The sequence below is a fragment of the Pectobacterium hainanensis genome (assembly GCF_046237015.1).
Lineage (GTDB): Bacteria > Pseudomonadota > Gammaproteobacteria > Enterobacterales > Enterobacteriaceae > JBJYIN01.
The window spans coordinates 1-108,473 of record NZ_JBJYIN010000016.1; the positions used below are offsets into that span (position 1 = coordinate 1).

Consider the following 108,473-nt stretch of genomic DNA (forward strand, 5'->3'; position numbering starts at 1 on the left):
AAAAAGTGGCCGGAGATCCTCATTGGCGGTGGTACTAAAAACCGGAGGGACTACATGATGACCCCAGAATTGAAAGCTGAACACGGTAAGCGAGTGGCCGGTCGTGAGCTGGCAGAAGAATTCACCACGCTGATTGCTGAACTAGAGGCCGAAAAATCTCGTGCCATGCTGGCCGCCTGCACATCCGGAAAAGCTTACGTCAATGCCCATCTGGAGGCATTCTCCGTCTACGCTCAGAGTGAATGGACAGCAGCGATGAAAAATATTAGCCCTGCTATGGTACGGGCTTTCACCCTGCGCCTGCGTGAGCTGGAAATGAGAGGAGAGGAACACCCCCATAACACCCTGTTTCAGGAACTGGGTGCGCATGTGCTGACCCAGAGCCACTATTACACCTTCAATATGGAACAGGAACCGATTATCTCACAGCTTAACCTCCACCGTCCGGCACTCACCGGCGTTGATATGGATCTCTACAAAAGTCCGGCGCGTCAGATGGTAATGAACAAAGAGTTGGCACAGAAAAACAAAACACAAGGGGCGAAGCCATGATGTACTGCCCGTTCTGCGGCCACGCTGCCCATGCCCGCACCAGTCGCCCGTTATCGGAGAACGTCAAACAACGTTATCACCAGTGCCGGAATATTGAATGCTCAGCAACTTTCCGGACTCTGGAATCGATAGAGGAAATTATTCAGCCATCAAACCGAAAAGATCTGCCGGTACCAGATATTCCGTTATCACCGGTCATGCAGAAAAAATATAAGGATTACCCAGCCTCAGTTCTGCGGAATTAATTAGCCAGATTATAATTTCATTACCGTCAGCCATCAGGAAGTTGCCCGCCATTGCGCGGGCTTTTTTGCGAGCTTCTTTCTCTGGCTAGCAATTTTTTGGCTGTGCATGCATACGGTGCATGGAATTGCATGCAATACTTACCCCCGAATCTGCCCTACAGCGCCAGTACTGGCGCGGCCTGAGCGCCTCCATGCAACTGCATGAAAAGCGCTAAATAAAGCGGGCAGGCGTGGCGGGGATAGCATTGCGCGCGGACTCAATTATCCGATGTAGAGAAAACTATCCTCACTACTAGCCCAATAGTTTTCTGGTGCAGTTTGTAGGCCTTGTTTAAAATGATGCAAATGTACCCCAATTAGTTGAGATTCTGAATATAACTTCCATGCTTTAGGGTAAAAAGATCGCAAAATAAATGCTGTAAAGGAAAGCGGGGTCAATATTTTCTTTGTGGCAATTCTCCCTTCATTCTCTGAACCAAAATGAAAATGACAATAAGGATGGGAATGTGCGCAATAGTGAATGCTATCAATATCGTAGCGGACTGGCATAGGGGGGCAGTTTTTAGTATGGGTGTCAATATAATTGTCGTACTCTTGGCTAATCATGACTTTGTACTCTTCGGCATCTTGCCATTCTTCCTCTGGATAAAAATTTTCCAAATACTCTTCATAGCTAAGGGTTTTTACTGGGGTCATTAAATATGTATAACTATTAAATTTAAAGACAAAAAGAGAACCATCCTCTAGTTGAATATTGTACCACTGATTATGAGTACATTTCTCCCACGCTTTTTCGTAGGTGAGGGGACGCAACTCAGCTGGCATATGATCAGGATAGGAAATATTACTATTGTAGTTACCTAGTAATCCAATATTCCTTACGAGATTAACTGATTCCCTAGATGTAGTATTAAAGGTTGCAGGCGTGATCATAGCTTTTTGACCTTTTTAGCTTCGTATTCTTTTAAAAGTGCCTTAAGACCATCCAGACCATGAGTTTCTAATAGTTTTTGGAAATTTTCTGTATTTTCATCATGTGCTAAACGTTGAAGGTCAATTTCAATTTTGTCCAGAATTTGACCTGATGGATAATTGAATTTCAAATATGGAACATTGGCTTTAGCTTGTTGTATTTCATCGAAAAGTTCTATTGCCGCGTATCCAATCCCTGTCATGGTCAACCACCCTTTGGTTCTAGTCATTGCCGTAAAAAGCAGATTTCTATTCTTTACATTAGGATTATGATACAGGCATTCACTTCCAATAATGTAAACACTATAACCTTCATTACCCTTTGCTTTATGTATTGTTGAATATGTTATTTTATTGTCAACTGAAAAATCACTGATATTATATTTGTCAGCATTAACATTATTGACATCTATGTTGTTTTCAGATAAGAAAAAAGATAATTGATTATAGTAGTTTTTATAATGCTTATCATCAGCACAAACCACTAATATATCTGAAGCATTTAGTCCTTCATCAAGAATATCTGCTCTTATTTTTTCTGCAACCCATTGGCATTCAGAACCTAAGTTATCATGATGTTGAGTAATAATGAGTTTATCTTTGTCTGTATGATAAAGTGTGGGTGAGGTTTCTTCTGTTCTAAAAACAGATATCTTTTCCCCAGAAACAAATCTATATCCATATTCACCTTCAACTTGATATCCTAAATTTTGCCAATCTTCAGCTGTTTTAATTGCCTGTACAGGGTTGCCATAAACGCCTAACCCTATAGCATGGGCACATATTAATGTTGCGCAAGGTGTTCTATAACAACTGTTAAGGAATTTATCTAAACTTAAATTTTTCCCTTCACCAAGAATCTCCTCAATAGTTGGGGATGTGGTTTGAAATATATTTTGGAATACGTCTAATCCAAAAACCATTTTGTCTTTACGGGCTAATTTTAGACATAGCTGTAGAAATGAACTGTCGAAGTCCTGAGCTTCGTCGACAAAAACATAATCGTATTGTTCTTTTATGTCATAATTGTCAAGTAAATTACGACATGCATACGAAAATGGTTCTTTTGGGGCATTTTTTTGGGCTTCACTAAAATTAATAAATCGAGCTGAGTTATTTTGACAAGCATTATAATATACACCTGAAGCATTGCTTCCACCCCAAGCATGCAAAATATCAATTGCATCTTCAAAGTCTGGATCAAGATCGTCAAATTGTCGATAGAATCGTGTTATGAGTCGTTTAACATGCTGATATAGAGCCTTAGTACTAAATGTATAAAGTATTTTCTTATCTGGATTTCTTAGATGGGTAATTGCAACCTTCATTGCTAAAACAACCGTTTTGCCAGAGCCAGCAAGTCCTCGAATACGCTCTATCCCGTCAACTTCATTGACACAACTACCTAGCTGATTACTATCGAATCTTGCTATGGATGATTCTAATTTACTTATGATCTGAACTTTTGATTCTTCTGAAAATCCTTCAGTGTCTCGTTGTTTTACTCTAATTAGCCCCTTTCCACCTTCAATTGTAGAAGCAGCTTCACTATATATGTCTTCATCTATTGGATGCTCAAATCTATCAATAAAACTTTCAATTGATGCTTTTGAAACAATGACTTCACTCTCGGTATTATAATTTTCTTGAGCATTCACATAAGGAGCAAAGATTGCTGATTCCACAGAGATATTCAGCTCTCGTCTGCTTTTCCTTAAAGATTTCTGCTTGAGAAGACGAGAGTATATTTGGCTATAAATATTTTCTAATGAAGCATCATTTTTCTTTAAAATAACTTCTGCATCTCGTTCATGGCAGTCAGCTAAATAAAATATAATAACTCCATATAAGCGTGAAACAAGCATCAACGGAGAAATGACTAAATTATCCTCATCATCTTTGTATAAGGGAAAGTCGTAGTATAACTCGGCTTCTTGTAAGTGAAGTTTTTGTTCTTGATCTAACTCATTTAAGATATTAAAAAGCCGGCCTGCTTCCGTGTTATTAAATAATTTATTCCTGTCGGCATTCAGTTTCATTTATATTTCCTTTCTAAATTCAGATTAGAGCTATTCTGCGAATAAACGAAATCGCCCCACCATTGCATTAGTTCATAACGGGCATCTAAGTAGGTTGATCTGTTATAAGCCCGTCTAACTTCGTTCTTATCGCAATGCGCTAGCGCCGCTTCAATCACATCAGGATTAAAACCGGCTTCATTCATGGCGGTACTGGCTATCGAGCGTAAACCATGCGCGACCAGTTTGCCACCGTAGCCGATGCGTTTTAATGCGGCGTTGGCGGTCTGGCTGTTCATGGGCTTTTTAGGATCGTTACGGCTGGGGAATACATGTTCCCGGTTGCCGCTGATAGGGCGCATGATGTCGAGTAATTCCAGCGCCTGATCGGAGAGCGGGACAATATGATCGCGCTTGGCTTTCATGCGTTCAGCCGGAATGCTCCACGTTCTTTTCTCTATATCGATCTCAGCCCATGCCGTGGCGGAGGCTTCCGCTGGGCGAATCAGCGTCAATAGCTGCCATTCTAATAAGCAACGGGTCGGAATGGACAGGTTAGACATGGCGATGGTGCGCATCAGCTTAGGGAGTTCTTCTGGGCGGATAGTCGGCATATGCTGCTTTTTAGGGCGTTCAAAGGCCATGCCAATACCAGAGGCGGGGTTAGCGTCAATCAGCCCCGTGTTGACTGCGTAAACCATGATTTCATTAATGCGCTGTACCAAGCGTCTGACGGTTTCCAGTGCGCCACGGGCTTTAATCGGCTCTAGTGCCTGTATCAACGTGCGGGCTTTGATTTCCTGTACCGGGATATTCTCAATTGCCGGGAGCACGTCTTTTTCCAGTGAACGCCAAATGTCTTTGGCGTGATCGGCGCTGACATTCGTCTGTTTCAACGAGAACCAACTACGCGCCACATTGATGAAGATGCTTTCTACCGCGATTTGCGCTTCTTCCTCTTCTTTAGCCACTTTTTCCTGTGGATCTATGCCTTTTGCCAGCAGGGCTAAATGTTCTGCCCGTAGCTGTCTTGCGTCGGCCAATGATAAGGCCGGGTAGCTGCCAAAAGAGAGTGTCGTGCGTTTCTTAGTATCAGGGCGTAGATAGCGAAACCGCCATAATTTCTTCCCCGACGGTTTGATAAGTAGAAAGAGGCCATCACCATCATGCAGGCTTAACTCTTTATCAGGCGTTCGTGCTTTGCTGACTTCGGTGTGTGTCAAAGGACGCGCAATTCTTGGCATGGCGGGGTCATCCGTGTTTTAGGCCTACGTTTTTAGGCCTATATGATACCGTAGGCCTAAACGTAGGCCAATAATCATCGGATTTAGCTGGATAACGTCGGACAATTATGGACACAAAAAAGCCCGCAGGGCTTGTGCCGTGCGGGCTTTCTGGATTTCACCGGACGTATCCGGATCATAATGTGGTGGAGCTGGGGGGATTTGAACCCCCGTCCGGAACCACTCTACCGTCGGTACTACATGCTTAGTCTATCTTTACATTCGCTTGCCAGCTGCGAATAGACACGCCACTAACAAACTAGCCTGATTAGATTTAGTGCTTCAACCCCAGGCAAGGCATCCACACGATCTCTTTTGGGTTTGACCTCTCTTGATCCCCGTCCTAAGAGCGGAGGCTAGGGAGAGAGGGCTCAGAGCAGGTTATTAAGCTGCTAAAGCGTAGTTTTCGTCGTTTGCGACTATTTTTTTGCGGCTTTTTACGAGGCCAACCGCCCCTCGGCATGCACCTTGGGCTTTGCAAATCCCGTCGAATCCAGAATCAGCCCCCAAGAAACTGTCGCCAGTATACCAGAACTTACCGTTGTTAAGCCAGCGGCTTAACGATTGGCGTTCTTCATGATACGGGCTTTGTCTAACTTCCATTCACGTTCTTTGATGTCATCACGCTTGTCGTGATCTTTTTTGCCTTTTGCTACGCCGATTTTGACTTTGCTCCAGGCATTTTTCCAATACATGGACAGCGCGACGACTGTGTAACCTTCTCGACTGACGCGGCCAAACAGCGATTCCAGCTCGCGTTTGTTGAGCAGGAGTTTACGCGTGCGAATAGGATCGCAAACAACATGCGATGAAGCCACATTCAGCGGCGTGATAGTGGCGCCAAACAGGTAAGCTTCACCATTCATGAAGGTGACATAGCTGTCGCTGAGGTTTGCTTTGCCTGCGCGCAGTGATTTAACTTCCCATCCTTGCAGCGCAAGGCCTGCCTCAAATTCTTCCTCAATGAAGTATTCGTGACGGGCGCGCTTGTTCTGCGCAATGGTGGCGGAACCGGGTTTGTATGCTTTTTTCTTTGTCATAGTGCCGTCATTATACTGGATGTCATTGGGAATGAAATCCCCGCCGTGCGTCCGTGTCGTGGTTAATGATATCGTGCGATAAACTTCGCAGAGTTTTTGCCTGTCAGGCTATCAATGCTATTATTTTGCGCGTTTTATGACTCTCGGAAAATAGTATGCCAAAGATAAGTCGTTCAGCACTGGTGCCGTTCAGTGCTGAACAGATGTACAAACTGGTGAATGATGTCGCTTCCTACCCCGCGTTTTTACCGGGCTGTACGGGGAGCCGTGTACTTTCTTCTTCAGAAGAAGAAATGACCGCCGCAGTCGACGTTTCCAAAGTAGGTATCAGTAAAACGTTTACCACACGTAATACGCTGACACATAACCAGAATATCAATATGCAATTGGTCGATGGTCCATTCCGGCAACTGGGAGGCGACTGGAGTTTTACGCCGCTAAGCGCCGATGCTTGTAAAGTCGAGCTGCATCTGGAATTTGAATTCACCAATACCTTGATTGAACTCGCTTTTGGCAAAGTATTCAAGGAACTGGCTGGAAATATGGTGCAGGCTTTCACGCAGCGAGCCAAAGAGGTTTACAGTGTCCATAATGCAGGTTGAGGTCGTTTACGCGTTGCCTGAACGCCAATATTTGCGCACGGTAAAGCTGGAAGCAGGCAGTACGGTTGAGCAGGCTATTGTGGCATCGGGTCTGCTAGAACTGCGTCGCGATATTGATTTACAGGTCAATAAGGTCGGCGTGTTTAGTCGAACCGTAAAATTGACGGATGTGATAAATGACGGCGATCGTGTTGAGATCTACCGTCCATTGATTGCCGATCCTAAAGAATTGCGCCGCCAACGCGCCGAACGCTCAAAAAAATAAGGCACAGAGTGCCTTATTTTTGTCATCGTTTGCCAAGTAGTCGTATCACTCAGCCAAACCGAAGAATTAATTCAATGCCGGTTTGTTATTGATATTGGTTAGCACACCTTCACCGCTGAAGGTCAGCGTCAGCGTCTGCTGTTTTACCGATTCATGACCCGGCTGTTGGCGGAAGACATAAAACCAGGTATCGCTGCCGAACGGATCCTGCATCATAGGGGTACCCAGCGTATAAGCGACCTGTTGTTTGGTCATGCCAGTGTGAATTTTTGCAACGTCACCCGGTGCCAGATAGTTTCCCTGGTTGATGTCTGGCCGATAGACCACTTTTTCTAATGTGGAGCAACTGGCAGTCAGCATAACAACAACCACCGCGGCGACGACAGTCAGCGTTTTACAGCGCATAGTGATTACATTCCTTAAGGGCATAGGTTGCCGATGATAATAGACCTTGCCTGACTTGAAAACCGGCAAGACCCCAGTATGACCTCAAGAAGGTAAAAAAGTTGGGCTTTTTTACCTGTCGTATGTTTTTTGAACGGTTGCGGCTTGCAAGTATTATGCTGCCAGTAACTCTTTGGCGTTTGCTAGCGTATTTTTGGTTACAGCGCTGCCGCCCAGCAATCGGGCGAGTTCTTGTAACCGGGCTCGTTTATCGAGTGGTTGCATCAGCGTTTCTGTTGCAGCACCATCGGTTTGTTTGCTAACAAAGAAATGCTGGTGACCACAGCCTGCGACCTGTGGTAGGTGTGTGACGCACATGACCTGTGTCGATTCCCCTAGTTGGCGCAGCATTTTACCGACAATAGCGGCTGTCGGGCCACTGATACCGACATCGACTTCATCGAAAATCAATGCTGGTGTATCCATTTTACGTGCAGTAATAACCTGGATAATTAAGGCAATACGAGAAAGTTCACCACCGGATGCTACTTTTGCTAAAGGCTGATGAGGTTGACCCGGGTTGGTTGTGACGCAAAATTCAATATTATCTGCTCCGTTGGCTGTCAGGTATTCAGGAGTAAATTTCACCTGAATGCTGAAGTGACCATGTGGCATGGCCAGATCATGCATGTTAGTCGTAATCAATTGAGCTAATTCGTTGGCATGATGCTGACGGCGGATATGTAATTGTTCTGCAATATGTAATGCTTGCTGATGGTAAGCACTAACTGCTGTGCTGAGTGTTTCGTGATCGCTCTCCTGTTGTTCCAACAGGCGTTGTTCTTCCAGTAGTTGTTGATAAAACGCAGGTAGAGTATCCGGTGAAACGTGATGTTTACGGGCCAGAGCCATCTGACGCGACAGTCGTTGCTCTAGTTCATAGAGCCGTATGGGATCGAGATCCATTTGGTCGCTGTAATGGCGTAGTTCATCACTGGCTTCGCTAATTTGAATGCCTGCATCTTCGAGCATATTGAGCACATCAGACAGCTTTTCGTCCATGCCGACCAACTCACCGAGTTGGTTTTTGACGCTGTGCAGCATACCCAGTATGTTTTGTTCTTCATCTTCGCTGAGTAGCTGTAATGCTTGTTGACTCAATGCTAATAATTGGCCGCTGTTTGCCAGTCGCTTGTATTCAATATCAATTTGTTCATATTCACCCGTCTGAGGTGAGAACTCATTCAGTTCTTTCAATTGATATTGCAGAAGTTCGCGACGCGCTTCTCGTTCAATGGCTGCCTGCTGTAGTTGTGCCAGTTCGCGACAGCTTTGGTGCCATTGCTGCCAGATTTGCTGCATTGCGCTAAGCAACTGAGGCTCATCAGCATAGGTGTCCAGTAAATACCTTTGATGATCGGGTTTGAGGAGTAACTGATGGGCGTGCTGCCCATGAAGCTGAATCAGCAATTGTCCGAGTTCGCGTAACTGAGATAAGGGTACGGCTGTACCATTAATGAAACCGCGTGAACGCCCGTCAATGCCAATGACCCGGCGGAGAAGACATTCATTACTGTCGTCTAACTGATTTTCTTCCAGCCAACGACGAGCTGTGGGGGTATCCGCCAGTGAAAAACGAGCACAGATATCGGCTCTGGCTGCTCCCGGTCTGACCATGCTGGCGTCGGCTCGATTTCCCAGACAGAGGCCGAGAGCATCAATGGCGATGGATTTCCCTGCACCGGTTTCACCAGTGATAACGCTCATTCCCGCCTGAAAATCGATTTCCAATTCGCGCACGATGGCGAAGTGACTAATAGTGAGTTGCGCCAGCATGATAGTTTCCTGTATGTAATAACAAGGTGTAATTACATACAGTATAAACTGGTTTTATATACAGTAAAGTGATTGGTGATAATTTTAAAATAATTTTTTTGACCATCCAAGCTTAGTGCTTAATGTATTGAAATAGCTGTAATCTTTTGGATGAATAAGCTTGAGTTCATGTGCGCTACGGCGAATAAATACTTCTTCTCCTTCCTGTACCGGGAGTGAAATCTGACTGTCACAACAGATTTCCAGATCGTTGGTGATATGAGAAAACTTCAACCGGATGGTACTACTGCTGTTGATAACGAGTGGACGAGCCGACAAGGTGTGAGGGAACATCGGCACGAGTGCAATGGCATCAAGCGATGGCGTGAGAATAGGGCCGCCGCCAGAGAGTGAGTAAGCGGTAGAACCCGTAGGAGTCGAGATAATTAAACCATCTGAACGCTGTGAAAACGCGAATTTGTCATCAATGTACACTTCAAATTCGATCATATGCGCGACTTTACCGGGGTGCAGTACAACTTCATTGATGGCCGTGCTAATGCTGTTAGGTTGATTCGAGCGACAGATATGTGCTTCCAGCATAAAACGTCGTTCGCTAAGGTAATGGCCCTCAAGCACATCAGAAAGCTGTTGCTGAGCATGATCCGGATCGAGGTCGGTGAGAAAACCGAGATTACCGCGATTGACGCCAATCACATTGATGTCATAGCGAGACAGGACGCGAGCAGCCCCGAGCATATTGCCGTCTCCTCCTACCACGACGGCGAGATCGGCAAGCTGCCCGATATCGGCAAGGCTGGCGGTTGGCGCATCCTTCAGGTTCAATTCGTGGGCGATTTGCTGCTCAATCAGCACCGAATAGCCTTTGCTGGTCAGCCAATGATAAAGCATTTCATGGGTGGCAAGCGCAGTGGGATGTCGCGGGTGGCCGACGATGCCAATACAATTAAACGATTTATTCATTGTTGTTATTGCCCCTAGCGTGGTGTGCCGACATTTTGCAAAATCAATATGTGACTGATTCCCTTGAAACCCCAGTTTTGATCCCCATAATAGCAACTAGCGAGATTAATGCTAAACCGCGGAGAATTTCATGAGTAGTAAAGAACAGAACACGCCTGACGAGCAAGTCTTGGATCAAATGGAAACAGCAAAAGGGCATCAAGCGGAAGCCGTTCCTGAGACAGCAGACGTAGCTGACCCGCGTGACGAGCGTATTGCTGAACTGGAAGCTCAGTTGGCAGAATTGCAACAGCGTGAGAGAGACAACGTATTACGTGCCCGTGCTGAAGTCGACAACATTCGTCGCCGTGCCGAAATGGATGTTGAAAAAGCGCATAAATTTGCGCTGGAAAAATTCGCTGGCGAGCTGTTGCCTGTTATTGATAATTTGGAACGTGCGCTGGATGTTGCGGATAAATCCAATGCGTCACTGGCGTCAATGATTGAAGGTGTTGAATTAACGCTGAAATCGCTGTTGGATGCGGTGCGTAAATTTGGTATTGAAGTCGTCAGCGACGTGAATGTGCCGTTTAATCCGGAAGTGCATCAGGCGATGACGATGCTGGAGTCTGCCGATCATCAGCCAAATCATGTGATGATGGTGATGCAGAAGGGCTACACGCTGAATGGACGTCTTTTGCGTCCTGCAATGGTAGCGGTTTCCAAAGCGTAAGCGAAAACGGATTACCGATTCTGCCGATTGGCCTTTGCGGCAATAGTAACCCCATGCTTGGCGTGGGCCCACAGGTTGATAACAAGGCCCTAGTCAGATGGCGAGGGCTTTGTCAACAGTGTGGAGTCCACTTTCCATGAGGATAGAATTTTATTTATACCCTATAGTTACGACTTTGGGTACGATAGCTGCGATAAATTCGCATTTATTTTATCATTCAGACAACCATTGGTGCCAGCAAGAAACCGAAAGCAACACCTGCTATGATACCGCCGAGTCCGGGTACAATAAATGGATGATTCAGAACGTATTTTCCAATTCTAGTACTTCCCGTGGTATCAAACTCCATAGCCGCTAGTGATGTTGGGTACGTAGGGAGAATGAATACTCCAGTGACTGCAACATAGGAGGCTAAAATAGCCCAAGTAGGTACATCTAATGCTATTGCTAGTGGGATAATTAAAGGAGTAGTGGCTCCTTGGGAGTATAGTAGTGCACAGGTTCCGAACAAAACAATGGCCAACAGCATAGGATAGGTTCTCAACATTTCCCCAGCTACAGTCTTGATATCAACCATATGTGCATCAACCAGAGTTGTTCCCAACGTAACGATTCCTAGAATTGCAGCAATAGAGCTCATTCCTGAGCGAAAAGTGGGAGCCAGTACCACAGAGTTCGGTGATGTTTTACATAGAGCAACCATTAAACAGGTGACTGATAGCATACAAACGACGATAACATCCCGTGTAGTCATGGGGGTGCCAAGCTCAAACCCTGGTCGTAATTGAGGGAATGCGGCTAGTACCACTATTGCTATTGTAGCGATAATGAAGAGTAATACAGAAAGTTTAGCCTGTGGTGTATCAGAGATTGTCTTCTCTTCATATTTGTGAACCAGACCTTTTTTCAGACGATCAAGATAAACTTCATCGTCTTGTAATTCACACCCTTGTCGGGATGCGATGAAGGCTGCAACCATTGCTGCTACGAATGAAGTAGGTAGACAAACCGACATAACTTGAAGAAATGTAACGCTATTATCTTCCATTATAGTCAGCATCGCGGCCATAGCGGCACTGATCGGTGATCCTGAAATAGCTATTTGGGATGCAACAACTGAACCGGCCATGGTACGAGAAGGGCGGATTCCTGATTCTTTTGCTACTTCGGCAATAACAGGAAGAGTGGAAAATACAATAAATCCAGTTCCGGCCATAATAGTCATTGACCATGTAACAATTGGAGCAATTATGTTGATGTAACGTGGATTCCGGCGCATGAATTTTCCCGATATATGTACTAGGTAATCCATACCTCCCGCGGCCTGAAGTCCTGACGCAGCAATGACCACGGCCATGATAATCAGGATCACATCTACTGGCGGCGAACTCATTGAGAGCCCCATGCCTAATGTTAGAATAGCTAGTCCTAATCCACCACACAGGCCGATTCCGATACCGCCCATACGAATACCAAAAAAAATTGCACCTAATACCACAATTATTTGTATCCAAATCATAGTTGCTCCCATAATTAATTACCTAACACTAAAAAATGATAGATATTTTTAATATGTTTTAGTAATAATTGAAATTATCTTTGTTTAATTAGTCGTTTTGTTTTTTTTGTTCTTTTTTCGTACCATTTTATGCTTTCGCAGACTAAGGTGTCTGTTGAGTCAATATATAAATTTGGATCTTTTTCTATCTCTTTTGATAATATCAAGGGTATCTCAGTGCAACCCAGTATAATAACCTCTGCACCAAGATGGAATAATGATTCTACTTGTTCATGAAGTAATGATTTTGCTTTGCTTTTGTCTCCAGACTTAAGTGCGTAAATACTTTCCATGATTTTTTTTTGACTTTCCAATTCTGGTTGAATACAGCTTAATCCCAAGTTTTCAATTGCTTTTTGATAAAGTCCCATATATAACGTTGCATCGGTGGCTAACAGGCCAATACGTTTTTTTCCAGAAGCTGCAACGCTTGCCATTGTCGTTTCTACAATACTTAATATTTCTATATGACAAATGTCTTTTAATGCTTGAAACCAGTAGTGAGCTGTATTGCAAGGAATAATAATGCACTCGGCCCCAAAGTCTTCTAACTTATGTAAATAATCACGCAAGATGGGTAACGGTGATTGCCCGTTATTCATCAATGCGGTCGTTCTGTCTGGTATATCGGGAATAGAAGAAATAATGAGTGGAATGTGATCTTGATCTCGAACTGCATCAGTATGTTTTATAAATTTACTAAATAGATCTACAGTCGCTGCTGGCCCCATTCCGCCAAGGACACCAATTAATCCTTTCACAATAATCGCCTTTTTAAGTTGATAGTATCTTTTACGTTACAATTAGAATTTATCGAGGTTAACGTTTGTTTAACAAACCCAATCAAACAGTATCTTGTGATTTAAAAATATTTGTATTGGTTGTTAGGGCTTATCTTTAACAGGAGGATTGAGAAAAAAGAAATGCAAGTATGTTTTGTTTTATGCGAGAATTGCATGGGTTTTATTTTAAACAAGAGGGCCGATAAAAATTTTTCTTATGGTTCATACCATTATTGGCATATAAGGTAGATACCATGTTTTTTGTAAAGTATGATGTTTGATAGATTCAATGCTATTTATGAATGTATTATGCAAAAAATGAATCATTACATGTCTCTCTACTATCTTCAGTATGTAGTGTTGGTTTGAGAATAGGATGATTTATTAAATAGTGGAGAGGTATATAAAAATGAAAAATATAGAAACAAAATGGTTATATGATTTTGTGACACTGGAGGCATGTCGTCATTTTTCTCAAGCGGCAGAAATGAGAAATATTTCTCAACCTGCATTTAGTCGGCGTATTCAAGCATTAGAATCAGCTATCGGTGTACCATTGTTTGATCGCATGACAGTACCTTTACAACTGACAGAAGAAGGCAAAATTTTTCACTCTCAAGCTCGTAGCTTACTGCAACAGTTAGAGTCGAATTTAAGTGAACTCTTGGGTCATAATCTGTTACGTCTGTCAGACATTAAAATAGCTGCAGCACATTCATTGTCGTTAACACTTCTTCCTGATTTGGTTCGACTGCTCGCCGATGATAATGGCAAAATTATCTATTATGTTGAATCTATTGATGTTGTTCAGGCGGTTTTTGCTTTGCGCGAAGGTAAAAGTGATTTTGTTATCTCATTTCATGATGAAGATTTGATGCAATCACCCTTCTGTGGCCTGAAGCTTTTTTCCTCAGATCTATATCCAGTTTGTGCGACTGATAGTAATGCTCTGCCGAGGTTTGATATTTATGAACCGAAAGTGCCTTTACTAAACTACACTAGTACTTCGTATATGGGTCGTCTCGTCAATCGCCGATTATCTGAAATCAATACAGTGTCTCCACGAACCTCGTTTATGTCATCTATGAGTGAATTGTTGAAAAATATGGTGTTGGGAGGGCATGGTGTTGCTTGGTTGCCGATGTGGTCGATTGTGGAAGAATTAAGTGAAAAAAAATTGGTTTGTATTGGTGAACCGGAATTAACTATACCGATACAGGCCTATATTTATCGTATGGACACCCGACTCAATAAAACCGCTGAACGTTTCTGGCAAACATTAAAAAATTATGTCGCAGATTCTCAATTTTGAGCCATATGTCGTTTTAAATGTGCACTTATGTACCTATACCCGTCATACTTCAAGTTACATGTGCGTTGGCTGCGTCCAGTCACCCGAATCACTTACCTGAGTAAGCTCATTGGGATTCCTTCTCTTGCCGCCTTCCTGAAACTTGAATTATTTTGGGTATAGAATAATCATAAACATCTTTTTGTAAAATAATTGACCATAAATTCGACTATTATGTTTACATTATTTCCTTCTGAAATAAATCATCATTTTTAGCGATTGGTGGTATCGGTATAGCCATCGTAGGTGTACTTGATAATCATTATCGCTCATGTAAAAGTTTACGACGTCGCGTGCCAGAAGGGGTAAACCATGCCGGATAGTCGTATCGCTGGGTCAATGAATCGAGCATCAAGGAGAATAAAACTTTCCCTGATGGGACCGGCGTTTATCGCGGCGATCGGTTACATCGATCCCGGTAATTTTGCTACCAATATTCAGGCTGGGGCCGCCTATGGTTATCAGTTGCTGTGGGTAGTCGTGTGGGCCAATATCATGGCGATGCTGATCCAACTATTGTCCGCCAAACTGGGGATTGCGACGGGTAGCAATCTGGCGGAGTTGATCCGCGATCGTTTTCCTCGTCCTGTAGTTTGGGCCTATTGGGTGCAGGCCGAAATCATTGCGATGGCCACGGATCTGGCTGAATTTATTGGTGCAGCCATCGGTTTTAAGTTATTGCTGGGCATTTCGCTGCTTGAAGGCGCGGTATTGACAGGTATAGCGACCTTCCTGATTTTGATGTTGCAAAAGCACGGAGAAAAGCCACTGGAGCGGGTGATCGGTGGGCTACTGCTGTTTGTCGCTGCGGCCTATATTGTTGAGTTGATCTTTTCTCGCCCTGAACTGGCGGCGTTGGCAAAAGGGATGGCGATACCCAATTTGCCAACCTCGGATGCTGTGTTGCTGGCTGCCGGTGTGCTGGGTGCCACCATCATGCCCCATGTTATTTATTTGCATTCTTCGTTGACGCAACACAAAGGAAAACATACTCGGGCTGAGCGTTACGCCGCGACGAAAGTGGATGTCGGTATTGCGATGACCATCGCGGGATTTGTGAATTTGGCCATGATGGCAACTGCGGCGGCAGCGTTTCATTTCAGTGGCAATCAGGATATTGCCGATCTTGATCGTGCCTACCTGACACTAGAGCCTCTGCTGGGGCAGGCTGCTGCAACCATTTTTGGACTGAGCCTGGTCGTTGCCGGTTTATCTTCGACGGTCGTTGGTACGTTAGCGGGGCAGGTCGTCATGCAGGGGTTTGTACGTTTTCACATTCCTTTGTGGGTCCGACGTACCGTTACGATGCTGCCTTCGTTTATTGTTATCCTCTCCGGTTTGGATCCCACCCGTGTGCTGGTTTTGAGTCAGGTAGTGTTGAGCTTCGGTATTGCACTGGCGCTGGTTCCCCTGCTGGCTTTTACTGGCAGTAAAGTCCTGATGGGCGACATGGCGAATAGCCGTTTGGTACAAAACACCGGAAAAATCATTGTGTTTGTTGTGGTTTCCCTCAATCTTTACCTGTTAATCAGCACGATTTTAGGGAGCTAATTCCCTCGTTTTATGCGTTTCTGCATGTTTTCCTGCCGTTTCTCTACCTGACCATTTACAAAATAAATGTGATGAATATCCATTTTTTTTATTAAATCGATAGCGCTCGAAATATCTCCTCTTTATCATCTTGATCATAAACACGAACATGATTCGCATATGCGGACAAAGAGGAATGAAAGATGCCAGCTTTTGAATTCAGTAACCCAGTTAAATTTCATTTTGGGATGGGTAAACACAAACAAGTGGGGGAAATTGCTCGCCCCTACGGAAAAAAGGCGCTGTTAGTGGCGTCAGACAGCTCTAAACCCACTGGTCAATTGGCTGCTGTACAGCAGGCATTGTCCGAAGCAGGTTTGGCGTATGCAGTTTATGACCGTTTTATGCAAAACCCACTGTCCACATTAGTGGCCGAAGGCGCACAACTCGCGATTGATGAAAAATGCGATATGGTGATTGGTATCGGCGGTGGTAGCGCCATGGATATGGCAAAAGGCATCGCCTTCTCTGCTGTTAATCCTGGTAGCATCTGGGATTATGTTTTTGGTGCGAAAGTTGGAACGGGTGCCCTGCCGATTATTCTGATCCCGACAACGGCGGGAACGGGGAGCGAGTCGAACCGTACTGCGGTATTTACCAACCCTGAAACTAACGATAAGAAGGGATTGGTCAATCCATTGATTTATCCGAAAGCCGCGATCATCGATCCCGAATTGATGCTGACGCTGCCAAAACGTGTCATTGCCGGGCCGGGTGCTGATGTGCTGTTTCATGCATTGGAATCGTACATTTCCAAAAATGCCAACCCGTTTAGTGAAATGTTGTCACTGCGCGCGATCGAGTTAATTGCGCAGAATTTACCTGTGGTTTATGACGATGTGAAAAACATTGATGCATGGGAAAAAGTGACATTAGCCAGTTCACTCGCCGGTATGGCAATTGACTGTGCGGGAACCACGTTACCGCATGCCTTGCAGCATCCGATGGGGGGCCTGTTGGATGTCGTTCATGCGGAGGGTATTGCCGCGATTTATACTCCATTTATGGAATATACCTGGTCTGCCGCACCCGAAAAATTTGCGGCGATTGCGCGAGCGATGGGTGTAGATACCCGTGATATGACGGTTGAGCAGGCTGCGGAAAGTAGTGTCGCTGCCGTAAATCGTTTCCTTTCAGGGATCAATATGACGCCGACGCTGACAGAATTAGGTGTGAAGGAAGAGCATTTTGATTGGCTGATCAATAATGTGCTGACCACCATGAAAGTCGTATTGTCAAATAATCCGCGTGTACCGGATGCAGACAAAATACGTGAGATTTATCAGCGCTGCCTGTAATTAGCATCGTCTCCTAATAAAAAAGAAAGGACACTTCCCGATGAATGATTTCATCGGGCAAGCATTCTGTACCCCCATATTTCTATATGGCCGTCATGTTTATGAGTGAAGAGGCTGAATAATATGTTTGCTGTTATTGACTGTGGTTCAACAAATACGCGCGTTTATCTTATTAAAGATAAAAGCGTTGTCGCAAAAAAAGAAATTCCCATCGGTGTGAATAGCACGGCGGCAAACGGAAATAATACGGCGTTAAAGGAAGGTATCGCTTCTGGTTTTCAACAGCTTTTGGATCAGGAAAAAATAACGCTGTGTGATGTCCGCTTTGCTATTGCTTCGGGAATGATTACGTCAAATCTTGGACTCGTTGAAATTCCTCATTTGGAAGCACCGGTAAATATTGACGATCTCGCTAAATTTGCACAGAAATATCGTTCATCGGATATTTTTCCGCTTGATATTCCTGTGGTTTTCATTCCTGGAATTAAAAATCAAGCAGGCGCCGGTGGATGGGAAAACATTGCGAATCTGGATTTGATGCGTGGCGAGGAAACTCAGGCAATTGGTGTGCTCAGCCGCTATCGCCCTTCATTACCATGTACCATCATTGAATTAGGTTCTACGACTAAGTTGATTCACATTGATGGTCAAGGGCGAATTGCCGGTAGCATTACGTCTCTGAGTGGGCAAGTTTATGCCGCAGTATTAAAAGAAACCTTTATTGGTTCGAGCGTAAAAAGTACCGAGGTAAATGAACCCATCTTCTCGGAGACGATATTAAATGCAGCGTACGCCAGCGTTCAGCAAAGTGGCTTATTACGCTCTTTCCTGTTAACTCGCTTTATTCAGTTTGCATTGGATACTCAGGCTGCTGAGCGGAAATTATTCTGCGAAGCGGTGCTTGCTGCGGATGATATGAAACTTTTCTCGGATGCAAAACAACAGGGCTTTGATTTAGGCGGGGATATTATTTTTGTGGGTAATGAAAACCGCTGCAAAATTTATCAGTACATGATGAAAACATTCCTCGGCTTCGAACGTCCTGCTATGCAGATCACGACGCGTGAGGATATCGACATGCTGGTTGTGGACGGCGCTGGGTATATCGCCGAAAAAATTTAGTTGAGCCCATTATAGGCTTGATGCACAGGGGAAAAATATGTATTCCGTAACGATTGATACCGGTACAACTAATACGCGGGTGTTTGTCTGGCAGCATAACGATATTATTGCTGAAGCCAGCCAACCTGTTGGCGTGCGTGATACTGCGATTACCGGGAGTAAAGAGACATTAACGAACGGTGTGAAAACGGCAATTCAGGCCGCGTTAGAAAAAGCAGCACTGCCCGCTGATGCGAAAATCACATTTTTATCTTCTGGGATGATCACGTCCAACGTAGGGCTGTGTGAAATTCCACATGTTGTCGCACCTGCCGGGATAGCTGAGCTGTCTGGTGGCATGGTTCAGGCGAACCTGCCGGATGTCATCGATCAACCAATCTGGTTCATCCCCGGAATCCGCAATAATAGTCAGGGGGTTACCGCCGAAAACTGTGAAATGATGGATGTCATGCGCGGTGAAGAGGTAGAAACCATCGGTGTACTCGCGGCGCTGGATGTGAAAGGGCCAGCACTGATTATTCAACCGGGTTCGCATTCCAAATTTATAAAAGTGGATGCGGAAAATCGTATCGAAGGGTGTGTGACGACCATTGCAGGTGAATTGCTGGATGTCATTACTCAACGGACCATTCTGGCAAGTTCTCTGAAGCACCAGTTTGCTAGCGAAATAGAAACGGAATATCTGTTACAAGGCGCGAAAGATTGTGCCGCAGTAGGGTTGGCCCGCAGCTGTTTCTCTGTACGTATTCTGGATATGTTCGGTAAGCTGAGTGATAACCAGAAAGCAAATTATCTGCTGGGCGCAGTATTGCAAACCGATATTCTGGCAATTAAAAACAGTAAAGCGTTGAATATATCTTCAGATACCACTCTGGTTGTGTGTGGTAAAAAAATATTAAAGCATGCGTTTGAAACATTAATAAAAGAAGATGCATTTTTTAATGGGGAAATGATTGTCATTGATGATAACCAGCCATCACTGTCCGGATTAGGTGCGCTGGCAATCGCACGTTTCGGAAAAATAATTTAATGAAGTGGTATATCGCCTGATTTATTAAATACGTGGTTTGTTAAACACATAGTTTATTAAATAAGTGGTCGATTAATTACCTCTTACCCTACAAGTATTACTATAGGAATATAACGATGAGTACTATTGTTAATACGCAAGCTGCAAGTAAAAAGATCGGCAAAAAAAGATGGTTTGTCGTTTTCTTATTGTTGCTCGGCGGTATTATTAACTATCTGGATCGCGCTGCACTCTCTATTGCCGCACCCGATATGATGAAAGATCTTCACCTGACAAATACCGATATTGGTTTAATGGGATCTGTATTTGCGCTCATTTATGCCATGTGCCAGTTGCCTTCCGGCTGGTTAGTCGACAAGTTTGGTCCGAAAAAGATGTATGGCTGGGCTATCGGTTTATGGAGCGGCGCAACCATGTTGACCGGAGCCTGTAGCAATTTAGTAACGTTGCTGTTTGCTCGCGGTATTTTGGGCATAACGGAAGCACCATGCTGGCCGGGAGCAGCCAAGATCACGGCTTCCTGGTTCCCCAAAAATGAACGTGCGCTTGCTACCGGTTTTTGGGATGCTGCCTCTAAGTGGGGGCCTGCGATTGCTCCACCGATTCTGGTTGCCATTATTGTTCCTTTTGGCTGGCGCTCTCTGTTTTATATCGCCGGTGGCATTGGTCTGGTTTTTCTGGTGTTTTTCATCTTTGCTTATCATCAACCGGAAAAGCATCCGTCAATCACCAAAGAAGAACTGGATTATATTAAAGAAGGCGGCGGCGGTACTGCTGAGAAATTAGGTAAAAGTGAGACCAATATTAGTTGGGGATCGTTATTCAAATATAAATGTGTATGGGGAATGATCCTGGGGTGGTTTTGCTATGTGTGGATGATGAATATTTTCACCACCTTCCTGCCACTCTATTTAATGAAAACGCAGAATATCGAACTTAAAGCATTAGGTATTTACGCCAGTATTCCTTATTTCGGCGGTATTGTCGGTGCCATCGGTGGCGGATATCTTTCCAAATGGCTGATGGATAAAAATATATTCCGTGATTCGCTGGTGGCCAAGCGCGTGACAATCAGTGTCTCCGCTTTGTTAGCCGGAGTGGCGGTGGTCGCTATTCCGTTTGCGACCAGCCTCACGGGAACGTTGGCACTGTTAGTCGTGGCGATGGCGTTACTGTCAGCGCTCTCTGCGACCGGATGGGCGTTACCGGGCGATGTTGCTCCTGCTTCGATGGTGGCCTCTGTTGGTAGTATCCAGAACTTTGGTGGTTACTTCGCTGGTTCACTGTCTCCTCTGGTGACCGGGATGATCGCCGATGCGACTGGGTCTTACACCATGGCGTTTGTCAGCGGCGGCATTATTGCCGGTTGTGCGGCACTTTGTTACTGGTTCATCGTCAGAAAGCCGATCGAGGCCACGGAATAATCTAATCTCAAGGCGACGTGAGTCGCCTTTTGCAGTTTGTTGTATTTATTCATAGCGTTATGAGGTTATCAATGATTAAGCACCGAGTGATTCGTGCCATAGAAGAAACTGGCATTATTGCTATCGTCAGAGGAACGAAACCGGAGGAAGTGCTGCCGGTTGCGCGAGCGCTTTATGAAGGAGGGATTCGCGTTCTGGAGGTAACCTGTAATTCAGCAGGCTATCTGTCCAGTATTGAAGCGCTGAATGCGGAACTGGGGGACCGGATGTGGATCGGTGCAGGAACGGTCATCAATCCGGTGATGGCTCAGTTGGTGATGGATGCGGGGGCCAACTTTGTGCTATCGCCAGATTTTAATCCTCAGGTTGTTTCCATGGTGCATGAAAAACAGAAGCTGATGATCCCTGCGGTCGTGACGCCATCGGAAATTTTACAAGCCTGTCGGCTAGGCGTTGATCTACTGAAACTATTTCCAGCGAATGGATTGGGTGTCAGTTACTTAAAAGAGTTACAAGGCCCATTGAATAATTTGTCTATTATTCCCGTTGGCGGCGTGACGCTGAACAATGTTGCTGATTTTGCTCAGGCTGGCGCGTTTGCCGTTGGCGTCGGGAGTGAATTAATCAATAAAACGCTGATTGCCTCGGGAGACTGGCAGGAACTTACCCAGCTAGCCGGAAAATTTATTCAGCGTTTCCGTGAAAACAAAAAAAGGGATACGTGTTCTTACCCCAATTAATCAAGGACAGAATACCCGGTGAACAGCACATAAGATCCGTGCTTCCTTTACCGGGTACCCGTGGTTGTGGAGGGATCGCTCATCTATCTTTTTGGTTCGATCGCCGATGTTATCTTGTATAATGCGCCGCAGGAGAATTTATTGAGGCGGATGGTGTGGAAAAAATTAATCGCTCGGTAGCCAGAGCGTTAGATATGTTGGAGTTAGTGGCAAATACTCATGATGAGTTGACCATCACAGAAATCAGTAAACAGCTCGGTATTCCGAAAAGTACGACTTTCGATATCATCTACACGCTGGTCGACAAAGGTTATCTTGATATTGCCAACCCGCGAGTGAAATCGTTCAAGTTGGGTCTGAAATTATTTCAGACGGGGGCGGTTTACCTCGATCAAACACCATTCTACGAAGTGGCTCGTCCTATTCTGGAAGATCTTGCCGCCAAAGCTCAGGAAACGTCTTTTCTGGCGATGGAAAACGATGGTTTTCTGGTTTACCTCGATAAAGTAGAGAGCGCGGCGTCGGTGCGCACCTCCGCTCGTATTGGGTCGAATAACCCAATGTATTGCACGGGCCTTGGCAAAGCGCTTCTGGCATCCATGTCAGATGAGCAGGTGAAAGCGATCCTGCAACAAACCGGCGGACTAAAACCGGTCACGCCATTTACCATCGTTGATGAAACTCGCTTTTTTGGTGTGCTGAATGAAGCGCGTCAGCGCGGCTACGTGATTGACGATCGTGAACATAACTCCGAGGTTTTCTGCGTAGCGGCACCTATTTATAACGCTCGCGGTAAAACACAAGCTGCCATCAGTATTGCCAGCCTGTTTTCGAAGGTGAAAGATAATCCCAGCCGTGTCGAGGAACTCGGGCAGCTCATTTCCGAAGCCGCACTTTCGCTGTCGCGTCGTATTGGTTTTCGTGGTGAGCAACTGTTTGAAGAGTTCCGGTAACAGCCTGTCTATCGCAATATTTTCTCTCCATGTCCGCTAACGGTACGTGCAATCTGGCATGTACCGTCTTATTATCAGGCGCTGATTCTTCCTTATTCGGGGTTCAGCTATGTCATCGCCAATCACTCTCATCGAAAAGAAACTGCTATCCGATAACTGGTATATTCTGCATAAATATACTTTTGATTTAAAAAGAAATAATGGTGGTGTGGTACGTCAGGTTCGTGAGGTTTACGATCGGGGGGATGGTGCGACAATCCTGTTGTACAACCGGGCGAAAGGCACGGTCATTCTGACAAAACAATTCCGAATTCCTACCTACGTCAACGGCAATGAAAGTGGCATGTTGCTGGAAGCCTGCGCCGGTTTGCTGGACGATCATTCACCAGAAGAATGTATCCGTAACGAGGCAATTGAAGAAACAGGTTATGCGATCGGTAATGTAGAGAAATTGTTTGATGCCTACATGTCTCCTGGCAGTGTGACGGAGCGATTGCATTTTTTCGCCGCAGAATACGATGAGTCATTACGGGAAAATGCGGGCGGTGGCGTAGAAGATGAAGATATCGAAGTGCTGGAGTTGCCATTCAGCGAAGCCATCGCGATGATGAAAGATGGTCGAATCAAAGACGGTAAAACGATTATGTTGTTACAGCACGCGATCATTCGCGGCTGGTTTGCCTGATGACGTCAGGCCACCAGTGTCTATTCTGGTGGCCTGTATTCTCGCGTTGGTTATTTCAATAATGCCTGTGCTTTTTCCACCACGTTATCGACGGTGAAGCCGAACTCTTCGAACAACAGTTCAGCCGGAGCCGATTCGCCGAAGCTCGTCATGCCGACAATCGCGCCGTTCAGGCCCACGTACTTGAACCAGTAGTCCGCGATACCCGCTTCAATTGCCACGCGCGCCGATACCGCTTTCGGCAGCACCGCTTCACGGTAGGCCGCATCCTGCTTGTCGAACGCATCCGTTGACGGCATCGACACCACGCGCACCTTGCGGCCTGCGGCAGTCAGCTTGTCATACGCCCCAACCGCCAGTTCGACTTCTGAACCGGTGGCAATCAGGATCAATTCTGGCTGCCCGTCACTGTCTTTCAGCACGTAACCGCCTTTTGCCACGTTTGCCAGCTGTTCCACGGTACGTGGCTGCTGTGCCAGATTCTGACGGGACAGGATGAGCGATGTCGGGCCGTCCTGACGCTCAATGGCGTATTTCCACGCCACTGCCGTTTCCACCTGGTCTGCCGGACGCCAGTTGCTCATGTTCGGCGTCACGCGCAGGCTGGCCAGCTGTTCAACCGGCTGGTGCGTCGGGCCGTCTTCACCCAGACCGATAGAATCGTGGGTGTAAACGTAGATGCTGCGGATTTTCATCAGCGCGGCCATACGCACGGCATTACGCGCGTATTCCACAAACATCAGGAAGGTTGCGGTATACGGTACAAAGCCGCCGTGCAGCGCAATCCCGTTGGCAATCGCCGTCATGCCGAATTCACGCACGCCGTAGTGAATGTAGTTACCCGCGTGGTCTTTATCCAGCGAGACCGAGCCGGACCAGATGGTCAGGTTGCTCGGTGCCAGGTCGGCAGAGCCGCCGAGGAATTCCGGCAACAGTTTGCCGTAGGCTTCCAGCGCGTTCTGTGAGGCTTTACGGCTGGCGATTTTCGCCGGATTGGCCTGCAAATCGTCGATAAATTTCTGTGCGTCCGCCTGCCAGCTGGCTGGCAGCTCACCGCTGGTGCGACGTTTGAACTCGGCAGCCAGTTCCGGGTAGGCGCTGGCGTAGGCGGCAAACGCCTCGTCCCAGGCCGCTTCCTTACGCTGACCAGCCGGTTTGGCATCCCATGCCGCATAGATATCAGCAGGAATGTCAAACGGCGCGTGCGTCCAGCCCAGTTGTTCACGGGAGGCCGCCACTTCTGCATCACCCAGCGGCGCGCCGTGGGAGTCATGCGTACCGGCCTTGTTCGGTGAACCGAAGCCAATCACGGTTTTGCACATCAGCAGCGATGGTTTGTCTGTGACAAGCTGCGCTTCGCCGATGGCGCGTTTGATGGCGTCCGCATCGTGACCGTCCACGCCACGCACCACGTGCCAGCCGTAGGCTTCAAAGCGGGCCGCGGTATCGTCGGTAAACCAGCCTTCAACGTGGCCGTCGATGGAGATACCGTTGTCATCATAAAACGCGGTCAGCTTGCCGAGCTTCATGGTGCCGGCCAGCGAGCAGACTTCGTGGGAAATCCCTTCCATCATGCAGCCATCGCCGAGGAAAGCGTAGGTGTGATGGTCGACAATCTCGTGGCCCGGACGGTTGAACTGCGCCGCCAGCGTGCGCTCGGCAATCGCCATACCCACTGCGTTGGCAATCCCCTGACCCAGCGGGCCGGTGGTGGTTTCTACGCCAGCGGTGTAGCCGTATTCCGGGTGACCCGGGGTTTTGGAGTGCAGTTGGCGGAAATTTTTCAGTTCTTCAATCGGCAGGTCGTAGCCAGAAAGGTGCAGCAGGCTGTAAATCAGCATGGAGGCGTGGCCGTTGGACAGCACGAAGCGGTCGCGGTTGGCCCAGTTGGGATTAGCCGGATTATGGTTGAGGTAATCGCGCCACAGCACTTCGGCGATATCCGCCATACCCATCGGTGCACCCGGATGACCGGACTTCGCTTTTTGCACACCATCCATGCTCAGCGCACGGATAGCATTGGCAAGTTCTTTACGAGAGGACATGCTTTACTCCAGACGTTACAGCTTGGCCGCCAACAGCGCTTCCAGCTTTTGTTGATCGGCAGCGAACAGACGAATGCCTTCCGCCAGTTTATCGACGGCCATCGGATCCTGATGGTGCTCCCAGCGGAATTCAGCTTCAGATAGCGGCGAAGGATGATGGAACGCTTCGGTTGATGGCGTCAGTTGGCGTTCAACGGGCGCATCGCTGTTTTTCAACTGATCCAACAGCGCAGGAGAGATCGTCAGGCGATCGCATCCCGCCAGCGCCAGAATCTGTTCCACTTTGCGGAAGCTGGCACCCATGATCACCGTTTGGTAGCGATGGCGTTTGTAATAGTCATAGATATTACGCACGGAGATCACACCGGGATCGATCTCGGCCTGATAGTCGCTGGTGGGTTGTTTTTCCTGATACCAGTCATAAATCCGACCCACAAACGGAGAGATCAGAAAGACGCCCGCTTCGGCGCACGCACGTGCCTGCGCGAACGAGAACAGTAGCGTCAGGTTGCAGTTGATCCCTTCTTTTTCCAGCTCCTCGGCGGCGCGAATCCCTTCCCAGGTGGCGGCGAGCTTGATCAGAATACGTGAACGTGGAATGTCTTTTTCCTGATACATTCCGATCAGTTTGCGGGCTTTCGCCACGCACATACCGCGATCGAACGAGAGGCGGGCATCCACTTCGGTGGATATGCGCCCTGGAATGCTTTTCAACACTTCCGCCCCGATGTTGACCGCCAGTCGGTCGCTGGCGTTGATGAGCTGGGTCTCTTTGCTACCGCCTTGCTGATGTGCGTAGGCAATCGCGTCATCAAACAGCGGCTGATACTGCGGTAGCGTTGCGGCCTTCAGGATCAGGGACGGGTTGGTGGTGGCATCTTGCGGTGAAAACTGACGAATAGAGTCGATATCGCCGCTGTCGGCGACGACCACGGTAAATTGTTTAAGGGCGTCGAGTTGGTTCATGAGTGGGCTCCTTGGCATAGCAAAAAAGGCAATGAGCGGAGTCGAATCCGCCGCGCTATGCCACACTGCACCATTAGTGGGCAGAATGACATGCGCTTTTTCTGATTGCTGCAATTGGAAAAGAGTCTGGAGGGGGATTCGCCACTGGCGGTGGCGTGCCTACGCGAATCCGCGGCCCGTTTTAGCTGGCCAACCGTGCTTAACGGGCATTTTCCTGATGCTCGTAATAGCTGATCTTTTCAACCTTTGGCGCAGAACCACCGCCTTCAAACTCAGACTCCAGCCAGGCGCCAACGATCTCTTTTGCCAGTTCAGGGCCGATAACCCGGGCACCCAGAGCGATCACCTGCGCATCGTTACTTTTTCTGGCTCGTTGAGCGGAATAGGTGTCATGACACTGAGCAGCGCGAATGCCATTGACCTTATTCGCCACGATACTCATGCCGATCCCGGTGCCGCATAGCAGGATCCCACGCTGGTGTTTGCCGTCTTTAATCGCATGCGCCAGCGTATAGGCGACATCGGGGTAGATCGGATTTTCCCCGGTGGGATCGTAGCTGTAGTCGGTTACCGTCAGCCCTTTCTGCTGTAAGTAATCAGTAATCGTGTTTTTCAGATCAATCGCGGCGCTGTCTGCACCAATTGCAATCGAGAGCATATCTATCTCCTGCCTGGCTGAGGGTCAAAGTGAGCCTGATATGTCGCTTTTGTTAGGTTATTTATAAAAAACATTAATAAACAACGATTAACGAGAATCTCTCTGCATGATTCTGTACATTTCCGGCCTTTTCATGGCTAAACATATACCGCTTTTTTCAAATGTTCAATGTGTGATTATTTGTTTTTTGTTTTATCCGAGAGGAAAAGGTGACTGAAAGAGTGATCTTTGTCACTTTTAGGGGTTTTAAGGCTATATTTTACCTTTTTGATACATATTTAGATCATGCTCACAATTTTCAAACAGAGAGATAGGCAAAAGATTAGGGCAAATATATCGTTCATATGTTCACAGTGTGTGTTAATGATCTAAATCTTTTAGAGGGCATAACAATGTGTCAGACCTGTATGCAAACGATAAAAAAGACAACAAATAACAAAGGTCACACCGGGCATCAAATGATGAAAGGGGATGGAATGCAGGAACAGCCTGGCGTAGAGGCAATGTCATGGAAGGGATTGACTACTGGTAGTAAGGGGGCTGTATGAGCAAAGTATCGGCTGCTGCAACGGCGGAACAATCTGCCACAAAACCGTCCACTACAACATCGTCTGCGGTAGAACGATCGGCCATTCGCAAAATATCCTGGCGTTTGGTGCCTTTCGTCGGCCTGATGTTCTTTATTAACTTCCTTGATCGTACCGCTATTTCGTTCGCGGGGCCGAATGGCATGAATACCGACCTCGCGCTAACCGTCGCGCAGTTCGGGCTCGCTTCCGGGATTTTCTTTATTGGTTATATTTTGCTGGAAGTGCCGAGCAATCTGGCTCTGCACCGCTTCGGCGCGCGTAAATGGCTGTCGCGTATTATGGTGTCGTGGGGCATCGTGTCGCTGTTGTTTACTTGGGTAAGCAGTATTGAGGGGCTGTATATTCTGCGCTTCCTGCTGGGGATTGCGGAGGCAGGGTTCTTCCCTGGCGCGATCTTATTCCTGAGTATGTGGGTGCCTGCCCGCTATCGCAGCAAAATACTATCGCTGTTCTATTTGGCTCAACCGCTGACGGTGGTGCTGGGTGCACCGCTGGCCGCCTGGCTGATTGAACAACACGGTTTGTTCGGTCTGTCCGGCTGGCGAGTCATGTTCCTCGGTGTGTCCGTTCCTGCCATTATCGTCGGTATCATTACCTGGTTCTATCTGGTGGATCGCCCAGCCGATGCCAAGTGGCTTAACGCCGATGAGAAGCGTTGGTTGGTCAATGAATTGGAAAGCGAACACGCTACCAAAAATCACAGCAAACACCCCAGCGTGATGACTGTGATGTTCAACAAACGTGTCTGGGTGCTGTGTCTGATTTACTTCGGCTTTATTTATGGTCTTTATGCGCTGGCGTTTTTCCTGCCCACGATTATCGCAGGTTTCCAGCAGCAGTTCGGTACGACGTTCAATGTTATGGATAAAGGGCTGATCACCGCCATTCCTTACCTGCCTGCGGCCATCGTGATGTATTTCTGGTCCCGAGATGCGACGCGCCGCGGCTGCCGCCCATGGCACATTGCCATCCCGGCTCTGACCGGAGCGATCAGCATTCCATTGGCGCTGTTTATGGAATCTCCTACGGCGACCATTGCGGTGATCACCGTAACGGCCTGTTCCATCTTTGCCGCGTTACCTAACTTTTGGACATTACCGACCCAGTTCTTGACCGGGGCATCCGCGGCTGCGGCTATCGCGCTCATTAATACCATCGGCAATGTTGCCGGATTCTCAGCTGGATACATCACCGGTGCGGTGCGGGGTGTAACGGGAACTTACGTACTCCCCATGATGATTGTCGGCGGGCTAATGCTGCTTTCCGCCGTGTTGATTGTTCTGCTCAGCCGTTCGGACCGGTTATCGAAAGCCGCATCAGCAACACAGGAGCATTGATATGACGTATTTGTTCAACCAGCCTTCCGCTTTTGCCCGGGAACTGACTGAAGGCTTTGTGGCGGCTCATGCTGACAAAGTGCGTCAGGTGCCTGGCGGCGTGGTCAGAAGTACTCGCAGTCGTGAAGGTGGGGTCGCTGTTGTGGTCGGGGGTGGCTCCGGTCATTACCCGGCATTTGCTGGGCTGGTTGGTCAGGGGCTGGCGCACGGTGCGGCGATGGGAAACCTATTTGCCTCGCCGTCTGCCCAGCAGATCTGCTCTGTCGCCCGTGCGGCACACAATGGTGGTGGCGTGTTGTTAACATTCGGGAACTATGCGGGTGATGTGTTGCATTTCGGACAGGCCAAGGCGCGTCTGAATGCAGAGGGCATTCCGTGTGAGTTGCTGGCGGTTACCGACGATATTTCCAGTGCGCCACTGAACGAATCGCAAAAACGTCGTGGCGTTGCGGGCGATCTGATGGTCTTCAAGGCCGCCTCTGCGGCGGCGGAAGCGGGTTACGATCTGGCTGCGGTCCTTGAGATTGCAGAACGTGCCAATCAGAGAACCCGTTCACTCGGTGTAGCCTTTTCTGGTTGTACGTTACCGGGCGCGGAACACCCGTTGTTCACAGTCCCCGAGGGGATGATGGCGGTGGGTATGGGGATTCACGGTGAGCCGGGCATCCGTGATGTACCTATTTCAACCGCCGATGAATTGGCCGAGCTTTTGGTCAGTTCATTGCTGGAAGAAGTGCCACAAGGGATTACGACGTTTTCCGGGCAGCGGATTAGCGTGGTGCTCAACGGCCTTGGCGGCGTGAAATACGAAGAGCTGTTTGTAGTTTATCGCCGGGTTTCGCAATTGCTGGTCGAGCAGGGGCTGACGGTGGTCGAGCCTGAAGTGGGAGAACTCGTAACCAGCTTCGATATGGCCGGTCTGTCGCTCACGCTGTTCTGGCTGGATGAAGAACTGGAGCGTTTCTGGCGTGCACCTGCCGATGCGCCTGCATTTCGTAAAGGCAGTATGTCCCCCGCTGAACCTTTGGCTGAGCGGACATTCACCACAGAACTGGATGTGATCCCAACCGCGACGGCGGCATCGAAAGCGGCGGCACACTGTGTTGCGGCAGCGCTGAATGCAGCGCGTGATGTTGTGCTGGCTAACGTCATAGAGTTGGGGCGTATCGATGCGATTGCCGGAGATGGCGATCACGGCATTGGCATGGAGCGTGGGGTGATTGCCGCTGCGGAAAAAGCGGCGGAGATGCTGGAGCAACATGCCGGTGCTGGGACGCTATTGCAACGAGCGGCGGATGCCTGGGCCGATCGAGCCGGGGGAACGTCTGGCGCAATCTGGGGCGTTGCGTTGAATGCACTGGGAACCGTATTAGGTGATGAACAACGCCCCGATGGTCGCCGTGTGGCAGATGGTGTGCGTCAGGCCAAAGAGAGCGTGATGCATTTCGGCAAAGCGAAGCCGGGAGATAAAACGCTGGTGGATGCCCTGATCCCGTTTAGCCAGGCGCTTACACAGCGCGTAGAAGCAGGAATGAGCTTGCCTGAAGCCTGGCGACAGGCCGCGCAGTGCGCTCAGAAGGCGGCCGATGATACGGCGCAACTGTTACCTAAAATTGGCCGCGCTCGCCCATTGGCAGAAAAAAGCCTGGGAACACCTGATGCAGGTGCGATATCGCTAGCCATGATCCTTGACGCAGTTTCGGCGGTGTTGAACAGCGAGACGACGTCGAGTGCTTCAAGTCAGACGGCCAAGCAAACGGAGAGTGGGCGATGAGTTCTCGCAAATTAACGTTGGGTGTCAGCCTGAAAATGTATTTTGGCTACCAGCAGACGCTTGACTGGTGCCAACACATTCAGGCGATGGTGGCACAGCATCCATTGGCATCACTGCCTTCGGTGAGGCTATTTGTTCTGCCTGCTTTCCCAACGTTAGCGCCCGTTGTGCAACGGTTTGCCGAATCACCTGTTCATGTCGGTGCACAAGATCTGCATTGGGCGGATAACGGTGCTTTCACCGGGGAAGTGAGCGGCACCATGCTGCACGAAATGGGGTGTCGCTATGTCGAAATTGGGCACGCCGAGCGCCGTCGCTATTTTGGTGAAACAGATGAACATTTCGCGCTGAAAACAGCGGCGGCCTGGCGCAATGGCCTAACCCCGGTGCTGTGCGTCGGCGAAGAGAAACGCGGTTCAGTACAACAGGCGATCGACACCTGTCAGGCTCAACTGGCGGCGGCGTTGGATCTGGCCCAGAAGCAACAACTGACGGGTGAGCTGATTCTGGCCTACGAACCACAGTGGGCGATTGGCAGCACGGAACCCGCACCGACGGCTTACATTCGCGAGGTGTGTCAGGTGTTAAAACAGTATTTGCCAACACTGACGGGCGTGCACGATGGGCGGGTCATTTATGGTGGTAGCGCGGGGCCGGGATTGCTTAGCCAATTGGGTGACTCGGCGGATGGCCTGTTTCTGGGGCGCTTTGCCCACGATCCGGTGGCGTTTAACGCCATTATGGATGAAGCCTTCACGCTTGGTTCGCAGGCGTAAGAGAGAGGAAATAAATATGGCAATCGGATTAAGTACTTATGCGTTCTTCTGGCGGGCTTCTGCTCGTGTGCCAAACCCACTGAGCGTGGAGGCGATGCTGGAGCAAACGGCAGAATCTGGCGCAGGTGTTTTCCAGATTTGTGATTACGCCGCTATCGAAACACTCTCGTCTGCCGAGCTGGAAAAATTACGACAACGTGCCGTCGATTTAGGCATCCAACTTGAGCTGGGGACGCGGGGATTAGATACAGCGCATCTGACGCGCTACCTCACGATGGCTCGTGCGCTGGATGTTCGCTTTATCCGGACGATGTTCAACACGGTGACGCACAAGCCAACGCAAGATGAAGCGTTAGCCTTGTTGCGCGAGGTGTTGCCTGAGTTTGAACGGCATCACATTCAACTGGGGCTGGAAACCTACGAGCAGGTAAAAACACGTGACGTATTGGCTGTGGTTGACGCTATCGACAGCCCTTCATTGGGAATTTGCCTCGATCCTGGCAACTGTGTGGCTGCGTTGGAGTATCCGCGAGAGGTGATCGAATTGACGGCTCCACGTGTAGTTAACCTGCATATTAAAGATTTTGCCTTTGCTCGCCAGGAGGGGTGGGTGGGCTTTACTTATTCCGGCTGTCTGCTGGGCACCGGACAGTTGGATTACGACTTGCTTCACCAGAGCGTCCGTCCGAACGAACGAAACATTAACCAGATCGTCGAGCATTGGCTGCCGTGGCAGGCCAACGCGGAAGAAACTTGCCGTCTGGAAGAGAGCTGGACACGGCATAGTTTGAACTATCTGTATGCACGAAATCCGTCTGCCGGTCGCCTATCACCGACAACACATTCTCTTTAATCCGTTTTTATTATGGCAAATCCGAGGAGTAACAATCATGGCTGCTGAATTGAAAACCATTACTGTACTGGGCGCTGGCGGCAAAATGGGCATGCGCATCTCTGCCAATTTTCAGAAAAGCGATTACCAGGTGTTTTACTGCGAGAACTCGCCACGTGCGCAGGAGCAAGTGGTTGCCGCAGGCAGGGAGCTGTCTGTTGCTGAACAGGTTATTCCTGAAAGCGACGTGGTAATTTTGGCTGTGCCAGATATTGCGCTAAAAGTGGTCTCAGAACTTGTCGTTCCACAAATGAAAAGCAACGCGGTTCTGCTGACGCTGGACCCCGCGGCGGCCTATGCCAATCTTATCGCCAAACGTGACGATATCGATTATGCCGTTGCACACCCTTGCCATCCTTCCGTATTCCTGGATCGTTTTACGCCGGAAGAGCATGCCGATGCGTTTGGCGGCGTAGCGGCACCACAACACGTTGCCGCATCTTATGAGACGGGGAGCGATGAGCAGAGAGCGGCATTGGCGGGGGTCGTTAAAGTGATGTATGGCCCGGTGATTGACGTGCATTGGGTGACGGTAAAACAATTGGCCTATCTGGAACCGACGCTGGTTGAAACAGTGGCCTGTATGGTTGGCACCTTGATGAAAGAAGCATTGGATGAAACCATCAACACGATTGGCGTGCCGGAAGCCGCAGCGAAAGCCATGCTTTATGGTCACATTCAGATCGCGTTGGCTGTGGCTTTCCGCAGTACGAATCCGTTCTCGGATGCATGTATGATCGCCATTGATTACGGCAAAGAGAACATCATCAAACCGGACTGGAAGAAGATTTTTGATGAGAAAGAACTCGATCTGGTGATTGCACGGATGCTGAAAATTGATTCAATAAAACGCGATAATTAAAGATCGATTAGACTGTAAGCATTGGGTTAGCAATACTTACCGTTGACCTGCCAGTTGCTGGGGAATGCTGTGACGGCGACTAACACTGCTGTCCGGATTTTCCCCAGAAGCCTAACCTATTAAGTGAATCACCGAGGTGATGACTTATTTTTTTCGTATGAATGCCGATATCAAGGATATGAGTATCGGGGTTGAGCGTCTTTCTCTGGCATGTGACAATTCACTATACGAGCATTTTCATCTCATCTGTATGCACAGGCCATTTTCGTCTGTATCAGCAGCATAATGACTGCATAACCTTGCGTAAGGAACTTATTACCGGATGGAAAAGCAACCAGGATCTCAGGAGAGTGAACTTCTGACGGAAATTGCCGTAGCCTATTATCAGGATGAAATCACTCAGGAAGAGATCGCAAAGAAGTTTGGTATTTCACGTATTAAGGTTGGTCGTTTGCTCAAGCGGGCAAAGGAAGAAGGGATTGTTGAAATAACCGTGCGTTATCACCCGGTATTCAGTACCCGACTTGAGCAACAAATGCTTGAGCGTTTTCCAATAAAACGTGCGTTGATTGCTCTGGATTATCAAGATGAAGAGGAACAACGACGCCAGGTCGCCGCACTGGTTTCCAATCACCTGGCTCTGACACTGAAAGACGATACCGTAGTAGCCGTTGGTCAGGGGCGCAATGTGGCGGCGGTGGCCGATCACGTCAGTAATGTTACTGAGCGTAACTGTCGCTTCATTTGCGGTATTGGCGGAACGCATCGCCCTGGTGATGCGATTAATGCCGATCATATTAGCCGTCGACTGGCGAAAAAATTTGGCGGCAGTAGTGAAACGCTTTATTCCCCAGCTTATGTCGAAAACCGTGCGTTAAAAGACGCATTTATGCAAAATGGCACAATTAAAGAAACGCTGGATCGGGCCAGAAAAGCCGATATTGCGTTAGTAGGCATTGGTGATATGAACGAAAACAGCTATATGGTGAAGCTGGGTTGGTTCACACCGCATGAGATTATTGATGCGAGTCTTAACCAAGGCGTGATTGGTGATATTGCGGGTTATGATTTTTTTAATGCGCAGGGCCAGCATGTTGATACCGTCATGAACGATAGAGTGATTGGCGTCAGCATTGAGGAGTTGCACAAAATCCCTTGCGTTATTGCCATCGCGTCTGAAAACACCAAAGCATTGGCGATTCTCGGGGCATTACGCACCGGGGCAATTGATATCATTGCGACCAGTGCAGGCAATATCCGTACTATTCTGAACATGACGCAATAGTCTCTCTATATAATGTGTGGTGCTGCTTGCACCACGCGACTTCTGTAACAAGCCGCGATCCTCGACCGTTCTATCTGAATGGTTTGTACTGTTGAGCATGCCATTTCTCGTTTTGTCACCTCGCGATGACCGTTTGTTGTTGTGCTACCAGATGAACAAAAAATCACCCAATAAAATAACTATATTAATCTGCATTCACGTCCAGTTTTTGCCATCCTTCATAGTTTAACAATTTGCAAACACTATACTGGGTACTCTTGACCCTAGATGCATGACACAACAAAAACCGATAAAGGATTAAAAAATGGATGAACAACTAAAGCAAAGCGCGCTTGATTTTCACCAGTATCCGGTTCCGGGGAAAATTCAGGTTTCGCCAACCAAGCCACTGGCTACGCAGCGCGATCTGGCGTTAGCTTATTCTCCCGGTGTGGCAGCCCCCTGTCTGGAGATTGCTGAAGATCCGTTGGCGGCTTACAAATATACCGCTCGTGGCAATCTGGTTGCGGTCATATCCAACGGAACCGCCGTTCTTGGCCTTGGTAATATCGGTGCGTTAGCCGGTAAACCTGTGATGGAAGGCAAAGGTGTTCTGTTTAAAAAATTCTCGGGTATTGATGTATTCGATATTGAGGTCGATGAGCTGGATCCTGACAAACTGATCGATGTCATTGCAGCGCTTGAGCCAACGTTTGGCGGTATCAATCTGGAAGATATCAAAGCGCCGGAGTGTTTCTACATCGAGAGAAAACTCCGTGAACGCATGAAGATTCCTGTGTTCCATGACGATCAGCACGGTACGGCGATCATCTGTACTGCCGCCGTTTTGAACGGCCTGCGCGTGGTGGAGAAGAATATTTCCGATGTGCGTCTGGTGGTTTCCGGCGCGGGCGCGGCATCGATAGCCTGCCTTAATCTGCTGGTGGCATTGGGCATGCAAAAGCACAATATCGTGGTCTGTGACTCTCGCGGCGTGATTTATCAAGGACGTGACGAGAACATGGAGGAAAATAAAGCGGCGTATGCGATTGAGGATAATGGTGCTCGCAAGCTCGCTGATGCGATTCCTAATGCGGATATTTTCCTCGGGTGCTCTGGCCCTGGCGTATTAACACCGGAGATGGTGAAAACCATGGCACCGCATCCGTTGATTTTGGCGCTGGCTAACCCGGAACCTGAAATTCTGCCCCCGCTGGCAAAAGCCGTTCGTCCAGATGCCATTATTTGCACGGGGCGTTCTGACTATCCGAATCAGGTGAATAACGTGTTGTGCTTCCCATTCATCTTCCGTGGGGCGCTGGATGTTGGGGCGACGACGATCAACGAAGAGATGAAGCTGGCTTGCGTACACGCGATTGCCGATCTGGCGTTGGCGGAACAAAGCGAAGTCGTGGCGTCTGCCTATGGCGATCAGGATCTGTCATTTGGGCCTGAATACCTGATTCCAAAACCGTTCGATCCGCGGTTGATCATCAAAATCGCCCCGGCCGTGGCGAAAGCGGCGATGGATTCCGGTGTGGCGACACGTCCAATTGAAGATTTCGATGCGTATATCGAAAAACTAGCGCAGTTCGTTTACAAGACGAACCTGTTTATGAAACCGGTATTCGCGCAGGCGCGTCAGCAGCCGCGTCGGGTCGTGTTGGCGGAAGGCGAAGATCCGCGCGTGTTGCATGCCACGCAGGAACTGGTCACGCTGGGATTAGCGTTTCCGATCCTGATTGGTCGCCCAAGTGTTATTGAAAAACGTCTGCATAAATTGGGGTTGCAACTGACCATCGGTAAAGATTTTGAGGTGGTTAACAACGAATCTGATCCGCGCTTCAAAGAATACTGGAGTGAGTATTTCGAGATCATGAAACGTCGCGGTGTGTCGCAGGAGAAAGCACAGCGTGCGGTGATCGGTAACCCAACGTTGATCGGTTCTATCATGGTTCACCGTGGTGAAGCCGATGCCCTGATTTGCGGGACGATAGGGACGTATGAAGAACACTTTGATGTGGTGGAGAAGGTGTTTGGCTATCGTGACGGCGTCCATGTTGCTGGTGCAATGAACGCATTGATGTTGCCGAGCGGCAACACGTTTATTGCAGACACCTACGTCAATGCCGATCCAACGCCGGAACAACTGGCCGAAATCACGTTGATGGCGGCAGAAAGCGTGCGTCGTTTCGGTATTGAACCGAAAGTTGCACTGCTGTCGCATTCCAGCTTCGGTACTTCAGATTCTCCGACCGCGCGGAAAATGCGGGAGACACTGGCGCTGGTCAACAAGCTGGCACCAGAACTGGAAATAGATGGCGAGATGCATGGTGATGCCGCGCTGGTGGAAGCCATTCGTCGCGAACAAATGCCAGATAGCCCGCTGAAAGGCTCGGCTAATATCCTGATTATGCCGAATATGGAGTCTGCTCGTATCAGCTATAACCTGCTGAGAGTCTCTTCTTCAGAAGGCGTGACGGTGGGGCCGGTTCTGATGGGGATCTCGAAACCCGTACACATCCTGACGCCGATCGCTTCTGTTCGTCGAATCGTCAACATGGTGGCGTTGGCGGTTGTGGAAGCACAGACCCAGCCGCTCTGATTTTGACGGCGTTAGCCTATAGAGCCCGGTTTATTTAGCCGGGCTTTTTCCTGCCTTCATTCACCTATACTTGCGGTTACGGTTTACGCGTTTGTTGCAACCATTTATCCAGTTCATTGGCAAACTGCTGGCGGTCACGTTGGCTCAGGGCGTTAGGCCCGCCCGTTTGTATCCCGCTGGCCCGCATGGTGTCCATAAAATCTCGCATGTTAAGTCGTTCTCTGATGGTGTCCGACGTATAGCGTTCACCCCGAGGGTTCAATGCGGCACCGCCTTTTTCTATCACTTCTGCTGCTAGCGGAATATCAGCGGTGATGACCAAATCGCCCGTTTCAACGCGTCGGACAATCTCATTATCGGCAACGTCGAAACCAGCGGAAACACGCAGCGTGCGGATAAAACGCGACGGTGGTACTTTGATCGTCTGGTTAGCGACCAGCGTGACCTGTGTTTGTGTGCGATCTGCCGCGCGAAACAGCACTTCTTTGATGACGTTAGGACAGGCATCGGCATCGACCCAAATCTGCATTACTCTGTGACTCCGTGTTGATTATCAGACACCCAATCTCTGACGGGTAAAAAATCCCGATAAAGTGCCGCTTCAGGGCTATCAGGTTGTGGTTGATATTGGTATTCCCAGCGAGCCTGTGGCGGCATGGACATAAGAATGGATTCGGTACGTCCACCGCTTTGCAGGCCAAATAGCGTGCCGCGATCCCACACTAAATTGAACTCTACGTAACGTCCACGACGGTAAAGCTGGAATGCGCGTTCCCGTTCTCCCCACGGTAATGTTTTGCGGCGCTCGACAATCGGTAGATAGGCATCCAGAAAACCTTCCCCAACGGCGCGCATGAACGCAAAGGCGGTAGTAAAGTCGGGGGTGTTCAAATCATCGAAAAACAGACCGCCAACGCCACGAGCCTCATTACGGTGTTTCAGAAAAAAATACTCATCGCACCATTTTTTATACCGTGGATAGACGTCCTGACCAAAGGGGTGGCATAGGTTGCGGGCAGTCCTGTGCCAGTGTTCGACATCTTCCTTAAAACCGTAAAACGGCGTGAGGTCGAAACCGCCACCGAACCACCATACGGGCGCTTCGCCTGGTTTCTCTGCGACAAACAGGCGTACGTTGGCGTGGCTGGTGGGTACATAGGGGTTTTGCGGATGAATAACTAGTGAAACCCCCATCGCCTGATAACTGCGTCCTGTTAATTCAGGGCGATGTGCGCTGGCGGAAGGCGGTAGTGATGACCCTGCCACATGGGAGAAATTAACCCCCGCTTGTTCAAAAATGCTACCGCCGGTTAAAACCCGGCTTTCTCCACCACCACCGTCAGCACGCTGCCATTCGTCTTTGGCAAACTCGGCTGTTCCATCCGCGATCGTCAGTTGCTGGCAGAGTGTATCCTGAAAATTCAGCAGAAACTGTTTTACCGCCTGGATGTCTGGCATGTGTGTGTCCTGTTTTCTGGGCTCGTTGGGGCAATAAATGCGGCCAGTATAACGGTTATTGGCGGGCAATAAATAAGATCGCGATGCCTGTTAATCCTGATTATTCCGGTGTGTTACCTGTAATTTGAGATTGCGTCTGGCAAAAATCACGCGATAATCAGAGCAGAATTCATTACCGGGTGGCAAACGCGATGGAAATTCGCATATTCAGGCAGGATGACTTTGAGGAAGTGATCACTCTCTGGGAGCGTTGTGACTTATTACGTCCCTGGAACGATCCAGAAATGGATATTGAACGTAAGTTGAATCACGACCCAGATTTGTTCCTGGTGGCTGAAGTGAATGGCGAAATTGTGGGCTCCGTCATGGGCGGATATGACGGGCACCGTGGCGCGGCTTATTATCTGGGGGTTCACCCGGATTATCGTGGTCGCGGTATTGCCAATGCCCTTATCAGTCGGTTGGAAAAGAAATTGATTGCGCGTGGTTGCCCAAAAATCCACCTGATGGTGCGTGAAGACAATGATGCGGTGATTGGCATGTACGAAAAACTCAACTACGAGATTGTCGATAGCGTCACGTTGGGAAAACGTCTGATTGAAGATCAGGAATATTGATTGCCCGATAGTGATCGCGATGTCCGTCATCTCTCTTTTGTGCGCTGGTCGCTTCTACTCTCCGACTCTTGAGCGTCTGACTTCAGAGAGACGGCGACAATCCGCATTTTACCTTTCTGTTTGCCCGAATGTCTGGCACTTTTCGTCGAACTAAGACTCAAACGCCTATCGAGTGATGACGGTTAACGTTAGACAACGTTTAATTTTTTAAGGAGTCAATGTCATGAGGTTACGTCCGCTGCTATTGGGGTTACCGCTGTTACTGAGTGGATGCAGTACGATGAGTAATTTCTCTTGGTCAAGTTTATCCCCGTTTAGTTGGTTTGGCGGTTCACTTCAGGTATCCGATGCTGGTGTCGGTGGCATCAATGCAGGTACGCCGCTGTCAGAGGCTGTTTTGCAAAAAGCATTGAATGGCGATTATCAACTGCGTAGCGGCATGGGGACGACCAACGGTCAACTGGTTGCCTTCTACCAGGCTCTGGATGGCAAAGACGTTAAGCTGGTAATCAGTGGTCAGCCAAAAGGGAGTGTGAGAAAAGTGGAAGTCATGGATACCGCGATCAATAGCGAATGGGGTGTCAAAATTGGCGATACTTTCTCGTCGTCTTACAGTAAAGCCTTTGGTTCATGTCAATTGGGACAGGGTGATGATGCGCAGAGCGTCGAGTGTGTCGCGCCACAGAGTAAACATGTTAGCTACCTGTTTTCTGGGGAGTGGAGTGGTCCTGAAGGGCTGATGCCTGCGGATGACATCCTCCAGCATTGGCGCGTGAGTAAGATCGTTTGGCATGCGCAGGCTCGGAACTAATGTTGTTTTTACGCAAAGTCAGCGTCGGGTGCTTCCTGTTACAATGGTGAAGCTGTAGTCGTACTAATAACTAACCATCTATACCCGTCATACTTCAAGTTGCTTGTGCGTTGGCTGCGCTCACTCACCCGAATCACTTACCTGAGTAAGCTCATCGGGATTCCCTCACTTGCCGCCTTCATGCAACTCGAATTATTTTGGGTATAAAAACAATAATCTAAAAACAACAACAAAGAAGAATCCGACATTGAGGACGCTGAAATGACACAAATTCAAAGCGGTATTTTGCTGGAGCATCGCCGTTTTGCCATTTTTATGGAAGCTATGGTTCAGGGGGAATTTGATGCTATTCGACAGGGATGCAAAAAGTTTTGCCAGATATTGTCAGAATTGCAGCAGCAATACCCTGATGCGGGGTTGGGAGCGGTTCTGGCGTTTGGCTGCGATATTTGGCGCGACCTGGATTGCCAGAATAGTGCAGGGGAGCTAAAACCGTTTACGCCATTGGGCAAAGGGTTAGCGCCTGCAACCCAACGTGATTTACTGATTCATATTCAATCTCTGCGACACGATGTCAACTTCAGCCTTGCGCAGGCTGCATTGAGTGCGTTTGGTAGCGCCATTCATGTTGAAGAGGAAACGCATAGTTTCCGTTGGGTTGACGATCGTGACTTGAGTGGTTTTATTGACGGCACGGAAAATCCACAGGGTGAGGATCGCCAGACCGTTGCCATTATCCCCGATGGTCAGCCGGATGCGGGGGGCAGTTATGTCTTTGTTCAACGATGGGAGCATAATCTAAAACAGCTCCAGCGAATGAGTGTTGAACAGCAGGAACTGATGATTGGCCGAACGAAACAGGACAATGAAGAGATTTCCGCTGAACAGCGTCCTGCCACCTCGCATCTTAGCCGGGTTGATTTGAAAGAAGACGGTAAAGGGTTGAAGATTTTACGTCAGAGCCTGCCATATGGCACCGCAAGCGGTAAACACGGGCTGTACTTTATTGCGTATTGCGCCCGCTTGCACAATATTGAGCAACAATTATTGAGCATGTTTGGTGAGAGAGATGGCAAGCGTGATGACATGTTGCGGTTTACTCGTGCTGTGAGCGGTAGCTACTTCTTCGCGCCTTCTCTGGATCAGCTTTTGTCGCTATAAGATCCAACGTATTTTGTTGATGCCTGCACCCATGCAGGCATTGATTTTTTCTGCGTTCTTACATTCGCCACCTCACGGCGTTTTTCTCTTCCGCTCTGCGCTTTTTCCCTGTGATCTCTCGCTGTGGTGTTATGCCCTTTAGCGCTTAAAAACTCCGAAATGTTATATATAAAGGTTATATGTTAACCGCCACTTCCCCCTACACTGATTTACGCGAATACGCGCATTCCAATATCGGTTATTCAAACGATAACCCCATAACAATGCCTACCGAATAGGCGCTAACTCTGGCAGGACACAAAGATGAATCAAGTACAGGTAAAAGGCTGGCTGGTGAAGGGTTCTCTGGCGCTGTCATTACTGCTGGGTGGGCAGAGCGCCGTCTCCGCTACCGAGCTGCTGAACAGTTCTTATGATGTGTCGCGTGAGCTATTTGTGGCGCTCAATCCTGGCTTTGAAAAGCAGTGGTTGTCGCAGCATCCCAATGATCCACTCACGATTAAACAATCACATGCAGGTTCATCTAAACAGGCGCTGGCTATCCTGCAAGGCCTGAAGGTTGATGTTGTAACCTACAATCAGGTGACGGACGTCCAGATTCTGCACGATCGCGGGCAGTTGATTCCCGCCGATTGGCAGGCGCGTTTACCGAATAACAGCTCGCCGTTCTACTCCACCATGGCGTTTCTGGTTCGCAAAGGTAACCCAAAGGGGATTCACGACTGGAACGATCTGGTGCGTGATGACGTTAAGCTGATTTTCCCGAATCCGAAAACCTCCGGTAATGCTCGCTATACCTATCTGGCGGCGTGGGGTGCCACCAGTAAAGCCAACGGTGGCGATGAGGCCAAAACCCGCGCGTGGATCACGCGCTTTTTGGCAAACGTCGAGGTGTTTGATACCGGCGGTCGTGGCGCAACGACCACGTTTGTGGAGCGCCAGTTAGGTGATGTGCTGATCAGCTTTGAATCTGAGGTGAATAACATCCGTAATCAGTACGGTGCCGAGAACTACGAGGTGATCGTCCCGAAAGTCAACGTGCTGGCGGAATTCCCCGTGGCGTGGATCGATAAGAATGTCGAGAAAAATGGCACTGAGCAGGCGGCAAAAGCCTACCTGAATTATCTGTATAGCCCGGAAGCACAGAAAATCATTACTGATTTTTACTACCGCGTGAATAACCCCGAATTAACGCAAACGCTGAAATCCCGCTTCCCGGAAACCACCTTATTCCGGGTGGAGGATCAGTTTGGCACGTGGCCACAGGTGATGAAAACCCACTTCGACACCGGTGGTGAGCTGGATAAACTGCTGGCAGCTGGTCGTCAGTAATGTCTTTGGGGGCGGGTAACGTCTTTTCTGGTTCAGGTAAACGGGTGCTGCCGGGATTCGCGCTGAGTCTGGGCAGTAGCCTGCTGTTCGTCTGTCTGATTCTGTTACTGCCTTTAAGCGCGTTGGTGATGCAGCTTTCAGAAATGAGCTTGACGCAATACTGGACGGTGATTTCCAATTCACAGGTGGTGGCGGCTTACAAGGTGACGCTTCTGGCAGCGGGGCTGGCGACGGTATTCAATGCGGGATTCGGCCTGTTGATGGCGTGGATTCTGACGCGCTATCGCTTTCCCGGCCGTACTTTACTGGATGGACTGATGGACTTGCCCTTTGCGCTCCCCACCGCCGTCGCGGGGTTGACGCTGGCCGCGCTGTTTTCAACCACCGGCTGGTATGGCGCATGGCTGGCTGAATTCGGTATCAAGGTGTCGTACACCTGGCTGGGGATTACGGTGGCGATGGCATTCACCAGTATTCCCTTTGTGGTGCGTACCGTTCAACCGGTACTGGAAGAGCTGGGGCCGGAATACGAAGAGGCGGCGCAGACCCTGGGGGCGAATCGCTGGCAGTGTTTTCGCTATGTCATTTTACCGGAATTAACCCCGGCGCTCTTAACGGGCACTGCGATGTCGTTTGCCCGCAGTCTGGGCGAATTTGGCGCGGTCATCTTTATTGCAGGGAATATCGCCTGGCAGACGGAGGTCGTTTCACTGATGATTTTTATCCGCTTGCAGGAGTTTGATTTCCCTGCCGCGAGTGCAATTGCTTCCGTTGTGTTGGCGGCTTCCTTATTGATCCTGTTTGCCGTCAACGTGCTGCAAAGTCGTTTTGGTCAACGGACCCGGAGCGCGTAATGGCTGAGATTCCTACTGTGACGACTCGGCGTCAGGCTCATCCTGTTCGGCAGGAACGCAACTGGGGGAGGGCAGTGCTGATTGCACTGGGCGTGATATTATCGCTCATCATGCTGGTCATCCCTTTGGTGTCAATTTTTTCTGCGGCGTTGGCGCACGGGCTGTGTGGCGTCTGGCGTAACCTGAGCGATCCTGACATGCTGCATGCGATTGGCCTCACGTTGCTGGTGGTTGCGATTGTCGTACCGGTAAACTTGGTTTTTGGCACGCTGCTGGCGTGGCTGGTCACGCGCTTTCAGTTTCCAGGACGGCAATTACTGCTCACGCTGATCGATATCCCTTTTGCTGTCTCGCCGGTAGTAGCGGGTTTACTGTATCTGCTTTTTTACAGCACCAACGGGCCAGTTGGCGGTTGGCTGGATGAACAGGGGCTACAGCTGATGTTTGCCTGGCCGGGCATTGCGCTGGTGACCATATTCGTGACCTGCCCGTTTATGGTCAGGGAACTGGTTCCGGTGATGATGAGTCAGGGCAGTCAGGAAGAAGAGGCGGCGGTGCTGCTTGGTGCCTCGGGCTGGCAGGTGTTCTATCGGGTGACGCTACCGAATATTCGCTGGGCGCTGCTGTATGGCGTTGTGCTGACGAATGCCCGTGCGATTGGCGAGTTTGGTGCGGTATCCGTGGTGTCGGGGGCGATTCGCGGTGAAACCTATACGCTGCCGCTCCAGGTTGAATTGCTGCATCAGGACTATAACAGCGTGGGCGCGTTTACCGCCGCAGCGCTGTTAACCGTGATGGCGATACTGACGCTGTTCATCAAAAGTGCCTTGCAGTGGCGAGTGAAGCGGCAAATGAATAAACACTAACTCTACCCTTTTCTATCACTCACGCTGCATGCGTGAGACTTTTTAGGACTCAACTTGTGACAACGCTTGAGCAGTGTATTGGCAATACTCCGCTGGTGAAATTGCAGCGCCTGACGCAGGGGCTGGACAGTGAAATCTGGCTGAAATTGGAAGGGAATAACCCCGCCGGGTCGGTAAAAGATCGTGCTGCGCTTTCTATGATTCAACAGGCAGAGGATCGAGGGGATATCACGCCCGGCGATCGGTTGATCGAAGCGACCAGCGGAAATACTGGTATTGCGCTGGCGATGATTGCGGCGGTAAAGGGTTATCGGTTACGTCTGCTGATGCCGGACAACATGAGCTATGAGCGTCAGACCGCGATGCGGGCCTATGGCGCAGAACTAGTGCTGGTGAGCCGACAGCAAGGCATGGAAGGTGCGCGTGATTTGGCAAAGCAAATGGCGCGTGATGGTGAAGGGAAGACGCTTGATCAGTTTAATAATCAAGATAATGCTCTGGCGCATTTTATGACCACCGGGCCAGAAATCTGGCGGCAGACGGCGGGAAAACTGACGCATTTTGTTTCTAGTATGGGGACGACAGGCACCATTTCTGGCGTCAGCCGTTATCTGAAACAGCAAAATCAGGACGTGTGTACCGTGGGGTTGCAACCCGCCGAAGGGAGTCATATTCCCGGTATTCGCCGCTGGGGGGCTGATTACATGCCCGGTATTTTCCGGGCCGATCTTGTCGATCGCGTTATGGATATCTCTCAGTCAGATGCTGAAAATACGTTGCGACAACTCGCTCGTCAGGAAGGTATTTTCTGTGGCGTGAGTACGGGCGGCGCGGTATTTGGGGCGTTACAGTTGGCGGCAGAAAATCCGGGCTGCATGATTGTGGCCATCGCCTGCGATCGTGGCGATCGCTACTTATCGACGGGCGTGTTTGATTAATCCCGTTCACATCATATTAAGATGATAAAAATAAAGGTGAAGCTTCACAGGTTTCGCCGTGCGTGCTATACCAGTAATATCTTGTAGGACAACTTACTATACAATAAGACCATGAGCATTAAATCAATTCAGAAACACAATGTGGTTAATGCGGTTTATGATCAGATTAAAGAGAAATTGCTGGATGGCAGTTGGCCTCCGGGCAGTAAGCTTCCCTCAGAGTCTGAATTGACGGCGTCGTTTAATGTAAGCCGCGTTAGCATCCGCAGCGCGGTGCAACGATTACGCGATTTAGGAATTGTGATTACTCAGCAGGGAAAAGGGAGTTTCGTTACCAAAAACCTCAATCAGTATAGTCTGCTTAATGAACAGCAACCCATTATGCACCTGAGTCGTGAAGAATTTCATGACATGATGATATTCCGGCAGACCGTCGAGTTTAAATGCATGGAGTTAGCCGTTCAGAATGCCACGGCGGAAGATATTACGGCGCTGGAACAGGCATTGAATCGCATGCTGATAAATAAAGACGATTATAAAAAATATTCCCAGGCCGATTTCGATTTTCATCTGGCGATCGCCAAAGCTTCACAAAACAAAGTGTTCTACAACGTAATGCACTCCATTAAGGATATTTATTACTACTATCTTGAGGAGTTGAACCGTGCTCTGGGGATTTCACTGGAAAGTGTTGAGGCGCATATCAAGGTCTTTATGGCGATTAAGAATCGAGATTCCTTAACGGCGGTTGCGGTGCTTAATGAGGCCATGTCAGAGAATGTGACGGCAATTGAAAAACTGAGAAAGCCAGAATCAGAGGCTAAATAAGTGATGAAAATGGCGGCTTGCACCGCCATTTTGACCGATGACAACGTGTTGATTTACCGCTCTGACCCCACATCTCTCGTTCCTGCGTAGTCCTGATATCAATACATTGCCTGAAGAAAACATCCCCGTTTGCACGGGGATGACGAAGGACGTGAGGTTTGTCTGACACCTCTGATTGGCTGAGTGCTTAAGGGCGGGAAGCTGTACCATCCGGGGTGCGAGCATTTGTCCAGGACGGGATGCCGCCAACACAAGGATATTGTGCGGCTTTGCGCTCATCGATATCGATACCTAACCCTGGGCGGTCGCTGAGATAGGCATAGCCTTTCTCGATCTCTGGACAACCCGGGAAGACTTCGCGCAGTGCTTCGTTCATCGGTGTGTATTCTTGAATACCAAAGTTGGTGACGCTCATATCCAGATGCATGTTCGCGCAAACGCCAACCGGAGAGATATCGCCCGGCCCGTGCCAGGCGGTCCGTACGCCGTTTAGCTCGCTGTAAACAGCCAACTTCTTCGCAGGGGTGATCCCGCCAATTGTGCTGACGTGGCAGCGGATGTAATCGATCAGTTTATTGTCGATAAGCGGTTTCCATTCATTCACGTTCACAAACAGCTCGCCCATTGAGATTGGCGTGGAAGATTGCTGGCGCAACATCTTCAACCAGTCGATATTTTCCGGTGCCACCGGATCCTCAAGATAGAAGAGTTGATATTGTTCCAGGTTTTTCGCCAGATTGATGGCAGTGACTGGGGTCACGCGCTCGTGAACGTCGTGAATAAATTCGATACCAAAACCCAGTTTATTACGCAAATGCTCAAATAAACGCGGTACGCTTTTCGCGTAGGCTTCGGGATCGAAATAGATACCCGGTGTACTACTACGTGGTGAACGTTTCGGTTGAATGTTTTTTGCCCGCGCCAGTTGGGTGGCGATCAATTTCAGATCGTCTGTTCCTGCGCCGCCATACATCCCCATCTGACAACGCACGTATTGATAGCCTTCTTCCATACGTGCGCAAATATTATCTTCAACTTCAAATTCGTCGCCACCATCGGTGTGGACGTACAAAGGAATACCGTCCCGGCATTGACCACCCAGCAATTCATAGACCGGCATACCCGCCAACTTGCCTTTGATATCCCATAGCGCCATGTCTACGCCAGAAAGCGCATTATTCATAATCGGACCGCTACGCCAATAGCCGCTAACCGCGCCAGATTGCCAAATGTCTTCAATACGGGTGGGATCCTTGCCAATCAGAAACGGGGCCATGTATTCGTCGATGGCCGTTTTAACAGCATGAATTCTCTGGGTAAAGGTAGCGCAACCCAGACCATACAGGCCGGGCTGATTGGTTTCGACTTTCACGACCGCCAGATCAATGCCTCCCGGCGCGGTCAGGATCGTTTTCACCGCGGTGATTTTTATATTACTCACAGTAACTCCTTGGTTTTAATCTAGTAAAAATAATTTTGATGTTCGTTAAACAGTGGCTTGTTTTGTCTTTCGTCACTAAAACCTGCCTCTATTTAGTATGCGATAAGATAAATTGTATGTTGTCCTACATGTTTTTTTTATTTATACCACTATCATTGTGGTAAGTGAAGATAATTCAATAATAAGTGATTTAAATATAAATCGTTTAAAATCATATAATTGATGATTGTTGTTGTGGGTTGTAAAACTGACTTCAGTTTGTTTTGTGATCAAGCATGCAAAAATAACCGATGCTTTTTGATTTAAGATCGGTCGTATGACAAGTTAAATATGAATGATGTCATACAAGGTGGGTGGCATTAGGCTATTTTAATGATGAAATATGAGGATTAACCATGTCTGCTTTATTTGATTTAACAGGAAAAACTGCATTAATCACAGGATCAGCACGTGGGCTGGGCTTTGCCTACGCAGAAGGACTTGCGGCAGCAGGAGCTGTTGTGATTTTAAATGATATACGTGAAGAATTATTGTCCGAATCAGTGCAGAAATTACACGATAAGGGTTATCAGGCACATGGCGTTGCGTTTGATGTTACAGACGAAAAAGCGGTAGATAGTGTGTTTGTTGAACTGGAACAGAAGGGATTATATGTCGATATCCTAATCAATAATGCCGGGATCCAATATCGCAAACCGATGGTCGATCTGGAATTGGAACAGTGGAATCGTGTGATTGATACGAATCTGACGAGTGCTTTTATTGTTTCGCGAGCTGCGGCAAAACGCATGATTGCACGAGGAAAGGGCGGGAAAATTATCAATATCGGTTCATTGACCAGTCAGGCAGCCAGACCGACGGTTGCGCCTTATACCGCAGCCAAGGGGGGGATTAAAATGCTCACTTGCTCAATGGCCGCTGAATGGGCTGAATTCAATATTCAGACTAACGCCATTGGACCAGGTTATATTTTGACCGATATGAACACGGCGTTGATTGATAATAAAGAATTCGACGCTTGGGTAAAAGCAAGTAATCCATCTAAACGTTGGGGACATCCTGAAGAGTTAATTGGAACAGCTATTTTCCTATCATCTGCTGCATCGGATTATATAAACGGCCAAATTATATATGTAGACGGTGGCTGGTTAGCTGTACTTTAAACTCATGTTGTCAGACGTATTCATTATTTTGAATAAAGACGTTTTTGGAGTAAGGCAATGAAAGATAATAAATTAGTTTTTGATGCTTGTATTGTGAGTGGCAAGAAAGATATTAAAGTGGAAAGCCGTGAACTCACTTATACAGAAGATGATGTCGTTGTAAAAGTTGAATGTGGTGGTATTTGTGGCTCAGATATACATTACTATCAAGAAGGACATGCCGGTTTATCCATCATTAAACATCCAATGGTTATTGGACATGAATTTGTAGGAAGAATCCACAAAGCTCCAGCATCTTCTACATTAAAAGTCGGTCAGAAAGTAGCTGTTAATCCTTCCCAACCATGTAACTCATGTTCATTTTGTTTGGATGGAAAACAAAATGAATGTTCCAGTATGCGTTTTATGGGAAGTGCGCAATTTAACCCTCATGTACACGGTGGATTTGCCCAATTTGTTGTTGTGTCAGAACAACAGTGTTACCCCTATAATGAGCAAGTTCCATCTCAAATAATGGCCTTAGCTGAGCCTACGGCTGTTGTTATTCATTCAGTTAATGTTGCGGGTAATCTGGTTGGTAAAAAAGTACTCGTTATTGGTGCGGGGCCAATTGGTGCACTTACAATCGCTGCTGTGAAGGCTTCTGGTGCTACTGAAATTGTTGCTTCTGATATTAGCGAGAGATGTAGAAATGTTGCATTAGAGATGGGGGCCGATGTTGCTATTGACCCACGAGATGAAGCATCGATAAAAGAATATACTAATAATAAAGGATATTTTGATGTGACTTTTGAAGTGAGTGGTGCTCCTGCTGCTATTGAGTTTTCAGTATTGGCAACGCGCCCTACAGGGACTGTGGTTCAGGTTGGTATGGGGCCAAGTCCAATTTCCTACCCAGTCGCACAGATGTTGGTTAAAGAACTGTCTTGGAAAGGATCATTTAGATTTATTAATGAGTTTTCTACAGCTGTTAAATGGTTGGAAAAAGGAATTATTGATCCTCTCCCTATTATTTCAGCAAAATATAACTATTTGGATGTCGAGGATGCGCTAATTATTGCAAGTGATAAGAACGTTTCCTCAAAAGTGCTTGTCACGTTTCCATGATAATTAATACTTTAAGTAAAAAATAGATTTTTTCTATCATCTAACTATTAATGGATTTAATTATAAGAATCCATTATGGGTTAGATGATTGGATGCAGTCGATGATTTGATAATTCTTTTATGATGCAGGGGGGCTAATCTCTGCATATTCAAGTGCTTAAATATAATAATCATATGGTGAGAATATGAGTCAACCTTCAGCTAAAGTTGAAAGAAGTACATCTGACCTGGTCAGAGCGTCGGTTTCTGGATGGTTAGGAACAACGCTTGAGTTTATGGATTTCCAATTATATTCCCTCGGTGCTGCACTTGTATTTCATGAAGTGTTCTTCCCTGAGCAATCAGGGGCTATGGCACTAATACTTGCAATGGGGACATATGGTGCAGGTTATGCTGCGCGCATTGTCGGTGCTGTTATTTTTGGGAAGATGGGGGATAGAGTTGGAAGAAAGAAAGTTTTATTTATAACAATCGCATTAATGGGGGTATGTACAACCTTGATTGGTGCTTTGCCGACATATCAACAAGTAGGTATTTTGGCCCCCATTCTTCTTGTGCTATTAAGAATTATCCAGGGGCTTGGCGCTGGCGCTGAAATATCAGGTGCTAGTACAATGCTTGCTGAATATGCGCCAGAAGGGAAAAAAGGTATTATTGCATCTCTCGTCGCCATGGGAACGAACTGTGGTACATTAAGTGCTACAGCTATCTGGGCTGCAATGTTTTTCTTGTTTAGCAGTGAAGATATAATTTCATGGGCTTGGCGTATACCATTCCTTGCCAGCTTTGTTGTTATGGGATTTGCAATTTGGTTACGTTTGAATTTAAAAGAAAGCCCTGTTTTTGAAGGTGTAAAGGAAAATCCTGTTCTGGCTGAAAAAAGTGCAGAAGAACAATCATTTTTAAACTTATTGAAAGGAAAATCATTTTGGGTTGCGACGGGTCTTCGCTTTGGCCAAGCCGGTAACTCTGGTATTATCCAAACGTTTTTAGCAGGATATATGGTTCAAACTTTACTATTCAGTAAAGCTGTTCCAACCGATGCAATGATGATTAGTTCTATTATTGGATTTTTATCAATTCCATTTATTGGATGGTTATCTGATAAAATAGGTAGACGTATTCCTTATATAATCCTTACGATCGCGTCAATTTTGTTAGCGTATCCGACGATATCTATTATTGTTGATAAGGAACAATCGGTTAGTACTATTATAGTATGCCTTATTCTTATACATAATTTTGCCGTATTGGGACAAGCAGCAATCGAAGGTATTACGATGGCAGAGATTTTTGGATCTAAGAATCGATTTTCTCAGATGGCTATATCTAAAGAGATCGGTGGGTTGTTTGCTACGGGGCTGGGACCGTTGTTAGCTGGCATTTTTTGTAAAATGACTGACTCATGGTACCCTATTGTGGTTATGTTAATCTGCTATTCTTGTATTGGCCTATTATCGGCAATTCTAATGCCTGAAGTTAGAGACAGAGATTTGAAAGATCCTAAAAATGCCATGGAGTGATAAAGTATGATTTATATCAGGTGTTATTTAGGTAAATAAGCATAAAGACTGTAAATATTAAAGCCTTGCTCAGGTAACCGGTTTTTGGATTTTTATGCTGTTGATAGTGATGCGTTAGAGTATAAATTAAGGACGAGTTGGTAAAAAATCTGAAAATTGAAAGCGAGTTTTTATTATTGCCGCTAGCATCCAGGGACTATATTCTATAGTAATAAAAAGGGGATATTATGGAAAATATTCCCCTTTTTTATTACTGAGTAATTAACAATTTTCTTTTGTTATTCCCGTTCCAGCGCATGGATCGGTTCCATACGCGCGGCGCGGCGGGCAGGGAAGAAACCAAAAAGGATACCAATCAGGCTGGAACACAGGAATGCAGCCACAATGGATGAGCCAGAATAGATCATGGCAAAATGGCTACTGAATTGACTGAATATCACCCCGATAGCCAAAGAAAGTGCAACCCCCAGCATGCCACCAAACAAGCAAACTAATACGGCTTCGATCAGAAACTGCTGCATGATGTCACTGGTTCTAGCCCCTACAGCCATACGTACGCCGATTTCTTTTGTGCGTTCGGTGACGGAAACCAGCATGATATTCATCACGCCTATTCCGCCGACCAGCAGAGAAATGAAGGCAATCATTGAAACAAGTAACGTCAACGTCGTGGTGGTTTTCTCTATCATTTGGCGAATGCTATCGGTATTCATGATAAAGAAATCTTTTGTGCCATGCCGCTGCGTCAGTAATTGCGTAATCCCTTGTTCCGCAACGCTCATATCAATATTGTCTTTTACCCGAATCGTGATGCTTTTCAGGTAGGATTGCCCGACCATACGTTTCATGACGGTGGTATAGGGTATCCAGATATTCAGGTTTTCATCACTTCCAAACCCGCTTTGATTCTTTTTGACTACGCCAATAATCCGGCTGGGAAGTGAACCGAGCAGAATCACTTTGCCAATAGGATCTTCTCCGTGCGGGAACAGTTTGTCGCGGGTGTTTTCATCAATCACCGCATCCTGAGTCAGATTATCAATACTACTGCGGGGAAACGTGATACCGCGATCTACCGTGTAACCACGTACGGTAAAAAACTGTTCACCCACGCCGGAGACACTCGCAGACACGGCAATATTGCCGTAGCGTAGCGTGATAGCCGTTGAAATCGAGGGCGTTACGCTGTGTACATAGGGTTGCTGCGATAAAGGCAAAATGTCACTGGCGCGTAGCGTCTGAATCGCACTGGCATTCATATCCCCAAAATCTTTGCCGGGGAAAATCTCTAACGTGCTGGTACCCATGGCATTAATATCTGCGAGAACCTGTTCCTGAGAACCTTTACCCAGCGCGACGACGGAAACCACCGACGCGATGCCAATGATAATTCCCAACATGGTCAAAAATGTCCGCATCCGCTGGGCGTTCATCGCCAATAAAGCCATTTTGAAGGCATCAATAAAGCGATCTTTTAGTTGATTCAACGCAGAGCTCACCGGTGGCGCAATGATTTCCTGATTTGGGGATGGTCTTATCGAGGATGTTATCGCGGGTTTTATCTGGCGATCGGCAATAATCTCTCCATCGCGTAGTTCAATGATCCGCTGAGCGTGTTCGGCAATCTGCATATCATGCGTAACGATAATGACAGTATTACCTTGTGTATGGAGATCGCCGAGAATACCGAGCACTTCGTTACCACTTTGGGTATCCAGCGCACCAGTGGGTTCATCCGCTAAAATGATCCCCCCACCATTCATTAATGCCCGGGCAATACTTACCCGCTGCTGTTGTCCGCCGGAAAGTTGGTTAGGGCGGTAATTCAGACGGTTTTCCAACCCGAGGCGGGTCAGCAGATCGGCAGCCCGCTGGCGTCGCGCGACACGATCTTTGCCCGCGTAAATAGCAGGTACTTCAACATTGCTTTGTGCGGTCAAATCACCCAGTAAGTGATAACGCTGGAAAATGAAGCCGAAATGTTCGCGGCGTAACTCTGCCAGTTGATCGTTATCCAACTGGGCAACGGCGCGATCGGCCACCCGATAATCACCGGATGATGGCTTATCAAGACAGCCTAAAATGTTCATCAGCGTGGACTTACCGGAACCGGATGCGCCAACGATGGCGACCATTTCTCCCTGATTAATGGTCAGGTTGATATTTTTCAATACGGTAACGGCTTGCTCCCCGTTGGCGAAACGTCGGGTGATATGCGTCAGTTTGAGTAATGGCGTGGACATGCTTACATCCCCATCGGCGGACCCGAATGGGCCGAGGCTGAACCGGCTGATTGCTGGTTAATAACGACCTGTTCACCTGCGTTAAGGCCGGAGATAATCTGGACTCGGACATTATCATTTAGCCCGATGGTGACGGCGCGATATTCAGCCTTTTTATTGTCGTCAATCACCTGAATGTACCATTTGCCATCACGTGAACTGAGAGCCGTGGCCGGTACGACAACGGCATTTTTGACCGATGACAGCAGAATATAAACCTGGGCTGTCATTGAAATGCGCAATACGCCATCCGGGTTTTGTACATCGAATAAGCCATTGTAATAAATAGCGCTGCTTGATGACGTTGTGCTGCTTGAACTGGATAATGTGCCGGTGGTGGTTTCATCGTTGATCGAATCAGGCGCAGGTTCAATGGCGCTTAATGTCGCTTGATAGCGTTTATTCGGGTCACCGAGGATACTAAACCAGACCGGCATACCAGTTTTAACTTTGACGATATCAGCCTCTGAAATTTGGGCTTTAATTGTCATGACATCCAGATTGGCGACTTTGGCGATGGTTGGCGTGCTTTGCGTCGCGTTAACGGTTTGTCCCGCTTCCACCGGGATGGCGACGACCGTGCCTTCTGTCGGTGCGAGAATCTTGGTATAGCCCAGATTCAATTTGGCTGTGTTAACCGCGATCTGTGCTTGCACAATTTGCGCATCTAGTGCATCGATACTGGCCTTAGCTGCATCCAGAGTGGCTTTGGCACTATCATAATCGGCCTGTGCGCCAACGCCGCGTTTCATCAACATCTGTTGGCGCTGCCAGCTTAGCGTGTCATTTCGCCATTCCGCCTGCTTGGCTTCCCGCTGTGACTGGACGTTCTTCAGAGCGGCTTCGCTATTTCTCAATGTGTCTTGTTGCGTCAGATCGTCGATTTCTGCGATCAATTGCCCTTTTTTAACTTTGTCACCGAGGACGACATGCAGCGCTTTAATTTGTCCGGATGCCTGAGCACCGACGCTGACTTGTTTTTGGGCTTCAATTTTTCCATCTGCCAGTACCGTTTGCTCAAGATCGGTGATTTCGGCAGTAGCGGTAATATAGTCTGGCGCGGTTGTGGGTTTGGCAAAGAAGAGATAGATAAGTATCAGAGCGAATGCGACGCCAGCGGTGATGGCAAGGCGGCGGAAGGTTAAAAATCGTGATTGCATCAGGGTCATTGGGTCCTTAATACATGCATCAGAGCCAGAGTAAACATCAGTGGGCCAATTTACTCTGAGTACGTATAAGAATCGGTCATCTTTATTAAAAGAAAGAGTAAGGATTCGGTAAATCTGGCTGCGAAGATTTATTCCAGGCCTGAGAATACACGATACATCCGTGAATGGGGACAGGATATGAGAATCTTACTGGTCGATGATGACGTAGAACTGGGGAATATGCTGGGTGAATACCTGAATGCGGAAGGGTTTGCGACATCAAGAGTTGTGACCGGCAAAGAAGGGATTGAAGGGGCAATGTCAGGAGAGTACACCGCGATTATCCTTGATGTCATGTTGCCGGATATGAGTGGCATCGATGTGCTGCGGCAAATCAGAAAAAGCCAGCAATTGCCCGTTATTATGCTGACGGCGAAGGGCGACAATATTGATCGCGTGATTGGTCTGGAAATGGGCGCGGATGATTACATGCCAAAGCCCTGTTATCCGCGTGAATTGGTGGCGAGATTGAGGGCGGTGTTGCGCCGTTATGACGATCAACCGGCTAAAAAGAGGGAGGAAGGTCTGGCCATCTCTGGGGATCTGGTGCTTAATCCGGCAACGCGTGTTAGCGAGTGGCGTGGCAATGTTTTTGATTTGACGGCTTCTGAATTTAATTTGTTGGAGTTGCTGCTGCGTTCGCCCGATCGCGTGGTATCAAAGGACGAACTTTCAGAGAAATGTCTGGGACGTCGTCGTGAGGCTTACGACCGTAGCGTCGATGTGCATATCAGTAACATCCGTCAGAAACTGGGGGCGTTGGAGGGCAACCATATGCTCATTGAAACGGTACGCAGTGTGGGATATCGGATTCGATAATGATACGTGGACGGCTTTTCTGGAAAATATTATTAGGGTTCTGGCTGACGTTTATCGTTATTTCACAACTGCTGTGGCTGGCATTTTCTTTTTACGGCGAAAACCATAAACCGCTGGAAGATGTCGCGGTGAGACGCATTGCCAGTATGCAGACCGAGATGGTCGCGACGGCGTTACAGCATGGCGGGTTGGCCGAGGTCAGCGAGGTGATATCGCTTTTGCCAGAGCATGAGCGACATTATATTTCGGTCACGATGTCACCATTGCCCGAGGTTGAGGGCGGGAAGTCTACATTACCCACGCCGCCTCCCGGTTTCTTTGGGGCAAACCGTGAACCGCCTGTTAAAGATGTCTTTGACGATATCGTTGAACGACTACGTGGGCCAGACGGTGAGTGGTATCAGATTCGATATGATGTAGAGCGATTGCGTAGTGAATTTCGTCCTCCGCGTCCTGTGGAGATTCTCAATATTCCTGCGCCGTTAATTTTGGTTGCGGGGATCGGCGGGCTACTTTTCAGCGGGTTATTGGCCTGGAATTTGACCCGGCCATTGCGTCGGTTGCGTATGGGGTTTGGGCGTGTGGCACAGGGCGATCTAGCGGTCAGGCTGTTTCCATTAATGCGTGGAAGGCATGATGAAATTAGCGCTGTGGCGCGGGATTTTGATGCCATGGTTGAGAGACTAGACGTTTTAGTTAGCGCTCGTGAACAGCTATTGCACGATGTCTCACATGAATTGCGTTCGCCGTTAGCGAGGTTACAACTGGCGATCGGATTGGCTCGTCAAAATAGGGACAACACGGAGAATTCACTTTTACGCATCGAACGTGAATCGGCCCGCATGGATAAAATGATCGGTGAATTGCTGACATTGTCGCGAACGCAGAATACTGGCGTTGAAGAAGAGTATTTCGATTTGTTGGGGTTGGTCAGCGCAGTGGTGAATGATGCTCGCTATGAGGCCCAGGTGCCTGGCGTAGAGATTCTGTTGCAAGCTGATGATAAGGATGATTATACCGTCAAAGGTAACGCGGAATTGATGCGTCGTGCCGTGGACAACATCGTGCGCAATGCGTTGCGATTTTCCGACTGTGCTCAGCAGGTTTGTGTCGCGTTGACGGGAGAGGAGCATGATTGGATGATTCGAGTTTCCGATCAAGGGCCTGGCGTTGAGAAAAGTAAGTTATCCAGTATTTTCGATCCTTTTATTCGTATTGAATCACCGCTTTCTGGTAAAGGCTATGGTTTGGGGTTGGCGATTGCTCGTAAAGTTGTACTGGCTCATGGCGGGAATATTGAGGCTGAAAACGGCGAACAGGGTGGATTAAGCATTCGTCTGCGTATACCGCGTTTTCGTGTTCAATAAGCTATTTTTGACTGGCGGATTTCAGGATGGTGAGTCGGGGCTAAATACGAAAACGGCACCTTTTATGATGCCGTTTGCAGCTTATCAGCCACCGATAGGGTGGAGGAGAAAACTTATTTCTTGATACGGATAACCGGAGTTTCACCAACAACGACGGTGCCGCTTAGCTTCGTCAGTTCTTTGATTTCATCCATATTAGAAATAACAACCGGTGTCAGGGTTGATTTGGCTTTTTCTTCCAGCAGCGCCAGATCAAATTCAATGACCAGATCGCCTTTTTTGACCCGCTGGCCTTCTTCTGCGATACGCTTAAACCCTTCGCCTTTTAATTCAACGGTATCAATACCAAAGTGAACGAACAGCTCAATACCGCTATCTGACTCGATAGAGAAAGCATGGTTAGTTTCAAAAATCTTACCAATGGTGCCATCGACCGGAGCAACAATTCTGTTCCCGGTTGGCTTAATGGCGATGCCGTCACCGACGATTTTCTCAGCAAACACGACATCAGGAACATCTTCAATATTGACGATTTCGCCGGACAACGGAGCAATGATTTCAATGCTGCCGGTGTCTTTCTTGTCATCAGAAACCAGAGATTTCAATTTATCGAACAAACCCATGATTTTCTCCTAAGCATTAATATTGGGCCAGCGTTACCCTTTATCCTTCAAGCTACAACCACATATTGCTTCTTTCTCACTCTGGTCACTTGTGCGCTAAGTGCCAGAGCGTTCGTTTACTATCAGGCAGTATCTTGAGATCTATCGGGTAGAGCGGAATTAGCAGAGCGTTTTTTCTTCGATGAAACGGCTCACTAAGTTGCTCAACTCTTGTGCTGTCGGTTGGGCTAGAGCCTGTTCCGCCAGCGCCTTCGCATCTTCGTAATTAGCATTACGGATAATTTTTTTGATGCTCGGGATAGAGATCGCACTCATGCTGAATTCGTCCAGACCCATTCCCAATAACAGTAGTGTAGCACGTTCATCACCAGCGAGCTCACCACACATCCCCGTCCACTTACCTGCGGCATGGGAGGCGTCAATCACCTGTTTTATCAGGGTGAGGACTGCTGGAGACATCGGGTTATAGAGGTGAGAAATCAGCTCATTGCCGCGATCAACTGCCAGAGTATACTGGGTTAAGTCATTTGTCCCAATACTAAAAAAGTCGACTTCTTTCGCTAAGTGGTGGGCAATGGCAGCCGCCGCAGGCGTTTCAACCATTACACCGACTTCGATGGTCTCATCAAAAGATTTGTTTTCTGCTCTTAATTGCGCCTTCAGCATTTCCAGTTCAGCTTTGAGCTCACGAACTTCCTCTACGGAAATGATCATCGGGAACATGATTCGTAATTTGCCAAAGCTGGAGGCGCGCAGGATGGCGCGCAGTTGTGCATGGAGGATCTCTTTACGATCCAGACAAATACGAATGGCACGCCAGCCAAGGAAGGGGTTCTCTTCTTTCGGAAGATCCATATAGGGCAGATCTTTGTCACCACCAATATCCATGGTGCGCACGATGACGGCCTGTGCGCCTACCGCCTCAGCAACGGCCTTGTAAGCCTGGAACTGTTCTTCCTCGGTAGGCAGTGAATCACGATCCATAAACAGGAACTCGGTGCGGTACAGACCGACACCTTCAGCACCGTTACGCTCAGCACCGACGACATCGCGTACCGTACCAATATTGGCGCAGACTTCAACCTGATGACCGTCCAGCGTGATAGCCGGTAAGTCCTTCAGTTTGGCAAGTTCGTATTTTTCAGAATGGTACTGCTGCTGAACCAATTTGAGTTCTTCAATGATTTCTGGTGCCGGATTTTGATAAATCTTGTTGTTAACGGCATCCAGAATCAGATAGTCACCGTTTTTAACCTGCTTGGTGACGTCAGTGGTTCCCACGATGGCGGGAAGTTCCAATGAACGGGCCATAATGGAAGTATGAGAGGTGCGACCACCGAGATCGGTGATGAAACCTAATACTTTATCCAGATTCAACTGTGCGGTTTCAGATGGCGTCAGATCGGTTGCGACCAGAATCGCCTCATCTTGAATATCGCCCAGATCGACAATGTTCATGTTCAGAATGTTTTTTAGCAGACGTTTGCCGATATCGCGCATGTCTGCTGCACGTTCTTTCAGATACTCATCGTCCAGTTCTTCCAGTGCTTTCGCCTGATTCTCAATCACTGAAAATGCGGCAGCATCCGCTGAAGCGTGTTCATCCTTAATCAGGGTTATGATTTCCTGCTCAAACTCTTCATCTTCCAGCAACATGATGTGGCCTTCGAAGATGGCTTCTTTTTCTGCACCCAGTGTGGCGCCAGCCTTGGTTTTGATCGCTTCCAGTTGTTTGGATGCTTTCGCCCGGCCAGTAAGGAAACGCTCAACTTCCTGCTCTACCTGGTCTGCAGAGATTTTTTTCCGGCTGATGATTATCTCATCTTCTTTCAGTAACAACGCCTTACCAAAAGCAATGCCCGGTGATACTAATATGCCTGAAATCATAACCCTACCTTACTCAATTCTGATGTTTACTTAAAAGGCTTGCCTGTTACTCAAGCTCTGCCATCAGCTTAACCAGATGTTCCACTGCTTTTTGTTCATCTTCACCTTCCGCAGCAATGGTAACGACAGTTCCCTGCGTTAAGCCGAGAGTCTGTAGTTTAAACAGGCTCTTGGCACTGGCGCTTTTGCCGTTGGACGTGACAGTGATTTCTGAAGCAAACCCTTTGGCTTCTTTAACAAACTGGGCAGCGGGACGAGTGTGCAGGCCATTCGGTGCGGTAATAGTGACTTCTTGCTGGAACATTCTGTTTTCCCCAACTTATGGATTAAATTAATGTTGTGGAACTAAAGTTTAGTTTATCCACTGAACTTTAGCCTGTTTGGTTAGCACCTGATTTATGTTACAGGGCCAGGCCGGGATGCGGCAAGGAAACGATGAACCGCGTTTCCAGAATAAAATATCATCAAATATCACGATGTTCTCGCGCCATTGTTGGAATCCAACTCGAAAAACAGTGAGTGACTCACCGTGCGTCAACGTGGGATCAATGAACGATAGGACGTGATGGTTTGATGGATATTAATTTTACGCATCAAAATAATTGTTCGGTTAAATACTAAACCTGCATCAGAAAAGCAATCTTCATGTATTACAAAGTTTGAACTACGCCACAAAAAAGCACCTAAAAAGGTGCTTTTTTAACAAAATAATTACTTTTTTGTGACGCAGATAAAAAAATGATTACTGCTGCAATTCCTGCTCGGTGAAGAGGTCAGCGAAAAGCGCGGTGCTCAGGTAGCGTTCGCCAGATGATGGCAAGATAACCACGATGGTTTTATCTTTAAATTCAGCATCTTTCAGAAGATTAAGTGCCGCAGCAACGGCTGCACCAGAAGAAATACCTGCCAGAATGCCTTCTTCTTCCATCAGACGACGTGCTGTGCTGATCGCTTCTTCGTTAGTGATTTTCTCTACGCGGTCAATCAGCTTGAGATCCAGGTTGCCGGGGATGAAACCAGCACCGATACCTTGGATCTTATGCGGGCCCGGTTTGAGCTCTTCACCAGCCAGTGCCTGAGTGATGACAGGAGAATCAGCGGGTTCGACGGCGACGCTGGTGATCGCTTTGCCTTTGGTGTTTTTGATATAACGGCTAACGCCGGTCAATGTACCGCCGGTACCGACACCTGAAATGAACACATCAACGGCACCGTCAGTGTCTTCCCAGATTTCCGGGCCAGTGGTCTTTTCATGGATTTCCGGGTTAGCCGGGTTGCTGAACTGCTGGAGCAGCAGGAAATGCTCTGGATCGCTGGCGACAATCTCTTCCGCTTTGGCAATGGCACCTTTCATGCCTTTGGCACCTTCTGTCAGAACCAGTTTTGCACCAAGCGCTTTCAACAACTTACGACGCTCAATACTCATGGTTTCCGGCATAGTCAGCGTCAGTTTGTAACCGCGTGCCGCAGCGACATAGGCGAGTGCAATGCCGGTGTTACCGCTGGTTGGCTCAACCAGCTCAATTCCTGGTTTTAATACACCGCGTTTTTCTGCATCCCAAATCAAATTGGAACCGATACGGCATTTGACACTAAAACTAGGATTGCGGGACTCAACCTTGGCCAGAATGCGTCCGTTGCCGATACGGTTCAAACGAACCAGCGGCGTATGGCCGATTGTAAAAGAGTTGTCTTCGTAGATCTTGCTCATAGCCTGTCCTTATAACTGTATGAAATTTTTGCGAACATAGAGAGAATACTCGTTCGCAGCCGTCAGTGAAGTAAAGAATTGCTATATCGTTATGTTCTTAAGAAATATCTTTTCATTACAGTAAGCAAGCTGGCACGTAGTGTGCCAGCCCTCACTTTTGTTGGGGCTGTATTGCCGATAATGTCCGGTAGCGTTCCACCCATAGCGCCGTTGCTCCGCATACGGCGACAGGCATGATCACCAGATTAAGGAAAGGAACCAGGGTAAATAGGCTAATCAGTGCCCCAAACTGCATATTAGCGATTTTATGCTGTCTTAACGCCTGACGCATAGCAGGAAAGCTAACCTTGTGGTTATCAAAAGGGTAATCACAGTATTGGATCGACAGCATCCAGGCGCTAAACAGGAACCAGAGGACTGGTGCAATGGTTTGTCCAACGCCGGGAATGAAATACAAAATAAGCAGTAAGGCTGCGCGTGGTAGGTAGTAAGCCAGCTTCTGAATTTCACGCTTCATGATCCGTGGGATATCTTTAGCGATGCCGAGAATGCCGCTGTCGGGTAATGCTTGCCCGGTTAGGCGAGCTTCTAATTGTTCCGCTAATAGGCCGTTAAACGGCGCGGCAATAAAATTGGCAATCGTACTGAACAGGTAGCTGAACACCAGCAGGATCGATAATACAACCAGCGGCCAGACAAGGTAACTCATCCACTGAAGCCAACTGGGAATATGAGACATCAATTGTGGTATCCAGTCATTGAGGCGTACGAATAACCACCAGAAGGCACCACCCATCAGCACGATGTTTACCAGTAATGGTAGGATGACGAAACGCCGGATGCCCGGTAGCGAAATCAGACGCCATCCTTCGATAAAATAGTGTATTCCACTGCGCGATGTCTGTTTGGAATTTGGATAAGGCATGTTGTGATTATTCTCAGTCGTTTGTTGATGAATGCATCATATCGGGATGATTTTATGCTGACCAGCCCGCATTTGGATGAAAAAACAGCAAAAAAGTGCGTTGTATCTATCTTTATTGTCAGAATGTACCGCACAGACTTGCACTTGTGTACGTAGGCAAATAGAGTTAGTGATATAAGTATTTGCCGTGTCGGCAATGTATTGGAACAACTGGGATAGCAATGATGCAGGATTTGCGTCTGATATTAATCGTTGTTGGCGCGATCGCTATAATAGCGCTATTACTGCACGGCTTGTGGACGAGTCGTAAAGAGCGCTCGTCCCTTTTTCGCGATCGTCCGGTTAAGCGTCTAAAGAAAGCACGTGATGAAACCCCGCTTGAAGAACTTGATGAAGGCGTGGGTGAAGTGCGTGTCAGAAATGCGCGTTCGCAAGATGAGCCTTCTTTCGGTGCCTATGATGTCAAAGAGCCTTCCCGTACCGAAGCGCGTTCTCCATTCAGCGAACAGTCCTTGCAGCCATCGTCTCCCTACGACCCTTTGTTGGGGGAGGTTGCCCCGGATGAGGCACCATCGCCTCAGGTTCGAACTGAGTCGATAACGCCTTCTGTGGCGTCACGGGCGGAGCCTGCTATTTTCTCAAATGACGCGTCGCCTGCTGACGTTCAGCGTCCGCATGAAGACGTGACGGCAACGCACACCCAGCCAGTGGTTGAAGCCTCACCGACGGAAGAACAGCCTGTCGAGCATGTGCAACCAAAAGAAGCGGTTTTGGTGTTACATGTTGCGGCGCATCACGGTGGTATTATTGGCGGTGAACTCCTGCTGCAAAGCGTGTTACAGGCTGGTTTCCAGTTTGGCGAAATGAACATTTTCCATCGTCATGTTAATCCGGCCGGCGCTGGCCCTGTACTGTTCAGTTTGGCGAATATGGTTAAACCGGGATCATTTGATCCCGATGATATGTCTGAGTTTTCCACGCCAGGCGTTTCCATCTTCATGATGGTGCCCTCTTATGGTGATGCCAGCCAAAACTTTAAGTTAATGCTGCAATCGGCGCAGCGCATCGCAGATGATGTCGGTGGTGTCGTGTTGGATGATGAACGCCGGATGATGACGCCACAGAAAGTTGAATCGTACAAAGCGCGTATCCGCGATGTACTGAAAGCCAATCTCTGATAGATTAGGGTGAAGCTATAAATGAAAGCCTCCAATCGCGGAGGTTTTTTTTTAATTGTGTTATGCCCTGATGTGAATCGAGCGTTGCTGCATCAAGCGGTGACGAGAAACAATGTCCGTTTGGGGACAACAAAACTAAGGTGAGTATCGGTGAGTAAGGCGCAAGGATTAAAGCAGGAACTTGGGGTGATTCAAGGGATAGGGCTGCTTTCCACATCATTACTGGGCACTGGCGTATTTGCCGTACCGGCTTTGGCAGCTCAACTGGCTCAGCAAGATAGTTTGTGGGCATGGCCGTTACTTATCCTGTTTGTTTTTCCTATCGCGATTGGGTTTGCTGCATTAGGCCAACATTTTCCTAATGCGGGTGGTGCCGCGCATTTTGTTCATATGGCGTTTGGCCCGCGGCTTGCTCGTGTGACCAGTTGGTTGTTCCTCTCTGTTATCCCATTGGGGTTGCCAGCCGCATTACAAATCGCCGCAGGTTTCTGGCAGGCGGCATTAGGTTGGGGTGAACTGGGGTTGCTGATGGTTCAACTTCTGACGCTGGGGGGCATTTGGGTGCTTGGGTTACGCAGCGCGGGGTCGAGTGCCAATATCCAAATTGTGATTGCATTGTTAGTTGTCGGTCTGGTGGTCGCTATCTGGTGGCAAGGTGATATTGCACCGGCGGATATTCCGTGGCCGACGATCAGCGAACTGTCATGGTCGAATACCTTTAGCGCATTAGCGGTGATGTTTTGGTGTTTTGTCGGGTTGGAAGCGTTTGCCCATATGGCGACGGAGTTTCGGACACCGGAGCGTGATTTTCCTCGTGCTTTGCTGATTGGCATGTTAATGGCTGGCGCAGTTTACTGGGGCTGTACCGTCGCGGTGTTACGTTTTAACGCCTATGGCGAGGGCATGGCGGCAACGGCCTCTTTGCCGGGAGTTGTCGTGCAGTTGTTTGGTGAACATGCACTGTGGATTGCCTGCATGGTCGGTTATCTGGCCTGTTTCGCCAGCGTAAATATCTATACCCATGGTTTTGCCCGACTGGTGTGGTCACAGGCACCGGAAGGGAGTGCGTTGGCGAAATTATCAGCTGGACAGGCACCGGTGAATGCCTTATCGATTGTGGTGGTCTGTTGCCTGATTTGCAGTCTGCTGATTTATTGGTTGAGACTACCGTTAGAGACATTGATTGTGTATGCCAATGGTATTTTTGTGCTGGTTTATCTGCTGTGTATGCTGGCGGGTTGGCGTTTACTGAAAGGGCAAGCCAAAATCATGGCTTCAATAGGCTGCGTGTTGTGCTGTGGGCTGCTCGTGATGATTGGTTGGAAATCGCTGTATGCGTTGATGATGTTGGCGCTGTTGTGGGCGTTTTTGCCTCGCAGAAAAACCGAACTGCTCTCCCATTAGTATTTTATTAAACGGTACCATCCCAGATGGTGGCACCGTTTAATCACGGCTAGTCGTTATCCGGTGTAACGGCCTTTTTTTCTGCGGTGGCTGACAATTTGTCCTCTAGTTCACCCAACCGTTGTTCCAACTGAGCGATTTTTTCGCGAGTGCGCAGCAATACCTGAGTTTGAATATCGAACTCTTCGCGATTGACGAGATCCAACCGGGTAAATTGGGCCTGTAGCACCTGTCGGATTTTTTTCTCCATATCATCGCCCAATTCCCGGATACCTTTTGGCATGGACTCATGCACTTGGCGGGCAATTTGCTCAATTTTCTTCGGGTCAATCATGGCGTTTTCCTGAAATGTTATGTCAGATGATCATGTTGGTAAGTGTAATGCTAGTCGAGTGTTGGATAAACTAAAACATCATTTTTGTGCTGTATCGCATTGTCGTTTTACCGTCACATTTCCTGTTCCTAATCAATTGCTCTGCTACTTCATTAGCGCTATAGTTACCTCGCTTATTCTCAGGGCGGGGTGTAATTCCCCACCGGCGGTAAACCAGTTGTATACGTTGTTGTACGCACGTATATGGATTGGAAGCCCGCGAGCGCTCATTGTCTGATTTGCTGGTAAACGGTATTTCAACATGAGGTCAGCAGATCCGGTGTAATTCCGGGGCCGACGGTTAAAGTCCGGATGGGAGAGAGTAACGGTATCTGTCGGGTATGAATGCCCGCTCGCGTTATTTTTGTTAACTATTACTATGCAACCAGTGGTAATGGTTACTCCTCAAGCTCGCCCTGATTCTGGTAATCCATAAATACATTGAGGTTTTTTTACCATGAATCAGACATTACTTTCTGAATTTGGCAATCCTACAGAACGTGTCGAACGTGCGCTTGACGCATTGCGTCAAGGTCGTGGTGTATTAGTGTTGGACGACGAAGATCGTGAAAATGAGGGTGACCTGATTTTTGCGGCCGAAAATATGACCGTGGAACAAATGGCGCTGACGATTCGCCATGGTAGCGGCATTGTTTGTCTGTGTCTGACCGAAGAACGCCGCCAGCAACTTGAGCTCCCCATGATGGTAGAGCATAACTCCAGCCCTTATCAGACGGGTTTTACGATTTCCATTGAAGCGGTAGAAGGCGTAACGACGGGGGTTTCTGCGGCCGATCGTATTACAACGATCCGTGCGGCGATTGCGGATGACGCGCGTCCGAGCGATCTGAATCATCCGGGGCACGTTTTCCCACTACGTGCGCGTCCTGGCGGCGTGTTAACTCGTGGCGGACATACTGAAGCTTCGGTTGATCTGGCTACGCTGGCAGGATTAAAACCAGCGGGTGTATTGTGTGAATTGACGAACGATGATGGCTCTATGGCCCATGCACCAGAAGTGGTGGCGTTCGCCAGACAACACAATATGACCGTGTTGACCATCGAGGATTTGGTGGCTTATCGTCGGGCAGCGGAACACAAAACCGCTTGATGCGTTTTTCCTGACGTGAAAAAAGGGGCGAATATTTCGCCCCTTTGTCGTGTTATGGCGTTTCTATTTTTTCCTCGCCAACATCGTGGCGAAGCGCAGTTTAATACGGTTACCGTTAACATCCGTTTTATGTAACTGACCGATATCTTCGTTGTATTTAAGAATTTCCCAACCGTCATAGTAGTTTTTCAGTTCATTCTCTTTGAATGTGAAAGAGAACGGCATCGGGCATGGATAATCCTCGGTCGACATCGCCGCGATAATCAGGTTGTAACCGCCGCTGTTTGTGCGTTCCTGCATATTTTTAATAATATGTGGGATGCGTTCGCGCTCCAGAAACATCAGCACCACGGTTGAGAGAATGAAATCGTATTGCTCTTTGATCTCAGCCAAATTGATATTATAGACACCCGCACGAATCCTCGTGAGGGCTTCACTGCTAATGATGTCATTCAGCGAGGCGATACTCTGTTCATTCTTATCACAGGCTGTAACGTCAAACCCCCGCAGGTTGAGATATAGTGAATTACGTCCGCCACCACAACCTAAATCCAGCGTTTTACCGGGATTGATATGCTGCATTGCCTCAATGACTTCGGAATGTGTACGCGTTAACCCGTATTTTTTGTGGTAAAAATCCTCTGGTTTACAGAAAAAGCTTAACTGACACTCGATATCGTCAGAAAAAGAGACAATACGGTGCCATGCCTGCGGTGCGACAAAGGGAGGCTGATTTTGCTCCGAAAAATAGAATGTCTCCTGAACGTCGCCTTCTTCGCTCAGCATTGCAAAAGTCATTTCACCGCGCAGTACGGTCAATTTGGCCCAGGTGCCTTCAGCCGTGTTGTGTTTTTCTTGAAACGCAGCGGGTAATGTTTGGCTATTCCACTGCGGCATCTTTTTATAACAAATGAGATCGTGCATCTTCACCTCGGTCTGGAAACGTCATGTTCGTATTCTATAAATCGTTGTTCAGGCTGACTAGTAAAAGTGTATTTAAAATGCATTATTTAATGATCAAGTCATTTAACCCGATTTTTATAACTGCCTGAGTAACGGAAAAGCCTCTTTCATGCGGTCGCCACCGACCACAAATGCCCGTAATCTCTGCCGATCGTCTAGTGCTCGGGCAACCATGCCTTGCTCATCCCACTCCTGTTGCCAGCGTAGCCCTTCAAGCAGGGTATTGCCCGCTAATTGTAAAGGAAATAATGGCGTTTTGATTTTAACCAGCATCGGCGGTAGTGTCAGACTATCGGAGGCGCCAAGCAGGTTTTTTGCGAGCGTTAGCGCGCTGAGTTGAATCGGTTGAAGAAAAGGCAGCAATCTCCCATTTATTTCTGCGCAATCGCCTAATGCATAGATGTGAGGAGCGGAGGTGCATAGCTGCGCATCGGTTTGGATACCTTTTTGCACGTTTATTCCCGCCGCGCTGGCAAGCTGGGTATTGGCTCGTAAACCGACAGCAGAAATCACTTCGTCGATGTTTATTCTACGGTTATCTGAAAACGTTGCCTGTACACCCGTGGTAGTACGCTCAAGCTGCTGTAATGACGTATTCAGCATCAGTGAAATACCTTGCTGTGTCAGCGTGTATTGCAAGCGAGCGCTAACTTCTGGTGGCATCAATGTGGGCAAAATACTGCTGGCACAATCGACCAATGTCACTTGTTTACCCGCGCGGCTAAAATCCATCGCCAGCTCGGTGCCGATAAGTCCAGCACCTAGCAATAACACCCGATTAGCCTGTTGTAACCGGTTTTCATTGTCCCGATATTCTTGCTGGCTATTAAGCGTCAGCATTAATTCATGACCGGGAATGGGCGGAATGCTGGCACTGGCACCTGTCGCGAAAACCAACTTATGGTAGTCGTGGTGCTGTGCGCCACACAGCACCTGTCGGGCAGAACGATTAACTGATGTCACGCAGGTATTTGCCAGTAGCGTTATCCGATTCTCTTCCGCAAACGCGGCGGCGCTCATTCTGGTCAGATCGTCAGCGCGTTGTTGCATGCTCATGACATGGCTTAAATCCGGCTTGTTATAGTCATCGCCACTATCGGCGGTGATCAGTTTGATCGGACAGTGCGCATCAAGCTTACGCAACTGTCTGATAAGTTGGCGAGCCGCGAATCCTGCACCAATAATGACGATATCTTTCATGGTTGCCGCCTCATTTCACCGGGTTGAACACGTCTTTCCCTAAGCCACATTCAGGGCAGAGAAACGTGTCTGGTACTTGTTCCCAAGGGGTATTGGGCGCGACGTCCTGCATCGGTTCGCCGATAGCCGGATCGTAAATCCACTGGCAAACGCTGCATTGCATACAGGTGCCTTCATTCTGTTGTGGTGCTGCCACTTCACTGCATCCACAGGCGGTTTCTGTTGTTGTGGATACAGGTTCGAGGGATGTCTGAACCACCGGAGAGACAGACACGCTCTGCTGTGTGGACGCGGTCGCAGCCTGACGATGACGAGTGGGGGCCTCATTCAACGGATGCAGTGCCCATTGGCGAGCAATTTCACGACCGTGTTCACGGCAAATCGCCAGTGCCGAGCCATCTGGACGCCATTTGGTTTTTAGCGCCAGCGTGGTCTCAAAACCCGCATCCATCAGTCGAGTCTGTATGCGATCGACAGCGCCGCCATTCCAACCATAGCTGCCGAATGCGGAAGCTTTTTTATTTTGGAAACGTAATCCGGTGATTTCTTCCAGCATGGCCGCCACTTTCGGCATCATCACGTTATTCATGGTGGATGAGCCAACCAGTACGCCTTTGGAACGGAACACCTGTGTCAGAATTTCATTTTTATCATGGCGAGAAACGTTGTAGATCTTCACCGCGACGGCAGGATCGACATCGTTAATCCCCTGTGCGATGGCATCGGCCATCATACGGGTATTGTTGGACATCGTATCGTAGAACAATGTGATACGGTCTTCCTGGTAGCTGTCGGCCCATTTCAGGTACAGGTGAATAATTTGCGCGGGATCGTCACGCCAGACGACGCCATGGGACGTCGCGACCATAGAAAGCGGTAGATTAAACCCCAGCACTTCATGAATTTTGGCCGTTACCAGACGACTGAATGGCGTCAGAATATTGGCAAAATAACGCTGACATTGCTCAAACAGTTCGGTTTGATCTACTTCGTCATTAAACAAGTGTTCATCGCAGTAATGTTGACCAAAGGCGTCATTGCTGAATAAAACGGCGTCTTCTGTCATATAGGTCATCATGCTGTCTGGCCAGTGCAACATGGGGGTTTCGATAAAAATCAGCTGTTTGCCGTTACCGATGTCGAGAGTGTCGCCCGTTTTCACCGTGCGGAAGTTCCATTCCGGGTGATGGTGGTGACCGGTGATGGAGTCAATGGCGTTGTGAGTACAATAGATCGGCGTATTGGGAATGCGAGCCATCAATTCACTCAGTGCGCCAGCGTGATCCTCTTCTGCGTGATTGATCACGATATAATCAATACTATTTAGATCGACTTCCGCCATCAGATTCTGAACAAACTCTCGGCTGAATTTATGATCGACGGTATCAATCAGTACGGTCTTCTCTTCGCGGATCAGGTAACTGTTATAGCTGCTCCCTTTTAGGGTCTTGTATTCTGTGCCGTGAAAATCCCGAACTTCCCAATCGCGCTGACCTACCCAGTGAATATTGTTCTTAACGTGAATCGCCATATTCTGAAACCTCAATCATGTTTAATCAAATATGCTGTAGAGATTGCAGAAACTGTGCCAATTATTATCTTATTGATTTTAAATAATATTAAAATTACCTATTGTTAAAATGACACTGTTTGAGTAATGTCTTAATGACACAGACTCTGTCATTAGGACACAACATGACGTTATCCATCAACGCACTGGCGCAGATCGCCATAGAATTACAAATGGGGATCTCTAATCAGGACCGTTTTCAGCAGTTGATCAACAGCTTGCGGCAATTGCTGCGTTGCGATGCGTCGGCGCTGTTGCGTTATGAGAACCAGTTATTTCGCCCGCTGGCAATCGATGGATTGGCATCCGATGTATTGGGACGTCGCTTCCTGCTATCGGAGCATCCCCGACTGGAGGCTATTGCACGCGCGGGGGATGTGGTGCGCTTTCCAGCGGATAGCCAGCTTCCCGATCCTTATGATGGACTTATCCCAAGTCAGGAAGAACTCAAAGTGCATGCCTGCGTCGGCCTGCCGTTGTTTGCCAATCAAAACCTTATCGGTGCTTTGACCGTCGATGGTATGGACCCGTTCCAGTTTGATCATTTCAGTGATGAAGAATTGCGATTGGTCGGGGCGATGGCGGCGGCAGCGCTTAGCAATGCGCTATTAATGGAGCGTCTGGAACGCCAATTACCTGCGCCAGTGCGTGGTGATAGTGTGGCAACAACCGAAACGGTTGACGAAATTATCGGCTTATCTGAACCGATGCAACGGTTGAAGAAGGAAGTGGATATTGTCGCAGGCTCCGATCTGAATGTGCTGATTATGGGAGAGACCGGTGTGGGAAAAGAGCTGGTGGCTCGGGCATTGCACCGAGGTTCCAGCCGTGCGGGTCATCCACTGGTTTACCTAAACTGTGCGGCATTGCCGGAGTCTGTCGCGGAAAGCGAGCTGTTTGGGCATGTCAAAGGCGCGTTTACTGGTGCGATCCATCATCGTACTGGCAAGTTTGAAATGGCTGATAACGGTACGTTGTTCCTTGATGAGATTGGCGAATTGTCACTGACGCTACAGGCAAAGTTGCTGCGTGTATTGCAGTACGGTGATTTGCAGCGAGTCGGTGACGACAGTAGCCTAAAAGTGGATGTCAGAGTGTTGGCGGCGACCAACCGCGATCTACGACAGGCCGTGTTGGATGGCGCTTTTCGTGCCGATCTCTTTCATCGTTTAAGTGTTTTCCCGCTTTCTGTTCCGCCATTGCGCGAACGTCGTCAGGATATTGCATTGTTGGTTGGGTTCTTCTGTGAACGCAGCCGTGCTCAGTTGGCGTTGAATCGTCTGGCGTTGACGAAAGAAGCGATAGCGTTGCTGGAACAGTATGACTGGCCTGGTAATGTGCGAGAACTGGAACATGCTATTTATCGTGCCACCGTGTTGGCTCGGGCGGGGCAAGAAACGGGGGAGATTTTATTACGATCAGAACATTTCAACCTCGATATGCCCACTCAATCCGTTCGTCCTACGATTGATTCATTGGTGACTGAATCCGCTCCATCTTATGGGGTTAGCGGTGGGTTGCGAGCAGCAACTGATGCATATCAACGTCAGATAATTCAACAGGCTTTGGTGAGATATCAAGGTAACTGGTCTTCATGCGCAAGAGCATTGGAGATGGATAGTGGGAATTTGCATCGTCTGGCGAAACGATTGGGACTGAAATAAATAACTCCCCCAGATGGGGGAGTTTAGGCAGGCTTGTCAGTAACGTGTTATGCACATTTTGTGCATTTAGTGTTTTGAATAACCTGAAGGAAATCATTCCCTTTGTCATCAACCAGAATAAAGGCAGGGAAGTCTTCAACTTCGATTTTCCAGATGGCTTCCATACCTAGTTCCGGATATTCCAGACAGGTCAGGCTCTTGATGCTGTTTTGCGCCAGAATAGCTGCCGGACCGCCGATACTGCCCAGATAGAAACCGCCGTGTTTCTTACAGGCATCCGTTACCTGCTGACTACGATTGCCCTTGGCTAACATGATCATGCTACCGCCATTGGATTGCAGCAAATCGACGTAAGAATCCATACGACCAGCCGTTGTCGGGCCTAATGAGCCAGAAGCATAGCCTGCTGGCGTTTTTGCCGGGCCGGCGTAATAAATCGGATGATCTTTGATGTACTGCGGCAGTCCTTCACCGTTATCCAGTCGTTCTTTCAGTTTGGCATGGGCAATGTCACGACCCACGATGATGGTACCGGTCAAAGAGAGACGCGTTAATACCGGGTACTGAGACAACGTTTTCAGAATCTCGGCCATCGGACGGTTCAGGTCAATCTTAACCGCATCGCCTTCTCCCGCTTCGCGTAAATGTTCAGGAATATATTTACCCGGATTTTGTTCTAGCTGTTCCAGCCAGACGCCTTTGCGGTTAATTTTACCTTTGATATTACGGTCAGCCGAGCAGGAAACCCCCATGCCGACAGGGCAGGACGCGCCGTGGCGCGGCAGACGGATAATGCGTACATCGTGAGCAAAATACTTGCCGCCAAATTGCGCACCTAGCCCCAGATCGCGAGCGGCTTCCAGAATTTCCTGTTCCAGCGCGACATCACGGAAGGCCTGACCGTGTTCATTTCCTTCGGTTGGCAGCGCGTCATAGTATTTGGTCGAGGCCAGTTTCACGGTTTTGAGCGTGGCTTCTGCCGAGGTTCCGCCGATCACGAAGGCGATGTGGTACGGAGGACAAGCCGCTGTTCCCAGTGAGCGCATTTTTTCGATCAGGAAGCTTTTCAGTTTTCCTGGCGTCAGCAGCGCTTTGGTTTCCTGATACAGGTAGGTTTTGTTCGCTGAACCGCCACCTTTGGTGACGAACAGGAATTTATAATCCTCGCCTTCGGTACTGTAGAGATCGATCTGGGCCGGCAGGTTCGTGCCGGTATTCACCTCTTTATACATATCCAGCGCGGCATTCTGCGAATAGCGCAGGTTATCTTCGATAAAGGTGTTATATACGCCGCGAGACAGGGCTTCGGCATCATTGCTGTCAGTCCAGACACGCTGGCCTTTTTTACCAACGATGAGTGCGGTACCGGTATCCTGACACGTTGGCAGAATGCCTTTAGCGGCAATTTCAGAATTGCGCAGAAATTGCAGGGCGACATATTTGTCGTTTTCGCTGGCTTGTGGATCGTGGAGAATGTCGGCGACTTGCTGTTGGTGGGCTGGGCGAAGCATAAAGGATGCATCATGGAAGGCTTGTTGTGACAGGAGGGTAAGGGCCTCCGGTTCAATTTTGAGAATATCTTTGCCTTCAAATTGTGTTACAGAAACGAAATCACTGCTTAGTAGACGATATTCAGTCTTGTCTTCTCCCAAAGGAAAAGGCTCTTGGTAATGAAAGGGTTTATTCGACATATTTTCTCACCCGCGTTCGTATTATAAGTAGGTTGGTATCTTGTGTAATTAAATTTTCTATTAATGGTTTTTGTATCAGGCTGAACATCTATCTCGCGAGAATAACTAGATGTGTGATGCTCAAGACAATAACGTTTTGCCCTACCACCTGATTATCTAAAATGTAGCCACTATAATAGTATGGTTTTATGGCAGGGGGTACCACTTTGGTACATCACATAATTGACAATAAATAGCGTGATTATCTTTGTGTTATTGTTAGCATAAGAAAAAGTAAAAGCATTGTGATTAAATAGGTTTATATATCAACATGATGAATGTTATTTAACTTAATTAAGTTAAATAATTAAATTAATAATGCTATTTAAAAATAATAACCATTCAATTAATTCTGTTATTTTTTTAAAACAGAGGTGTAAGGCGAAAATAATATAAGCAATGGCGAGCGACTCGTACTCGAAATAATTTCAGTAGCGGGAAAAGAACGTCAATGCATTTTTGAACCGCTGCTTGTGCTGGCTACGAAATTGCAACGTTGCGAGCATGGCCAAAGCACTGACAACTTGAAGTATGACGGGTATATTCCTCTTCCCGTTCCACTTATTTCACCACATTACGTTTGGTGTGATTTTGCTAACGCAATCGCTGCGCTGATGGCCGCTCGCGCCTGGGGACTATTCTTCCAACAGGTTGAGCCAGTGAGTACGGCAGCGTTAGCAACAATGTCGCTGGCGTCAGCTTCGCTAAGCTGGGCTAGTGTAGTAAAACCCATTTGTTCCAGTCGAGCGATGATTGTTGCTCCGACACCTTTTACCGTCAGTAGCGCTTCCCGTTACTGCGAAGAAAATGCCATGGTATCTCCGTGTTAAAATGTGAACGATTCAGTTTGGAAAGTTTAGCGTATTTTCCTGCCGGGCCAGCAGGTTATCGATCATCCATAAGCCCGCAGGGCCGGGAGGGTGCAGTTTAGACCAGGCTACATCGACCTCGATAAGCTGGGGCCATCCGGTCACGGGCAGTTCAACCAGCATTTGATGGTCGTAGCGGGAAACTAACCAGCGCGGCAATATGCTCCAGCCAAAACCCTGCTGAGCCATTTCCAACAACATTAAATAAGAAGGGGCCGACCAAACGATCCCTTCCGCCTGTAACCGATCGCTACGTTTATAAGTATTCAGATAAAGTTGACGCACCATCGCAAGCTGGTTGCGGGTAATCCTTTTCTTCGAGGCCAATGGATGTGTTGCCGCGACAAATACAGCCATTTCTGTCTTTACTTGTAATCGGGAGGCCGCAATATCCGGTGGGTAATCCGCCTGCGCACGTAAAAGCCCCACATGGGCACGTTCTGATTGCAGCAAATCAATCACATCATCATCTTCTGCTATCAGACATTCGAATTCGGTATCGGGAAAGCGCTGGACGAAATCTTGAAGGACAGGTTCGTAATGGGTGGTTTTCCAGGTATCAGACAGCACAAAGGTCAATCGGGATTCAATGTTATCGGATAGCCTGATCGCTAATTCATCCAGCATATCGCTGGCGGAAAGAATGGCTTGTATATGTGTCAGTACTTTCCTGCCTGCTTGGGTCAGTACCGGTTGATGTCCTGAACGATCAAAGAGCACCAGCCCTAAATCCGTTTCCAGATTGGCGATAGCCGCACTCACCGTGGATTGACTTTTGTGCAACTGGCGGGCCGCAGCCGAAAATGAGCCCGTGTTAACGGCGGCCATGAAGGCCATCAGTGATTCTGGAGAATATCGCATTGCTACCTATCGTTTTTATCGATTGATACTAATTTAATTCTATCACTTATTACGATGAAAATAAGCATAGCCCTCTCCTTTTCGGAGGGAAGGCGAGAAAGCGGGCTATACCCGCGCAACAGAATAATGAGTGAAAAGTTATGCAAAAGAAGACAATACGTGAACGCATCTGCCATGCCGTTGGTTTTGAATTGATCGCACTGATGATTTGTGCGCCAGTCGGGGCCTGGGTATTAAATAAATCGATATTCAATATGGGTGCGCTGGCTATCATGCTATCCAGCGTGGCGATGATTTGGAACATCATTTATAACGCCATGTTCGATCGGCTGTGGCCAGTCTCTCGGGTGAAACGTCGCTTACCGTTGCGTATTTGTCATGCATTAGGCTTTGAAGGTGGGTTTATTTTAATTGGTTTGCCGCTAGCCGCGTGGATGTTGAATATGACGCTGTGGCAGGCGCTGATGGTTGAAATTGGATTCTTCCTGTTCTTTCTGCCTTATACGGTGGTATATAACTGGGTTTACGATACGCTACGCGAGCGTATCGTGCAGCGCCGCCACAAACGTCGTGGCGCAAGTCTGCAAACTAGGCGAAACAGCTAAACGTTACGGCAGTTGTGTCAGTTTGAATGCACGATAATCCGGTAATTCCAGTGAACGCCATAGATACCACGATGCGATGGTTCGGTAAGGCTGGCAGGGGCGACTGAGCTCGCTTAGGGTGCGACGGTTCGGCATGCTGTGCAGGTTGTTGACGTAGCGCAACCCCTGCCTGATGCCGAGATCGTCAAGCGGCATGATGTCGGTGCGTTCCAGAGAATAAATCAGAAAAATTTCAACGGTCCAGCGGCCAATTCCTTTTAATGTGCTCAGCTGATTAATCAGTGTTTCATCATCCATCTCATAAGCCTGTTTCAGACTGGGCACCAAACCACTCAATGCGCCGTGAGAAATAGCATGTAGCGTTTCTACCTTGCGAGCGGAAAAGCCACATTGGCGCAGAGTTTCCGTTGAGCAGTCAACCAGCTGTTTTGCACTGGGAAAGCGTCCTCCATGGGTAGTTATTAACTTTGCGATCATTGCATCGCCAGCACGTGTTGTTAGCTGTTGGTGAGCAACGGCGCGAATCAATGCTTCGTAAGGTTCCCGGTGAGGAGCCGTCTGGTGGCGACAGATTCCCACTTGCGTTATCAAATTTGCCCAACGTTCACTGATCGTGCTGAGATGTATTGCGGCTCGACGATCAAAATCCTGCTGAGGGTGGGATGTCATCGCTATTTTCCACTTTTGAAGGTGCTCATGATGAGCAATCAATGAATCGCTTACCGGGTTGTCGAGCAAGCGGATAACGCCTGTGAGCGGATGGTCAGGCAACTATGCTTCAGCGATTATAGGATAATCCTCTATATGATGGGCGATGATGTCGGTGACGTAGAATTAAAAAGCAAGCGTTGGGCGTGTTCATCGGGTCACTTCGTTTTATGGTGATGGGAGAAGGAAAAGGGTTGTCGTTAACCATGATGCACGGGGTGAAAAATGAAAAAATGTGTTCCACCGCAACAGTGCGATCGGGATGAGCCGTTCTGTCGTGATGAAAAGGAATGCTGGCATGCAATACAAACGCGAGACAAAACGGCAGATGGCCTCTTTGTGTATGCCGTTACCACCACCGGAATATATTGCTCACCGTCTTGCGCATCGCGTCAGCCTAAGCGTGAAAATGTTCGGTTTTTTGCTTCGCCGGTTGAGGCCGAGCATGCAGGGTTTCGTCCTTGTAAGCGTTGCCGTCAGGGGCGAATCTCGCGCGAGAGCCAACAAGCGGAACAGATTGCGACTGCCTGCCGAATCATTGAGCAATCGGAGAAAACGCTAACGTTGTCTGCGTTGGCAAAAGCGGTGGGAATGAGTCCGTTTTATTTCCATCGTGTGTTTAAATCGAATACGGGAGTGACTCCAAAACAATTTGCTCAGGCTCATCGACATCAGCAGATGCGTCAACAGTTAGCGGCTCAGGCACCGATCGCGGAAACGATATTGGCTGCGGGATACGGCCCTAATGGACGTTTTTATTCCCAATCCAGTGCATTGCTGGGGATGACGCCAACGGCATTCCAGAATAAAGGGAAGGGCATAACGATCTATTTTGCTGTTGGTCGCTGTTCGGTGGGCGAGATTCTGGTCGCTGAAAGTGAACGCGGCATTTGCGCTATTCTGTTGGGTGATGAGCCGCAACAATTGATCGATGAATTGCAGGATAGGTTTGCTCTGGCTTCTTTCATTGGCGGTGATCGGGATTTTGAGCAGAGAATGGCTCAGGTTGTTGGTTTTGTTGACGATCCTACAATAGGTCTGGCATTGCCGCTCGATATTCGGGGTACGGCTTTTCAGCAACGGGTATGGCAGGCCTTACGACGGATCCCCGTTGGAGAAACCGTCAGCTATCGTGATATTGCAATCATGTTGGGTTCGCCGGCTGCGGTTCGGGCTGTTGCGGGCGCCTGTGCGGCAAACCATCTGGCTGTTGCGATCCCCTGCCACCGGGTCGTGCGTCACGACGGCAAACTGTCTGGTTATCGTTGGGGCGTTGAGCGGAAGCGGGCGCTATTGGCGAAGGAGGCATTGTTGTCCGGCGATGGAACCGCGACAATTTCAGATAATGCCGCCGACCTATCCATGAGTGGCGGTAGTGTCCATAAGTAGCGGTAGAGTCCATAAGTAGCGGTAGTTTCCATAAGTAGTGATAGTGCGCGGTACGGGGAGCAAGGGTCGGAACGTGATGAATTTTGATTTATTTGCAGAGGATGAACCGGAACAACGAACGGAAGTGTTAGCTTCTGGCGCGGTTCTCCTGCGAGGGTTCGCTTATGGCGAATCTGCGGCGTTGATGGCAGCGATCGCTGAGGTTGTGACGCAATCGCCTTTTCGTCATATGGTCACGCCGGGTGGACATGTTATGTCAGTAGCGATGAGTAATTGTGGCCCGTTGGGATGGATAACCGATGAGTCGGGTTATCGCTACGCATCGTGCGATCCTATTAACGGACAACCGTGGCCTGCGCTACCGAGCGTTTTTACCCTGCTGGCGAATCGTGCGGCCAGTAAAGCGGGCTTTGATAATTTCGTGCCTGATGCCTGTTTGATCAATCGTTATGAGGTCGGGGCACGTATGTCGTTACATCAGGATAAAGATGAGATCGATTTCAACCAGCCGATCGTTTCCGTGTCGTTAGGATTGGGCGCCACTTTTTTATTTGGCGGCATGACGCGTAGCGATAGTATCCAGCGCTGCTCGCTGTTACACGGCGACGTCGTCGTATGGGGTGGCGATTCACGATTACGTTATCATGGTATTGCGCCGCTTAAACGTGGTGTTGTGCCTGCCAGCATATCGAGTGAGTACCGTTTTAATCTTACGTTTCGAAAAGCGGGATAAAGGCAGCGATATGATGAGTCAAGCCAGGGAGTTTTCCCGATATTGGGTATTCTCGCTCGCTGGCTTGAGATGTTATACGTTATTTTTTAGTGAAATGGATATAATCAAGCGCGTTTTCTGCTGCGATACGGCCTGAGTTCAGCGCGAAGCCAAAGGTGCCGCCACCCAGTAGTAAATCATAGGTATCGCCATACATGCCCGCGGCATCATTACCTGTGACATACAGACCCGGAATGGCCTCACCAGATTTATCTATCGCCTGCATTTTTTCGTTGATCTTCACCCCACCCAGCGTACCTAATGCGGCTGGCTGCATTTTGACGGCATAGAATGGACCCGTTTTCACAGGGCGTAGATAATCCATGTTTTTGTTAAATATCTCATCACGTTTTTGAGACGCAAATTTATTGTTCTGCTCCAGGGTCTCTTTCAGCACATTGACATCTATGCCCATTTCTTTAGCCAGCCCTTCAACCGTTGCCGATTTGAAGACAAAACCACGTTGTTTCTGAGTTTCTTTATTGAATTCGTCATCAAATTTAGTCAGCTTGGTATTGGCGATAACCCACTCACCAATAGGAACGTCAATACCGTCCTCGACATAGTGCTTACGGGATTGCTCGTCAAAAATGGAGTACATGATGCCGCCCGCTTTTGATAGGGCATTACCAGAGTGTGGCCAAATAATTACGTTGGATTCATCGGTAAAACGCCGTCCGTGTTGGTCAACCCAGAGGTAGGGTTGACGAGCCGCGGCCAACAGATGCGAGTTGGGGGCATAGTCCGGCAGGCCGGGGCGATAGGCTTGCAGTACCCCCATGCCGTCCGGTTTGGCTCCGGCTTTCCACGCCATGTTTATACCGTCGCCATCTTTACCGACGTTACCGACCATAATGGTATCTGGGAAAGCAGCATACTTTTGCAGCATTTCCTTGTTGTTGGCATAACCACCCGTCGCGATGATGACGGCTTTTGTCTCAATCTGGAATTGATGACCTTCACTATCCTGTGCGATAACGCCGGTGACTTTGCCGTCTTTAACGATCAGATCTTTACCTGCTACCTTAACCAGCGTGGTGACATCCATATTTTTAAACTGCTCATGGAATGTTTTGATGAGATGACGTCCGTGGCCGGGGCCGTCAATGACATGCCAGGTCAGCATTCCGCCGGGACCGCCAGGGCCGATGTATTCGAACTTGATACCTTTTGATTTCACCCATTCAATCGTGTCTGCCGAACGGTTAACGAACGCGCGAACCACAAATGGGTTTGCCATCCAGTGGCTGTATTCCATGATGGTTTTGAATGCCATATCGGGCGTGACAATAATCCCCTGACGCTTTTGCATTGTGCTGTTAGCGGCAAAAATGCCTTCGGCAAAGTTACCCGTCCCGCCCACTACGGGTTGTTTCTCCAGCAAAACGATCTTGGCTCCTTTTTCTGCCGCTGACATCGTTGCCGCTGTACCCGCAGCGCCAGCGCCGATAACAACAACATCGGCACTTTTTGGCAGTTCTGGTTTCACCGTTTCCGCTGCCTGCACCGTGGGTAGCCCCATCACCGCGACGCATAGCGTCGCTAATAGGCTTTTCCTGAATGTTTTCATTGTATTTTCCTTGCGTAGTAACGACATGGTTAGTCACAACATAGTTAGTAACAACATAGTTAGTAACGACATGGTAAAAACAGCCGCTATATTGCGGTTTGTTATTGACTGACTTTGGCCTGTGAGTAGGCCTCCTCTGCGGCTTCAAGTACTGCACCGCTGGTAATGCTGGCGCCGGACACGCCATCGACCTGAATGCTTTGTTTATCTACCATCGCTTTCGCTAAGGCTTGAGCTGCTTCGCCGCCGACTTCTGGCGTTTCGTCTGGCGCACTAATGGTGGACTGGGTTACTTTTCCCTGAGCATCAACGTCAATTGTGACGGTGACATCGCCGCCGAGCCCCGGTTTAGCGGCAGAATATGTTCCTGCTTTAAACATATTGTCTTGGGCAACAGCGGTTCCCGTGGCTAAAAAAAGGCAAAGGAAAAGCGCACCTGAGGATGTTTTCATGTCAGTGATTCCATTTAGATTAATTTTTAATAAAAATTTAATTGCGAATAAAAGCTAATGAATTTTCTCTTTATCTCCCATGAATAAAATGTTGACCATCGTCGTCATTAAGACGGTTGAATATCAGACAGCAAATCGGTAAACCAATGCCCAATAATAAAAAAAGTAAGCTAAAGCTATTTAGATTAAATGTTAATTCGAATCGGGAAAGGAAGCGTAATATTGGAAATGTTAATGCCATACTGACCATGACAGATATCAGTTGTGAGGTGGTGAGCATCGTGTTTCCACTGTTGTACGTGTCATGATTCAGATTACTAAAAGCCAATGTACTTTCTGCCGAATGTAAGGTTGAGATCAATATGCCTAAAACGGTGGCAATCATGCCAATTTGCATCATTGATTTTTCCTGCACGGCAACGCTCAGTGCAAGAATACAGACTGAAGTAAAACACGTTGTCATCAGTAGCAGTCGTCGATAGCCTGTGCGTTTTATCATGGATTCAAACAGCAGTTTTGACAGTAACGCGCCGGAGGAGAACAGCAACAGAACCATACTGGTTTCTACTGGCTGACACGATAATGTTGTTTGCAACACGAGCGAGAGCACGACAGGGATGGATGAGAGCAATATTCTGGTTAATACGCTGCCAGCCATGCCGATAGAGAATGTCTTTATTTCAAAAAGCGAGGCAGGAAATAGTGATGCTTTTTGGGTGATGTCTCGCTTGAAATAAAGAAATGCTAAACCAACGCCGGATGCACACAGTAATAAGGCTATTGGCATTGGAATGATGTCTTTTGGTAGCGCAGTTAATGTAAATGCTGCCAGAAATAACATAATGACCAATAATGTTAGCCCATAAGGATCAACTTTTCTTTCTGTTTCTCCGCGCTGTTCATTCGGTATGAATCTCTTCGCTAAGAAGAAGCAGCACAGCGATAATGGAATATTAAAAATAAAAAGGCTTCTCCATGAAAAATAATTAATCACGAGACTGCCTAATATCGGCCCAATCATTGTTCCTAATAACCCCAGCAGGGTGATTCGATTGAGAAAACGCAACTTCATGGTTTGTGGGGTGGTTCTTAATATCACTGTTCTGATAATAGGGAGCATTAATGCTCCGCCAATGCCCTGAATAAAACGAAAGGCGCTTAAGCTGATAACGGAATTCGCTGTGGTGCATAGCAGTGACCCTACCATAAAGATACTGATTGCCAGTAAATACGTTTTGCGTTCTCCGAGGCGCTCCGCCAGCCAACCGTTGACTGGCGTGAATGCCACGACGGTAATGACATAGGAAATCACGATCATTTCCATATGTAGTACCGGTTGATGTAGTGAATCTGCGATCGCTGGGATCGCGATATACAACATGGTGGTATCCAGGGATTGCATAAAAAAGGTCATTGATGCAATCCAGAATAGAATCCATGATGTATTCATCGGTTAAGCCACCGTCATTTGTCCGGCATAGAGCACGAACAGGCGTAACAGGAAGACCCCGCATAAACTAAGCGCAGCCATCGTGATCATCCGACCCTTGCCGAGGTGGGCATGTGGGCGACGTATCAGGCTGGCAATCAGTGGCACCGCGATACCCAGTCCGATGATCCCTATCCAGAAGACATTTCCCCAAAAACCGCTGAGTGCCGCGTGTGCCGCGACAGTTTTCTGCCCGCCACCCAGTAGTAGCCCAATAAAGAAGGCAAACAACAGGAACAGTTCTGCATAGACCACCGGGTTTTCTATCCGGTGAATAAAATGCAATGTTGCCGGGCTGGCAGATGACTGGCGACTCATGGCACTGCTCAGCATGATGACAGCAATGCCCGATGTTGTACCCGAGGCTAAAAATAGCACTGGGAGCACCGGATTGTTCAGTAATGGGAAGGATTTCAATGCAGAAAGCAGAAATCCGGTATAGCACCCGAGCAGAATAGCCAGCACGAGTAAGACGTTTTCGATCAAACCCGATTTCTTCGCGATGATCGTCGTCACTTTTTGTACCCGTTGCGCTAATGCCGGGCGGTGCAGTCGGGTATCAATCAGGTTAAGTAATCCTTCCCGATAGAGGGTGATGATCCATAGCAGAATGACCACGAAGTACACTTGGAATAGCATGACGCCGAGGGACATGATGGATGTGGGGTTATAGAACACCATCAGGTACCAAAACGTCATGGGGCGCGTCAGGTGAAAGATGAGAATGACCAAACCGATAATAACGGCCAGCGGCGCGATAATGGCCGTGGATTTCATCACGATGTTGCTACCGTGATATTCCGCTGGTGCATAATATTTAATCAAAATTGCGATTGATACCATGCCTGCGGAAATGCCTACCAGCAAGAGGTAAATGGCAATAGGCCAGTCCCAAACGAGGGTGTCAAAATGGAAAGCGTTATGCATTGTCGATTTCTCCTCGTCTGCCCGGAATACGATAAAGTTGTGGTTCGGTGCCGAGATAGACTTTTGAGCGGTAGGTTGCATTGCTCTTAATCATTTTTGATATATCGCTATTGGGATCGTTTAGGTCGCCAAACACCAATGCCTTGGTCGGGCATATTTCTACGCAGGCAGGCGGTTTTCCCGCAGCCAGATTGGTTTCACGGCAAAAGTTACACTTATCTGCTGTTTTGCTGACAGGGTTAATGAAACGGACATGATAGGGACAGGCGGCAATACAATAGCGGCAGCCGACGCAGCGTTTATCGTTGACATCGACAATGCCAGTTAGTGCATCCTTGAAAGATGCCCCTGTCGGGCATACTGAAACGCATGGTGGGTTCTCACAATGCTGGCAGGATTCGCGAAAAAATTGTTTGAATGAACGTGATGTTTCTGTTGCTGGGATATCGACGGTTTTCAGGATCTTTAGTCGAGTCACACCATCTGGGACATTATTGGTTTTTTTACAGGCACCGACGCATGCATTACAACCGATACAACGCTGCTCGTTGTGTAATAAACCATATTTTACCGAATGGGGTCTGCTGGTTTTCTCTGTTTCTTCTCCTTTATCTTCCGCTCGCGCAAGACTGGAATGTCCAGTAACGACGATTGCACTTCCCACATAAGCAATAAAACGACGACGAGAAAATTCTTCCATAACATAAACCTTCACATTGAAACGGCAGCCGTATTTGTATGCACTTGGCATAAGGCGTCTTTATTCCCGTCAGCGTTTAAAACAGAGGGGAGAAATAACCCCTATTGACTGGCGTTCAGACAGGGATATTGACGGAAGATATTACATTTCAGACAACGTATTCACTCATTGACATATTCTTATTGTGGTTTTTATTTGACCATAGGGATTGGCTTGCAATTGTGCACTTAGTCACATTTATTTCTTTGTATTTCAATATAAAACACATATCAATTTATTATAAATATCGGTGTGCAGTGGTGAGTTAACGTATTTTTCGTTTTCATCACGGGTTAATTATTTAATTCATAACAAATATTTTTATATAAAATTGAAAATGAGATTCGTTTGAGTTTTTTTATATCTCAATGTCATTCGAGTGACTGGAAAATGCAGAGAAAGTCACGATGTTCGCACTTGAGTCGTGCGAACATGGAGAGTTTTATAAATATAGGTGTGTAGCGCTCGTTATTCCGCGTCAGACTTGAGATGTTTATCGAGAAAACGCAGGGTGATTTTCATAACGTCTGGTTGTAGCCAATGTGGTCCGCCGTGCACCGCGCCTTTTATTACATAGTAAGTAGATTCGATCTTTTTCTCTGTGAGCGCATGATGCAATCGTTCTGTCTGGCGTGGTGAAACCACCGTATCTGCTGAGCCATGCATGATTAGAAAGGGCGGTGTTGCCTGACTGATATAGCCGATCGGGTTAGCGGCCGCAGCCCTGTCGGGATAGCGCGTAATTGGCCCACCATCATTAAAGACCGCGGTACCATTCACCCAAATAGCTTCAGTGGCTGAGGCAGAAGTATGTTTCTGAACGATATTATCATCCAGACCTTCTCCAACCCGTGTTAAATCAGATAAGCCGTAAAAATCAATAACAGCCTGAACATCGCTGCTTTGATCAAGGTTTTCACCTTTATCGAATTGTTTGGTGCCGTTTGTTGTTCCGGCAAAAGCCGCCAGATAGCCACCAGCAGATGAGCCGAAAACAGCGGTGTGATTGCCATCAATACCAAACTTATCCGCATTGGCTCGCAGGTAGCGAATGGCCGATTTCACATCTTCAAGTGGTGCAGGGAAAAGCACGGCGGGTGCGACACGATATTCCATGCTGGCGACAACGTAACCTGCTTCTGCAATTTTAAGACGCTGTTGCAGATAGTTGTCTTTATTCGCATTAATAAATCCGCCACCCGTGATATACAAAACGACGGGAAGGGATTTTGTGGACTCGGGTTGAAGAATATCCATTTTTAATGCAACATTCGAATATCCACGGCTTGGTACCTGAGAAAATACGACGTTAGAAATCAGTTTTACCGATGTTGTTTCTGGTTTTACCGTTAATTCATGCTGGCTTGATTGTGCTATTGCGGTGTTGCTTATGAATGAGCAACTCGTGAGAACGGTAGCGATCATGAGCGGTTTAACGCTTAATTGAATCATATTTTTTTCGTCCTGTGGGTCAGTAAAGGCATCCGTATTGGGTTATATATCTGTCACACTTGAAGTTGCATTTTCAGTTACCCGAATCACTTACTCAAATTGGTTCATCGGGATGAATTGAAATACTGACCGTCTCTTATCAGCGGCCAATGTTTTTCGTTGTTCAAAATGTTAACGTTTTGTCCTAAAGCTTGGATTATTCAGGTTATATAAAATGATTGTTATTTTATATAACTTAATATTTACATTAACACTTTATCGTGTGCTTCATTTTTCGATATTCTATTTTTATAACATAAGAGGAGTGATAAACTTCGTTACGTATCGATAATTCAATCACGTGGTTATCTAAATAAGTGTGCATTCTGTCACGTTTGTTTTTTTGTATATCCATATAATTGTTATTTGAATTTATTATAAATAAAAGAATAAATATGATTAGTATCAAGCGAGTGATTTATTATCAAGAACTCATCAGGGTGGAAAGTTTTACCAAAGCAGCGAAAGCATTGAATATATCGCAGGCCTTTCTTTCTCAAGAGATTGCCCGGTTAGAGCAGGAGGTCGGAAGAAAACTCATCAACAGAACGACCCGGCAGTTTTCTTTAACCTCATTTGGTCAGCATTTTGCTGAAAAAATTCATACCTTAATTAAAGAACACTATGAACTAGAGCAGTTTGTTCGTAGCTACGAGGAAAGCTCGGATGGGGCACTGTTGGTGGGGGTTATTCCAATTTTCAATCGTCTGAGCTATTACAATGTTTTTAGCTTGTTTCAGAAAAATTATCCCAATATCGACATTTCCTTTATTGACGGCATGAGTACCGATCTGTTGGAAAGGGTACGTAACACAGAAATACATCTTTCCTGTTCGACACCGTTTGATGACTATCTGAACGATCCGCTGTTCAACCATTCTGTTTTTCTGATCGATGATATTGTTGCCGTCGTCGAGGCTTCTCACCCGCTGGCGAACCGTCACAAACTGAATCTGTCGCAATTGACAGGAGAAAAACTGATTGTGCCGCAAAAAGGTACGGGTGAGCATGCCGCTGTCTCTGATGCATTTAAAAAACAGGGAATTAATCCGAGTTATTTTCGTGAATGTAGCAACATGGATATCATCATGGATTTGGTGATGAATCTGTCTGGTGTGGTGTTTCTTTGCGCGTCGGTTGCCAGAAGTCTGACAGATTTTGATGTCGTCATTATTCCTTTAGAAGAACAATTAAAAAGAACCTTTGCCATCAGCTACCTGAAACGAAGCGTCAATATTCCGATGGTACGCTTGTTCCTGGATTTTCTGCATCAGTATGGTGACACCTTGCCTCCGGTATCCAGCCCTGACGCTTAACATTTGAGGGGCAGGCCATGATGGTTGTCTGTCCTTCTTTCTCATCGTTATCCTCACTCTTTTTATATCAATCCGTTGATTTCTTTGTGATCGAACGCTTGATTTTATGGCTTGGCATTGAACAATTTCTGTCGTTAATTATCTGTTATTAATAGCTTAATTTTAAATTCACGATCGACCTTTCCGTTATTGACTCGTCGTTGCATTTTCCAGCTGCTGAAAAATCATACATGCGAATGCATAAATGTGAGGGGATTCAAGTTATCTTTCTGGTCATACTTGTATGGTAGTTATTGTTATGAATGTGAACGGCATGAGCGAAAAGGAATAATAATGTGAAAATTGTCAGTGCTGAAGTGTTTGTGACTTGCCCCGGACGTAACTTTGTGACGCTGAAAATTACGACGGATAGCGGAATTACGGGTATTGGCGATGCCACGCTGAATGGGCGTGAATTGCCGGTGGCATCTTATCTTAAAGATCACGTCTGCCCACAGTTGATTGGGCGTGATGCGCATCAGATTGAAGATATCTGGCAGTATTTCTATAAAGGGGCTTACTGGCGTCGTGGACCGGTCACGATGTCGGCAATTTCCGCAGTGGACATGGCATTGTGGGATATTAAAGGCAAAGCCGCCAACATGCCGCTTTATCAATTACTGGGTGGGGCGTCACGTACCGGCGTGATGGTGTATTGCCACACAACCGGGCACAGCATTGATGAAGTGCTGGATGATTATGCCAAACATCGTGACCTGGGCTTCAAGGCCATTCGTGTGCAATGTGGCGTGCCGGGTATGGAAACAACCTATGGTATGGCTAAAGGCAAAGGGTTGGCATATGAGCCAGCAACCAAAGGGAACTGGCCTGAAGAACAGTTATGGTCATCCGAGAAATACCTCGATTTCACACCGAAACTGTTTGACGCGGTACGTAACAAATTCGGGTTCTCCGAACATTTACTGCATGACATGCATCACCGTCTGACGCCGATTGAAGCAGCCCGGTTTGGTAAATGCATTGAGGATTATCGCCTGTTCTGGATGGAAGACCCCACGCCAGCTGAAAATCAGGCATGTTTCCGGCTGATTCGGCAGCACACGGTGACACCGATTGCCGTCGGGGAAGTGTTTAACAGTATATGGGATTGTCACCAACTGATTGAAGAACAGTTAATTGATTATATTCGCACCACGATCACCCATGCTGGTGGTATTACAGGGATGCGCCGAATCGCGGATTTTGCCTCTTTATATCAGGTTCGCACAGGGTCTCATGGTCCTTCCGATTTATCACCGATTTGCATGGCGGCCGCGCTGCATTTTGACCTCTGGGTGCCAAATTTCGGCGTACAGGAATACATGGGATATTCCGAACAAATGTTGGACGTGTTCCCGCATAACTGGGTATTCGAAGATGGTTATATGCATCCGAGCGACAAGCCGGGGCTAGGCATCGAATTTGATGAAAAACTGGCGGCCAAATATCCCTACGAACCTGCTTATTTACCGGTTGCACGTCTGGAAGACGGTACATTGTGGAATTGGTAACGGCGTTTGCCCCCTATACCCCAAATAATTCAAGTTGCGTGACAAAACGTTAGCGTTTTGAACAACGCTCTGCGTTGACCCTTTAGGGCAAGGCCCATTTATGGCCTTGTAACGCGGCAACCGCACGACAAATCGGTTTTAACCGATTTGAACAGCGATAACGCTGGCCCAGAGGGTGAGCTTCATTTATGAAGCTCATTAATCCCCAGGAGCTTACACAGGTAAGTGACTGGGGTGAGTAAGGACAAATTGGCTAAGCCAATTTGAACGCCGTTTACGGCGGCCCTTCAGGGCGAGGCTCAGAGATGAGCCGAGTATTGCCAACGCACAAGCAGCTTGAAGTATGACGGATATAATCACCGAATGATGAGAGTGTGTGTATGCAAAGAATCAAGTTTGACATCATGAAAGACACGGTAAAAAAAGCCTTTTTGAACGTGGGATTAAGCGAACAGAACGCAGAGGTGTGTGCACAAATCCATACGGAGTCCAGTTGTGATGGCATCTATTCTCATGGGTTGAATCGTGTTTCCCGGTTTGTTGATTATGTTAAGAAAGGATGGGTTGATATTCATGCTGAACCAACCCTGGTTAAATCGTTGGGCGTGATTGAAATTTATGATGGTAATCAGGGGATCGGTATCACCAATGCGCTGTTTTCTGTCGAGCGAGCCGCAAAAATGGCGCGTGAAAATGGAATGGGCATCGTTGCATTGCGTAATACCACGCATTGGATGCGGGGAGGAACCTATGGTTGGAAGGCCGCAGAACAAGGTTTAGCCGCAATTTGCTGGACGAATACCGAATCTTGTATGCCAGCGTGGGGCGGTAAAAACACGCGTCTGGGCAATAATCCTTTTGTCATGGCAGTACCACGCGAAAAAGGTCCGTTAGTCCTCGATATGGCCATGTCGCAGTATTCGTATGGCAAGTTACAGGTGACACGTCTGAAAGGCGAACGTTTACCCTTCCCGGGAGGGTATGACGCGAATGGTCATCTGACGGATGAACCGGGGCCGATAGAACAATCTATGCGTATTCTTCCCACGGGTTATTGGAAGGGGTCTGGCATGGCGGTTTTACTCGATGCCATGGCGGCACTACTATCCGCTGGTCATCCGACGAATGCGATCGATCAGGTTGGTAAGGGAAGTTGTACCGGAGCCAGTCAGATCTTTATCGTTTTTGATCCTTCACAGCTTGGCGGTGCGGAATTCAGCGATCGTATGGCTGATAGCGTAGCCGATTACATTAAAACATCGACGCCTGCTGAAGGGCAAAGCGAGGTCTACTATCCCGGTGAGCATTCTGCTAGCAATCGTCGTGAAAACTTGTCGCAGGGGATTCCGGTGGATGATGGCGTATGGGCAGACATTTTGGCGTTGGCTAAATAGAGGAGCGCGACGTTTCAACTCGGACTGGTGTCGTGGAAATATCATGGTCGGCGGTATGGGATAACGATTAATTTTCCTTTGGAGAGCGAAGAATATGTCAAATTTAAAAAATGAAATGTTTCGTACATCAAGCCAGGGAATAGTTAAGAAAATAGTATTGGGATCGTTGCTTTCACTTTTCACATTACCTTTGTGGGCGGCAAAAACGTATGACCTTAATTTGAGTACAGTCTTAGCACCTGATGATCCGATTTATTCAGGATTTAAAGAATTTAAGAAAAATGTGGAGAAACGCACCGATAAGCAAATTCGGGTGAGGCTATTTCCTAGTGGTCAGTTAGGTGCCGATGGTGAATTAATTCAGCAGGCTCAGGTTGGCAGTAATGTCGGCGTGTTAACTGATGGTGGTCGATTGGCACAGTTTGTTCCTGAGTTAGCCATATTGAATGCACCTTTTTTATTAGCGAATTATGAGGAAGCATCGAAACTGGTGACAACGCCCACGTTCAAGGAGTGGGAATCTCGGTTGAGAGCTAAATCTGGTTTGGTGAGCCTTTCATTCAACTGGTATCAAGGTTCTCGCATGATGATCACCAAAAAACCGTTCACGATACCTGCTGATTTAAAAGGCGTGAGGGTTAGGGTGCCTGATGCCCCGATTGTCATTGAAACCATCAGTTGTATGGGCGGTTCACCCACGCCAATGGCCTGGTCTGAGGTTTATTCTGCTATCCAGACTGGTGTAGTCGATGCGGCTGAAGCACATCCGACCGCATTATATGGTTCAAAACTGAATGAGGTTGCTAAATATATTACCAAAACAAACCATTATCATTTAATGACGTCTATTGTTGTTGGGAGTAAATGGTTTGAACAACTCCCCGCTGAATTTCAACAGATACTTCATGAAGAGTCGTATAACGCTGCGACATTCGCTTCACAGAAAATAACAGAGCAAAGCAATACGGTTCTGGAAAAAATGGAGAAAAGTGGTGCAACAATAGCGACCATTGATTTGACTCCGTTTATTCAAGCTTGTGAAAACGTGCCGAGTAAGCTTGGATTAGAACAAGCGAAAATAAGTGTACAGCAGGCACTTAAAACGGAGTGATATGAGTTTTATTTCCGCTTTCCCTGTCCCGTCTTATTGACGGGGCACCGTTTGAGAGACCGTATATGAAAAAACTCATCAAAATAGAAATCATTATTGCGAAAATAATGTTTATCACTATGGTGGTGCTGATTTTTATTGCAGCGATTGGGCGATGCATTGGTTATCCATTAATTTGGTCTATTGAAATATCGATGGTGCTATTTGCCTGGGTGAGTATGTTCTCCATCCATTATGCACACGCGAATTACCGTAATATGGGTATCGATTTTTTATGTAAGCGCTTTCCCGCAAAAGTACAAAATGCGATTGATTATTTTAATAAGATTTTGATTATTGCTTTTCTCTGTATGGGGACTGGAGCCGGGTATCTTTTTACCTGGGATACACGGGCTCACGTTTTGCCAATATCAGAGATCAATCAGGTTTTTTTAAGTGCGGCAGTCCCGACGGGATGCCTGCTGTTGTTGCTTACCTGTATTGAGCAACTGATTGATAAAGTGAATACGAACCGGGCGTTATCTGCGGGAGAGAATTTATCATGATGTGGCTAACAGGTTTATTATTTGTCGTGTTTATGCTGATGGGGATGCCGGTTGGATTTGTTATTGCAATATCAAGCCTGGCTTACTTTTTTACCTCTGACTTTTTGCCATTGGGGATTGCCTTCCAGAAATTTGCCGCGCCAACGCAATCATTCCCGATGATTGCTGTGCCTTTGTTTATTCTGGTCGGTAACTTACTTACGCGTACGGGCATTACCGAACGATTACTAGACTTTGCGCGTTTGCTGACCGGATGGATGATTGGCGGCTTAGCGCAAATCAACGTATTACTGGCTATGTTGATGGGCGGTGTCGCGGGTTCGGCGGTAGCGGACGCGTCCATGCAGTCTCGTATGCTAGGGTTTTCGATGATTGAACGAGGCTATCCTCGTGCCTATACCGCCGTTGTTATTGCCTTCGCATCATTGATAACGGCGACGTTGCCTCCCAGTATCTTATTGATTCTCTATGGATTCGTCGGTAACGTTTCTATCGGTAAATTATTCCTGGCAGGCATTATTCCCGGCTTAATGCTGACAATTACGCTAATGATCACGAATTACGTCATGGCGAGAAAGATGAAAATCCAGCCGGAAATGGTAGCGAAACCGTCATTTAAAGAGGTTGTGGCGAGTTTTCGTCGTGGGTTTTGGGCGCTGATGTTTCCTGTCGTTTTGATTGTTGTGATTCGTTTAGGACTTTTCACGACGTCTGAGGCTGGCGCATTTATCGTCTTTTACGCACTGATTGTCGGCGGTTTGATTTATAAGGAGCTGACCTGGCAAGGGATCTTCGATACTTTAACCGAAACCCTGAGCGATCTAGGTATTGTGATGTTGCTTGTGATGGCGGCGTTTATTCTTGGGCACATCAGCGTATTGGATCAATTACCTCAAGCGATGACTGAATGGATCACCGAATTTACTGAAAGTCCAGTAGGGATCATGCTGTTGATTTTCGGCTTGATATTAGTTATTGGCATGGTGCTGGATGCGAGTCCGATTATATTATTGTTAACGCCAATACTGTTGCCAATTGTCACTGAGATTGGATATGACCCGATTCATTTCGGTATTCTATTTATTGTATTGACCTTACTTGGGGCGAATACACCACCGGTGGGCATTTGTATGTATACGGTTTGCGGGATTTTAAAGTGTGATACGACACAATTTATTAAATCTTCCGTGCCTTATTTACTCGCATTTTTTGTTTTTGTGTGCCTCTTGTTTATTTTCCCGCAGACGGTGATGTTTTTACCGAATTTGCTGATGCCATAGTCTTTTAGGGTGCAGAACGGACGTCCGTGTTGTCATTGTGATAATGGGGACGTAATTTTCAGTCACTAAAGGCATCCGGAGAATGACGTTATTGTTCTTTCGGGAATCAAGCCAATAGGCCCAGGGACGGGCCAGATACACTCGGCGTATGCTCTTATTGTCACGTAACTGTTCATTTCAACCGTATCGATCACAGCGCACCATACAATGACGGTGCCATCGTCCTCGCCTTTTTTGGCCGTTATCCTGTCCTCCTGTAAGTGTGATGTAGTTCAAATTATCCTTTCTAATATACTTGTATGGTAGTCATCATTGAAAATATGAACCGTCATGAGTAGAGAAGGATAAGTAAAGTGAAAATTGTTAACGCTGAAGTGTTTGTGACTTGCCCAGGACGCAACTTTGTTACCCTGAAAATTACGACAGACAGCGGTGTGACGGGTATTGGTGATGCGACATTGAACGGTCGTGAGCTGCCGGTGGCCTCATACCTTAAAGATCATGTTTGTCCACAGTTGATTGGGCGCGACGCGCATCAGATTGAAGATATCTGGCAGTATTTCTATAAAGGCGCTTACTGGCGTCGAGGCCCCGTTACCATGTCAGCTATTTCTGCGGTAGATATGGCACTGTGGGATATTAAGGCCAAAGCCGCCAACATGCCGCTCTATCAATTGCTGGGTGGCGCATCACGTACTGGTGTCATGGTGTATTGCCATACCACCGGGCATACCGTTGATGAAGCGTTGGATGATTACGCTAAACACCGTGACCTGGGCTTTAAGGCCATTCGTGTGCAGTGTGGTGTGCCAGGAATGAAAACCACGTACGGCATGGCAAAAGGCAAAGGGTTGGCGTATGAACCGGCAACCAAAGGCAACTGGCCAGAAGAACAACTATGGTCAACGGAAAAATACCTCGATTTCACGCCGAAACTGTTTGAAGCGGTACGTAACAAATTTGGTTTCTCCGAACATCTGCTGCATGACATGCACCACCGCCTGACGCCGATTGAAGCCGCTCGGTTCGGGAAAAGTATCGAAGATTACCGCTTGTTCTGGATGGAAGATCCAACGCCTGCCGAAAATCAGGAATCCTTCCGTTTGATTCGTCAGCACACCGTGACACCGATTGCGGTTGGTGAAGTCTTTAACAGTATTTGGGATTGCAAACAGCTGATTGAAGAGCAACTCATCGACTATATCCGCACCACGATCACCCATGCTGGCGGCATCACGGGGATGCGTCGAATTGCAGATTTTGCCTCTTTGTATCAGGTACGTACCGGTTCTCACGGACCTTCCGATCTTTCTCCAATATGCATGGCAGCCGCGCTGCATTTTGACCTCTGGGTGCCGAATTTCGGCGTACAGGAGTACATGGGATATTCCGAACAAATGTTGGAAGTCTTCCCGCATAACTGGGTATTCGAAGATGGCTATATGCACCCAGGCGATAAACCAGGATTAGGCATCGAGTTTGATGAAAAACTGGCAGCTAAATATCCCTATGAACCGGCCTACCTGCCAGTCGCACGCTTGGAAGATGGCACATTGTGGAATTGGTAAAGGAACGTTTTATGAAAAGCATTGTTATCAAGCAACCTAATGATTTAGTGATTGAAGAAAGAGATATCCCTCTTCCGGCTAAAGATGAAGTAAGAGTTAAAGTCTCACTTGCTGGAATTTGTGGTTCCGATAGCCATATTTATCGTGGACATAACCCATTTGCTAAATATCCGCGAGTGATTGGACATGAGTTTTTTGGCGTGATCGATGCCGTAGGAGAAGGTGTTGATACATCACGGGTAGGTGAACGAGTTTCTGTTGATCCTGTTGTGAGTTGTGGGCACTGTTATCCATGTTCTATTGGTAAGCCAAACGTGTGTACTTCGCTGGTTGTTCTTGGGGTTCACCGTGATGGTGGATTCAGCGAATATGCAGTGGTACCCGCTAAAAATGCTTATTTGATCCCAGATGAGATCCCTGACGAATTTGCGGTGATGGTTGAACCATTCACTATTTCAGCCAATGTTACTGCGCAGGTTAAGCCTACCTCTCAGGATACGGTATTAATTTATGGTGCTGGTCCGATGGGCTTAACGTCTGTTCAGGTGCTAAAAGGGGTTTATCAGGCTAAAGAAGTGATTGTGGTTGATCGTATTCCAGAGCGTTTGGCTATGGCCAAGAATTGTGGCGCAGATCGTATTATCAATAATGCTTCTCTGTCTTTAAAGGATGAATTGGATAAGCTAAATATTAAACCTACTTTGATTATTGATGCTGCTTGTCATCCATCAATTTTACAAGAAGCCATCACGATAGCCTCTCCTGCTGCTCGGATTGCGATTATGGGATTTTCCAGTGAACCTTGTCAGATCAGTCAACAAGGGATTACCAGTAAAGAGCTTTCTATTTTTTCATCAAGACTGAATGCAGAAAAATTTCCTTTGGTTATCGAATGGCTTAAAGACAAGAAGATTGATCCATTAAAATTAATTACCCATCGATTCGAATATAAAAAAGTTGTTGAAGCTATTCAGGTTTTTGAAAAGGATCAGAAAAGCTGCTGTAAGGTGTTATTAACGTTTAATGATTAATAGTAGTGATTAAAGTTGATGATATCTTTAGCATTGATTTAAAGGGAGGTTCTCTGGCGTATACAACATCAGGAAATTATTTATAAAAAGTATCTTTCTCTGTATGTTCTAAGCCTTGCTCGGTAAGGCTTAGAACAATGTGTTGCGCAATGATAAACAGTTAATTTGCGGCTGTTGTGCTACACACATAACTATAAACCGTAGAGAGTATAAATATGAATGAGCAGCAAATAAGTTCCACACAAAATAAACCTGAACGGAGTACTTCTGACTTGGTTAAGGCTGCGGTTTCTGGATGGTTAGGAACCGCACTGGAGTTTATGGATTTTCAGTTGTATTCACTGGGGGCCGCATTAGTTTTTCATGAAATCTTTTTCCCAGAACAGTCTGCTGCCATGGCATTAGTCTTGGCTATGGGGACATATGGCGCTGGGTATATCGCTCGTATTGTCGGTGCTTTTATTTTCGGGAGAATGGGCGATACTATTGGTCGTAAGAAGGTCCTCTTTATTACGATCACGATGATGGGAATTTGCACCACACTCATTGGTGTCTTGCCAACCTATGCACAGATTGGTATTTTCGCGCCTATTATGCTGGTGACGTTGCGAATTATTCAAGGGCTAGGTGCCGGGGCTGAAATATCTGGCGCAGGTACGATGCTAGCTGAATATTCTCCGAAGGGTAAACGTGGGATTATTTCGTCTTTAGTTGCGATGGGGACGAATTGCGGAACATTAAGTGCGACAGCAATATGGGCGGTTATGTTCTTCTTACTTGATAAGGAGCAACTGTTAGCGTGGGGATGGCGCGTACCTTTCCTGTCTAGTGTCGTCGTCATGATCTTTGCAATATGGTTAAGATTGAATCTTAAAGAAAGTCCTGTATTTGAACAGGTGAATGAAACGGGTGAACAGCATTCTTCCTCTCGAGAGGCGGTTGTAGAAAATAAATCCGTTATTGAAATGTTCAAAAGTAAATCTTTTTGGCTTGCTACCGGGTTACGATTTGGTCAAGCAGGTAACTCGGGTCTTATCCAAACTTTTCTTACTGGTTATTTGGTCCAAACATTATTATTTGAAAAATATATCCCAACAGATGCATTAATGATCAGTTCTGTTATTGGTTTTCTTACAATTCCATTGCTGGGATGGATTTCAGATAAAATTGGTCGCCGAGTTCCTTATATTATCTTAAATATTTCTGCGATTTTGTTGGCTTACCCAATGCTTTCTATCATTGTCGATAAAAGCAATGAGGTTAATGTTATTATTGTCTGCATTATCGTTATTCATAACTTTGCAGTATTAGGGTTGTTTGCATTAGAAAATATCACAATGGCGGAGATATTTGGTGCAAGAAATCGTTTTACACAGATGGCGATCTCTAAAGAAACGGGTGGTTTGGTCGCGGTTGGTTTTGGCCCTGTGCTAGCTGGTATTTTCTGTAATATAACGGAGTCTTGGTGGCCAATAGCAGTAATGGTGATTGTCTATTCATTGCTCGGTTTATTTGCCGCTCTCTGTATGCCGGAAGTCAAAGATCGCGATTTGGACGAGTTGGAAGATGCTGCATAAATGTAGCACCGAATATGTTTAATCAACACCAGGGAAACCTATGAATATCACTGAATTTGATAAACTGAAACCGCAGGTTATTGTTCCCCGCTATGATCGCAAGCAGTTGAAGACGCGTATCGCGCATATCGGTTTTGGCGCTTTCCATCGTGCTCATCAGGCAGTGTGTGCGGATAAACTGGCGACAGAATGCGGTAGTGACTGGGGATACTGTGAAATTAACTTGATTGGTGGTGAGCAACAGATTGAAGCCATCCGTCAACAGGATTTGCTCTGGTCAGTTTCAGAAATGGCTGATACTGGCTGGAGTAGTCGAGTGATTGGTGTCGCGACTGCTGCATTGCATGCCGAGGTAGAAGGCATTGAGTCGGTGCTAGAGGCGTTAAGCGCTCCTGATATTGCGATCGTCTCTATCACGGTGACAGAAAAAGGGTATTGCCATCATCCTGCTACGGGGCAATTAAATATCGAACATCCGCTGATTAGCCATGATTTGGCGTTTCCTGACGAGCCTCGCTCCCTGCCCGGCGTGATTCTGGCTGCGATTAAACGCAGACGAGAACGCCAGTTGTCGCCTTTCAGCGTGATGTCCTGTGACAATATGCCAGAGAATGGACACGTTACGCGCAATGTGATTGTGCAACTGGCTGAACAGCAGGATATCGCGTTGGCTCAATGGATTAAACAGCATGTAACCTTTCCATCAACGATGGTTGACCGAATTGTCCCAGCGATCACGCCAGAAACACTAGAAACGATTCAAGGACAGCTCGGGGTTGCTGATCCAGCGGGCATTGCCTGTGAGCCGTTCTTCCAGTGGGTGATCGAAGATCATTTTGTCAATGGACGTCCTGAGTGGGAAAAAGCGGGTGCCGAATTAGTTCAGGATGTACTGCCATTCGAAGAAATGAAGTTACGTATGCTAAATGGTAGTCACTCATTTCTTGCTTATCTGGGGTATCTTGCAGGGTATCAGCATATTAGTGAGTGTATGCAGGATGGCGCGCTGGTCGCTGCCGCGCATCACCTCATGTTGAATGAACAGGCTCCAACGTTGCGAACAAAAGACGTTGATCTTGCTGCTTATGCAAATGCATTGTTAGATCGTTACAGGAATCGTGCGTTAAAACATAGAACATGGCAGATCGCGATGGATGGATCGCAGAAATTGCCACAGCGAATGTTAGATTCTATTCGTTGGCATTTAGCGAATAATAGCCGTTTTGATGCGCTGGCTTTGGGCGTTGCCGGTTGGATGCGTTATGTTGGCGGTGTGGATGAGCAAGGCCAACCCATTGAGATTAGTGATCCACTGAAAGATATTATTGCACTTACCGTGCAGAATAGTGCTGAAGGGGAAGATCGCGTGAAGGCATTATTCTCCCTGGACGCTATCTTTGGTTTGGATTTACCTGAAAATATCACTTTTACGACAACGGTGATGCGGTATTACCAGATGCTGTTGGATAAGGGTGTTAAAAAGACGTTAGAGTCTATCGATTGGAAATAGTGGTTCTTTCAGAGAAAAATGCGGCAGTTCAACTGCCGCGTTTTTTTGTTATTTAACTGGTAATAACGCCTAGGGCGATATGAATGAAACATGTATTATAATCCATAAATATTTTGTGCAAAAAGCGGCGGCATGGATACCTCTTTTCAGATCAATAACAACGAACCCGTAAATCAGCAAATTTACCGAGTGCTGCGTAAAGACATCGTGGAATGCAATATTCCGCCAGGTAAATTGTTGTCCGAAAAGGAAATATCAACGCGTTTTGACGTGTCTCGCCAACCGGTCAGGGAAGCGTTTATTAAATTGGCCGAGGCGGGTCTGGTGCAAATATTGCCGCAACGCGGCACGTTTGTAATGAAGATTTCCGAACAGCGGGTGGCGGAAGCTCGGTTTATCCGTCAGGCGTTGGAGTGCGCCATTGCTCGGCGTGCGGCTGAAGCCGTTACGGACGAACAACTGCTGGTGCTGGAACATAATTTACGCCGTCAGGAATTGGCTGCACAGAATGGTCGGGTGCATGAGTTTCTGAGTCTGGATGACAGCTTTCACCAACTTTTGACGCAAATAGCCAAGTGTCCGCTGGCATGGGAAACCATCGAGTCGATTAAAGCGACGATGGATCGGGTCCGTTTTCTCAGCTTGAGTCAGGTTTCTCCGCCGATGAGTTTGATTCAGCAGCACTACCTGATTTTTGCCGGATTGAAAGCTCGCGATCCTGATGCGACGGAAAGGGCGATCCGTGAACATCTACAGGAAATGATTTACTCGATTACGCCAATCGCTCAGCAAAATAGTGACTGGTTTGAGCATTCCTGACGAGTGAGTTTGATGAGTGCGGTATCGCAGAGAAAAACATGTCGGGCGACGTGGTGGCGCCCGAATAATATTAAGCCTGATTAAACCCGAGGCTTAATTCAACGTTAGACACGTCCCAGACGCATTAACTCTTCTGGAGCAAAGTATTCACCAACACCTTGCAGTTCTACGCATTTTGCCAGACGAACGTCTTCACGTTTCAGGTTTTCTGCATGAATGGCTGCAACGGTGCCAATCAGGCGAGAACCTGTTTGCATAACACGGCAACCGGAGTCGATCGGATTTCTATATCTGTCATACGCTTTGTACACGTTAACCTCCTCGTTTGACGGTAAAAAACGTTAGGTGCGTTTTTCATCGTTGTGATAACGACCCGAAGGGTGGCGAAATAAGCCGCCATAAAAAACCACATCGATCCTACTGCGCACGGATACCTTGCTCCAGCAGATTACGATTTTTATAGAAAGTCCGTATATAAATCATCGTGCTATTAACCCATACCCATAAAAACGCTTAAATATTAACGTATGGTCAACATCGGTTTTACGAGTAAGGTAACACGATGATGGTTTCTATTTATGGTGTTGACAGCGCTGCCATCGCGGAGCCATTTTTCTTTGCCCCGCGATCGATTAGGCTTTTTTAGGAACCTTACGAAAGTGGAAAATAATTTGTAGGGTATTGCACAACACCAATAGTGCAGTGACGACAAATACCCAACGAAATCCCATCATGGCAGAAACGCCGGAGCCAATCAGCGGACCGACGACATTCCCTAAATACATAAATGATTGGTTATAACCGAAGATTCTGCCCGTGACCTGTTGACTGCTGTATTTCACAAGTAGCGCCTGTACTGCTGGCATGAGTGCGCCATCAGCAAAGCCCAGCATAAACCGCAGTATCCCCAGTTGAACGGGGGTCTGGACGACGGACATAATGGAAAAAAGCAGCACACAAAAGCCCAGGGAAACAATCAATATACGGTGAGCGCCGATCCTGTCACCTAAACGGCCAAGACGCGGCGCGGAAAGCAGGGCAGAGACCCCCGGGATCGCGGCAATCACGCCGCTGATAAATGCAATGTTGTCGGTGCCGGGGGTAAGATCGCGAATAAATAGTGTCAGTATCGGGTTGATCGAACCGTTTGCCATCTGGATCATCATGGTAGTGATAAACAAACTGATAATCAGCATTGGATAAGGCAGAGAGGAAAAGACCGCTTTGCCACTCAGACGATCGGCTTTGCTCACTCTTATCATGTTTTCTTTAATCGCAAAGAGCGTAATTAAGAAGCTGATGAAGAGCAGGCCACCGGTGATAAAAAACACAACGCGTAAACCCACATGGTCGGCCAGAAATCCACCAAGTAGTGGGCCAATGATAATGCCGGAGATTTGTCCGGTAGACAGCGTACCCAGCGCCCAGCCACTTTTTTCTCGCGGTACTTGCGAGGCTATCAATGCCATCGCGTTAGGAATATAGCCGGAAGTGAGTCCCATCATGGCGCGCAAGATAAATAAATGCCATACGTTGCTGGCAAAGCCTTGCAGCGTCATGACGATTGCCATTCCCAATGCTGCGCGCAGCAACATGAGTTTGCGGCCTTTGCGATCGGCCAGACTTCCCCATAGCGGTGCCACGATAGCGGAAATCAGAAATGAAGAACTAAAAATTATGCCAGACCAGAGACTCAACGATTCATGTGAATGTACGCCAAGTTGTTCAATGTACAGCGGTAAAAAGGGCAAGATCTGACTCATGGCTAAGCCGGTAAAAAAGCACCCTAGCCAGGCAGAGAATAAGTTGAGTTTCCAGGTTTCCATGGTGCGCGGTAAGCCTTCATCAGCAGATGACCAATGGTGAAAATTAAGCAACCGTACGTCGGATTATTTTAATATCGGCATCAACAAGTAACGGAAGGTGACTAAAATTTCATCTCTTATGAAGAGCATAACATAGCACGCTATCTTGTTGTTTAACTGTCCTTCGGCGATGAGTGAAAAAGAAATAATCGAGGTGTTCGGCCAATGTGCAAATAATTTTGTGATTCATGTCACAAAAAATTGCATTTAAAAATTATGGCGCGTAGAATCCTTTACCAAGAGATAACAACATGACAACGTAATCAAGGTAAAAAAATGCGTAACTTTTTGAAAAAAATCCTGATGGCCTACGTTAATGCATATAAAGACGTACCGCCGGGTGCAATGCACTGATTTCTGTTTAAGAAACAGATAGTTTTAAGAAAAAGATAGCTTTAAAAAAAGACATCTTTAAAAAAAGATAATAGTTGAAAAAGCCGCATTAGCGGCTTTTTGACGTTAATAACCACCTCATTGTCACCCGTTTCACACCGATCTTTTATCAATATCAGTTACAACATATCGGCAATCGCTTTACCTAATGATTGGGTATTTCCTGTTCCGCCTAAATCCCTGGTCAGCGGTGCGATCTGCGGTCCTTGTGACAATACCGTTTCAATGGCCTGCAACACAGCGGCTCCGGCTTCCGGATAGCCCAAATGTTCCAACATCATACTGCCACACCAAATCTGGCCAATAGGATTGGCTAACCCTTTTCCGGCAATATCGGGCGCGGAACCGTGGACGGGTTCAAATAGGCTGGGGAGGCGACGTTCAGGGTTAATATTGGCAGAAGGGGCGATACCGATGGTTCCGGTACAGGCCGGACCTAAATCAGATAAGATATCGCCGAATAAATTGCTGGCGACCACGACATCAAACCAGTCGGGGTGCAGGACAAAATTGGCTGTCAGGATATCAATATGAAATTTATCAACGTTGATTTCCGGATAGTGTTTTGCCATTTCGGCCACTCGGGTATCCCAGTAAGGCATGGTGATGGCGATACCGTTTGATTTTGTGGCTGAAGTCAGATGTTTTTTCGGGCGAGTCATCGCTAATTCGTAAGCAAATTTCAGAATTCGATCGACACCGACCCGTGTCATCACCGTTTCCTGAATCACAATTTCGCGATCGGTTCCGGGGAACATGGTGCCGCCAACGCTGGAGTATTCCCCCTCGGTGTTTTCCCGAACCACGTAGAAATCGATGTCACCAGGGTGACGTCCGGCTAAAGGGGCTTTGACGCCCGGCATCAGTCGACAAGGACGCAGATTGACGTACTGATCGAACTCGCGACGAAATTGTAATAATGAGCCCCAAAGTGAGATGTGGTCAGGCACAATATCCGGCCAGCCGACCGCACCGAAATAGATAGCGTCATACTGACTCAGGATCGAAAACCAGTCGTCTGGCAGCATTTTTCCTTGTTTCAGATAGTAATCGGCGCTGGCGAAATCAAACCAATCCCACTGTATTGATATATCAAATTTTTCCGCGGCGCGTTGCATCACACGCACGCCTTCAGGCATGACTTCTTTGCCAATGCCATCGCCGGGGATAACGGCGATTTTGTGTTGTTTTCCAGACATCTGAGGGTCCTTCTTTTCTCTTGAAAGGTTCACTGAGTGTATTTCTTGCGTTTAGGGTGAACAATTAGCTTAAATGGCAAGGCATTGTTGAATTAAAGAGAAGAATATATGTCGACAGTTAACGACCTGTTTTTTTTCAGTCGTATTGTGGCGTTAGGTAGCCTGACGGCGGTTGCTCGTGAGCTGGGGCTGTCATTACCCGCAGTCAGTAAACGATTGACTCAACTGGAAAAACGTCTGGGTGTTCAACTGATACAGCGGACAACCCGACGATTGGATTTAACGGCAGAAGGCGCGTTGTACGCAGAGGGTGCCGTGCCGATCTTGGCGGAAATCGCTGAACTGGAAAGCGCTGTGGCTAAAAACCAACGCTCGCTTTGCGGTAAGCTTAATGTGAATGCTTCTTTTGGTTTCGGTCGAAGACATGTTGCCCCGTTGGTGTCATCTTTTTCACGGTTACACCCCGATTTAGACATTCAGCTTCAGCTTTCCAGCCAGCCCATTAATTTTCTGGATGCCGGGATTGATATCGATATTCGCGTGGGCGAACCGCCGGATTCACGTTTGATCGCCCGGAAACTGTTGGATAATCCTCGGGTTTTATGTGCATCCCCGGCTTATATTCAACGCGCTGGTATGCCGAAGACGGTTGCCGATTTGTCTGCCCACAACTGTATTGTATTGAGGCAATATGAAAGTGATTATGCGTTGTGGCGTTTTTATCGGGCAGGCAATGAATTTACCCATAAAGTTGACGGCAGCCTGTCGAGCAATGATGGCGAAGTCATCATGCATTATGCGCTGGATGGGCACGGTATTATTTTGCGTTCGTTTTGGGATGTCAGAGGATACCTTGAGCGAGGAGAATTGATCCCTCTGCTGACTGATTACGAGATACCCACCGCAGATATTCACGCGGTTTATCAACACCGTCGGCATATTCCTGCGAGGATCACCGCGTTTATTGATTATCTGTCTGAGCAATTGGCATGAAAAAAGGGAGCTTTTGGCTCCCTGATTTGGCTAAGTGTTTCGATCAGAAACGGTAGTTGGCAGAGATGCTGACGTTACGTGGTTCGCCATAAACAACCGAGCCGTCAATGTTGGTATCATAGGTTTTGTCGAGCAGGTTATTAACATTCGCCTGCAATGACAGGTTTTTTGTAACCTGATAACGACCAAACAGATCGACAAGGGCATAGCTACCTTGCTCTGCGCGCCAGGTGCCGTAAGGCGTAGACACATTCTTGTACACGCGATTCTGCCAGTTAACACCCCCGCCAACGGTGAGGTCAGGCAGTACGGGGAGACGATAGCTGGTGAACAATTTTACCGAGGTTCGTGGCAGATTCGGGTTAACTGCTTTTCCTTCTTTATCCTCTGCAACGTAGCGGGTGGCACCGAACGTCATTTGCCAGTTATCGGTTAAGGCACCATTGATCTCAAATTCAATCCCTTTACTGACGGTGCCATCAATGCCGCGATAGGCGTCATCTGTGGAGCCGATGACCTTTCTGCCGGTTTTCTCTCCCAGATTATCTTGTTCAATGCGGAAGGCTGCCAGCGTCGTCGTCAGGCGACTATTCATCCAGTCGGATTTCAGACCCAGCTCATAGTTGTTGCCGGTAATGGGGGCAAGGTATTTACCATTAATATCCCGATAGGTCTGCGGCTGGAAGATCGATGTATAGCTTGCGTAGGTTGACCAGTTGTCATCAATGTCGAACACCAGACCCGCATACGGCGTTGTATGATTTTTCTCCATATTCTGCGTTAGCGTATCGGTATTCCATTTGGTGTAACGGGCGCCTACGATCAGATGTAGCGGATCGGCTAATGAAATCCGAGTTGCTGTATAGACCGATTTCATATTGGTCTTGTCATCCTTAGCAACACTCAGCGGCTTCCAGTTTGTCTCAGGGTAACGATTATTGTAGTGATAAAGACTTCCGAGGTCTGTTGGGTAAATGTCGTCCCATGAACTCATATATCGGTTGGTCTGCCTGCTGTAGCTCACCCCTGCCATCAATTGGTGCTGACGATCAAACAAGTGATAAGGGCCGCTGGCAAAGATATCCAAAGCGTCGACTTTGCGTTTACCTGTGTTATAACCCGTACCGCCAACCACCGGATAACTTGGCCCATAGAGGCTTTCCATCATGCCGGTTGATTTATCGACCAGTCCATCGAGATACATCATACGGCTATCAAGCTTCATTTCCGTATGCGTGCCGTTGAAGGTTAATTCCCAGTTATTGTCGAAACGATGTTTCAGCGTGGCAAAGACTTTATTAAACGTTTTATCGTTATAGGCCCAATCAGGAGCCGTACTGTCGCTGCGGTCAAAATTTGTCAGGCTCCCGTTGGTATACCATCGGGGCAGCCCGCCCCAGGTCGGGCTGTCTACATTGATTTCCTGATATTCATAACCGACTGATAAGCTGGTATTATCGTTTAGATCGGCATCCAGTACACCATAGAAAAATTTCTTCTGCTGCTGATAGCGGTCAAGCCAGCTATCGTTGTCTTGGAAGCCCGCGATCATGCGTCCGCGAACATTGCCGTTTTCGGTTAATGGCGTAGAAAGATCGGCGACGTAGCGTTGTTTGTTCCAACTGCCATATTCTGCGGAAACATTCCCTTGAAAATCCCGACTGGTCGCATGTTTGCGTACCATATTGATGGCAGCGGAAGGGTTACCTGTACCCGTCATCAGACCGTTAGCTCCACGCACGACTTCCACTCGTTCAAAGAGGGCCGTATCTGAAAGCCCATCTCCCAGATTCCATCGGGATTCGAAGAATGTGGGGATACCATCCACCAGGTAGTTATCAATCAGGAAACCACGTGAGTAATACAGGCTGCGATCCGAATCAGAGGTTTTTGAGGTGATCCCGGTGGTATTGGTCAATACCTCTCCCAGCGTTCCGAGCTGCTGATCTTCCATGCGTTGTTGACTGATGATGCTAACGGACTGTGGGATATCGCGTTGTACCAGCGTCATTTTGGTGCCAGCGGATGTGGTCTTAACGCTGTAATCCTGATATGACGCATCGGTGCTGTCTTGAGCCGAGCCATCAACAACGATGGTATCGTCAGATTTTGTTTCGGCTGCGAAACTGGCTAAAGGCAGTAGTGCAAGTGTAATGCTGGATGCCAGTAATGATAAACCTGATGCACGCTGACGTGATCCCTTCGTCGATGGGTGAGTGAAAGACATTGTTAGCCCTTATTTTTGTTTCATTTTGAGTCCCAAAAAGAATCCTGCCGACATGAATTCTGGCGGGGTTGCGCGATTTTGAGGCTACTCATGGATTGGTAAGTGAAAATGCAAATGAGAAGTATAAATATTTAGAATGTGACTGTAAACATACGTAAACGTCGTTATTGAAACCTCGTTTCAATAACGACATTACCTTTAATATGGTTAGACAAACATGTTTGCTCACTATACCCGTCATACTTCAAGTTGCTTGTGCGTTGGCTGCGCTCGCTCACCCGAATCACTTACTTGAGTAAGCTCATCGGGATTCCCTCACTAGCCGCCTTCATGCAACTCGAATTATTTTGGGTATAAATGCCTCCATCAGGAGGAAAAAAAACGAGGCGTGAATGAGAAATGAATTAATACTAAATTACCGTGGATAACATTTTAATCGGTTTATCTGCCATCGTTTATTTGTGCTGCTATCGGCGATAGAGATATGTTGCCGGAATCGGTTGAGGCGGATATTTGCTATAAATAACTTAACTTGAAGTTGGCTGTTGCGGTGTAATCACCGGAATGGATCAGGTCGTCACGTATTTTTTCAATGCGTGCAGAGAATTGAAGGGTATTTGTGCCGTAGTGCAACGGAATGTCATCCGTCGCATCGTTAATACCTACCAGCTTATTATCATGATAGATACCGAGAGCAACGCCTTTGGCACTGGAGGAATGATCTAGTGCTAATCGTTTTGGTAATAAGGGTTCTTCTTTGCCTAAAAAATTGACTGTGACGTGTTGATACGTATCTGGAGCGCAATCGACAAGGTGAATGGCAAAGTCATGCCATTCGCCGTAGCCATTTTTTTTCATATATTGACCCGATGTTTCGCCCATATTCACTTCAATATTTTTTGATTCGGTACTGATATTGCAGGGGGCATTAACAACAAGTACGCGAAAGGTTACATCATAATCGTTTAACAGTGGATGGGGCTGGCTTGCAGTCTGTCCTGAAGTTAGCACCATGGTGCCAACCATAAGGAATGATAAAATAGAAAGGCCTATTTTTTTTGCCATTTTGTCGTGACTGTTCATTGTCTATTGCCTGTTAATTAACGCACTAATCTATTAGTGATAATTAAATCTCAGAATAATATTTTTTTCGGTATCGCCTACTACCGCGGGACCGGATGCATAGAGTTGTGCGATATAGTGTCTTTCAACGATCCCGCTAGAAGCCGTCAATCCATCAATAAAATTGATAAATTGATTAAATACCACATGATTTCCGCTACGCGTATCTTCAATTTTTAACGTTGAACCATTGCCCATATCCATCCCTTCGGTTCCCACAAGCGTATTCCCGCGGGCACTGGCATCAAAATTGATATCCAGGTCAAAGCCTCTCCCACAATCCTCGCCACCATCAGTGGAAACATCTATCCGGAATGCTTCTTGGGCCAGTAAACCCGCTTCTGGCCCTTCCCATGCTTTAACCGTTCTAAAGTCAATATAGCTATCTGGTGATACCTTAATGTTTGCCGCGCATTGCATGACTTCAATGCCATGAAGCCCTGAAAGACTTAATCCATAGTTTGCGCTGGGACGATCATTTATCCCGCCTTCGCCATCGATCTGAAAGACTTTCAGTGCATCGACGCCAACGGTGGTATCTGTGATTTCCCCGGTTTTTTCGAGGTAGAGTTGTACCGTTATATTGAGGATTGTCGGGACTGAAGGCGGAGCTGAACCGCTGGGCCCAGGCGAAATCCATTGGCCCGTCGAAACGCGGGAGGCTGTCGTCCCTCCGTTCGTAATAATGCCTAAATCCAGTCCGTTGTAGATAATACCGATCCCTACGCCCTGACTGATGACTCTCCCTTCTGGATTTGGGTAGAAATATGACATTTCCCCCTGTGGTCTAACCGATTGGTATGCCCAGCAGGCGAGGCTACGGGTATAATTTTTTGACGTCCAGAGTCGACTACCGATGGGTAAGGTCGCCGGAATCTTTAACGTTCCAACTTCTTCGTAGTCCAATACGGGGCCGGTTACCGAACCTAAACGGCATTCCAGCGCGTTAGCACCGAATGCTGTCAATACCAGAAGAACCAGTGTCGCGAAATATAGGGTGTTATATCGTCTGTGGCTTGATGATTTGAGCATCATTGTTTCTCTTATTCCTGAGCGAGTGTCTGGCAGTGGTTTTGTATACAGGTAAAAGGCAATTCCTGATGTCCGCCATAATCATTCACGTAATACAATGAGAATGTATTTACTGAACCGTCCAGAACCCGGATCGTGTTCGTTGAGCGTGGTGATACCATAAACGCTTTGCCATCCAATAAATTATCGGGCACTGTGCGCGTCTTTTTAGACTGCTTTAAAATATTACTGACAGTGATGTAATAGGGGGTCGGGTTTTCAACAATAAAGCTTTTAGCCATTTTCCTGATGCGTAACTTTTTCTGCCATATATCATTTTTATCCGGTGTAATTCCTCTGGGACGGAAGAACACCTTAATTTCTGATTGTATAGCGATTTGTAGTACGTTGGCTTTTTCCGATTTAGGTGGAATTTCTCGTACGTTTAAATAAAAGAGTGATTCACGATCTTTCGGTAGCTGAGAGATTTGAGATGTTTTTACCAGCCGGATCAGGCTATACCCTTTGGCCTCAATACGTTGTAATGGAGGCAATACCATCAAAGGGGAGGTGGTTTTATTCCGGTTTTCATCCGTTAGCCAGGACTGTGCCAAAAAAGGGTTTTCTGCATTCTCATTCTTTAGCGTTACCGTTGCCGATTGTTCGTCGTCATTAAAAATGACCCGAGTGCGATCGAGGCTAATGGCACTGTAGGCCGATGGAATAAAAAAAACACTGCTAATAAATAGTAATGCCGATCAGTTAAGGATCGGTTGACCGATCCAGTGGCTGTGTAAAAATC

At 47.5% G+C, this 108,473-nt stretch carries 97 protein-coding genes, 1 other RNA gene and 1 riboswitch; of the genes, 54 read left to right on the plus strand and 44 right to left on the minus strand.

Going from position 1 to position 108,473, the window contains the following annotated elements:
* Positions 1-552 (plus strand): capsid size-determining scaffold Sid (sid, locus tag ACKPVM_RS15560; RefSeq protein WP_498044284.1); only part of this gene is annotated, 552 nt, incomplete at its 5' end.
* Positions 549-797, plus strand: a complete 249-nt coding sequence (locus ACKPVM_RS15565) for an ogr/Delta-like zinc finger family protein (protein ID WP_409310416.1) — start codon at positions 549-551, stop codon at positions 795-797. The genes sid and ACKPVM_RS15565, both read left to right, overlap by 4 nt.
* Positions 798-1,058: 261 nt before the next feature.
* On the opposite strand, the gene ACKPVM_RS15570 is transcribed toward ACKPVM_RS15565, so the two are convergent.
* From ACKPVM_RS15570 to smpB, 5 genes are all read right to left on the minus strand, one after another.
* Positions 1,059-1,730 carry a DUF2290 domain-containing protein gene (locus tag ACKPVM_RS15570; RefSeq protein WP_409310418.1) on the minus strand — a complete coding sequence of 224 codons (672 nt, stop codon included), beginning with the start codon at positions 1,728-1,730 and terminating at the stop codon, positions 1,059-1,061.
* Positions 1,727-3,808: a DEAD/DEAH box helicase gene (locus ACKPVM_RS15575; protein WP_409310420.1), complete on the minus strand. Its 2,082-nt coding sequence runs from the start codon at positions 3,806-3,808 to the stop codon at positions 1,727-1,729. Before ACKPVM_RS15575 ends, ACKPVM_RS15570 begins: the two co-directional genes overlap by 4 nt.
* Positions 3,805-5,031 carry an integrase domain-containing protein gene (locus ACKPVM_RS15580; RefSeq protein ID WP_409310422.1) on the minus strand — a complete coding sequence of 409 codons (1,227 nt, stop codon included), beginning with the start codon at positions 5,029-5,031 and terminating at the stop codon, positions 3,805-3,807. Before ACKPVM_RS15580 ends, ACKPVM_RS15575 begins: the two co-directional genes overlap by 4 nt.
* A 183-nt stretch (positions 5,032-5,214) precedes the next feature.
* Positions 5,215-5,577, minus strand: a transfer-messenger RNA (tmRNA) gene (gene ssrA / locus ACKPVM_RS15585).
* Positions 5,578-5,627: 50 nt separating this feature from the next.
* Positions 5,628-6,110: an SsrA-binding protein SmpB gene (gene smpB, locus ACKPVM_RS15590; RefSeq protein WP_012773422.1), complete on the minus strand. Its 483-nt coding sequence runs from the start codon at positions 6,108-6,110 to the stop codon at positions 5,628-5,630.
* Between the two features lie 155 nt (positions 6,111-6,265).
* Here smpB and ACKPVM_RS15595 point away from each other — a divergent pair, with 155 nt between their 5' ends.
* Positions 6,266-6,712, plus strand: coding sequence for a type II toxin-antitoxin system RatA family toxin (locus ACKPVM_RS15595; RefSeq protein ID WP_409310425.1), 447 nt, complete (start codon positions 6,266-6,268; stop codon positions 6,710-6,712).
* Positions 6,693-6,977, plus strand: coding sequence for an RnfH family protein (locus ACKPVM_RS15600; RefSeq protein ID WP_409310426.1), 285 nt, complete (start codon positions 6,693-6,695; stop codon positions 6,975-6,977). Before ACKPVM_RS15595 ends, ACKPVM_RS15600 begins: the two co-directional genes overlap by 20 nt.
* 66 nt (positions 6,978-7,043) lie before the next feature.
* On the opposite strand, the gene bamE is transcribed toward ACKPVM_RS15600, so the two are convergent.
* The 3 genes from bamE to nadK form a co-directional block, all read right to left on the minus strand.
* A complete protein-coding gene (gene bamE / locus ACKPVM_RS15605) occupies positions 7,044-7,382 on the minus strand; it encodes an outer membrane protein assembly factor BamE (RefSeq protein ID WP_409310428.1) in 339 nt (112 codons plus the stop codon).
* Positions 7,383-7,535: 153 nt separating this feature from the next.
* Complete coding sequence (gene recN / locus ACKPVM_RS15610) at positions 7,536-9,197, minus strand: DNA repair protein RecN (protein ID WP_409310430.1); 1,662 nt, start codon at positions 9,195-9,197, stop codon at positions 7,536-7,538.
* Positions 9,198-9,281: 84 nt separating this feature from the next.
* Positions 9,282-10,160 (minus strand): NAD(+) kinase, encoded by an 879-nt coding sequence (gene nadK / locus ACKPVM_RS15615; protein WP_409310432.1) that lies wholly within the window; start codon positions 10,158-10,160, stop codon positions 9,282-9,284.
* 130 nt (positions 10,161-10,290) lie between these two features.
* Between nadK and grpE the strand changes: the two genes are divergently transcribed.
* Positions 10,291-10,872, plus strand: a complete 582-nt coding sequence (gene grpE, locus ACKPVM_RS15620) for a nucleotide exchange factor GrpE (protein WP_409310434.1) — start codon at positions 10,291-10,293, stop codon at positions 10,870-10,872.
* A gap of 217 nt (positions 10,873-11,089) precedes the next feature.
* Here grpE and ACKPVM_RS15625 read toward each other — a convergent pair whose 3' ends face one another.
* Positions 11,090-12,391 carry an anaerobic C4-dicarboxylate transporter gene (locus ACKPVM_RS15625; protein ID WP_409310436.1) on the minus strand — a complete coding sequence of 434 codons (1,302 nt, stop codon included), beginning with the start codon at positions 12,389-12,391 and terminating at the stop codon, positions 11,090-11,092.
* A gap of 74 nt (positions 12,392-12,465) precedes the next feature.
* A complete protein-coding gene (cuyB, locus tag ACKPVM_RS15630) occupies positions 12,466-13,191 on the minus strand; it encodes a cysteate racemase (RefSeq protein WP_409310438.1) in 726 nt (241 codons plus the stop codon).
* 430 nt (positions 13,192-13,621) lie between these two features.
* On the opposite strand from cuyB, the gene hypT reads away from it, so the two are divergent.
* From hypT to nudK, 9 genes are all read left to right on the plus strand, one after another.
* Positions 13,622-14,524, plus strand: coding sequence for a hypochlorite stress DNA-binding transcriptional regulator HypT (hypT, locus tag ACKPVM_RS15635; RefSeq protein WP_409310440.1), 903 nt, complete (start codon positions 13,622-13,624; stop codon positions 14,522-14,524).
* A gap of 351 nt (positions 14,525-14,875) precedes the next feature.
* A complete protein-coding gene (locus tag ACKPVM_RS15640; protein WP_409310442.1) occupies positions 14,876-16,114 on the plus strand; it encodes an Nramp family divalent metal transporter in 1,239 nt (412 codons plus the stop codon).
* A gap of 182 nt (positions 16,115-16,296) precedes the next feature.
* Positions 16,297-17,451 (plus strand): iron-containing alcohol dehydrogenase, encoded by a 1,155-nt coding sequence (locus ACKPVM_RS15645; protein ID WP_409310444.1) that lies wholly within the window; start codon positions 16,297-16,299, stop codon positions 17,449-17,451.
* Positions 17,452-17,574: 123 nt separating this feature from the next.
* Positions 17,575-18,573 (plus strand): 2-dehydro-3-deoxygalactonokinase, encoded by a 999-nt coding sequence (locus ACKPVM_RS15650; RefSeq protein ID WP_409310446.1) that lies wholly within the window; start codon positions 17,575-17,577, stop codon positions 18,571-18,573.
* 37 nt (positions 18,574-18,610) lie between these two features.
* On the plus strand, positions 18,611-19,603 hold the full coding sequence (locus ACKPVM_RS15655) for a 2-dehydro-3-deoxygalactonokinase (protein WP_409310448.1): 993 nt from the start codon (positions 18,611-18,613) through the stop codon (positions 19,601-19,603).
* A gap of 116 nt (positions 19,604-19,719) precedes the next feature.
* Positions 19,720-21,027 carry an MFS transporter gene (locus ACKPVM_RS15660; RefSeq protein WP_409310450.1) on the plus strand — a complete coding sequence of 436 codons (1,308 nt, stop codon included), beginning with the start codon at positions 19,720-19,722 and terminating at the stop codon, positions 21,025-21,027.
* 71 nt (positions 21,028-21,098) lie between these two features.
* Entirely contained in the window at positions 21,099-21,767 is a 669-nt protein-coding gene (locus ACKPVM_RS15665; protein ID WP_409310452.1) for a bifunctional 4-hydroxy-2-oxoglutarate aldolase/2-dehydro-3-deoxy-phosphogluconate aldolase, read from the plus strand.
* Positions 21,768-21,922: 155 nt separating this feature from the next.
* Positions 21,923-22,720, plus strand: a complete 798-nt coding sequence (locus tag ACKPVM_RS15670) for an IclR family transcriptional regulator (protein ID WP_409310454.1) — start codon at positions 21,923-21,925, stop codon at positions 22,718-22,720.
* A gap of 109 nt (positions 22,721-22,829) precedes the next feature.
* Complete coding sequence (gene nudK, locus ACKPVM_RS15675; protein ID WP_409310456.1) at positions 22,830-23,405, plus strand: GDP-mannose pyrophosphatase NudK; 576 nt, start codon at positions 22,830-22,832, stop codon at positions 23,403-23,405.
* A 50-nt stretch (positions 23,406-23,455) separates the two neighbouring features.
* Here the strand turns inward: nudK and tkt are convergent, their stop codons facing one another.
* The 3 genes from tkt to rpiB form a co-directional block, all read right to left on the minus strand.
* A complete protein-coding gene (tkt, locus tag ACKPVM_RS15680; protein WP_409310458.1) occupies positions 23,456-25,450 on the minus strand; it encodes a transketolase in 1,995 nt (664 codons plus the stop codon).
* Between the two features lie 15 nt (positions 25,451-25,465).
* Positions 25,466-26,416 (minus strand): transaldolase, encoded by a 951-nt coding sequence (gene tal, locus ACKPVM_RS15685; protein ID WP_409310460.1) that lies wholly within the window; start codon positions 26,414-26,416, stop codon positions 25,466-25,468.
* 199 nt (positions 26,417-26,615) lie between these two features.
* Positions 26,616-27,074: a ribose 5-phosphate isomerase B gene (gene rpiB, locus ACKPVM_RS15690; protein ID WP_409310462.1), complete on the minus strand. Its 459-nt coding sequence runs from the start codon at positions 27,072-27,074 to the stop codon at positions 26,616-26,618.
* A gap of 544 nt (positions 27,075-27,618) precedes the next feature.
* Here rpiB and ACKPVM_RS15695 point away from each other — a divergent pair.
* The 7 genes from ACKPVM_RS15695 to maeB all read left to right on the plus strand — a co-directional run bounded on the left by ACKPVM_RS15695 (position 27,619) and on the right by maeB (position 37,174).
* On the plus strand, positions 27,619-29,001 hold the full coding sequence (locus ACKPVM_RS15695; RefSeq protein WP_409310464.1) for an MFS transporter: 1,383 nt from the start codon (positions 27,619-27,621) through the stop codon (positions 28,999-29,001).
* 1 nt (position 29,002) lies between these two features.
* Positions 29,003-30,775, plus strand: a complete 1,773-nt coding sequence (gene lerK, locus ACKPVM_RS15700) for an L-erythrulose kinase (RefSeq protein ID WP_409310466.1) — start codon at positions 29,003-29,005, stop codon at positions 30,773-30,775.
* Positions 30,772-31,551 carry an L-erythrulose-1-phosphate isomerase gene (gene lerI, locus ACKPVM_RS15705; RefSeq protein WP_409310468.1) on the plus strand — a complete coding sequence of 260 codons (780 nt, stop codon included), beginning with the start codon at positions 30,772-30,774 and terminating at the stop codon, positions 31,549-31,551. Before lerK ends, lerI begins: the two co-directional genes overlap by 4 nt.
* A 16-nt stretch (positions 31,552-31,567) precedes the next feature.
* Positions 31,568-32,404, plus strand: a complete 837-nt coding sequence (locus ACKPVM_RS15710) for a sugar phosphate isomerase/epimerase family protein (RefSeq protein WP_409310470.1) — start codon at positions 31,568-31,570, stop codon at positions 32,402-32,404.
* A gap of 37 nt (positions 32,405-32,441) precedes the next feature.
* Entirely contained in the window at positions 32,442-33,305 is an 864-nt protein-coding gene (locus ACKPVM_RS15715; RefSeq protein ID WP_409310472.1) for a phosphogluconate dehydrogenase C-terminal domain-containing protein, read from the plus strand.
* Between the two features lie 322 nt (positions 33,306-33,627).
* Entirely contained in the window at positions 33,628-34,590 is a 963-nt protein-coding gene (locus ACKPVM_RS15720; RefSeq protein WP_409310474.1) for a sugar-binding transcriptional regulator, read from the plus strand.
* 304 nt (positions 34,591-34,894) lie between these two features.
* Positions 34,895-37,174: an NADP-dependent oxaloacetate-decarboxylating malate dehydrogenase gene (gene maeB / locus ACKPVM_RS15725; RefSeq protein WP_409310476.1), complete on the plus strand. Its 2,280-nt coding sequence runs from the start codon at positions 34,895-34,897 to the stop codon at positions 37,172-37,174.
* Positions 37,175-37,250: 76 nt separating this feature from the next.
* On the opposite strand, the gene ACKPVM_RS15730 is transcribed toward maeB, so the two are convergent.
* Together ACKPVM_RS15730 and hemF are read right to left on the minus strand one after the other, a co-directional pair.
* On the minus strand, positions 37,251-37,703 hold the full coding sequence (locus tag ACKPVM_RS15730; RefSeq protein WP_409310478.1) for a YaiI/YqxD family protein: 453 nt from the start codon (positions 37,701-37,703) through the stop codon (positions 37,251-37,253).
* The gene (gene hemF / locus ACKPVM_RS15735; RefSeq protein ID WP_409310480.1) at positions 37,703-38,632 is read right to left on the minus strand and encodes an oxygen-dependent coproporphyrinogen oxidase; all 930 of its coding nucleotides are present in this window, start codon (positions 38,630-38,632) and stop codon (positions 37,703-37,705) included. The genes ACKPVM_RS15730 and hemF overlap by 1 nt, the downstream gene beginning before the upstream one ends.
* Positions 38,633-38,823: 191 nt before the next feature.
* Between hemF and ACKPVM_RS15740 the strand changes: the two genes are divergently transcribed.
* The 8 genes from ACKPVM_RS15740 (at position 38,824) to ACKPVM_RS15775 (ending at position 46,039) form a co-directional block, all read left to right on the plus strand.
* On the plus strand, positions 38,824-39,249 hold the full coding sequence (locus tag ACKPVM_RS15740; RefSeq protein ID WP_409310482.1) for a GNAT family acetyltransferase: 426 nt from the start codon (positions 38,824-38,826) through the stop codon (positions 39,247-39,249).
* 223 nt (positions 39,250-39,472) lie between these two features.
* The gene (locus ACKPVM_RS15745) at positions 39,473-40,060 is read left to right on the plus strand and encodes an RpoE-regulated lipoprotein (protein ID WP_409310484.1); all 588 of its coding nucleotides are present in this window, start codon (positions 39,473-39,475) and stop codon (positions 40,058-40,060) included.
* 261 nt (positions 40,061-40,321) lie between these two features.
* Positions 40,322-41,221 carry a Dyp-type peroxidase gene (locus ACKPVM_RS15750; protein ID WP_409310486.1) on the plus strand — a complete coding sequence of 300 codons (900 nt, stop codon included), beginning with the start codon at positions 40,322-40,324 and terminating at the stop codon, positions 41,219-41,221.
* A 303-nt stretch (positions 41,222-41,524) separates the two neighbouring features.
* Positions 41,525-42,553, plus strand: a complete 1,029-nt coding sequence (locus ACKPVM_RS15755; protein WP_409310488.1) for a sulfate ABC transporter substrate-binding protein — start codon at positions 41,525-41,527, stop codon at positions 42,551-42,553.
* Positions 42,553-43,407 carry a sulfate/thiosulfate ABC transporter permease CysT gene (cysT, locus tag ACKPVM_RS15760; protein ID WP_409310490.1) on the plus strand — a complete coding sequence of 285 codons (855 nt, stop codon included), beginning with the start codon at positions 42,553-42,555 and terminating at the stop codon, positions 43,405-43,407. Before ACKPVM_RS15755 ends, cysT begins: the two co-directional genes overlap by 1 nt.
* Positions 43,407-44,273 (plus strand): sulfate/thiosulfate ABC transporter permease CysW, encoded by an 867-nt coding sequence (gene cysW / locus ACKPVM_RS15765; RefSeq protein ID WP_409310491.1) that lies wholly within the window; start codon positions 43,407-43,409, stop codon positions 44,271-44,273. Before cysT ends, cysW begins: the two co-directional genes overlap by 1 nt.
* Positions 44,274-44,329: 56 nt before the next feature.
* Complete coding sequence (cysM, locus tag ACKPVM_RS15770) at positions 44,330-45,211, plus strand: cysteine synthase CysM (RefSeq protein ID WP_409310493.1); 882 nt, start codon at positions 44,330-44,332, stop codon at positions 45,209-45,211.
* A 111-nt stretch (positions 45,212-45,322) separates the two neighbouring features.
* Complete coding sequence (locus tag ACKPVM_RS15775) at positions 45,323-46,039, plus strand: FadR/GntR family transcriptional regulator (RefSeq protein ID WP_409310494.1); 717 nt, start codon at positions 45,323-45,325, stop codon at positions 46,037-46,039.
* Between the two features lie 187 nt (positions 46,040-46,226).
* On the opposite strand, the gene ACKPVM_RS15780 is transcribed toward ACKPVM_RS15775, so the two are convergent.
* Complete coding sequence (locus tag ACKPVM_RS15780) at positions 46,227-47,480, minus strand: enolase C-terminal domain-like protein (RefSeq protein WP_409310496.1); 1,254 nt, start codon at positions 47,478-47,480, stop codon at positions 46,227-46,229.
* A gap of 395 nt (positions 47,481-47,875) precedes the next feature.
* Here ACKPVM_RS15780 and ACKPVM_RS15785 point away from each other — a divergent pair, with 395 nt between their 5' ends.
* The 3 genes from ACKPVM_RS15785 (at position 47,876) to ACKPVM_RS15795 (ending at position 51,273) form a co-directional block, all read left to right on the plus strand.
* Positions 47,876-48,643 carry an SDR family oxidoreductase gene (locus ACKPVM_RS15785; protein ID WP_409310498.1) on the plus strand — a complete coding sequence of 256 codons (768 nt, stop codon included), beginning with the start codon at positions 47,876-47,878 and terminating at the stop codon, positions 48,641-48,643.
* 57 nt (positions 48,644-48,700) lie between these two features.
* Entirely contained in the window at positions 48,701-49,750 is a 1,050-nt protein-coding gene (idnD, locus tag ACKPVM_RS15790; RefSeq protein WP_409310500.1) for an L-idonate 5-dehydrogenase, read from the plus strand.
* 185 nt (positions 49,751-49,935) lie between these two features.
* A complete protein-coding gene (locus ACKPVM_RS15795) occupies positions 49,936-51,273 on the plus strand; it encodes an MFS transporter (RefSeq protein WP_409310502.1) in 1,338 nt (445 codons plus the stop codon).
* A 278-nt stretch (positions 51,274-51,551) separates the two neighbouring features.
* Here the strand turns inward: ACKPVM_RS15795 and ACKPVM_RS15800 are convergent, their stop codons facing one another.
* Together ACKPVM_RS15800 and ACKPVM_RS15805 are read right to left on the minus strand one after the other, a co-directional pair.
* The gene (locus ACKPVM_RS15800) at positions 51,552-53,516 is read right to left on the minus strand and encodes a MacB family efflux pump subunit (protein WP_409310504.1); all 1,965 of its coding nucleotides are present in this window, start codon (positions 53,514-53,516) and stop codon (positions 51,552-51,554) included.
* Between the two features lie 2 nt (positions 53,517-53,518).
* Complete coding sequence (locus tag ACKPVM_RS15805) at positions 53,519-54,715, minus strand: efflux RND transporter periplasmic adaptor subunit (RefSeq protein ID WP_409310506.1); 1,197 nt, start codon at positions 54,713-54,715, stop codon at positions 53,519-53,521.
* Between the two features lie 186 nt (positions 54,716-54,901).
* On the opposite strand from ACKPVM_RS15805, the gene ACKPVM_RS15810 reads away from it, so the two are divergent.
* Both ACKPVM_RS15810 and ACKPVM_RS15815 read left to right on the plus strand, forming a co-directional pair.
* Positions 54,902-55,582, plus strand: a complete 681-nt coding sequence (locus tag ACKPVM_RS15810) for a response regulator transcription factor (protein WP_409310508.1) — start codon at positions 54,902-54,904, stop codon at positions 55,580-55,582.
* Positions 55,579-56,949, plus strand: coding sequence for an ATP-binding protein (locus ACKPVM_RS15815; protein ID WP_409310583.1), 1,371 nt, complete (start codon positions 55,579-55,581; stop codon positions 56,947-56,949). Before ACKPVM_RS15810 ends, ACKPVM_RS15815 begins: the two co-directional genes overlap by 4 nt.
* Positions 56,950-57,062: 113 nt before the next feature.
* Here ACKPVM_RS15815 and crr read toward each other — a convergent pair whose 3' ends face one another.
* The 5 genes from crr to cysZ form a co-directional block, all read right to left on the minus strand.
* Positions 57,063-57,572: a PTS glucose transporter subunit IIA gene (crr, locus tag ACKPVM_RS15820; protein WP_409310510.1), complete on the minus strand. Its 510-nt coding sequence runs from the start codon at positions 57,570-57,572 to the stop codon at positions 57,063-57,065.
* A gap of 159 nt (positions 57,573-57,731) precedes the next feature.
* Positions 57,732-59,459: a phosphoenolpyruvate-protein phosphotransferase PtsI gene (ptsI, locus tag ACKPVM_RS15825; protein ID WP_409310511.1), complete on the minus strand. Its 1,728-nt coding sequence runs from the start codon at positions 59,457-59,459 to the stop codon at positions 57,732-57,734.
* 46 nt (positions 59,460-59,505) lie between these two features.
* Entirely contained in the window at positions 59,506-59,763 is a 258-nt protein-coding gene (gene ptsH / locus ACKPVM_RS15830; protein ID WP_009114311.1) for a phosphocarrier protein Hpr, read from the minus strand.
* A 438-nt stretch (positions 59,764-60,201) separates the two neighbouring features.
* The gene (gene cysK, locus ACKPVM_RS15835) at positions 60,202-61,170 is read right to left on the minus strand and encodes a cysteine synthase A (RefSeq protein WP_409310514.1); all 969 of its coding nucleotides are present in this window, start codon (positions 61,168-61,170) and stop codon (positions 60,202-60,204) included.
* A 151-nt stretch (positions 61,171-61,321) separates the two neighbouring features.
* Positions 61,322-62,095, minus strand: a complete 774-nt coding sequence (gene cysZ / locus ACKPVM_RS15840) for a sulfate transporter CysZ (protein ID WP_409310516.1) — start codon at positions 62,093-62,095, stop codon at positions 61,322-61,324.
* Positions 62,096-62,316: 221 nt separating this feature from the next.
* On the opposite strand from cysZ, the gene zipA reads away from it, so the two are divergent.
* Entirely contained in the window at positions 62,317-63,273 is a 957-nt protein-coding gene (gene zipA / locus ACKPVM_RS15845) for a cell division protein ZipA (protein ID WP_409310517.1), read from the plus strand.
* 150 nt (positions 63,274-63,423) lie between these two features.
* A complete protein-coding gene (gene yjeH / locus ACKPVM_RS15850) occupies positions 63,424-64,677 on the plus strand; it encodes an L-methionine/branched-chain amino acid transporter (protein ID WP_409310518.1) in 1,254 nt (417 codons plus the stop codon).
* Between the two features lie 49 nt (positions 64,678-64,726).
* Here yjeH and ubiK read toward each other — a convergent pair whose 3' ends face one another.
* Positions 64,727-65,011, minus strand: coding sequence for a ubiquinone biosynthesis accessory factor UbiK (ubiK, locus tag ACKPVM_RS15855; protein ID WP_409310520.1), 285 nt, complete (start codon positions 65,009-65,011; stop codon positions 64,727-64,729).
* 171 nt (positions 65,012-65,182) lie between these two features.
* Positions 65,183-65,378, plus strand: a riboswitch (FMN riboswitch).
* A gap of 129 nt (positions 65,379-65,507) precedes the next feature.
* On the opposite strand from ubiK, the gene ribB reads away from it, so the two are divergent.
* A complete protein-coding gene (gene ribB / locus ACKPVM_RS15860) occupies positions 65,508-66,161 on the plus strand; it encodes a 3,4-dihydroxy-2-butanone-4-phosphate synthase (protein WP_409310522.1) in 654 nt (217 codons plus the stop codon).
* 63 nt (positions 66,162-66,224) lie between these two features.
* Here ribB and tehB read toward each other — a convergent pair whose 3' ends face one another.
* The 3 genes from tehB to norV form a co-directional block, all read right to left on the minus strand.
* Positions 66,225-67,085, minus strand: a complete 861-nt coding sequence (gene tehB, locus ACKPVM_RS15865) for an SAM-dependent methyltransferase TehB (RefSeq protein ID WP_409310524.1) — start codon at positions 67,083-67,085, stop codon at positions 66,225-66,227.
* A gap of 114 nt (positions 67,086-67,199) precedes the next feature.
* Positions 67,200-68,324, minus strand: coding sequence for an NADH:flavorubredoxin reductase NorW (gene norW, locus ACKPVM_RS15870; protein WP_409310526.1), 1,125 nt, complete (start codon positions 68,322-68,324; stop codon positions 67,200-67,202).
* Between the two features lie 10 nt (positions 68,325-68,334).
* Positions 68,335-69,855, minus strand: a complete 1,521-nt coding sequence (gene norV / locus ACKPVM_RS15875) for an anaerobic nitric oxide reductase flavorubredoxin (RefSeq protein ID WP_409310528.1) — start codon at positions 69,853-69,855, stop codon at positions 68,335-68,337.
* Between the two features lie 164 nt (positions 69,856-70,019).
* On the opposite strand from norV, the gene norR reads away from it, so the two are divergent.
* Positions 70,020-71,558 carry a nitric oxide reductase transcriptional regulator NorR gene (norR, locus tag ACKPVM_RS15880; protein WP_409310585.1) on the plus strand — a complete coding sequence of 513 codons (1,539 nt, stop codon included), beginning with the start codon at positions 70,020-70,022 and terminating at the stop codon, positions 71,556-71,558.
* Between the two features lie 47 nt (positions 71,559-71,605).
* On the opposite strand, the gene fumA is transcribed toward norR, so the two are convergent.
* The 3 genes from fumA to ACKPVM_RS15895 all read right to left on the minus strand — a co-directional run bounded on the left by fumA (position 71,606) and on the right by ACKPVM_RS15895 (position 75,018).
* The gene (gene fumA / locus ACKPVM_RS15885; RefSeq protein WP_409310530.1) at positions 71,606-73,249 is read right to left on the minus strand and encodes a class I fumarate hydratase FumA; all 1,644 of its coding nucleotides are present in this window, start codon (positions 73,247-73,249) and stop codon (positions 71,606-71,608) included.
* A 613-nt stretch (positions 73,250-73,862) separates the two neighbouring features.
* On the minus strand, positions 73,863-74,069 hold the full coding sequence (locus ACKPVM_RS15890; RefSeq protein WP_409310587.1) for a helix-hairpin-helix domain-containing protein: 207 nt from the start codon (positions 74,067-74,069) through the stop codon (positions 73,863-73,865).
* 61 nt (positions 74,070-74,130) lie between these two features.
* On the minus strand, positions 74,131-75,018 hold the full coding sequence (locus tag ACKPVM_RS15895; protein WP_409310532.1) for a LysR family transcriptional regulator: 888 nt from the start codon (positions 75,016-75,018) through the stop codon (positions 74,131-74,133).
* Between the two features lie 140 nt (positions 75,019-75,158).
* Here ACKPVM_RS15895 and ACKPVM_RS15900 point away from each other — a divergent pair, with 140 nt between their 5' ends.
* Entirely contained in the window at positions 75,159-75,623 is a 465-nt protein-coding gene (locus tag ACKPVM_RS15900) for a multidrug/biocide efflux PACE transporter (protein ID WP_409310534.1), read from the plus strand.
* A gap of 3 nt (positions 75,624-75,626) precedes the next feature.
* Here the strand turns inward: ACKPVM_RS15900 and ACKPVM_RS15905 are convergent, their stop codons facing one another.
* Positions 75,627-76,292, minus strand: coding sequence for a DNA-3-methyladenine glycosylase family protein (locus tag ACKPVM_RS15905; protein WP_409310536.1), 666 nt, complete (start codon positions 76,290-76,292; stop codon positions 75,627-75,629).
* A gap of 264 nt (positions 76,293-76,556) precedes the next feature.
* Here ACKPVM_RS15905 and ada point away from each other — a divergent pair, with 264 nt between their 5' ends.
* Both ada and alkB read left to right on the plus strand, forming a co-directional pair.
* Positions 76,557-77,720: a bifunctional DNA-binding transcriptional regulator/O6-methylguanine-DNA methyltransferase Ada gene (gene ada / locus ACKPVM_RS15910; RefSeq protein ID WP_409310538.1), complete on the plus strand. Its 1,164-nt coding sequence runs from the start codon at positions 76,557-76,559 to the stop codon at positions 77,718-77,720.
* A gap of 76 nt (positions 77,721-77,796) precedes the next feature.
* A complete protein-coding gene (gene alkB / locus ACKPVM_RS15915; RefSeq protein WP_409310589.1) occupies positions 77,797-78,453 on the plus strand; it encodes a DNA oxidative demethylase AlkB in 657 nt (218 codons plus the stop codon).
* A 79-nt stretch (positions 78,454-78,532) separates the two neighbouring features.
* On the opposite strand, the gene ACKPVM_RS15920 is transcribed toward alkB, so the two are convergent.
* The 6 genes from ACKPVM_RS15920 to ACKPVM_RS15945 all read right to left on the minus strand — a co-directional run bounded on the left by ACKPVM_RS15920 (position 78,533) and on the right by ACKPVM_RS15945 (position 85,094).
* Positions 78,533-80,062, minus strand: coding sequence for an FAD-dependent oxidoreductase (locus ACKPVM_RS15920; RefSeq protein ID WP_409310540.1), 1,530 nt, complete (start codon positions 80,060-80,062; stop codon positions 78,533-78,535).
* Positions 80,063-80,163: 101 nt separating this feature from the next.
* On the minus strand, positions 80,164-80,514 hold the full coding sequence (locus tag ACKPVM_RS15925) for an FMN-binding protein (protein ID WP_409310542.1): 351 nt from the start codon (positions 80,512-80,514) through the stop codon (positions 80,164-80,166).
* A 70-nt stretch (positions 80,515-80,584) separates the two neighbouring features.
* Positions 80,585-81,964: an MFS transporter gene (locus tag ACKPVM_RS15930; RefSeq protein WP_409310544.1), complete on the minus strand. Its 1,380-nt coding sequence runs from the start codon at positions 81,962-81,964 to the stop codon at positions 80,585-80,587.
* A gap of 3 nt (positions 81,965-81,967) precedes the next feature.
* Positions 81,968-82,930 carry a cytochrome c nitrite reductase subunit NrfD gene (gene nrfD / locus ACKPVM_RS15935; protein ID WP_409310546.1) on the minus strand — a complete coding sequence of 321 codons (963 nt, stop codon included), beginning with the start codon at positions 82,928-82,930 and terminating at the stop codon, positions 81,968-81,970.
* Positions 82,923-83,630, minus strand: a complete 708-nt coding sequence (locus ACKPVM_RS15940) for a 4Fe-4S dicluster domain-containing protein (RefSeq protein ID WP_409310548.1) — start codon at positions 83,628-83,630, stop codon at positions 82,923-82,925. The genes nrfD and ACKPVM_RS15940 overlap by 8 nt, the downstream gene beginning before the upstream one ends.
* A 507-nt stretch (positions 83,631-84,137) precedes the next feature.
* Positions 84,138-85,094, minus strand: a complete 957-nt coding sequence (locus tag ACKPVM_RS15945; RefSeq protein WP_409310591.1) for an alpha/beta hydrolase fold domain-containing protein — start codon at positions 85,092-85,094, stop codon at positions 84,138-84,140.
* Positions 85,095-85,555: 461 nt separating this feature from the next.
* On the opposite strand from ACKPVM_RS15945, the gene ACKPVM_RS15950 reads away from it, so the two are divergent.
* The 11 genes from ACKPVM_RS15950 to ACKPVM_RS16000 all read left to right on the plus strand — a co-directional run bounded on the left by ACKPVM_RS15950 (position 85,556) and on the right by ACKPVM_RS16000 (position 98,861).
* On the plus strand, positions 85,556-86,476 hold the full coding sequence (locus tag ACKPVM_RS15950) for a LysR family transcriptional regulator (protein WP_409310550.1): 921 nt from the start codon (positions 85,556-85,558) through the stop codon (positions 86,474-86,476).
* Positions 86,477-86,811: 335 nt separating this feature from the next.
* A complete protein-coding gene (gene manD, locus ACKPVM_RS15955) occupies positions 86,812-88,026 on the plus strand; it encodes a D-mannonate dehydratase ManD (protein ID WP_409310552.1) in 1,215 nt (404 codons plus the stop codon).
* Between the two features lie 380 nt (positions 88,027-88,406).
* Positions 88,407-89,420, plus strand: coding sequence for a 3-dehydro-L-gulonate 2-dehydrogenase (yiaK, locus tag ACKPVM_RS15960; protein WP_409310554.1), 1,014 nt, complete (start codon positions 88,407-88,409; stop codon positions 89,418-89,420).
* A gap of 94 nt (positions 89,421-89,514) precedes the next feature.
* The gene (locus tag ACKPVM_RS15965; protein WP_409310556.1) at positions 89,515-90,531 is read left to right on the plus strand and encodes a C4-dicarboxylate TRAP transporter substrate-binding protein; all 1,017 of its coding nucleotides are present in this window, start codon (positions 89,515-89,517) and stop codon (positions 90,529-90,531) included.
* A gap of 65 nt (positions 90,532-90,596) precedes the next feature.
* Entirely contained in the window at positions 90,597-91,076 is a 480-nt protein-coding gene (locus ACKPVM_RS15970; protein ID WP_409310558.1) for a TRAP transporter small permease, read from the plus strand.
* Positions 91,073-92,356 carry a TRAP transporter large permease gene (locus ACKPVM_RS15975; RefSeq protein ID WP_409310560.1) on the plus strand — a complete coding sequence of 428 codons (1,284 nt, stop codon included), beginning with the start codon at positions 91,073-91,075 and terminating at the stop codon, positions 92,354-92,356. The genes ACKPVM_RS15970 and ACKPVM_RS15975 overlap by 4 nt, the downstream gene beginning before the upstream one ends.
* Positions 92,357-92,709: 353 nt before the next feature.
* Positions 92,710-93,924 (plus strand): D-mannonate dehydratase ManD, encoded by a 1,215-nt coding sequence (gene manD, locus ACKPVM_RS15980; protein ID WP_409310562.1) that lies wholly within the window; start codon positions 92,710-92,712, stop codon positions 93,922-93,924.
* An 11-nt stretch (positions 93,925-93,935) separates the two neighbouring features.
* Positions 93,936-94,955, plus strand: a complete 1,020-nt coding sequence (locus ACKPVM_RS15985) for a Zn-dependent oxidoreductase (RefSeq protein WP_409310563.1) — start codon at positions 93,936-93,938, stop codon at positions 94,953-94,955.
* A 215-nt stretch (positions 94,956-95,170) separates the two neighbouring features.
* Positions 95,171-96,532 carry an MFS transporter gene (locus tag ACKPVM_RS15990; protein WP_409310565.1) on the plus strand — a complete coding sequence of 454 codons (1,362 nt, stop codon included), beginning with the start codon at positions 95,171-95,173 and terminating at the stop codon, positions 96,530-96,532.
* A gap of 40 nt (positions 96,533-96,572) precedes the next feature.
* Positions 96,573-98,042, plus strand: coding sequence for a mannitol dehydrogenase family protein (locus ACKPVM_RS15995; RefSeq protein WP_409310567.1), 1,470 nt, complete (start codon positions 96,573-96,575; stop codon positions 98,040-98,042).
* 132 nt (positions 98,043-98,174) lie between these two features.
* The gene (locus ACKPVM_RS16000; RefSeq protein ID WP_409310569.1) at positions 98,175-98,861 is read left to right on the plus strand and encodes a GntR family transcriptional regulator; all 687 of its coding nucleotides are present in this window, start codon (positions 98,175-98,177) and stop codon (positions 98,859-98,861) included.
* Positions 98,862-98,965: 104 nt separating this feature from the next.
* Here ACKPVM_RS16000 and ydfZ read toward each other — a convergent pair whose 3' ends face one another.
* Together ydfZ and ACKPVM_RS16010 are read right to left on the minus strand one after the other, a co-directional pair.
* Positions 98,966-99,172, minus strand: coding sequence for a putative selenium delivery protein YdfZ (gene ydfZ / locus ACKPVM_RS16005; RefSeq protein ID WP_409310571.1), 207 nt, complete (start codon positions 99,170-99,172; stop codon positions 98,966-98,968).
* Between the two features lie 321 nt (positions 99,173-99,493).
* Positions 99,494-100,687, minus strand: a complete 1,194-nt coding sequence (locus tag ACKPVM_RS16010) for a multidrug efflux MFS transporter (protein ID WP_409310573.1) — start codon at positions 100,685-100,687, stop codon at positions 99,494-99,496.
* A 315-nt stretch (positions 100,688-101,002) separates the two neighbouring features.
* On the opposite strand from ACKPVM_RS16010, the gene azuC reads away from it, so the two are divergent.
* On the plus strand, positions 101,003-101,080 hold the full coding sequence (gene azuC, locus ACKPVM_RS16015) for a stress response protein AzuC (protein ID WP_409310593.1): 78 nt from the start codon (positions 101,003-101,005) through the stop codon (positions 101,078-101,080).
* A gap of 158 nt (positions 101,081-101,238) precedes the next feature.
* On the opposite strand, the gene ACKPVM_RS16020 is transcribed toward azuC, so the two are convergent.
* Positions 101,239-102,318 carry a tartrate dehydrogenase gene (locus ACKPVM_RS16020; protein WP_409310575.1) on the minus strand — a complete coding sequence of 360 codons (1,080 nt, stop codon included), beginning with the start codon at positions 102,316-102,318 and terminating at the stop codon, positions 101,239-101,241.
* Between the two features lie 108 nt (positions 102,319-102,426).
* On the opposite strand from ACKPVM_RS16020, the gene ACKPVM_RS16025 reads away from it, so the two are divergent.
* Positions 102,427-103,311 carry a LysR family transcriptional regulator gene (locus tag ACKPVM_RS16025; RefSeq protein WP_409310576.1) on the plus strand — a complete coding sequence of 295 codons (885 nt, stop codon included), beginning with the start codon at positions 102,427-102,429 and terminating at the stop codon, positions 103,309-103,311.
* 43 nt (positions 103,312-103,354) lie between these two features.
* Here the strand turns inward: ACKPVM_RS16025 and fhuE are convergent, their stop codons facing one another.
* The 4 genes from fhuE to ACKPVM_RS16045 all read right to left on the minus strand — a co-directional run bounded on the left by fhuE (position 103,355) and on the right by ACKPVM_RS16045 (position 108,414).
* Positions 103,355-105,538, minus strand: a complete 2,184-nt coding sequence (gene fhuE / locus ACKPVM_RS16030) for a ferric-rhodotorulic acid/ferric-coprogen receptor FhuE (protein WP_409310578.1) — start codon at positions 105,536-105,538, stop codon at positions 103,355-103,357.
* A gap of 516 nt (positions 105,539-106,054) precedes the next feature.
* Positions 106,055-106,621, minus strand: a complete 567-nt coding sequence (locus tag ACKPVM_RS16035) for a fimbrial protein (RefSeq protein ID WP_409310580.1) — start codon at positions 106,619-106,621, stop codon at positions 106,055-106,057.
* Between the two features lie 33 nt (positions 106,622-106,654).
* Positions 106,655-107,695, minus strand: coding sequence for a hypothetical protein (locus ACKPVM_RS16040; protein WP_409310581.1), 1,041 nt, complete (start codon positions 107,693-107,695; stop codon positions 106,655-106,657).
* 8 nt (positions 107,696-107,703) lie between these two features.
* The gene (locus tag ACKPVM_RS16045) at positions 107,704-108,414 is read right to left on the minus strand and encodes a fimbrial biogenesis chaperone (RefSeq protein WP_409310595.1); all 711 of its coding nucleotides are present in this window, start codon (positions 108,412-108,414) and stop codon (positions 107,704-107,706) included.
* Between the last annotated feature and the right edge of the window lie 59 nt (positions 108,415-108,473).

Coding starts and splice junctions, on each gene's coding strand:
- ACKPVM_RS15565 (WP_409310416.1), top strand. CDS start 549: ATGATGTACTGCCCGTTCTGCGGCCACGCTGCCCATGCCCGCACCAGT.
- ACKPVM_RS15570 (WP_409310418.1), bottom strand. CDS start 1,730: ATGATCACGCCTGCAACCTTTAATACTACATCTAGGGAATCAGTTAAT.
- ACKPVM_RS15575 (WP_409310420.1), bottom strand. CDS start 3,808: ATGAAACTGAATGCCGACAGGAATAAATTATTTAATAACACGGAAGCA.
- ACKPVM_RS15580 (WP_409310422.1), bottom strand. CDS start 5,031: ATGCCAAGAATTGCGCGTCCTTTGACACACACCGAAGTCAGCAAAGCA.
- smpB (WP_012773422.1), bottom strand. CDS start 6,110: ATGACAAAGAAAAAAGCATACAAACCCGGTTCCGCCACCATTGCGCAG.
- ACKPVM_RS15595 (WP_409310425.1), top strand. CDS start 6,266: ATGCCAAAGATAAGTCGTTCAGCACTGGTGCCGTTCAGTGCTGAACAG.
- bamE (WP_409310428.1), bottom strand. CDS start 7,382: ATGCGCTGTAAAACGCTGACTGTCGTCGCCGCGGTGGTTGTTGTTATG.
- recN (WP_409310430.1), bottom strand. CDS start 9,197: ATGCTGGCGCAACTCACTATTAGTCACTTCGCCATCGTGCGCGAATTG.
- nadK (WP_409310432.1), bottom strand. CDS start 10,160: ATGAATAAATCGTTTAATTGTATTGGCATCGTCGGCCACCCGCGACAT.
- grpE (WP_409310434.1), top strand. CDS start 10,291: ATGAGTAGTAAAGAACAGAACACGCCTGACGAGCAAGTCTTGGATCAA.
- ACKPVM_RS15625 (WP_409310436.1), bottom strand. CDS start 12,391: ATGATTTGGATACAAATAATTGTGGTATTAGGTGCAATTTTTTTTGGT.
- hypT (WP_409310440.1), top strand. CDS start 13,622: ATGAAAAATATAGAAACAAAATGGTTATATGATTTTGTGACACTGGAG.
- ACKPVM_RS15640 (WP_409310442.1), top strand. CDS start 14,876: ATGCCGGATAGTCGTATCGCTGGGTCAATGAATCGAGCATCAAGGAGA.
- ACKPVM_RS15645 (WP_409310444.1), top strand. CDS start 16,297: ATGCCAGCTTTTGAATTCAGTAACCCAGTTAAATTTCATTTTGGGATG.
- ACKPVM_RS15650 (WP_409310446.1), top strand. CDS start 17,575: ATGTTTGCTGTTATTGACTGTGGTTCAACAAATACGCGCGTTTATCTT.
- ACKPVM_RS15655 (WP_409310448.1), top strand. CDS start 18,611: ATGTATTCCGTAACGATTGATACCGGTACAACTAATACGCGGGTGTTT.
- ACKPVM_RS15660 (WP_409310450.1), top strand. CDS start 19,720: ATGAGTACTATTGTTAATACGCAAGCTGCAAGTAAAAAGATCGGCAAA.
- ACKPVM_RS15665 (WP_409310452.1), top strand. CDS start 21,099: ATGATTAAGCACCGAGTGATTCGTGCCATAGAAGAAACTGGCATTATT.
- nudK (WP_409310456.1), top strand. CDS start 22,830: ATGTCATCGCCAATCACTCTCATCGAAAAGAAACTGCTATCCGATAAC.
- tkt (WP_409310458.1), bottom strand. CDS start 25,450: ATGTCCTCTCGTAAAGAACTTGCCAATGCTATCCGTGCGCTGAGCATG.
- tal (WP_409310460.1), bottom strand. CDS start 26,416: ATGAACCAACTCGACGCCCTTAAACAATTTACCGTGGTCGTCGCCGAC.
- rpiB (WP_409310462.1), bottom strand. CDS start 27,074: ATGCTCTCGATTGCAATTGGTGCAGACAGCGCCGCGATTGATCTGAAA.
- ACKPVM_RS15695 (WP_409310464.1), top strand. CDS start 27,619: ATGAGCAAAGTATCGGCTGCTGCAACGGCGGAACAATCTGCCACAAAA.
- lerK (WP_409310466.1), top strand. CDS start 29,003: ATGACGTATTTGTTCAACCAGCCTTCCGCTTTTGCCCGGGAACTGACT.
- lerI (WP_409310468.1), top strand. CDS start 30,772: ATGAGTTCTCGCAAATTAACGTTGGGTGTCAGCCTGAAAATGTATTTT.
- ACKPVM_RS15710 (WP_409310470.1), top strand. CDS start 31,568: ATGGCAATCGGATTAAGTACTTATGCGTTCTTCTGGCGGGCTTCTGCT.
- ACKPVM_RS15715 (WP_409310472.1), top strand. CDS start 32,442: ATGGCTGCTGAATTGAAAACCATTACTGTACTGGGCGCTGGCGGCAAA.
- ACKPVM_RS15720 (WP_409310474.1), top strand. CDS start 33,628: ATGGAAAAGCAACCAGGATCTCAGGAGAGTGAACTTCTGACGGAAATT.
- maeB (WP_409310476.1), top strand. CDS start 34,895: ATGGATGAACAACTAAAGCAAAGCGCGCTTGATTTTCACCAGTATCCG.
- ACKPVM_RS15730 (WP_409310478.1), bottom strand. CDS start 37,703: ATGCAGATTTGGGTCGATGCCGATGCCTGTCCTAACGTCATCAAAGAA.
- hemF (WP_409310480.1), bottom strand. CDS start 38,632: ATGCCAGACATCCAGGCGGTAAAACAGTTTCTGCTGAATTTTCAGGAT.
- ACKPVM_RS15740 (WP_409310482.1), top strand. CDS start 38,824: ATGGAAATTCGCATATTCAGGCAGGATGACTTTGAGGAAGTGATCACT.
- ACKPVM_RS15745 (WP_409310484.1), top strand. CDS start 39,473: ATGAGGTTACGTCCGCTGCTATTGGGGTTACCGCTGTTACTGAGTGGA.
- ACKPVM_RS15750 (WP_409310486.1), top strand. CDS start 40,322: ATGACACAAATTCAAAGCGGTATTTTGCTGGAGCATCGCCGTTTTGCC.
- ACKPVM_RS15755 (WP_409310488.1), top strand. CDS start 41,525: ATGAATCAAGTACAGGTAAAAGGCTGGCTGGTGAAGGGTTCTCTGGCG.
- cysT (WP_409310490.1), top strand. CDS start 42,553: ATGTCTTTGGGGGCGGGTAACGTCTTTTCTGGTTCAGGTAAACGGGTG.
- cysW (WP_409310491.1), top strand. CDS start 43,407: ATGGCTGAGATTCCTACTGTGACGACTCGGCGTCAGGCTCATCCTGTT.
- ACKPVM_RS15775 (WP_409310494.1), top strand. CDS start 45,323: ATGAGCATTAAATCAATTCAGAAACACAATGTGGTTAATGCGGTTTAT.
- ACKPVM_RS15785 (WP_409310498.1), top strand. CDS start 47,876: ATGTCTGCTTTATTTGATTTAACAGGAAAAACTGCATTAATCACAGGA.
- idnD (WP_409310500.1), top strand. CDS start 48,701: ATGAAAGATAATAAATTAGTTTTTGATGCTTGTATTGTGAGTGGCAAG.
- ACKPVM_RS15795 (WP_409310502.1), top strand. CDS start 49,936: ATGAGTCAACCTTCAGCTAAAGTTGAAAGAAGTACATCTGACCTGGTC.
- ACKPVM_RS15800 (WP_409310504.1), bottom strand. CDS start 53,516: ATGTCCACGCCATTACTCAAACTGACGCATATCACCCGACGTTTCGCC.
- ACKPVM_RS15805 (WP_409310506.1), bottom strand. CDS start 54,715: ATGCAATCACGATTTTTAACCTTCCGCCGCCTTGCCATCACCGCTGGC.
- ACKPVM_RS15810 (WP_409310508.1), top strand. CDS start 54,902: ATGAGAATCTTACTGGTCGATGATGACGTAGAACTGGGGAATATGCTG.
- crr (WP_409310510.1), bottom strand. CDS start 57,572: ATGGGTTTGTTCGATAAATTGAAATCTCTGGTTTCTGATGACAAGAAA.
- ptsI (WP_409310511.1), bottom strand. CDS start 59,459: ATGATTTCAGGCATATTAGTATCACCGGGCATTGCTTTTGGTAAGGCG.
- ptsH (WP_009114311.1), bottom strand. CDS start 59,763: ATGTTCCAGCAAGAAGTCACTATTACCGCACCGAATGGCCTGCACACT.
- cysK (WP_409310514.1), bottom strand. CDS start 61,170: ATGAGCAAGATCTACGAAGACAACTCTTTTACAATCGGCCATACGCCG.
- cysZ (WP_409310516.1), bottom strand. CDS start 62,095: ATGCCTTATCCAAATTCCAAACAGACATCGCGCAGTGGAATACACTAT.
- zipA (WP_409310517.1), top strand. CDS start 62,317: ATGATGCAGGATTTGCGTCTGATATTAATCGTTGTTGGCGCGATCGCT.
- ubiK (WP_409310520.1), bottom strand. CDS start 65,011: ATGATTGACCCGAAGAAAATTGAGCAAATTGCCCGCCAAGTGCATGAG.
- ribB (WP_409310522.1), top strand. CDS start 65,508: ATGAATCAGACATTACTTTCTGAATTTGGCAATCCTACAGAACGTGTC.
- tehB (WP_409310524.1), bottom strand. CDS start 67,085: ATGCACGATCTCATTTGTTATAAAAAGATGCCGCAGTGGAATAGCCAA.
- norW (WP_409310526.1), bottom strand. CDS start 68,324: ATGAAAGATATCGTCATTATTGGTGCAGGATTCGCGGCTCGCCAACTT.
- norV (WP_409310528.1), bottom strand. CDS start 69,855: ATGGCGATTCACGTTAAGAACAATATTCACTGGGTAGGTCAGCGCGAT.
- norR (WP_409310585.1), top strand. CDS start 70,020: ATGACGTTATCCATCAACGCACTGGCGCAGATCGCCATAGAATTACAA.
- fumA (WP_409310530.1), bottom strand. CDS start 73,249: ATGTCGAATAAACCCTTTCATTACCAAGAGCCTTTTCCTTTGGGAGAA.
- ACKPVM_RS15895 (WP_409310532.1), bottom strand. CDS start 75,018: ATGCGATATTCTCCAGAATCACTGATGGCCTTCATGGCCGCCGTTAAC.
- ACKPVM_RS15900 (WP_409310534.1), top strand. CDS start 75,159: ATGCAAAAGAAGACAATACGTGAACGCATCTGCCATGCCGTTGGTTTT.
- ACKPVM_RS15905 (WP_409310536.1), bottom strand. CDS start 76,292: ATGACATCCCACCCTCAGCAGGATTTTGATCGTCGAGCCGCAATACAT.
- ada (WP_409310538.1), top strand. CDS start 76,557: ATGAAAAAATGTGTTCCACCGCAACAGTGCGATCGGGATGAGCCGTTC.
- alkB (WP_409310589.1), top strand. CDS start 77,797: ATGAATTTTGATTTATTTGCAGAGGATGAACCGGAACAACGAACGGAA.
- ACKPVM_RS15920 (WP_409310540.1), bottom strand. CDS start 80,062: ATGAAAACATTCAGGAAAAGCCTATTAGCGACGCTATGCGTCGCGGTG.
- ACKPVM_RS15925 (WP_409310542.1), bottom strand. CDS start 80,514: ATGAAAACATCCTCAGGTGCGCTTTTCCTTTGCCTTTTTTTAGCCACG.
- ACKPVM_RS15930 (WP_409310544.1), bottom strand. CDS start 81,964: ATGAATACATCATGGATTCTATTCTGGATTGCATCAATGACCTTTTTT.
- nrfD (WP_409310546.1), bottom strand. CDS start 82,930: ATGCATAACGCTTTCCATTTTGACACCCTCGTTTGGGACTGGCCTATT.
- ACKPVM_RS15940 (WP_409310548.1), bottom strand. CDS start 83,630: ATGGAAGAATTTTCTCGTCGTCGTTTTATTGCTTATGTGGGAAGTGCA.
- ACKPVM_RS15945 (WP_409310591.1), bottom strand. CDS start 85,094: ATGATCGCTACCGTTCTCACGAGTTGCTCATTCATAAGCAACACCGCA.
- ACKPVM_RS15950 (WP_409310550.1), top strand. CDS start 85,556: ATGATTAGTATCAAGCGAGTGATTTATTATCAAGAACTCATCAGGGTG.
- yiaK (WP_409310554.1), top strand. CDS start 88,407: ATGCAAAGAATCAAGTTTGACATCATGAAAGACACGGTAAAAAAAGCC.
- ACKPVM_RS15965 (WP_409310556.1), top strand. CDS start 89,515: ATGTCAAATTTAAAAAATGAAATGTTTCGTACATCAAGCCAGGGAATA.
- ACKPVM_RS15970 (WP_409310558.1), top strand. CDS start 90,597: ATGAAAAAACTCATCAAAATAGAAATCATTATTGCGAAAATAATGTTT.
- ACKPVM_RS15975 (WP_409310560.1), top strand. CDS start 91,073: ATGATGTGGCTAACAGGTTTATTATTTGTCGTGTTTATGCTGATGGGG.
- ACKPVM_RS15985 (WP_409310563.1), top strand. CDS start 93,936: ATGAAAAGCATTGTTATCAAGCAACCTAATGATTTAGTGATTGAAGAA.
- ACKPVM_RS15990 (WP_409310565.1), top strand. CDS start 95,171: ATGAATGAGCAGCAAATAAGTTCCACACAAAATAAACCTGAACGGAGT.
- ACKPVM_RS15995 (WP_409310567.1), top strand. CDS start 96,573: ATGAATATCACTGAATTTGATAAACTGAAACCGCAGGTTATTGTTCCC.
- ACKPVM_RS16000 (WP_409310569.1), top strand. CDS start 98,175: ATGGATACCTCTTTTCAGATCAATAACAACGAACCCGTAAATCAGCAA.
- ACKPVM_RS16010 (WP_409310573.1), bottom strand. CDS start 100,687: ATGGAAACCTGGAAACTCAACTTATTCTCTGCCTGGCTAGGGTGCTTT.
- azuC (WP_409310593.1), top strand. CDS start 101,003: ATGCGTAACTTTTTGAAAAAAATCCTGATGGCCTACGTTAATGCATAT.
- ACKPVM_RS16020 (WP_409310575.1), bottom strand. CDS start 102,318: ATGTCTGGAAAACAACACAAAATCGCCGTTATCCCCGGCGATGGCATT.
- ACKPVM_RS16025 (WP_409310576.1), top strand. CDS start 102,427: ATGTCGACAGTTAACGACCTGTTTTTTTTCAGTCGTATTGTGGCGTTA.
- fhuE (WP_409310578.1), bottom strand. CDS start 105,538: ATGTCTTTCACTCACCCATCGACGAAGGGATCACGTCAGCGTGCATCA.
- ACKPVM_RS16035 (WP_409310580.1), bottom strand. CDS start 106,621: ATGAACAGTCACGACAAAATGGCAAAAAAAATAGGCCTTTCTATTTTA.
- ACKPVM_RS16040 (WP_409310581.1), bottom strand. CDS start 107,695: ATGATGCTCAAATCATCAAGCCACAGACGATATAACACCCTATATTTC.